Source organism: Streptomyces sp. NPDC059499 (assembly GCF_042749285.1).
GTDB lineage: Bacteria > Actinomycetota > Actinomycetes > Streptomycetales > Streptomycetaceae > Streptomyces.
In genome coordinates this window covers 379,580-494,483 of record NZ_JBHYTT010000003.1, presented here as the reverse complement: position 1 = coordinate 494,483, position 114,904 = coordinate 379,580, and the positions used below count along the sequence as shown (strand labels likewise).

The 114,904-nt window shown below is 71.1% G+C and carries 95 protein-coding genes and 4 tRNA genes (2 of these 99 cut by a window edge); 50 read left to right on the top strand and 49 right to left on the bottom strand.

From position 1 onward, the window contains the following. From ACFW9O_RS10915 to ACFW9O_RS10890, 6 genes are all read left to right on the top strand, one after another. On the top strand, positions 1-984 hold the 3' portion of the coding sequence (locus ACFW9O_RS10915; RefSeq protein WP_384607453.1) for an ROK family protein. The gene continues 147 nt to the left of window position 1, outside the view; the window shows 984 of its 1,131 coding nt (coding positions 148-1,131); its start codon lies off the left edge, out of view; its stop codon occupies positions 982-984. A gap of 160 nt (positions 985-1,144) precedes the next feature. Continuing rightward, complete coding sequence (locus ACFW9O_RS10910; RefSeq protein WP_384607450.1) at positions 1,145-2,149, top strand: hypothetical protein; 1,005 nt, start codon at positions 1,145-1,147, stop codon at positions 2,147-2,149. Between the two features lie 143 nt (positions 2,150-2,292). After that, entirely contained in the window at positions 2,293-3,087 is a 795-nt protein-coding gene (locus tag ACFW9O_RS10905; RefSeq protein ID WP_329210738.1) for an HAD-IIA family hydrolase, read from the top strand. Between the two features lie 86 nt (positions 3,088-3,173). Continuing rightward, complete coding sequence (locus ACFW9O_RS10900; RefSeq protein WP_384607447.1) at positions 3,174-3,725, top strand: hypothetical protein; 552 nt, start codon at positions 3,174-3,176, stop codon at positions 3,723-3,725. Between the two features lies 1 nt (position 3,726). Continuing rightward, the gene (locus ACFW9O_RS10895) at positions 3,727-4,404 is read left to right on the top strand and encodes a class F sortase (RefSeq protein ID WP_384607444.1); all 678 of its coding nucleotides are present in this window, start codon (positions 3,727-3,729) and stop codon (positions 4,402-4,404) included. 277 nt (positions 4,405-4,681) lie between these two features. Beyond that, a complete protein-coding gene (locus ACFW9O_RS10890; protein ID WP_384607441.1) occupies positions 4,682-5,728 on the top strand; it encodes a glycoside hydrolase family 6 protein in 1,047 nt (348 codons plus the stop codon). 54 nt (positions 5,729-5,782) lie between these two features. Here ACFW9O_RS10890 and ACFW9O_RS10885 read toward each other — a convergent pair whose 3' ends face one another. The 3 genes from ACFW9O_RS10885 to ACFW9O_RS10875 all read right to left on the bottom strand — a co-directional run bounded on the left by ACFW9O_RS10885 (position 5,783) and on the right by ACFW9O_RS10875 (position 10,144). Beyond that, on the bottom strand, positions 5,783-7,717 hold the full coding sequence (locus ACFW9O_RS10885) for a kelch motif-containing protein (RefSeq protein WP_351167662.1): 1,935 nt from the start codon (positions 7,715-7,717) through the stop codon (positions 5,783-5,785). Beyond that, positions 7,714-9,624, bottom strand: a complete 1,911-nt coding sequence (locus tag ACFW9O_RS10880) for a glycosyltransferase family 2 protein (protein ID WP_384607439.1) — start codon at positions 9,622-9,624, stop codon at positions 7,714-7,716. The genes ACFW9O_RS10885 and ACFW9O_RS10880 overlap by 4 nt, the downstream gene beginning before the upstream one ends. A gap of 446 nt (positions 9,625-10,070) precedes the next feature. Beyond that, positions 10,071-10,144, bottom strand: a tRNA-Lys gene (locus tag ACFW9O_RS10875). Positions 10,145-10,316: 172 nt separating this feature from the next. Here ACFW9O_RS10875 and ACFW9O_RS10870 point away from each other — a divergent pair. The 3 genes from ACFW9O_RS10870 to ACFW9O_RS10860 all read left to right on the top strand — a co-directional run bounded on the left by ACFW9O_RS10870 (position 10,317) and on the right by ACFW9O_RS10860 (position 14,330). Beyond that, positions 10,317-11,600, top strand: coding sequence for a peptidoglycan-binding protein (locus ACFW9O_RS10870; protein ID WP_384607437.1), 1,284 nt, complete (start codon positions 10,317-10,319; stop codon positions 11,598-11,600). A 56-nt stretch (positions 11,601-11,656) separates the two neighbouring features. Then, positions 11,657-13,579 carry an SPFH domain-containing protein gene (locus ACFW9O_RS10865; protein ID WP_384607435.1) on the top strand — a complete coding sequence of 641 codons (1,923 nt, stop codon included), beginning with the start codon at positions 11,657-11,659 and terminating at the stop codon, positions 13,577-13,579. A 160-nt stretch (positions 13,580-13,739) separates the two neighbouring features. Continuing rightward, positions 13,740-14,330, top strand: a complete 591-nt coding sequence (locus ACFW9O_RS10860; protein WP_384607432.1) for a lytic polysaccharide monooxygenase — start codon at positions 13,740-13,742, stop codon at positions 14,328-14,330. Positions 14,331-14,406: 76 nt separating this feature from the next. Here ACFW9O_RS10860 and ACFW9O_RS10855 read toward each other — a convergent pair. Then, positions 14,407-14,480: transfer RNA gene (locus tag ACFW9O_RS10855), tRNA-Lys, on the bottom strand. 166 nt (positions 14,481-14,646) lie between these two features. Between ACFW9O_RS10855 and ACFW9O_RS10850 the strand changes: the two genes are divergently transcribed. The 6 genes from ACFW9O_RS10850 (at position 14,647) to ACFW9O_RS10825 (ending at position 23,333) form a co-directional block, all read left to right on the top strand. Then, positions 14,647-15,657 (top strand): LacI family DNA-binding transcriptional regulator, encoded by a 1,011-nt coding sequence (locus tag ACFW9O_RS10850; RefSeq protein WP_384607429.1) that lies wholly within the window; start codon positions 14,647-14,649, stop codon positions 15,655-15,657. A 171-nt stretch (positions 15,658-15,828) separates the two neighbouring features. Then, the gene (locus ACFW9O_RS10845; protein WP_384607426.1) at positions 15,829-17,202 is read left to right on the top strand and encodes an extracellular solute-binding protein; all 1,374 of its coding nucleotides are present in this window, start codon (positions 15,829-15,831) and stop codon (positions 17,200-17,202) included. 2 nt (positions 17,203-17,204) lie between these two features. After that, positions 17,205-18,188 carry a carbohydrate ABC transporter permease gene (locus tag ACFW9O_RS10840; protein ID WP_384607423.1) on the top strand — a complete coding sequence of 328 codons (984 nt, stop codon included), beginning with the start codon at positions 17,205-17,207 and terminating at the stop codon, positions 18,186-18,188. A 13-nt stretch (positions 18,189-18,201) separates the two neighbouring features. Beyond that, positions 18,202-19,089 (top strand): carbohydrate ABC transporter permease, encoded by an 888-nt coding sequence (locus ACFW9O_RS10835; protein ID WP_384607421.1) that lies wholly within the window; start codon positions 18,202-18,204, stop codon positions 19,087-19,089. A gap of 36 nt (positions 19,090-19,125) precedes the next feature. Continuing rightward, the gene (locus tag ACFW9O_RS10830; RefSeq protein WP_384607418.1) at positions 19,126-21,645 is read left to right on the top strand and encodes a CBM35 domain-containing protein; all 2,520 of its coding nucleotides are present in this window, start codon (positions 19,126-19,128) and stop codon (positions 21,643-21,645) included. 71 nt (positions 21,646-21,716) lie between these two features. Next, positions 21,717-23,333, top strand: coding sequence for a glycoside hydrolase family 13 protein (locus ACFW9O_RS10825; protein ID WP_384607415.1), 1,617 nt, complete (start codon positions 21,717-21,719; stop codon positions 23,331-23,333). 108 nt (positions 23,334-23,441) lie between these two features. Here ACFW9O_RS10825 and ACFW9O_RS10820 read toward each other — a convergent pair whose 3' ends face one another. The 6 genes from ACFW9O_RS10820 to ACFW9O_RS10795 form a co-directional block, all read right to left on the bottom strand. Then, positions 23,442-24,203: an IclR family transcriptional regulator C-terminal domain-containing protein gene (locus ACFW9O_RS10820; RefSeq protein ID WP_351167643.1), complete on the bottom strand. Its 762-nt coding sequence runs from the start codon at positions 24,201-24,203 to the stop codon at positions 23,442-23,444. A gap of 167 nt (positions 24,204-24,370) precedes the next feature. After that, complete coding sequence (gene ehuA / locus ACFW9O_RS10815; RefSeq protein ID WP_384607412.1) at positions 24,371-25,204, bottom strand: ectoine/hydroxyectoine ABC transporter ATP-binding protein EhuA; 834 nt, start codon at positions 25,202-25,204, stop codon at positions 24,371-24,373. Continuing rightward, complete coding sequence (ehuD, locus tag ACFW9O_RS10810) at positions 25,194-25,835, bottom strand: ectoine/hydroxyectoine ABC transporter permease subunit EhuD (RefSeq protein WP_384607410.1); 642 nt, start codon at positions 25,833-25,835, stop codon at positions 25,194-25,196. Before ehuD ends, ehuA begins: the two co-directional genes overlap by 11 nt. After that, positions 25,832-26,566, bottom strand: a complete 735-nt coding sequence (ehuC, locus tag ACFW9O_RS10805; RefSeq protein WP_351167637.1) for an ectoine/hydroxyectoine ABC transporter permease subunit EhuC — start codon at positions 26,564-26,566, stop codon at positions 25,832-25,834. The genes ehuD and ehuC overlap by 4 nt, the downstream gene beginning before the upstream one ends. Positions 26,567-26,584: 18 nt before the next feature. Next, positions 26,585-27,487 carry an ectoine/hydroxyectoine ABC transporter substrate-binding protein EhuB gene (gene ehuB, locus ACFW9O_RS10800; protein ID WP_384607407.1) on the bottom strand — a complete coding sequence of 301 codons (903 nt, stop codon included), beginning with the start codon at positions 27,485-27,487 and terminating at the stop codon, positions 26,585-26,587. 197 nt (positions 27,488-27,684) lie between these two features. After that, positions 27,685-28,644 (bottom strand): D-2-hydroxyacid dehydrogenase, encoded by a 960-nt coding sequence (locus ACFW9O_RS10795; protein WP_384607404.1) that lies wholly within the window; start codon positions 28,642-28,644, stop codon positions 27,685-27,687. A gap of 184 nt (positions 28,645-28,828) precedes the next feature. Here ACFW9O_RS10795 and ACFW9O_RS10790 point away from each other — a divergent pair, with 184 nt between their 5' ends. Continuing rightward, a complete protein-coding gene (locus tag ACFW9O_RS10790) occupies positions 28,829-29,593 on the top strand; it encodes a decarboxylase (protein ID WP_384607401.1) in 765 nt (254 codons plus the stop codon). 89 nt (positions 29,594-29,682) lie between these two features. After that, a complete protein-coding gene (locus tag ACFW9O_RS10785; RefSeq protein WP_384607399.1) occupies positions 29,683-30,783 on the top strand; it encodes an LLM class flavin-dependent oxidoreductase in 1,101 nt (366 codons plus the stop codon). A 24-nt stretch (positions 30,784-30,807) separates the two neighbouring features. Here ACFW9O_RS10785 and ACFW9O_RS10780 read toward each other — a convergent pair whose 3' ends face one another. Next, a complete protein-coding gene (locus ACFW9O_RS10780) occupies positions 30,808-32,631 on the bottom strand; it encodes a putative bifunctional diguanylate cyclase/phosphodiesterase (protein WP_384607850.1) in 1,824 nt (607 codons plus the stop codon). A gap of 392 nt (positions 32,632-33,023) precedes the next feature. Between ACFW9O_RS10780 and ACFW9O_RS10775 the strand changes: the two genes are divergently transcribed. Next, positions 33,024-34,298, top strand: coding sequence for a M6 family metalloprotease domain-containing protein (locus ACFW9O_RS10775; protein ID WP_384607396.1), 1,275 nt, complete (start codon positions 33,024-33,026; stop codon positions 34,296-34,298). A gap of 94 nt (positions 34,299-34,392) precedes the next feature. Here the strand turns inward: ACFW9O_RS10775 and ACFW9O_RS10770 are convergent. The 7 genes from ACFW9O_RS10770 to ACFW9O_RS10740 form a co-directional block, all read right to left on the bottom strand. Continuing rightward, positions 34,393-34,466 (bottom strand) — tRNA-Lys (locus tag ACFW9O_RS10770). Further along, positions 34,457-35,158, bottom strand: a complete 702-nt coding sequence (locus tag ACFW9O_RS10765) for a hypothetical protein (RefSeq protein WP_384607394.1) — start codon at positions 35,156-35,158, stop codon at positions 34,457-34,459. The genes ACFW9O_RS10770 and ACFW9O_RS10765 overlap by 10 nt, the downstream gene beginning before the upstream one ends. A gap of 137 nt (positions 35,159-35,295) precedes the next feature. Further along, a complete protein-coding gene (locus tag ACFW9O_RS10760; RefSeq protein WP_351177560.1) occupies positions 35,296-35,637 on the bottom strand; it encodes a hypothetical protein in 342 nt (113 codons plus the stop codon). Between the two features lie 107 nt (positions 35,638-35,744). After that, positions 35,745-37,079 carry an AAA domain-containing protein gene (locus ACFW9O_RS10755; protein WP_384607392.1) on the bottom strand — a complete coding sequence of 445 codons (1,335 nt, stop codon included), beginning with the start codon at positions 37,077-37,079 and terminating at the stop codon, positions 35,745-35,747. Continuing rightward, positions 37,076-38,722, bottom strand: coding sequence for a hypothetical protein (locus tag ACFW9O_RS10750; RefSeq protein WP_384607389.1), 1,647 nt, complete (start codon positions 38,720-38,722; stop codon positions 37,076-37,078). Before ACFW9O_RS10750 ends, ACFW9O_RS10755 begins: the two co-directional genes overlap by 4 nt. Next, positions 38,713-39,900, bottom strand: coding sequence for a hypothetical protein (locus ACFW9O_RS10745; RefSeq protein WP_384607386.1), 1,188 nt, complete (start codon positions 39,898-39,900; stop codon positions 38,713-38,715). The genes ACFW9O_RS10750 and ACFW9O_RS10745 overlap by 10 nt, the downstream gene beginning before the upstream one ends. Continuing rightward, positions 39,794-40,744 (bottom strand): phosphatase PAP2 family protein, encoded by a 951-nt coding sequence (locus ACFW9O_RS10740; RefSeq protein WP_384607383.1) that lies wholly within the window; start codon positions 40,742-40,744, stop codon positions 39,794-39,796. Before ACFW9O_RS10740 ends, ACFW9O_RS10745 begins: the two co-directional genes overlap by 107 nt. Positions 40,745-41,047: 303 nt before the next feature. On the opposite strand from ACFW9O_RS10740, the gene ACFW9O_RS10735 reads away from it, so the two are divergent. Beyond that, positions 41,048-41,644 carry a histidine phosphatase family protein gene (locus ACFW9O_RS10735; protein WP_351177545.1) on the top strand — a complete coding sequence of 199 codons (597 nt, stop codon included), beginning with the start codon at positions 41,048-41,050 and terminating at the stop codon, positions 41,642-41,644. Between the two features lie 91 nt (positions 41,645-41,735). Here ACFW9O_RS10735 and ACFW9O_RS10730 read toward each other — a convergent pair whose 3' ends face one another. Next, entirely contained in the window at positions 41,736-43,112 is a 1,377-nt protein-coding gene (locus tag ACFW9O_RS10730; RefSeq protein ID WP_384607380.1) for a tetratricopeptide repeat protein, read from the bottom strand. A gap of 242 nt (positions 43,113-43,354) precedes the next feature. On the opposite strand from ACFW9O_RS10730, the gene ACFW9O_RS10725 reads away from it, so the two are divergent. Together ACFW9O_RS10725 and ACFW9O_RS10720 are read left to right on the top strand one after the other, a co-directional pair. After that, complete coding sequence (locus ACFW9O_RS10725) at positions 43,355-43,726, top strand: hypothetical protein (RefSeq protein ID WP_329210795.1); 372 nt, start codon at positions 43,355-43,357, stop codon at positions 43,724-43,726. A gap of 86 nt (positions 43,727-43,812) precedes the next feature. Further along, positions 43,813-44,709, top strand: coding sequence for a fused MFS/spermidine synthase (locus ACFW9O_RS10720; RefSeq protein ID WP_351177536.1), 897 nt, complete (start codon positions 43,813-43,815; stop codon positions 44,707-44,709). Positions 44,710-44,714: 5 nt separating this feature from the next. Here the strand turns inward: ACFW9O_RS10720 and ACFW9O_RS10715 are convergent, their stop codons facing one another. After that, entirely contained in the window at positions 44,715-45,263 is a 549-nt protein-coding gene (locus ACFW9O_RS10715; RefSeq protein WP_384607377.1) for a hypothetical protein, read from the bottom strand. A 78-nt stretch (positions 45,264-45,341) separates the two neighbouring features. On the opposite strand from ACFW9O_RS10715, the gene ACFW9O_RS10710 reads away from it, so the two are divergent. The 8 genes from ACFW9O_RS10710 (at position 45,342) to ACFW9O_RS10675 (ending at position 56,186) form a co-directional block, all read left to right on the top strand. Continuing rightward, complete coding sequence (locus ACFW9O_RS10710; protein ID WP_384607375.1) at positions 45,342-46,064, top strand: response regulator transcription factor; 723 nt, start codon at positions 45,342-45,344, stop codon at positions 46,062-46,064. Beyond that, positions 46,061-47,512 carry a HAMP domain-containing sensor histidine kinase gene (locus ACFW9O_RS10705; RefSeq protein WP_351177527.1) on the top strand — a complete coding sequence of 484 codons (1,452 nt, stop codon included), beginning with the start codon at positions 46,061-46,063 and terminating at the stop codon, positions 47,510-47,512. The genes ACFW9O_RS10710 and ACFW9O_RS10705 overlap by 4 nt, the downstream gene beginning before the upstream one ends. A 158-nt stretch (positions 47,513-47,670) precedes the next feature. Then, on the top strand, positions 47,671-49,161 hold the full coding sequence (locus ACFW9O_RS10700) for a cellulose binding domain-containing protein (RefSeq protein ID WP_384607370.1): 1,491 nt from the start codon (positions 47,671-47,673) through the stop codon (positions 49,159-49,161). Between the two features lie 750 nt (positions 49,162-49,911). Continuing rightward, positions 49,912-51,234: an extracellular solute-binding protein gene (locus ACFW9O_RS10695; RefSeq protein ID WP_351182449.1), complete on the top strand. Its 1,323-nt coding sequence runs from the start codon at positions 49,912-49,914 to the stop codon at positions 51,232-51,234. A gap of 170 nt (positions 51,235-51,404) precedes the next feature. Continuing rightward, the gene (locus ACFW9O_RS10690) at positions 51,405-52,403 is read left to right on the top strand and encodes a carbohydrate ABC transporter permease (RefSeq protein WP_384607367.1); all 999 of its coding nucleotides are present in this window, start codon (positions 51,405-51,407) and stop codon (positions 52,401-52,403) included. Positions 52,404-52,418: 15 nt separating this feature from the next. Continuing rightward, complete coding sequence (locus ACFW9O_RS10685) at positions 52,419-53,339, top strand: carbohydrate ABC transporter permease (protein WP_384607364.1); 921 nt, start codon at positions 52,419-52,421, stop codon at positions 53,337-53,339. Positions 53,340-53,462: 123 nt separating this feature from the next. Then, positions 53,463-54,926 (top strand): GH1 family beta-glucosidase, encoded by a 1,464-nt coding sequence (locus ACFW9O_RS10680; RefSeq protein ID WP_384607362.1) that lies wholly within the window; start codon positions 53,463-53,465, stop codon positions 54,924-54,926. 216 nt (positions 54,927-55,142) lie between these two features. Continuing rightward, on the top strand, positions 55,143-56,186 hold the full coding sequence (locus ACFW9O_RS10675) for a LacI family DNA-binding transcriptional regulator (RefSeq protein WP_384607359.1): 1,044 nt from the start codon (positions 55,143-55,145) through the stop codon (positions 56,184-56,186). 195 nt (positions 56,187-56,381) lie between these two features. On the opposite strand, the gene ACFW9O_RS10670 is transcribed toward ACFW9O_RS10675, so the two are convergent. Next, the gene (locus ACFW9O_RS10670; RefSeq protein WP_384607356.1) at positions 56,382-57,104 is read right to left on the bottom strand and encodes a Type 1 glutamine amidotransferase-like domain-containing protein; all 723 of its coding nucleotides are present in this window, start codon (positions 57,102-57,104) and stop codon (positions 56,382-56,384) included. A gap of 138 nt (positions 57,105-57,242) precedes the next feature. On the opposite strand from ACFW9O_RS10670, the gene ACFW9O_RS10665 reads away from it, so the two are divergent. Both ACFW9O_RS10665 and ACFW9O_RS10660 read left to right on the top strand, forming a co-directional pair. After that, entirely contained in the window at positions 57,243-58,181 is a 939-nt protein-coding gene (locus tag ACFW9O_RS10665; RefSeq protein ID WP_384607353.1) for a hypothetical protein, read from the top strand. Positions 58,182-58,463: 282 nt separating this feature from the next. Next, positions 58,464-59,141, top strand: a complete 678-nt coding sequence (locus ACFW9O_RS10660; protein WP_384607847.1) for a PhzF family phenazine biosynthesis protein — start codon at positions 58,464-58,466, stop codon at positions 59,139-59,141. 91 nt (positions 59,142-59,232) lie between these two features. On the opposite strand, the gene ACFW9O_RS10655 is transcribed toward ACFW9O_RS10660, so the two are convergent. Beyond that, positions 59,233-60,243, bottom strand: a complete 1,011-nt coding sequence (locus tag ACFW9O_RS10655; protein ID WP_384607350.1) for a helix-turn-helix domain-containing protein — start codon at positions 60,241-60,243, stop codon at positions 59,233-59,235. A gap of 223 nt (positions 60,244-60,466) precedes the next feature. Here ACFW9O_RS10655 and ACFW9O_RS10650 point away from each other — a divergent pair, with 223 nt between their 5' ends. Beyond that, positions 60,467-62,071 carry a sugar efflux transporter gene (locus ACFW9O_RS10650; protein ID WP_384607348.1) on the top strand — a complete coding sequence of 535 codons (1,605 nt, stop codon included), beginning with the start codon at positions 60,467-60,469 and terminating at the stop codon, positions 62,069-62,071. Here the strand turns inward: ACFW9O_RS10650 and ACFW9O_RS10645 are convergent. From ACFW9O_RS10645 to ACFW9O_RS10630, 4 genes are all read right to left on the bottom strand, one after another. Further along, positions 61,961-63,109, bottom strand: coding sequence for a winged helix DNA-binding domain-containing protein (locus ACFW9O_RS10645; RefSeq protein ID WP_384607345.1), 1,149 nt, complete (start codon positions 63,107-63,109; stop codon positions 61,961-61,963). The genes ACFW9O_RS10650 and ACFW9O_RS10645 overlap by 111 nt on opposite strands. Before the next feature lie 241 nt (positions 63,110-63,350). Further along, positions 63,351-63,423 (bottom strand) — tRNA-His (locus ACFW9O_RS10640). A 123-nt stretch (positions 63,424-63,546) separates the two neighbouring features. Next, the gene (gene orn / locus ACFW9O_RS10635; RefSeq protein ID WP_351176107.1) at positions 63,547-64,152 is read right to left on the bottom strand and encodes an oligoribonuclease; all 606 of its coding nucleotides are present in this window, start codon (positions 64,150-64,152) and stop codon (positions 63,547-63,549) included. A 9-nt stretch (positions 64,153-64,161) separates the two neighbouring features. Next, the gene (locus ACFW9O_RS10630; RefSeq protein ID WP_351176109.1) at positions 64,162-65,394 is read right to left on the bottom strand and encodes a helix-turn-helix domain-containing protein; all 1,233 of its coding nucleotides are present in this window, start codon (positions 65,392-65,394) and stop codon (positions 64,162-64,164) included. A gap of 831 nt (positions 65,395-66,225) precedes the next feature. Here ACFW9O_RS10630 and ACFW9O_RS10625 point away from each other — a divergent pair. Together ACFW9O_RS10625 and ACFW9O_RS10620 are read left to right on the top strand one after the other, a co-directional pair. Next, complete coding sequence (locus ACFW9O_RS10625; RefSeq protein WP_351176111.1) at positions 66,226-66,747, top strand: universal stress protein; 522 nt, start codon at positions 66,226-66,228, stop codon at positions 66,745-66,747. A 192-nt stretch (positions 66,748-66,939) separates the two neighbouring features. After that, the gene (locus ACFW9O_RS10620; RefSeq protein ID WP_384607341.1) at positions 66,940-67,512 is read left to right on the top strand and encodes an acetate uptake transporter; all 573 of its coding nucleotides are present in this window, start codon (positions 66,940-66,942) and stop codon (positions 67,510-67,512) included. 136 nt (positions 67,513-67,648) lie between these two features. Here the strand turns inward: ACFW9O_RS10620 and glmS are convergent, their stop codons facing one another. The 3 genes from glmS to ACFW9O_RS10605 all read right to left on the bottom strand — a co-directional run bounded on the left by glmS (position 67,649) and on the right by ACFW9O_RS10605 (position 70,766). Further along, positions 67,649-69,478, bottom strand: a complete 1,830-nt coding sequence (glmS, locus tag ACFW9O_RS10615; RefSeq protein ID WP_351176114.1) for a glutamine--fructose-6-phosphate transaminase (isomerizing) — start codon at positions 69,476-69,478, stop codon at positions 67,649-67,651. Positions 69,479-69,536: 58 nt separating this feature from the next. Further along, positions 69,537-69,812 (bottom strand): hypothetical protein, encoded by a 276-nt coding sequence (locus tag ACFW9O_RS10610; protein WP_329210835.1) that lies wholly within the window; start codon positions 69,810-69,812, stop codon positions 69,537-69,539. An 87-nt stretch (positions 69,813-69,899) separates the two neighbouring features. Continuing rightward, on the bottom strand, positions 69,900-70,766 hold the full coding sequence (locus tag ACFW9O_RS10605; protein ID WP_384607338.1) for a DUF4429 domain-containing protein: 867 nt from the start codon (positions 70,764-70,766) through the stop codon (positions 69,900-69,902). 133 nt (positions 70,767-70,899) lie between these two features. Here ACFW9O_RS10605 and ACFW9O_RS10600 point away from each other — a divergent pair, with 133 nt between their 5' ends. Next, a complete protein-coding gene (locus tag ACFW9O_RS10600) occupies positions 70,900-72,513 on the top strand; it encodes a beta-N-acetylhexosaminidase (RefSeq protein WP_384607335.1) in 1,614 nt (537 codons plus the stop codon). A gap of 91 nt (positions 72,514-72,604) precedes the next feature. Here the strand turns inward: ACFW9O_RS10600 and ACFW9O_RS10595 are convergent, their stop codons facing one another. From ACFW9O_RS10595 to ACFW9O_RS10570, 6 genes are all read right to left on the bottom strand, one after another. Continuing rightward, positions 72,605-73,450 carry a siderophore-interacting protein gene (locus tag ACFW9O_RS10595; protein WP_384607334.1) on the bottom strand — a complete coding sequence of 282 codons (846 nt, stop codon included), beginning with the start codon at positions 73,448-73,450 and terminating at the stop codon, positions 72,605-72,607. Between the two features lie 85 nt (positions 73,451-73,535). Then, complete coding sequence (locus ACFW9O_RS10590) at positions 73,536-74,564, bottom strand: ABC transporter substrate-binding protein (RefSeq protein WP_384607332.1); 1,029 nt, start codon at positions 74,562-74,564, stop codon at positions 73,536-73,538. Positions 74,565-74,742: 178 nt separating this feature from the next. Then, positions 74,743-75,909, bottom strand: a complete 1,167-nt coding sequence (locus ACFW9O_RS10585; RefSeq protein ID WP_384607330.1) for an acyl-CoA dehydrogenase family protein — start codon at positions 75,907-75,909, stop codon at positions 74,743-74,745. Positions 75,910-75,915: 6 nt separating this feature from the next. Further along, positions 75,916-76,863 carry a hydroxymethylglutaryl-CoA lyase gene (locus ACFW9O_RS10580; protein WP_384607845.1) on the bottom strand — a complete coding sequence of 316 codons (948 nt, stop codon included), beginning with the start codon at positions 76,861-76,863 and terminating at the stop codon, positions 75,916-75,918. A gap of 17 nt (positions 76,864-76,880) precedes the next feature. Further along, positions 76,881-78,929: a biotin carboxylase N-terminal domain-containing protein gene (locus tag ACFW9O_RS10575; protein ID WP_384607327.1), complete on the bottom strand. Its 2,049-nt coding sequence runs from the start codon at positions 78,927-78,929 to the stop codon at positions 76,881-76,883. Positions 78,930-78,942: 13 nt separating this feature from the next. Beyond that, on the bottom strand, positions 78,943-80,574 hold the full coding sequence (locus ACFW9O_RS10570) for a carboxyl transferase domain-containing protein (RefSeq protein ID WP_384607325.1): 1,632 nt from the start codon (positions 80,572-80,574) through the stop codon (positions 78,943-78,945). 99 nt (positions 80,575-80,673) lie between these two features. Between ACFW9O_RS10570 and ACFW9O_RS10565 the strand changes: the two genes are divergently transcribed. Both ACFW9O_RS10565 and ACFW9O_RS10560 read left to right on the top strand, forming a co-directional pair. Continuing rightward, entirely contained in the window at positions 80,674-81,318 is a 645-nt protein-coding gene (locus tag ACFW9O_RS10565) for a TetR/AcrR family transcriptional regulator (protein WP_384607323.1), read from the top strand. Positions 81,319-81,395: 77 nt separating this feature from the next. Further along, a complete protein-coding gene (locus tag ACFW9O_RS10560; protein ID WP_351174824.1) occupies positions 81,396-82,193 on the top strand; it encodes a phosphatase in 798 nt (265 codons plus the stop codon). Here the strand turns inward: ACFW9O_RS10560 and ACFW9O_RS10555 are convergent. Beyond that, positions 82,145-83,131, bottom strand: a complete 987-nt coding sequence (locus ACFW9O_RS10555) for a helix-turn-helix transcriptional regulator (RefSeq protein ID WP_384607321.1) — start codon at positions 83,129-83,131, stop codon at positions 82,145-82,147. The two genes, ACFW9O_RS10560 and ACFW9O_RS10555, sit on opposite strands and share 49 nt — an antisense overlap. Before the next feature lie 62 nt (positions 83,132-83,193). Between ACFW9O_RS10555 and ACFW9O_RS10550 the strand changes: the two genes are divergently transcribed. Beyond that, positions 83,194-84,354, top strand: a complete 1,161-nt coding sequence (locus ACFW9O_RS10550; protein WP_384607319.1) for an epoxide hydrolase family protein — start codon at positions 83,194-83,196, stop codon at positions 84,352-84,354. On the opposite strand, the gene ACFW9O_RS10545 is transcribed toward ACFW9O_RS10550, so the two are convergent. From ACFW9O_RS10545 to ACFW9O_RS10535, 3 genes are read right to left on the bottom strand one after another with little or no spacing between them, the layout of a single operon-like run. Next, on the bottom strand, positions 84,351-85,319 hold the full coding sequence (locus ACFW9O_RS10545; RefSeq protein WP_384607316.1) for a cation diffusion facilitator family transporter: 969 nt from the start codon (positions 85,317-85,319) through the stop codon (positions 84,351-84,353). The two genes, ACFW9O_RS10550 and ACFW9O_RS10545, sit on opposite strands and share 4 nt — an antisense overlap. A 28-nt stretch (positions 85,320-85,347) precedes the next feature. Further along, entirely contained in the window at positions 85,348-86,223 is an 876-nt protein-coding gene (locus ACFW9O_RS10540) for an acyl-CoA thioesterase II (protein WP_351174816.1), read from the bottom strand. 20 nt (positions 86,224-86,243) lie between these two features. Continuing rightward, positions 86,244-87,401, bottom strand: coding sequence for an acyl-CoA dehydrogenase family protein (locus ACFW9O_RS10535; RefSeq protein ID WP_383182547.1), 1,158 nt, complete (start codon positions 87,399-87,401; stop codon positions 86,244-86,246). A gap of 265 nt (positions 87,402-87,666) precedes the next feature. Here ACFW9O_RS10535 and ACFW9O_RS10530 point away from each other — a divergent pair, with 265 nt between their 5' ends. Together ACFW9O_RS10530 and ACFW9O_RS10525 are read left to right on the top strand one after the other, a co-directional pair. After that, entirely contained in the window at positions 87,667-88,134 is a 468-nt protein-coding gene (locus ACFW9O_RS10530; protein ID WP_384607311.1) for an Asp23/Gls24 family envelope stress response protein, read from the top strand. A 97-nt stretch (positions 88,135-88,231) separates the two neighbouring features. Then, positions 88,232-91,126 (top strand): BTAD domain-containing putative transcriptional regulator, encoded by a 2,895-nt coding sequence (locus ACFW9O_RS10525; protein WP_384607308.1) that lies wholly within the window; start codon positions 88,232-88,234, stop codon positions 91,124-91,126. A gap of 107 nt (positions 91,127-91,233) precedes the next feature. Here ACFW9O_RS10525 and ACFW9O_RS10520 read toward each other — a convergent pair whose 3' ends face one another. Then, positions 91,234-91,809, bottom strand: a complete 576-nt coding sequence (locus ACFW9O_RS10520; protein WP_384607306.1) for a M23 family metallopeptidase — start codon at positions 91,807-91,809, stop codon at positions 91,234-91,236. 136 nt (positions 91,810-91,945) lie between these two features. On the opposite strand from ACFW9O_RS10520, the gene ACFW9O_RS10515 reads away from it, so the two are divergent. Beyond that, on the top strand, positions 91,946-92,287 hold the full coding sequence (locus ACFW9O_RS10515; RefSeq protein WP_384607303.1) for a DUF5713 family protein: 342 nt from the start codon (positions 91,946-91,948) through the stop codon (positions 92,285-92,287). An 18-nt stretch (positions 92,288-92,305) separates the two neighbouring features. Here ACFW9O_RS10515 and ACFW9O_RS10510 read toward each other — a convergent pair whose 3' ends face one another. Further along, positions 92,306-92,716 (bottom strand): RidA family protein, encoded by a 411-nt coding sequence (locus tag ACFW9O_RS10510; RefSeq protein ID WP_384607300.1) that lies wholly within the window; start codon positions 92,714-92,716, stop codon positions 92,306-92,308. Between the two features lie 105 nt (positions 92,717-92,821). Here ACFW9O_RS10510 and ACFW9O_RS10505 point away from each other — a divergent pair, with 105 nt between their 5' ends. Next, positions 92,822-93,256, top strand: a complete 435-nt coding sequence (locus ACFW9O_RS10505) for a hypothetical protein (protein ID WP_384607298.1) — start codon at positions 92,822-92,824, stop codon at positions 93,254-93,256. 293 nt (positions 93,257-93,549) lie between these two features. Here ACFW9O_RS10505 and ACFW9O_RS10500 read toward each other — a convergent pair whose 3' ends face one another. Continuing rightward, positions 93,550-94,881 carry an MFS transporter gene (locus tag ACFW9O_RS10500; protein WP_384607296.1) on the bottom strand — a complete coding sequence of 444 codons (1,332 nt, stop codon included), beginning with the start codon at positions 94,879-94,881 and terminating at the stop codon, positions 93,550-93,552. A 47-nt stretch (positions 94,882-94,928) separates the two neighbouring features. Between ACFW9O_RS10500 and ACFW9O_RS10495 the strand changes: the two genes are divergently transcribed. Next, complete coding sequence (locus tag ACFW9O_RS10495; protein WP_384607293.1) at positions 94,929-96,248, top strand: GntR family transcriptional regulator; 1,320 nt, start codon at positions 94,929-94,931, stop codon at positions 96,246-96,248. A gap of 32 nt (positions 96,249-96,280) precedes the next feature. On the opposite strand, the gene ACFW9O_RS10490 is transcribed toward ACFW9O_RS10495, so the two are convergent. Further along, complete coding sequence (locus ACFW9O_RS10490; protein ID WP_384607290.1) at positions 96,281-97,720, bottom strand: PucR family transcriptional regulator; 1,440 nt, start codon at positions 97,718-97,720, stop codon at positions 96,281-96,283. 121 nt (positions 97,721-97,841) lie between these two features. On the opposite strand from ACFW9O_RS10490, the gene ACFW9O_RS10485 reads away from it, so the two are divergent. The 3 genes from ACFW9O_RS10485 (at position 97,842) to ACFW9O_RS10475 (ending at position 102,120) form a co-directional block, all read left to right on the top strand. Next, positions 97,842-99,311 carry a sodium:solute symporter gene (locus ACFW9O_RS10485; protein ID WP_384607287.1) on the top strand — a complete coding sequence of 490 codons (1,470 nt, stop codon included), beginning with the start codon at positions 97,842-97,844 and terminating at the stop codon, positions 99,309-99,311. Positions 99,312-99,463: 152 nt separating this feature from the next. After that, entirely contained in the window at positions 99,464-100,441 is a 978-nt protein-coding gene (gene speB / locus ACFW9O_RS10480; RefSeq protein WP_384607284.1) for an agmatinase, read from the top strand. Next, on the top strand, positions 100,438-102,120 hold the full coding sequence (locus ACFW9O_RS10475; RefSeq protein WP_384607281.1) for a thiamine pyrophosphate-binding protein: 1,683 nt from the start codon (positions 100,438-100,440) through the stop codon (positions 102,118-102,120). The genes speB and ACFW9O_RS10475 overlap by 4 nt, the downstream gene beginning before the upstream one ends. 79 nt (positions 102,121-102,199) lie before the next feature. Here ACFW9O_RS10475 and ACFW9O_RS10470 read toward each other — a convergent pair whose 3' ends face one another. After that, on the bottom strand, positions 102,200-102,562 hold the full coding sequence (locus ACFW9O_RS10470; RefSeq protein WP_384607278.1) for a hypothetical protein: 363 nt from the start codon (positions 102,560-102,562) through the stop codon (positions 102,200-102,202). A 270-nt stretch (positions 102,563-102,832) separates the two neighbouring features. Between ACFW9O_RS10470 and ACFW9O_RS10465 the strand changes: the two genes are divergently transcribed. The 3 genes from ACFW9O_RS10465 (at position 102,833) to ACFW9O_RS10455 (ending at position 108,727) form a co-directional block, all read left to right on the top strand. Then, positions 102,833-106,612 (top strand): ABC transporter ATP-binding protein, encoded by a 3,780-nt coding sequence (locus ACFW9O_RS10465; protein ID WP_384607276.1) that lies wholly within the window; start codon positions 102,833-102,835, stop codon positions 106,610-106,612. 88 nt (positions 106,613-106,700) lie between these two features. Next, positions 106,701-107,165 carry a hypothetical protein gene (locus ACFW9O_RS10460; RefSeq protein WP_384607274.1) on the top strand — a complete coding sequence of 155 codons (465 nt, stop codon included), beginning with the start codon at positions 106,701-106,703 and terminating at the stop codon, positions 107,163-107,165. 77 nt (positions 107,166-107,242) lie between these two features. Next, entirely contained in the window at positions 107,243-108,727 is a 1,485-nt protein-coding gene (locus ACFW9O_RS10455) for a S28 family serine protease (RefSeq protein WP_384607271.1), read from the top strand. A 55-nt stretch (positions 108,728-108,782) separates the two neighbouring features. Here ACFW9O_RS10455 and ACFW9O_RS10450 read toward each other — a convergent pair whose 3' ends face one another. The 3 genes from ACFW9O_RS10450 to ACFW9O_RS10440 all read right to left on the bottom strand — a co-directional run bounded on the left by ACFW9O_RS10450 (position 108,783) and on the right by ACFW9O_RS10440 (position 112,502). Then, entirely contained in the window at positions 108,783-109,394 is a 612-nt protein-coding gene (locus tag ACFW9O_RS10450) for a hypothetical protein (RefSeq protein ID WP_384607268.1), read from the bottom strand. Positions 109,395-109,500: 106 nt separating this feature from the next. After that, complete coding sequence (locus tag ACFW9O_RS10445) at positions 109,501-111,348, bottom strand: glycoside hydrolase family 3 protein (RefSeq protein ID WP_384607265.1); 1,848 nt, start codon at positions 111,346-111,348, stop codon at positions 109,501-109,503. A 245-nt stretch (positions 111,349-111,593) separates the two neighbouring features. Continuing rightward, positions 111,594-112,502, bottom strand: a complete 909-nt coding sequence (locus ACFW9O_RS10440) for a LysR substrate-binding domain-containing protein (RefSeq protein ID WP_384607263.1) — start codon at positions 112,500-112,502, stop codon at positions 111,594-111,596. A 98-nt stretch (positions 112,503-112,600) separates the two neighbouring features. Between ACFW9O_RS10440 and ACFW9O_RS10435 the strand changes: the two genes are divergently transcribed. Beyond that, positions 112,601-113,500, top strand: a complete 900-nt coding sequence (locus ACFW9O_RS10435; protein WP_384607260.1) for an EamA family transporter — start codon at positions 112,601-112,603, stop codon at positions 113,498-113,500. A 3-nt stretch (positions 113,501-113,503) separates the two neighbouring features. On the opposite strand, the gene ACFW9O_RS10430 is transcribed toward ACFW9O_RS10435, so the two are convergent. Together ACFW9O_RS10430 and ACFW9O_RS10425 are read right to left on the bottom strand one after the other, a co-directional pair. Then, a complete protein-coding gene (locus ACFW9O_RS10430; RefSeq protein WP_384607257.1) occupies positions 113,504-114,292 on the bottom strand; it encodes a sugar phosphate isomerase/epimerase family protein in 789 nt (262 codons plus the stop codon). A 60-nt stretch (positions 114,293-114,352) separates the two neighbouring features. Further along, a protein-coding gene (locus ACFW9O_RS10425) for a LacI family DNA-binding transcriptional regulator (protein ID WP_384607254.1) crosses the window boundary here: on the bottom strand, positions 114,353-114,904 show its 3' portion. The gene runs 516 nt beyond the window's last position; the window shows 552 of its 1,068 coding nt (coding positions 517-1,068); its start codon lies off the right edge, out of view; it ends in the stop codon at positions 114,353-114,355.

Genomic DNA, 114,904 nt, shown 5'->3' with positions numbered 1-114,904 from the left:
CCGCAGGCCGTCAGCAAGATCACCGGCAGGCTGCGCGCGGAAGGGCTGGCGGCCGAGGCCGGTCATCTCGCCTCCACGGGCGGCAAGCCCCGCACGGTGCTGCGGCTGGTTCCGGACGCGGGGTACGCCGTCGGGCTCCACCTGGACCGCGACGAACTGACGGCCGTCCTGGTCGATCTGTCCGGCACCCCGGTCGGCACCCGGACCACCCCTCTCGACCTCGGCGCTCCGGCCGCCGAGGTCGTCGCGACCGCGGCCCGTGCGGTCCAGACGGTACGGGCAGGGGCGCCCCGGACCCAGGACCGGCCGGTCTTCGGCGTGGGGGTCGCGATGCCGGGCCCCCTGGACCACCGGGCCGGGGTACTGCACCGCGTCACCGGGTTCCCGCAGTGGGACGGCTACCCCCTGCGGGACGCGCTCGCCGAGCGGACCGGGCTGCCCGTCGTCCTCGACAAGGACACCAACGCCGCCGCCCTCGGCCTCGCCCTGCGCGAACGCGGCGCGGCCGACTTCGCGTATCTGCACCTGGGCACCGGTCTCGGCGCCGGGATCGTCCTCGGCGGGACGGTGCACCGCGGAGCCCGTACCGGCGCGGGGGAGTTCGGCCACCAGACCCTTCAGCTCGACGGCCCCCCGTGCGGCTGCGGCGGGCGGGGCTGCATCGAGGCGCTCTGCCTGGCCGCCGTGGCCCGCGGAGACATCGCCGAGGCGGCCCGGGTCCTCGGGGCGGGCGCCGCCAACCTCGTCGGGCTGCTCGACATCGACCGGGTCGTCCTCGGCGGCCGTACCGTCGCCGCCGACGAGGACACGTACGTACGCGGGGTGCGTGCCGTGATCGAGGAGCGCGCCCGCCGGGACGGCACCGGCGCCGCGGTGCCGGTCACCGTCGCGGGCGGCGGCGACCGCCCGGTCGCCGAAGGGGCCGCCCAGCTGGTCCTGGCGCCCGTGTTCGGCCGGGTGGGCGAGGGCGGGGACCAGGGCTGAACGAGTGCGGGGCGGGGCCGGTCGAGGGGTTTGTGACGCCCGAACGGGCGTTTCTTCCCCTTCCTCGGTGGCATCCCCCCGCTCGTGCGTGGCAGCGTCGCGTCCACAGTCGGTGGCCTTCCCGCCCCGACCGTTCGCGAGCAGCAAAGGGTGTCCCCCTATGCCCCCCAAAACCCCCGCACGACTGCGCGACGGCCGTGCCCTCACCAGCCTCGGGCTCGCAGCGGGCCTGGCCGTTCCCGTCGTCGTCCTCGGAGGCCCGGCCGCGATGGCCGTCCCGGTCACGGCGCCGGCGACCCCTTCCGCGGCCGTCGGCCTGCCTGATGCCGGACAGCCCGTCTGCGGCGATCCGGACGGCGAGGACTTCCCGATCGACACCAGGATCCACGGTGGCCCGGACACCTATGCGTCCGGCGGCGGCTACGGGACCTGGTACCTCGACCTGACCAACACGACGGCCGAGTCCTGCCACTCCATCCACCCCGTGCTGGTCCTGACCGACGAGGACCGGACGCTGACCCCCGAGCAGATCCAGCTGGAGTTCACCGAACGCGCGCACCCCGACGAGGAACACCGGGTCACCTGGGAGTCGACCGACCGGGACGAGCAGATCGGTGTCTTCGGCAGCGGCGAGGAGGACGAATTCGCAGGCTTCACCGTCCCCGCGAGGAAGACCGTCACCGTGGAGGTCCGGATGGCGTTCACCTCCGACACCCGGCCCGGCCGGGTCACGGCGAACGCGGCCATCGTCCAGCGGCGCTCCGCGAAGGACGAGCAGAAGCAGGCGGGCGGCACCGCCGACGGCGACTGGGTGGGGGAGTCGGCCGACTACCCCTTCGACATCGTCGAGGGCGACATCGACGGCGGAACCGACATCGACACGGGCAGCACCGACACCGACAGCGACACGGGCAGCACCGACACCGACACCGACACGGGCAGCACCGACAGCGGCACCGGAACGGACCGGGGCACCGGCACGGACAGCGGCACCGGCACGGATACCGGCAGCCCGCGGCGTGACGCTGCGGGCAACCCCCTGCCCGAACTCGCCCGCACCGGCGAGCGGTACGCCGCGCTGGCCGGCCTCGGGGCCGGGGCGCTGCTCCTCGGCGGAGCCGCCGCGCTGATCCACGCCCGGCGCCTGCGCCGCGGCCGCCGCTGAGCCCCACGACGGGTTTCCCTTGATCAACCAGTTCCGTCCGGCCGAACGGGCACCCTAAAATCAAGGACGTCGGCGCTGCACAGCGCGGTGCCGCCGGCGTCCGGCACCCCGAGTGCACAGTGCGTACGGCAGGAGCCCGTCCCATGGCAGAGCGCAAGCCGATCGAATCCTGGCTGACCGACATGGACGGGGTCCTGATCCACGAAGGCACGCCGATCCCCGGAGCCGACGCCTTCATCAAGCGGTTGCGGGAGTCCGGACTGCCGTTCCTGGTCCTGACCAACAACTCCATCTACACGGCCCGCGACCTGCACGCCCGCCTCAAGCGCATGGGCCTGGACGTGCCGGTGGCGAACATCTGGACCTCGGCCCTGGCCACCGCCCAGTTCCTGGACGACCAGCGGCCGCAGGGCACCGCGTACGTCATCGGCGAGGCGGGGCTCACCACCGCGCTGCACGACATCGGCTACGTCCTCACCGACCACGAGCCCGACTACGTGGTGCTCGGCGAGACGCGCACGTACAGCTTCGAGGCGCTCACCAAGGCGATCCGGCTGATCAACGGCGGGGCCCGCTTCATCTGCACCAATCCGGACGAGACCGGCCCGTCCGCCGAGGGCCCGCTGCCCGCCACCGGCTCCGTCGCCGCACTGATCACCAAGGCCACCGGCAAGGCCCCGTACTTCGCGGGCAAGCCCAACCCGCTCATGATGCGGACCGGACTCAACGCGATCGGCGCCCACTCCGAGACGTCCGCCATGATCGGCGACCGGATGGACACCGACGTGCTCGCCGGTCTCGAGGCCGGCATGCAGACGTTCCTGGTGCTCACCGGGCTCACCACGCACGCCGACATGGACCGCTACCCGTTCCGGCCGTCCACCGTCGTCGACTCGATCGCGGACCTGGTCGAACTCGTCGACCTGCCCGTGGAGTAACCGTCCCGGGCCGGAGGTCACCCGACCGGCCCACAGCGGATGCGGGGAGCAGTGACGCAGGTGAATCTGCCATCAGGAGGTTTACGATGCGTTCACTGCCCCTCACATTCTGTGCCACCCTGGCGGCCGCGACCATAGCCCTGCCCGCGTCCGCCGCACTGGCCGATTCCGAGACCAGGAACCACAAGGGTTCGGTCTCGGTCAGCCCGTCCACCGTCTCCCCCGGCGGGGAGGTCGAACTCCGGGTCGACGCCTGCGGGAAGAGCAGGTCGGCCACGGGGAACTCCGAAGCCTTCGTCTCCGAAGCGCGCTTCGCACCGGCCGACGGCAAAGGCCTCTTCGCCGAGGCCCGGATCCGCTCCGACGCCGCACCCGACGACTACGAGGTCTGGGTGACCTGCAAGGACGGCCACGGCAAGGCGACCGGCACCTTCACCGTCGTCCACCACAGCCGCCCCTCGCCCGTCGCCCCCGTCCGGGCCGGCGGCGGAGGCACCGCGACCCTCGCCGAACAGGCCGGCACCGAGCAGAGCGGTCCCGGGACCCGGCACGCGGTGATCGGGCTCGCCCTCGGCGCCGCAGCGGCCGTGACCGTCGCGTTCCGCAGTGCGCGACGCCGACGTTCGGCGCGGGACTGACATGCCGGCCTCCGACCGCCCCGCAGGATCCGGGCGGTTGCTGACCGGCGTCGCGTGGGCCGTCCTCCTGCTGGGGCTGTGGCTGTGGGGCCGTGAGGCCACCGACGGCAGCTCGGCGCCGACGACCGGTGACGTCGCCGCGGTGGGGCGCCCCCTGGGCGTACCGCTGCCACCGGCGCACGAACCCCTCGACGGGGCCACGCCGCAGCGGGTCGAGATCCCCTCGATAGGGATCGAGGCACCTGTCGTCGGACGCGGCCTCGACACCTCGGGTGCCATCGACCCGCCCCCGTACGAGATGCCGCAGACCGTCGGCTGGTACGACAGCGGCACCGAGCCCGGCACCAAGGGCGCGGCGCTCTTCGTCGGACACGTCGACACCGAGACGAAGCCGGCCGTCTTCTACGGGCTCAGCGCGGCCCGGCCCGGCGAGAAGATCAGGGTGAGCCGGTCCGACGGGACGGTCGCCGAGTTCACCATCGACGACGTGCAGGTCGTCACCCGGGAACGCTTCGACGCCGAGAAGGCCTACGGGCCCCGCGCGGACGGGCGGGCGGAGCTCCGGCTGATCACCTGCGGCGGCACGTACGACCGGAAGTCCCACGCGTACACGGCCAACGTGGTCGTCTCCGCGTATCTGACGGGCGAGAAGCGCGGCGCGGCCAGGAGCAGCGCCTGAGGCGGGACCCGGCACGCACACCGGGCCCGGCCGGCGGCCCGCTCCCCCTCGGAGTCGCCGGCCGGGCCGGTCCTCGACCGCGGTGCCCGGACTGCGGGAGAAGCCCGGCACAGCACGGGAGGTCGGTGGTCCGCACTGCAGGACACTGTAGGGCGGGGGACCGGCGCGGCCCAGTGGGTTTCTGACAGGACGTCCGGGTCCGAAGGAGACGTCCACCGCCCGGAGCGCTGTGCCAGGATGGATCCGACCGGTAGTACATCGCTGCGAGGGGGAATGGATGTACGGCAGTTACACCGGCCGGTCCGACGCGCGCACGCGCGCGAGGACGACCGGTCCGAGGGCCGGTACGGCAGCCGTGATCGGGGCGGTCCTGCTGCTCGCCGGATGCTCCTCGTCCGATGACGGGGACAAGAACGCGCCCGCCGCCGTCGACCAGCAGCCCAAGGGGACCGACCCGTACTGGGTCAACCCCGACGGGAACGCGGCGAAGCAGGTGGCCTCCTACGTGGAGGACGGCGACAGGAAGAACGCCGACCTGATCCGGAAGATCGCCGAGCAGCCGGTGGGCGAGTGGATCGGTCCGGACAATCCGCAGGAGGCGGCGAAGGGCTTCACCGAGGCCGCCGAGAAGGCCGACCGGGACGCCCTGCTGGTCCTGTACAACATCCCGCACCGGGACTGCGGACAGTTCTCCAAGGGCGGGGCGGCGGACGGCGACGCGTACCGGGCCTGGGTGGAGAGCGTCGCCAAGGGCATCGGGGACCGCCGGGCGACGGTCGTCCTCGAACCGGACGCGCTGCTGCACCTGGTCGACGGATGCACCCCGCAGGAGTTCCACGAGGAGCGGTACGACCTGCTGAAGGGCGCGGTCGTGCGGCTGAAGCAGCAGCCGGGCACCACGGTCTACGTGGACGCGGGCAACGCGGGGTGGCAGACGCCCGACGCGCTGTTCCAGCCCCTGCAGAGGGCGGGCGTCGGGGAGGCCGACGGCTTCGCCGTCAACGTGTCCAACTTCCAGACGACGGCGGCCAGTACCGAGTTCGGCAAGCAGTTGTCCGCGAAGGTGGGCGACAAGCCCTTCGTGATCGACACGAGCCGCAACGGCAACGGCCCGTACGACGGCGGCGACCCCGCCGAGAACTGGTGCAACCCGCCGGGACGGGCGCTGGGCGAGCCCCCGACGACCGAGACGGGCGACGACCTGGTCGACGCGTACCTGTGGGTCAAACGGCCGGGCGAGTCGGACGGCGACTGCAAGGGCGGGCCCAAGGCGGGCGACTGGTGGGCCGAGTACGCGCTGGGCCTGGCCCGCAACACGAAGTAGCCGAGGGCCCCGTGCGGCCTGCGCGGCCGCACGGGGAGCCTTCGGGCAGGGGTCCTAGGGGACCTCGACCCAGGTGCCCTCGGACGGCGTGCCCTGGTCGTCCGTGACGAAGAGCATGTACCAGCCCGACGGGACCAGTGCCCGGTTCTTCGGGACCTTCACCGTGACGCTGTCCGCGGACTTCTCCAGGTCCAGCGCGATCGACCGCTGGTCCGTGTCCGTGACGTGGGTGACCGCACTCGGCCGCATCAGCTTCGCCGAGGCGATGGAGGACGCGTGCTGCGTCGTGAACAGCCCCGTGCCGCCCCGCTTGATCCGCTTCGGGCCCGCCGTCAGTTCCGGTCGGGCATCGCGGTACAGGTACGGCGGCGTGTAGATCTCGATGCGCTGCTCGAACGTGCCGGGCCGCGTGTTCGACTCGTCCGAGTAGAGCGAGTCCGAACCGAAGATCATGACCCGTCCGTCGGGCAGCAGGACCGAGCCGGAGTGGTAGTTGCGGCCCACCGCCGGGTCCGCGACCCGCTTGTACGTGTCCGACTTCGCGTCGTACAGCCGGGCCTGCAGACTGTCCGAACCGCCGCGCCCGCGATAGTCGTTGGAGCCGCCCGTGACCAGCAGGGAGTCGTCGGGGAGGAGGGAGGCGCTCGGGTAGCGGGTGCCCTCGGACAGGGAAGCGCCGTCCTTGAACCTGGGGTCGTCCTCCCGGAGGTCGACCAGCCGCGACTTCTCGCTGGACTTCTCCGACTCGCCGACGCCGCCACCGCCGATCACCATGAACTTCTCGTCCTGGGCGGGAGGGAGCCGTACGGTCGCCGACGTCTCCATCTTGTCCGGGTCGCTGAGGCCGGGGATCTTCTCGAATTTGTTAGACTCCAGGTCCCAGATGCCGGGGGCGCGGCCGACGTTCGCGGGGCCGTAGCCGGCGTTGGAGCCGGAGTAGAAGAGCTTGCCGCTGTTCAGCAGGAAGACCGCCGGGTAGGTGGGGAACTTCCGGACGATGCCGGTGTACTCCCACTCCTTGGTCTTCGGGTCGTAGATCTCGTCCTTGCCGGGGACTATCTGCCCGATCTCGTCCAGGCCGGAGAGCGCGAGGACCTTGCCGTCCTTGAGCGTGGTCAGCGTGGGGTACCAGCGGGCCTCGTTCATCGGGTCGACGGTGATGTACTTCTCCGCCACCGGATCGAACTCGTAGGCCTCCTTGATGCCCTGGAAGTCCTTCTTGTCCAGGGCCAGCTTCTGCGCGATCCCGTATACGTTCCGGGTGTCGGAGCCCGACAGGCCGGCGATCCGGTAGTTGTCCTCGGTGCCCGTCTCGTACTTCGCACCGGACTTCTGCGCCTCGACGTAGATCCGGCCCAGCCCAGGGTCGTTGCGCAGGAAGGCGCCGGTCTGCTTGTCGAAGACCTTGGTGGCCTTCTCCACGAGCACCGGGTCCTTGGTGACGAACGTCCGGCCGTTCTCCTTGCCCGTGAAGCGGGTGCCCGCGGGCAGCGTGATCGGCTTGTCGGGGTCCTCGTTGTGGACGATCATCAGGCCGCCGGCCTTGGTGACGTCACCCTTGAGCTTCTCGTACTGCTTCGTGCCGCCGGCTATGAGGAGCTTGCCGTCGGGCAGTTGCGTGTGGCCCGCGCAGAACATGTCCTTCGGCGTCGCGATGTTCTTGTACGTGTTCGCCTTCGGGTCCCACAGCACGGAGCGGAAGCTCTTCGCGTCGAAGTTCTTCTGGTTGTTCCCCGAGCCCGCGACGAGCAGCACCTTGCCGGTGTGCAGCAGCGCCGCGTGGATCGTGTTGATCCGGTACTCGGAGGGAATGTCCAGGAAGTCCCAGTGGCCGTTCTCCGCCTTGTACTCCGGCTTGTTGATCGTGTACTCGTGGTAGCGCTCGGTGCCGACGCGGTACAGCCACGGACCGTTCGCGCCCGCGAGCGCCAGAACCACCGCCGTACTGATCGCCAGACGGCGGGTACGGCGGCTCGGACGGTACTTCATTGCTTACGTCCCCCAAGGGCGATCTGCATGGTCTGGTCGTTCCCGGCCCAGGTGGGCTGCTCCTGCGGAGCGTGCTCCGGCCGGGGGGTGCCGGGGCCGCCCCGGCGCTTCTTCTTCTTCGCGGCGCGGACGGAGTGCCGCCAGCCGAAGATCGGTGCCGCGGTGATCAGCAGGGCCAGGCAGGCCCAGGTCAGCATGGCCGGGTGGTTGTGCCCGTTGAAGAAGGACGCGGCGATCGACCCACCGAAGACCAGGATGAAGAACAGGTGGATACGGAAGGTGCCGAAGAGGGTGTCCGGGCTGGACGAGTCGCCCTTGGGCGTCACCACGAACGAGCTCTTGCGGCGCAGCACCGCGTCCATCAGCGAGCGGGCGTAGATCGGCGCGGAGAGTGCGGACATCACCATGCCGGCCAGGCCGCCGGAGCCCTCGGGCTCGTGCGGCGAGACGTTGTGGCGGCGGTTCCAGATGTAGAGGCCGATCTGGAGCGCGGAGGCGTTGCCGTACAGCATCATCCAGATCACCGGGTCGATCTGCACACCGGAGGCGCCCATGCCCAGGAACAGGGCGCAGCTCAGTGCCGCGAGGATCCAGTTCATCGCGGACATCGGGTAGAAGATGATCATCATCGTGTAGTTGAAGAGCTTGCCCGCGGGGAGCGAGAACCAGCCCTTCCAGTACTGCTTGAGGATCGTCTCGTACGTGCCCCGGGACCAGCGCAGCTGCTGGGTGAAGAAGTCCGTCCACGCGGTCGGGCCCTCGCCGACGGCCAGGACGTCCGGGGTGTAGACGGAGCGCCACTTCTTTCCGGTGAGAGGGTTGCGGTGGCGGTGGATCTCGAAGCCGGTGGCCATGTCCTCGGTGATCGAGTCGTACAGACCGCCGATCTGCTTGAGGGCCGAGATGCGTACGGCGTTGCTCGTGCCGACGAACATGGGTGAGCCGTAGCGGTTGCCGGCGCGCTGGATCAGCGCGTGGAAGAGGAACTGCTGGGACTCCGCGGCCTTCGTGACGAACGTGTCGTAGTTGCCGTAGACCTGCGGGCCGATGACGAAGCCGATGTCCGGGTCGCGGAAGTAGCCGAGCATCCGCTCCAGGTAGTTGGGCAGCGGGATGTGGTCGGTGTCCACGGACGCGAAGAAGTCGTAGGCGTCGCCGTGCGCGTCGAGCCAGGCGTTGTAGTTGCCGTGCTTGGTCTTGGCGCGGTGCGGGCCCTTGGCCTGGTTCCAGTGCGCGACGCCCTTGCGGGAGAAGTGGTGCACCCCGAGCCGGGCGCAGACCTCCTTCACCGCGGGGTCGTCGCCCTCGTCCAGCAGCCAGACGTGCATCAGTCCGCGGTGCCTGATCCTCACCGCTGCCTCGAGCGTCTTCGTCACCATCTCCAGGGGCTCCTTGCCCGGGACGAAGGAGGTGAGGAAGGCGACCCGGGTACCGGTCTCCGGGACGACGGGGACCGGGTCACGGGCCACCAGCGTCGCGTGCGCGTTCGACAGGACGTTCATCGTGCGGAAGAGCTCGATCAGGCCGATCGAGACGAGCATGACGATGTCGAGGATGAGCAGCGTGTCGTTCTTGAGGTTCGGGTCGCGCTCCGTCCAGTGCTCGGGCTGCATCAGCCAGGCGAAGAGGCCGAGCGAGAGGAGCGGTGCCGCACCCAGCAGCAGGGCCGCGCGGATCCGGTGCGGCTCCTGCGAGAGGAGCGAGCGGTACTGGACGGTGTACGGCCGGGTCGGGTCGGGCTGGGTCAGAGGCCCGGCGAGCCGGCTGTAGTGCTCGTAGTCGTAGCGCGGCAGCGCCTTCTTCGTACGCCGCCGTGATCCCCCGGTGCGCAGCTGCGGCGGTATCCGCAGCTGTGTCGTCCGGGAAGGGTCGTTGTCGTGCCGGTCGCCTGGCGGCGTCGACGTCATGGTCATCCCCCCGCACGCAAGCCGTCTGCGTGGTTGATCGGTCAATTCGTCCGCGGCCGGGTCCCCTCGTTCACCACGTCCGCACTCTGTGAAGGGCCACCGTCCACACAGACATGGAATGGAACCCTTCCGGTTGCATGATGCCTCCTCGGCGTCAACGCCCGAGCGGGACCCCCACCCCGCGGGCAAAGCAACCGGAACGCTTGCTTCCGTCGTCTCAACTGCATGGCGCCGAAGCCTCCTTGGCGTCGACGGCACCAGGACAGATTGTCCGACCTGTGGCGTGATCGCAAGGGTGAAACAGGCTGTTTACCGGGCATACGCACGATTTGGGTGACGTGTGTGAAGGGGCGTGCGGAGGTGGTTGCCGGCGCCACGGAACCGCGCTGCTCCCGGGTATACGAACAAGACCCCCTCACGCTCGGTGAGGGGGTCTTGCTGGTGCGTGCGCCGTCAGGGACTCGAACCCCGGACCCGCTGATTAAGAGTCAGCTGCTCTAACCAACTGAGCTAACGGCGCCTGCTGACCTGGAGAACTCTACCCGATCCGCCGGAGTGCTCCTGACCGATTCCCGGCCGGTACGGCCTGTCGGATGGTCGTTTTTTCCCTTTGGTCCGTCAACATGAGAAATGTCTGTCGTGAAGTTGAGATACGGAAGATCTGACGGTTGCGGAGGGGAAGAGGGAGTGGCATGACTGTGCCGGTCTTCGAGGAGTACGAACCCGCCATCGACTGCGGCTGCGCCGGGTGCGCCCGGCAGCGGCGCGCCGCCGCCGCGCTGCCGGTGAGGTACGGCGGCCACCCGGCCGCCCACGGCGCGCGGCGCGCGCTGGTGCTGGTCACCGCGGCCGGAATGGTCCTGTCCTGCGGGGCGGCCGAGGCGGCGTCCCTGGCCCACTGGAGTACGGGGGCCACCGGGGCCGCGGACCCCCAGCCCGTCACCCCGCAGGGCTCGGTCGGGCCCCTGAACGGCACCGGAGCCCCGGGGCCGCCGTCCGGGCCCGGCTCCGTGCCACGCGCGACGACCCGGACCGCCATCATGGACCGCGCCAAGAAGTGGGTGTCCTCGAAGGTCCCCTACAACATGGAGAAGTACTGGTCCGACGGGTACCGGCAGGACTGCTCCGGCTACGTGTCCATGGCCTGGAACCTCGGCAGCAACGAGTGGACCGGCAGCCTCGCCACGTTCGGGACGAAGATCTCCCGGGCCGATCTGCAGCCCGGCGACATGCTGCTCTTCCACAACCTGGCCGACCCCGCGGTGGGCTCGCACGTCACGATCTTCGGCGGCTGGAGCGACAGCACGCACAGTCACTACCTGGCCTACGAGCAGACCCGCCCGCACACCCGCAAGGCGACGACGCCCATGGCGTACTGGAGCAACTCGTCCAAGTACGTCGCGTACCGCCACAAAGGCCTCACAAGCGGAACGAGCGGCAGCGGGTCGGGCACCGCGTTCCCCGGGGTGAAGAAGTTCGGTTCCGGGGCCAACAACGCGCATGTGACCCGGCTCGGGAAGATGCTCATCGCCCAGGGCGGCAAACGCTTCTACAAGCAGGGCGCCGGGCCGCGCTGGAGTGACGCGGACAAGCGCGCCACGCAGGCGTTCCAGAAGGCGCAGGGGTGGAAGGGCAAGGAGGCGGACGGCATCCCCGGCCCGGACACCTGGAAGCTGCTGGTCAAGGGCAACGGGCGGAGGATTCCCGCCGCCGGGTCCGGCGGCAGCCCGAGCGCCGCCCCGGCGTATCCCGGGCGCGGCGTGTTCAGGCCTGGGCAGTCCAGCAGCCATGTCCTCAGGCTCGGCACCCAGTTGGTGGCGAAGGGATACGGCGCGCAGTACGTGACGGGCCCCGGCCGGAAGTGGACGGAGGCGGACCGCCGCAACGTCGAGGCGTTCCAGCGGGCCCAGGGCTGGCGCGGAGGCGCGGCCGACGGGTATCCGGGGCCGGAGACCTGGCGGCGGCTCTTCGCGTGAGGGCGGAGACACGGTAGCGGCGGTGTGGGAACGGAACGGACATGACGGAGGCTGGAATGCGATCCACGGAGAACGAGTGGGCCGGGGAGCCGGCGGCAGCCGGGTGCGACGAGCCGGGCGCGGTACCGGTGCCCGGTGCCGCGCCGGGTGGTGCTGTGCCTGATGCGGTGCCGGGCCCGGGGCCGGACGAGTCGCCGACCGGGTGCCCGGCGCAGGCCGAGGTGCCCGCGACCGGTGCGCGGGACGTGCCGGTGGCTGCCGAGCCGGTGCCGGTGCCGGCAGGTGTGGGTGTGGGTGTGGGTGTGGGTGTGGTGCCCGGACCCGGCGCGGGCGAGGCGTGGGGGGCCGGCCCTGCCGTCGCCCCCGTCACCGGTCACGCGCTTGCCGTGAAGCCGGATCCGGCTTCGGCTCTCGCGGTGGCTGTCGTGCAGGACTCGGGGGCCGTGGTGTCGCCGGATCCGGGAGCGACGGCTGTCGTGGCGCGCCCCGGTGAGGGCGGCCCGGCGGACCACGAACCGGATCCCGGCCCGCATCCCGGCCCGGATCCCAGGACCGATACGGAGACGGAGACGGAGACGGAGACGGAGACCGGGATCCGGCACGAAACCCGGCCCGAGACAGTTCCGGGTGCGGTGTTCGGGCTGTCCACCCCGATGAGCCGGAGTGCCGGGGTGACCGGGGCGGTCCTCGCCGCCGGCGCGCCGGGGGAGTGGGACCGGATGGGTGACGGCGGCGCGAGGCCCGGGTGGTGGGACTCGGCCCACGCCCCGGAAGGAGCCGCGGGCAACGGGGACCCGGGTGCGTGGTGGGGGGCAGGCCGGCGGCAGTCCGTCATCGCCAACGAGACGACCGCACCCATCCCCGTACACCTCCTCTTCCGTGACGACGACAGCCACGGCGGCCACGACAGCAAGCCCACCGGTGCCGCAACCGGAACCGGAATCAGCACCAGCACCGGAACCGGTCCTGGTGCCGACGCCGGCGCCGGTGTCGCGGTGCGGCCCCCCGGTGTCCGGCGGCCGCCCGTGCCGCGTTCGCCCCAGGAGCAGTCGCCCACCCGGCCCGCGCCCCTCGCCGATCCCAAGCTCGCCGAGCGGCCCGGGCCCGTGCTCCCCGGGTGGACCGCGCTGCTCACCGCGGCGGCCGGAACCGGCGCCGCACTCGCCCTGCTCTGGTGGACCGGCGCACTTCCCCCTGCCGTGACCGGCCGTCTCGGGATCGGCGCCCGCCCGTACGACGGCATCGGTACCGGGACCTGGGCGCTGCTCGCGCTCCCGGCGACCGTGGTGCTCCTCGCGCTCTGCGGTCTCGGACGCGGCCGGGTCGGGTACGCCTCGGTGCTCACCCTGTTCGGCGAGTACCGGGGCACCGCCCGGCGTACCGGTCTGATCTGGGTCTCCCCGCTCCTGCTGCGCCGCCGCGTCGACGTACGCCTGCGGCACTGGCGCAGTGAACCGCTGCCCGCCGTGGACGCGAGCGGGACCGCCCTGCGCGTCGTCGTCCTCGTCGTCTGGCGGATCAAGGACACCGTGCGGGCCGCGCTCGGTGTCGCGGACCACGAGCAGTACCTGAGGGACCAGGTGGAGGCGGCGCTCGCGCGCGTGCTCTCGCAGTTGCCCGCCGACGCCTTCCACGAGGAGACCCGGACCCTGCGCGACGCCGAGACCGTCGGCGACGCGCTGACCCGGATGCTGAAGGCGGACTGCGTACCGGTGGGCATCGAGGTGTACTCCGCGCAGCCGACCGGGATCGAGTACGCCCCGGAGGTCGCGGCGGCGATGCAGCGGTGCCGGGTGGCGGCCATCGACGCCAAGCACCGGGACGGCGTGCTGACCTCCGTGGTCGACGCGGTGGACGACACCGTCCGGCGGCTGACCTCGCGCGGCATCGTCGAGCTCGACGCCTACGAACACAAGGCGCTGGTCAGGGATCTGACGGTGGCCTTCTACACCGGTCGCAGCGGCGGGGAAGGGGCCTGACGGGCCCCGGGGGCCCGGCGGCGGCCGGCCGAAACCGTTCCCACATTGGTCTGGACATGTCCATGCCGCGTCAATAATCTGGGACTTGGTCTAGACCGCACAACTTGCGCGCAGCAAGAGCCCCCGGAACATCCCCCACGTTCTCTAGGAGCGACACAGCATGCGGAAAAGGGCAAGCGCGGCCGTCATCGGCCTTGCGATAGCGGGCGTCTCCATGTTCGCGACCGGCAGTGCCAGTAGCCACGGCTACACGGACACCCCCATCAGCCGGCAGAAGCTCTGTGCCAACGGCACCGTCACCAACTGCGGAAACATCCAGTGGGAGCCGCAGAGCGTCGAGGGGCCCAAGGGCTTCCCGGCGGCAGGACCCGCGGACGGCAAGATCTGTTCCGGCGGGAACGGTCAGTTCGCCCAGCTCGACGACCCGCGTGGCGGCAGCTGGCCCGCCACCAAGGTCACCGGCGGGCAGGGCTACGGCTTCCGCTGGCAGTTCACCGCGCGTCACTCCACGTCCGACTTCCGGTACTACATCACCAAGAACGGCTGGAACTCCAGCCAGCCGCTCACCAGGGCCGCGCTGGAGTCGCAGCCCTTCATGACGGTGCCCTACGGGAACCAGCAGCCCCCGGCCACGCTGACCCACCAGGGGACCATCCCCACCCAGAAGACCGGGAAGCACATCATCCTGGCCGTCTGGAACGTCGCGGACACCACCAACGCGTTCTACGCGTGCTCCGATGTCCAGTTCTGAGGCGTAGCCGGGTAACCGGCAGCACACAGCACAGTGGGCGGTCTCCGTTTACGGAAACCGCCCACTGTGTTGTCTGTGCGCCGTCAGGGACTCGAACCCCGGACCCGCTGATTAAGAGTCAGCTGCTCTAACCAACTGAGCTAACGGCGCCTGGTGACTCGAAAATAATACCTGGTCCTCAGGGGTGCTGGTGACACGTGCCCGCGTCACCCCGGTGGCCCCGTCTCCCACGGCCGAGGCGCCCTTCTCGCAGGGAAAGTCAGTTTCTTTCGTAAGTGATCTTCATTTTTGCGCAGCTCTTTGTAGGGTGAGTCCCGTGACGAAACGACGACTCTCTCAGGTGGCCGAGTACGCGGGTGTCAGCGAGGCGACGGTCAGCCGTGTCCTCAACGGCAGCCCCGATGTGGCGAGCACGACCCGCGAGGCGGTGCTGAGCGCGCTGGACGTGTGCGGCATCGAGCGCCCGCTCCGCTACCGCGCCGAACGGGCCGCACTGATCGGCCTGGTCGTACCGGATCTGCAGAACCCGATCTTCTCCGCGTTCGCCGAGGCCCTGTGCGGGCTCCTCAACAAGCGCGGGCTCATACCCGTGCTCTGCACCCGGACCGCCGACGGCGTCTCCGAGGCCCACTACATCGAGATGCTGCTCCAGCAGAACATCGGCGGCATCGTGTTCATCGGCGCCAGTTATGCCGACGCCGGCCCGGAACACGGCCGTGTACTGCGGGAACGCAAGGTTCCGATGGTGCTGCTCAACGCCGCGGACGAGAACCTCGGCGTCGCGCAGGTCAGGGTGGACGACGCGCTTGCCGCGGACCAGGCGCTGACCCATCTCGCGGCCCTGGGGCACGAACGGATCGGCATGGTCCTCGGCCCGGTGGGACACGTTCCCTCGGCCAGGAAACTCGCCGGTTTCGCCGCCTTCTGCGCACGCTCGGGCGTCGCCCCGGACGAGTGGCGGCGACGGGTGGCCCATGCGCTGTTCACGATGGAGGGCGGTGCCACCGCGCTGCCCCGGCTGCTGGCCGAAGGGGTCACCGGCATCGTTTGCGCCAGCGACGCACTCGCGCTCGGAGCGGTGCGGGGAGCCCGCCGCCAGGGGGTGTCCGTGCCGCGGGACCTCTCCGTGGTGGGCTTCGACGATTCCCCGTTCATGGTGGCCACGGACCCGCCGCTGACCACCGCGCGGCAGCCGATCCTGGCGATGGCCTCGGCGGTGGTCGCCTCGCTCATGACGCAGATCGACGGCCATGCGGGCGCAAACGACCTGATGATGTTCGACACCGAGCTCATCGTCCGGGGCTCCACGGCCGCCCGGCCCCGCTGAGCCGCCGGGGGCTCGCGGGGGAACCCCGTCCGTGTTTCTCCCGCAAGCCTCAGACATTAATTTCTTGCGTAGATGCATTGACTTCTTGCGTAACCGGCTTCTACCTTCAGCGCAGCTCAGTGCTCGGGGTCCGACAGCCCCGCAGTGGACCTCGAGGAAGGCACGATTCGCATGGATGGCATGCCCGGCATCAGCAGACGTCAGGTTCTCGGTTCGGCGACGGCCGTCGCTCTGGCCCTCGCGCTCACGGCCTGCGGCGGCTCCGCTCCCTCGTCCTCCGGTGTGGACAAGAACGGTGTGGTCACGGTCGTCGTGAACGGCATGCCGGCCAAGACGCAGCCGGTCGACCGCAAGAACTTCGCGGAGGACGTCAAGGCGTTCGAGAAGAGTCACCCGAAGATCAAGATCGACGCCCGTGAGGGCCAGATGGACCCCAAGACCTTCGCGGCCAAGCTCGCGGGCGGTCAGCTCGAGGACGTGTACTACGTCTATTTCACCGACCCCGCCGGACTGATCGAACGCCGTCAGGCGGCCGACATCAGCAAGTACGTCGGGGACGTGCCGTACTTCAAGGACATCGACCCGGCGCTGATGAAGGTCTTCAAGGACGCCGACGGCAAGACCTACGGCCTTCCGACCGGCAACTACTCGCTGGGCCTGCTCTACAACCGCGCCCTGTTCACGAAGGCGGGACTCGACCCCGACAAGCCCCCGGCCACCTGGGAGGAGGTGCGCACGGCCGCCAGGAAGATCAGCGCGCTCGGTGACGGCACCGTCGGGTACGCCGACTACAGCAAGAACAACCAGGGCGGCTGGCACCTCACCTCGTGGATCTACTCCATGGGCGGCGATGTCGCGAGCAGGCAGGACGGCAGGTGGAAGGCGGCGTTCAACAGCGACGCGGGACGCAGGGCACTCCAGGCGCTGCACGACATGCGCTGGACCGACAAGAGCATGGGCACCCGCCAGCTGCTGGAGATAGGCGACGTCCAGAAGATGATGGGCGCCGGGAAGCTCGGGATGTACATGGCAGGTCCCGACAACATCCCCACCATCGTCAAGCAGTTCGAGCGGGAGTACGAGGAGTACGGCCTGGCGGCACTGCCGGGCAACGCGACCCTCGGTGGCGGCGACGGCTTCATGTTCAACCCGAAGGCGTCCCCGGAGAAGATCAGGGCCGGACTCCAGTGGGTCCAGTGGAAGTACCTGAGGAGCCCCGAGCGCGAGGCGGTGGACAGCAAGCGGGCCAAGGCCGACGGCGTACCCATCGGGCTGCCGCAGCCGAGGCTCTTCGCCGGTGAGACGCAGGCGAAGGTCGACGAGATCCGCGCGGAGTACGCCAACACCCCGGTGGAGAACTACCGGCCGTTCGTCGAACGCAACGCGCAGGTGGAGACCAAGGTCGAGCCGCCCAACGCCCAGCAGCTCTACACGGTCCTCGACGGGGTCATGCAGTCCGTGCTGACCAAGGAGGACGCCGACATCGACGCTCTCCTCGCGGAGGCGGCGAAGAAGGCCGACGTCATCCTCGCCCCGGTGAAGTGACCGTGCCCGCCCAGCAGCTCTCCTCCGCCGTGGCGAAGAGCACCGACGAGGACGCGCCGCCGTCCGCACCCCGGCCCCCGGCCGGCGTGCGGCCGTCGGCCGGGGCGGGGAACTCCCGCCTCGGCCGGGCGGTGCGCGAGAACCTGGTCGCGTACCTCTTCCTGGCCGCCGGTGTCCTCTGCTTCGCGCTCTTCTCCTGGTACCCGATCGTGCGCGGTGTCCTGCTCGGCTTCCAGCAGGTCACCTTCGCCGAGCCCGCCCGGTGGGTGGGCCTGGACAACTTCCGGCGCCTGTTCGACGACCCGCTGTTCCTGACCGCCTGGCAGAACACCGGCTACTTCACCCTGCTCGCCCTCGTGTTCGGCTTCGCTGCCCCGTTCGCCACCGCCGTCATCCTGAACGAGCTGCGGCACGGACGCCCGTACCTGCGCATGACCGTCTATCTGCCGGTCATGCTGCCGCCGATCGTCACCATGCTGCTCTGGCGCTGGTTCTACGACCCGGGCCCCGGCCTGTTCAACAGCGCGCTGGAGGTCCTCCACCTGCCGGCCCAGCAGTGGCTGGAGTCGGAGAGCCTGGCGATGGTCTCCCTGGTCCTCGTCTCCACCTGGGCCAACATGGGCACCACCACCCTGATCTACCTGGCGGCGCTCGGCGGCATCCCCGGCGAGCTGTACGAGGCGGCCGAGCTCGACGGCGCGTCGATCCGGCAGCGGCTCTGGCACGTCACGATCCCGCAGATGCGCTTCATCCTGATGATCACGCTGCTGCTCCAGATCATCGGCACCATGCAGGTCTTCGTCGAACCCTTCGTCCTCACCGGCGGCGGACCCGACGACGCCACCGTCACCGTGCTCCTGCTCCTCTACCGCTACGCCTTCGTCTACAACGACTTCGGCCTGGCCAGCGCCATGAGCACCCTGCTCTTCGTGGTCCTCGGCCTCTTCTCCGTCGTCTATCTGCGCCTGACCCGGAGCAAGGGCTGAGAGGACTGCTGCCATGGCTGCCGAAACCCCCGTACGCACACTGATCGCACCCGCCGAGATGACCCGGCGCACCGGCAGGTTCCTCTACCGGTTCGTGCTCGTCGCCACCCTGACGGGCTTCACCATCGCCTTCGTGTTCCCGCTCTACTGGATGACGACGGGAGCGGTGAAGTCATCCTCCGAGCTCGCCGACCCCCACCCCACGCTGTTCCCCGAGAGCTGGCATCCGGAGAGCTACACCGAAGCCTGGACCAACGTCGGGCTCGGCCAGTTCTTCCTCAACACCCTGGTGCTGGCCCTCGGCGCCTGGCTGACCCAGATCCTGGTGGACGTGTCCGCCGCGTACGCGCTGTCCAAGCTCCGGCCGCTGCTCGGCAACGTCGTCCTCGGCATGATGCTGGCGACGCTCATGCTGCCGGTGTCCGCGCTGCTCGTACCGACGTACCTGACCGTGGTCGACGTGCCGCTCTTCCACGTCAACCTCATCAACACACCGTTCGCGATCTGGCTCCCCGCCGCCGCCAACGCCTTCAACATCTTCATCCTCAAACGGTTCTTCGACCAGATACCCGCCGAACTCCTCGACTCCGCACGGATCGACGGGGCAGGCACGCTCAGGGTCCTGGTCTCGGTGGTCCTCCCGCTGTCCCGGCCGGTGCTCGCCGTCGTGTCGATCTTCGCGGTCGTCGGCGTGTGGAAGGACTTCCTCTGGCCGATGCTCGTCCTCCCCGACGAGGCGAAGCAGCCGATCACCGTGGCACTCAACCGGCTCTCGGAGTTCATGCCGGCCAACCAGCTGCTGGCCGGAATGGTCATGGCGAGCATTCCCCTGCTCGTCCTCTTCCTGATCTTCCAGCGCCACATCATCGCAGGCCTCACCGCGGGCAGCCTCAAGGGCTGACCCGGCCCATCCCCCCCACAGGAAGGACACCCAGCCGTGTCTCCTGCACCAAGAAAGCGCTCCCACGCCGTACGGTTCATCCTCCCCCTGCTCCTGTCGATGCTCGGCGCCCTGCTGTACGGGGCGGCGACGGTGCAGGCGGCCCCCACGACGCTCGAAGCGGAGTCGGCCCGGCTGTCCGGCGGGGCCGCCGTGTCCACCGAGCACGGCGGTTACACCGGATCCGGCTTCGTCGGCGGCTTCACCGACACCAACAAGGGCTCCGCCTCGGTGTCCTTCGACGTCACCGCGGAAGCGGCCGGCGGCGGCACCCTCACCCTCCGGTACGCCAACGGCACCACCGCCACGATGACGCTGAGCCTGTACGTCAACGGAGCCAAGGTCCGCCAGGTCGCCCTCCCCGCCACGGCGAACTGGGGCACCTGGGCCACGCACCAGGAGCCGGTGACCTACGCGAAGGGCGCCAACACCGTCGCCTGGACGTTCACCACTGCCGACAGCGGCAACGTCAACATCGACAACGCCACCGCGGACACTCCGGCCACCCCCACGGACCCCGGTCCCACCACCCTGACCCACCAGGCCGAGGACGCGTTCGTCTCCGGCGGCCCGGCGCGGGCCACGGCGGCCACCGGCTACGAGGGCAGTGCCTACCTCTCCGGCTTCACCACCCCCGGAGCCCGCGCCGTCTTCGCGGTCGACGCCCCGAGCGCCGCCACCTACCCGCTGACGCTGCGCTACCGCACCCCCGACACCGCGGCCTCCACCGTCACCCTGCTCGCCAACGGCACCACCGTCCGCCGGGTGACCCTGCCCGGCACCGGCGGCGCCTGGCAGAGCGCCGCCACCGACGTCCCCCTGCGCGCCGCGCTCAACCACATCGGCCTGCGCACCGCATCCGGTGACAACGGCACCCTCCAGCTCGACGGCATAGGCATCACCGGCTCCACACCCAACAGCACCCGGGGCGCGACCCTCCCGTACACCACGTACGAGGCGGAGAACGGCAGCACCAACGCCACCACCATCGGCCCCGACCGCACCTACCTCACCGTCCCGTCCGAGGCGTCCGGCCGCAGGGCCGTCGTCCTGGACGCCACCGGCGAATACGTGCAGTTCACCCTGACCGAGCCCGCCAACGCCCTGACCCTGCGCTACTCCGTCCCGGACAACACCGCGGGCACCGGCATCGACACCACCCTCAGCGTCTACGCCGACGGCACCCAGCTCCGGGACCTGCCCCTCAGTTCCAAGTACAGCTGGGTGTACGGCGGCTACCCCTACAACAACGATCCGTCCCAGGGCTCGGGCCACCACTTCTTCGACGAGACCCGCTCCCTCCTGACCGGCGCGCTCCCCGCCGGCACCGTGCTGAGGTTCCAGAAGGACGCGGGCGACACCGCCGCCTCCTACACCCTGGACCTCGTCGAGGCCGAGACCGCGCCGGCCGCCCTCGCCATGCCGTCCACCGGCTTCGTCTCCGCGACCACGCTCGGTGTCACCCCGGGCGACTCCACCGACGACACCGCCGCCCTCAACTCGGCGCTCAGCAATGCCACCTCGCAGGGCAAGGGGCTGTGGCTGCCCGCCGGCACGTACAACATCTCCGGGCACGTCAACCTCACCGGAGCCGACCTGCGCGGCGCCGGCCAGTGGCACACCGTCCTGCGCGGCAGCAACGGCAAGGGCGGGCTCTTCGGGCGCGGCGGCACCAGCAACGTCCAGGACCTGATGATCGCCGGTGACGTCTCCTACCGCGACGACGCCAACTTCCACGCCGCGATCGAGGGCGACTTCGGCAAGGGATCCACGCTGGCGAACATCTGGATGCAGCACACCAAGGTCGGCCTCTGGATCGACGCCCCGACCGACGGCCTCTACGCCTCCGGACTCCGCATCCGCGACACCTTCGCGGACGGCGTCAACCTCCACAAGGGCACGAAGGCGAGCGAGGTCTCCCAGAGCAGCGTCCGCAACACCGGGGACGACGGACTCGCGATGTTCTCCGAGGCCCAGGCCGTCACCGACAGCGCGTTTCGCTTCAACACCGTGCAGCTCCCGATGCTCGCCAACACCGTCGGCATCTACGGCGGTCACGGCAACCGGGTCGAGGACAACGTCCTCGCCGACACGGTCACCGGCTCCTCCGGCATCGCGATCAGCAGCCGCTTCGCCCCGGTCCCCTTCAGCGGAACGACCTCCGTCCAGCGCAACACCCTGACCCGGACAGGTGGTTACGAACCCAACTGGCAGAGCAAGCTCGGCGCCCTGTGGATCTACGCCGACTCCTCCGACATCACCGCGCCCGTCCTCGTCAAGGACAACGAGATCCTCGACAGCACCTACAGCGGCCTCCTCGTCTCCTGGCAGAAGAACGTGGCCGCACTCACCGTCGACGGCCTGAAGATCGACAAGGCCGGTTCGTACGGCATCGAGATCAACTCCGCGGGCGCCGGGACCTTCTCCCGCGTCACCGTCAGCGGCGCCACCGACGGCGGTCTGTCCGGCGTCGGCGGCTTCACCATCACCCGGGGTGCCGGCAACACCGGCTGGTAGCCCGACGACCGGTGCGGGCCCGCCCTGACGCGGGCCCGCACCGCCTTTCACCGATCGAGCAAGGAGTCTCAGTGACCACCCACTGGTGGCGGCACGCCGCGATCTACCAGATCTACGTACGCAGCTTCGCCGACGGCGACGGAGACGGCACCGGCGACCTCGCCGGAGTCCGCAGCCGCCTGCCGTACCTGCGCGAACTCGGCGTCGACGCCCTGTGGTTCACCCCCTGGTACACCTCGCCCATGGCCGACGGCGGCTACGACGTGGCGGACTACCGCGACATCGACCCGCTCTTCGGCACCCTTGCCGAGGCCGAACACCTCGTCGTCGCAGCCCATGAACACGGGCTGCGCGTCCTGATCGACCTGGTGCCCAACCACTGCTCCGACCAGCACGTCTGGTTCCGCGACGCGCTCGCGGCGGGTCCGGGAGCGGCGGAGCGGGAACGCTTCTGGTTCGTCCCCGGCCGCGGGGAGAGCGGCGAACTGCCGCCCAACGACTGGACCTCCTACTTCGGCGGCAGCGCCTGGACGCGGGTGACGGAGGCGGACGGCAGCGCCGGGCCCTGGTACCTACACATGTTCGCTCCCGAACAGCCGGACCTGAACTGGGAACACCCGCAGATACGGGCCGAGTTCGAGGACATCCTGCGGTTCTGGCTGGACCGGGGCGTCGACGGGTTCCGTATCGACGTGGCCCACGGTCTGGAGAAGAAGCCGGGCCTGCCGGACGTCGGCCCCGACCCGGACGTCACGGACCTGCCCTACCAGGACTGCGACGCGGTGCACGACATCTACCGGTCCTGGCGCAAGATCCTCGACGAGTACGACGGCGAGCGCACGTTCGTCGGCGAGGTCTGGCTGCCGACACCCGAGCAGTCGGCGCGCTACCTGCGCCCGGACGAGCTCCACTCGGCGTTCAACTTCGACTTCCTGTGCTGCTCGTGGGACGCGGACGCGCTGCGCCGCGTCATCGAGGAGACCCTCGCCGGGCACGCACCCGTGGCGGCGCCGCCCACCTGGGTGCTCTCCAACCACGACACGATCCGGCACGTCACACGGTACGGGCGGGCGGACACCTCGTTCGACATGGGGGACAAGCGGCTGCTCGACCCGAGCGATCCGGTCCTGGGCCGCCGCCGGGCGCGGGCGGCGGCACTGCTGACGCTGGCGCTGCCCGGCGGGGTGTACGTGTACCAGGGCGACGAGCTGGGCCTGCCGGAGGTGCAGGACCTGCCCGACGCGGTGATCCAGGACCCCACGTTCGTCCGCTCGGGCGGGGCGGACCGGGGGCGCGACGGGTGCCGGATCCCGCTGCCGTGGGGACCGGGCCCCTCGCTGGGCTTCTCGCCGGACGGGGCCGCGACGCCCTGGCTGCCGCAGCCGGAGTCGTGGTCCGCCCTGAGCGTGTCGGCCCAGCACACGGACCCGGAGTCCTTCCTCACCCTCTACCGTGCCGCGCTGGCTCTGCGCCGCGAACGCCTGGTGCCTCTGCCGGAGTCACTGACGTGGGTGGAGTCGGGCGCGGGGACGGTGTGCTTCGACCGGGGCCCCGGCGGATTCCGCTGCCTGCTGAACATCTCGGCGGAACCGGTCGCCCTGCCGCCGGGCGCGGAAGTCCTGCTCGCCAGCGGCCCGCTCCCGGACGGCGTCCTGCCCCCGGACACGGCGGCGTGGCTGGACCTCTAGCGCGGGGTTCCGTCCTCGATCGCCGGACGGGGCACACTTCAAGCCCGTCCGGCGATTGAGGACAATGACGATCCCAGGGCGCCCCCGGACCCCGCACCGGACCAGGAATCAGAGCGCCAGCGACAGAAGCACGGGCGCCGCCCGCCGGTTCAGCGTGGCCGCCGCGGACCGCAGCCGGTGCGCGTCCTCGATCGGCAGCGACAGCGCCAGGCACCCCGCCGACGAACCCGCCGTCAGGGGGACTGCCGCGCACACCGTGCCCACCGCGTACTCCTGCAGATCGAGCATCGGCACCGTCGCCGGCTGGCTGTCCAGCTTCGAGAAGAGCACCTTCTCGCTCGTGATGGTCCGCGAGGTGAGCCGGGCGATCCGGTGCCGCGACAGATGGTCGCGCCGGCCGTTCTGGTCGAGCTGCGTCAGCAGGCACTTCCCGATCGCGCTGGCGTGCGCCGCCGACCGGAAGTCCACCCACTCGTTGACGGCGGGCGTGCGGGGCCCGTCGGCCATCTGCGTGACCCGGATCTCCCCGTCGACGTACCGGCTGATGTAGACCGCCGCGCCCACCGAGTCCCGCAGCTGCACGAGCGTCTGCTGGAGCTTGTCCTCCAGGACCTGCCTGCGGGTGGCCGCGCCGGAGCCGAGCTCGATGAGTGAGGCGCCGATGATGTACGCGCCGTCGGCGACCTGCTCGACGTACCCCTCGCGGCGCAGCATCAGGAGCAGGGAGGAGAGGTGGCCGACGGGCAGCCCCGTCTCGCGGGAGATCTGTGCGTCGGTCACACCGCCGCCGTGTGTGGACACCGACTCGAGCACACGCAGGGCGTACTGCACCGAGTGGAACGGCGCCTTCGGCTCGGGCTTCAACGCCACGGTTTCCCCCTACCAGGTTGTGACCGCAAGCTTTTGCCCCACGATAGCCGCCAAGAGGCCCATTCGGAGGGGCTGTTGATGAGTTGCTGGGCGCGCCCTGGCCCTGTCAGCTGGGGCGCACCCGTCCGGCATATGCCAGAGTCATTGTCTGAACACCAACAGCAAGGTCACAGCACCGCGTTGAGGAACTCGCGCGTACGTTCGTGCTCCGGATCGGAGAAGATTTTCTCCGGCGTTCCGGACTCCACGACACGGCCCGCGTCGAACATCAGGACCTTCTCCGAGACGTCCCGGGCGAAGTTCATCTCGTGCGTCACGCAGAGCATCGTGATGTCGGTGTTCCTCGCGATGTCACCGAGGAGCTCCAGCACGCCCGCCACCAGCTCCGGGTCGAGCGCGGACGTCACCTCGTCGAGCAGCAGGATCTCCGGCCGCATCGCCAGCGCCCGGGCGATGGCGACCCGCTGCTGCTGGCCGCCCGAGAGCTGGGAGGGATGCGCGTCGGTCTTGCCGGAGAGGCCGACCAGGTCGAGCAGCTCACGGGCCCTGGCCTCCGCCGCGTCCCGGTCCATGCCCAGCACGTTGACGGGCGCCTCCGTGATGTTCTGGAGCACCTTCATGTTGGGGAAGAGATTGAACTGCTGGAACACCATCCCGATCTTCTTCCGGGACTCGCGCAGCTGCTTCTCGCCCGCCGGCTTCAACGAGCCGTTCGGCGTCCGTGTGTGCGACAGGGGTGAGCCGTCCACCCAGATCACGCCGTCGCTGACCTTCTCCAGCGTCATCAGCAGCCGCAGGATGGTGGTCTTTCCTGAGCCGCTCGGGCCGATCAGCGTGACGTGCTCGCCGCGCCGCACGGTGAAGTCCAGCTCGTCGAGGACCACGTGGTCGCCGTACCGCTTGACGACCTTGTCGAAGCGGACCAGCGGCTCGACGCCGGTCGTCACGGGGCCCGGAGCGGCTTCCGTGGGTTCCTTCAGGGGAGCAGAGTCAGTGGCCAAGGCGCTTCTCCAGCTTTCTCATCAGCAGCGAGGTGGGGTAGCTCGCGACCAGGAAGACGAGTCCCGCGAGCGTGAACGCCTCGGTGTACGCGAAGTGGTCGGCCCCGTACGTGCGGGCCTCGAAGACCATTTCCTGCACCGTGATCACGGCGAGGAAGGGGGTCTCCTTGAACATCGAGATCGCGTAGTTGCCGAGGGCGGGCAGTACGTTGCGCACCGCCTGCGGCAGGATCACGGCCTGCCAGGTCCGCCGGGGAGTCATGGAGAGTGCCCGGCAGGCCTCCCACTGCCCCTTGGGCACACCGTCGATCCCTGCCCGGTACACCTCCGAGGTGTACGCGGCGTAGTGGACGCCCAGTACCACGATGCCGATGGTCAGCGGCTCCACCGACGTGAAGAGGGCTGCGGCACCGACCAGTTGGACCAGCAGCGGGGTGGAGCGGATGAACTCCGTCACCGCCTTCACGGGCACGGTCACCAGGCGGGACGGGGCCCGCCCGGCGATCGCGATCAGCAGACCGAGCACCGCTGCCACCAGAGTGCCGAGCACGGTCGCGAGGAGGGTGACCCTGAACCCTTCGAGCAGCAGGGGCAGGGCGTCCCCGACGGCATCCCCGTCGAACGCGTTCACCGGGTACCTCCGACGGTCGTGGCGGGTTCCGCGCTGCGCGTCCTGAGCAGGCTTCCCGAGCCGGTGTGCAGACCGAGCCGCCGCTTGGCGCTCCGCTCCAGCAGGTTCATCAGCAGGGTCAGCGCGTAGGCGAGGACGAAGTAGACGGCCAGCAGGGTGAGGTAGGCGGTCAGGGTCTCACCGGTGCGGTCGCGGATCTGCTGGATCACGGTCATCAGGTCGGCCGCGGAGATCAGCCACAGCAGGGGTGTGCACTTCAGCAGCTGGATCAGCAGGTTGGTGAAGGAGGGGATCATCTGCACCCATGCCTGCGGCAGGATCACCTTCCGCATCCGGTGCGTGGGGCTCATGTTCAGTGCCACGGCGGCCTCGTACTGGGCGCGGGGCACGGAGTTGATCGCGCCGCGCACGATCTCGGAGCCGTACGCGCCGTAGTTCAGCCCGAAGGCGACGATCCCGCAGAGCAAGGGTGTCAGTTCGTACCCGGTGAGCTGCGGCATCGCGTAGTAGAGCCAGAACAGCTGGATGTAGAGCGAGGTGCCGCGGAAGAACTCCACGACGATCCGGGAGACACCGCGTACCGGGAGCAGCGTGCTGCCCGCCGCCAGGCCGAGCACGAACGACAGGAGCAGGGCCAGCAGGGAGCCCAGGACCGTGGCCTCGAGCGTCACCCACAGGCCCGCTCTGATCTGGGGCAGCTCGTCGAGGAGTGTGGAGAAGAAGTCACTCATACGGTGTGGTCCGCCCCGTCAGCCCTTGCACAGATCGGCGGTCTTCAAGGTGGCCGGCGGGATCTCCGTGGCCCCGAAGCCGTACTCCTGCAACAGGCCCACATAACGCGACCTGTCCGAGACGATCTTCTTGAGCTCACGGTTGAAGGAGTCCCGCAGGTCCTCGTTGCCCTGGCGGAAGACCGCGCCGCCCGGGGAGAACTGCTGCTTCCCGTCCAGTTCCGGCACGAAGGCCTCGGTGACCTCGGTGTCCGGGTTGGTCTTCGCGAGCCAGCGCAGGGAGATGCCGGTGAGCAGGAACGCGTCGATCCGGCCGCCCTTGACGGCGTCGGCGCCGTCCTGCGGCTTCTGCAGTGTCTTGATCTTCCCCTCGGGGATGCCCGCGCCCTCGGCGTACGAGCCCTCGACCGCACCGGACATCACGCCGACGGTGACTCCGGCGGCCTTCGCGGACGCCAGGTCGGTGAGCTTCTTCGGGTTGCCCTTCCTCACCATCAGAGCGGTGGGGGAGATGAACTCCGGCTCGGAGAAGATGGCGTTGGCGCAGCGCTCGGGAGTGATGGCCATGCCCGCGCTGACCACGTCGTACTTCCCGGCCTGCAGGCCGGGGATCAGGCCGTCCCACTCCGAGAGGGTGGGCTTCAGTTCGTCGACGCCGAGCGCCTTGAATATCTCCCGGTGCAAGGTGGGGGCCTCGCCCTTGAGTTCCTTGACCTCCAGGTAGCCGTACGGGGCCTCGTTGGCGTACGCGACCCGGACGAAACCCTGCTTGCGGAGCTTGTCGAGCGCACCCTCGCCCTCCACGGAGCCGGCATCGGTCTTGCTGCACGCGGAGAGCAGTCCGGGAACGACGAGCAGTCCGCCCACGGCTGCCGATCGGTTGAGGAAACCCCGGCGGGACAGGTTCGGGAAGTCAGCCATGGTTCGCAATCTCCTGGAGGGGTCGCTCAGTCCGGACAGGGTGAGCGCCTGCCCGATCCCGTACGTCTATGCAGGAAGCGCTGCCATGTAACCGAAAAGTGGCCGGAGGGTGACCTTCCCGTGTCTCGTCGCGGGCGGAGAGCGACGGGGGGAACGCGGGGCGTACTCCCCTGGGAGGCCTGCCCCGTGACTGTCCGTTATGCGGGGATGTCCTCGGAAGGGACGTAACCACGCTGTATGTCCACGATGTTCGGCAACGGCTCACCGGCCGCCCACCGTTCGTACATCGAGACGAACTGCTCGGCCAGCCGGTCCCGCCAGCCGGCCGTGTCTCCGCTCATGTGCGGGGAGACGATCAGTTCCGGTACGTCCCACAGCGGGCTCTCCCGGTCCAGCGGCTCCTCCTGGAACACGTCGAGCGCCGCACCGGCGATCCAGCGCCTGCGCAGCGCCTCGGCCAGGTCCTCCTCGACGACCAGCGGCCCGCGTCCCACGTTGACGAACCGGGCGGAGGGCTGGAGGAGTCCGAAGAACCGCGCGTCGAACATGCCGTGCGTCGACGCCGTCAGCGGAGCCGCGCAGATCACCCAGTCGGCACCGGCCGCGAGCCGGTCGAGGTCCTCGACGCCGTGAATCGTGCGCCGCGCCGTACGCCCCACGAGCGCCACCTGGACACCGAGCCCGTGCAGCAGCCGCATGATCTCCCGGCCGACCGGGCCGGCGCCGACGACGACCGCACGGCTGCCGGCGAGCCGACGGGTCTCACGGTGGCGCCACTCCCGCGCACGCTGGAGATCCAGCGTGCGCGGGAGGTCCTTCGCGAACGCGAGCACCAGACCCGCCACGTACTCCGCGATCGGAAGCTCGAAGACGCCCCGCGCGTTCGTGACGACGGTGGGGGACGCGGCCAGCTCGGGGCAGAGGAGCCGGTCGACGCCGGCGCTCGCCGTGTGCACCCAGCGGGGCCGCGGCCCCGCGCCCGGCCAGGCCTCGCGCACGGCGTCGGAGGTGAAGTCCCAGACGAGCAGCACATCCGCGTCCGGCAGTTGCCGGGCGAGGCTGCGCCCGTCGGCGTACCGGATGCGCGCCTGCCCGGTGAGCCGGCCCAGGCGCGGCGCCGGGGCGGCGTCAAGGACGAGGATCAGAGGCTGGGGCATCAGGATCTATCACGCTCGCACCCGGCCGCCCCGCCGTCAACAGGACCATGAAATCCGCAGGTCAGAACTGTTGCGGGCGCCGTTGTGCGGCCATTGGAGGAATACTTGTCCCAGGCGGGGGCAGCGGTTTCAGGGCGCGCCCGAGAGGCGGCAGAGGACATCCGGACGCACCGGAAGGATGGACATGACGACCGTAGGACTTCTCTACCCGGGCTACGCCGCGGAGGACGACTTCCCGCGGACCGAGATCATGCTCGACAGCGACATCAGAGTGCCGCTGTTCCACACCGACATCGACGAGGACTCCCGCAGTACCGACTCCCTGCGCGGGGCGGGCACGCCCGAGCGCCTGGCCGCCGGGGTCGAGGAACTGCGGATGGCAGGAGCCGAATCGATCGTCTGGGCCTGCACCGGCGGCAGCTTCGCCTACGGGTGGGACGGGGCCCACGAACAGATGGCGACCCTCGCCAGGACGGCGGGACTGCCCGCGTCCAGCACGTCCCTCGCCTTCACGCACGCCGTGGGGGAGCTGGGGGCCACCAGGGTCGCGGTCGCGGCGACGTACCCCGAGGACGTGGCCGCGCTCTTCGCGGACTTCCTCGGGTCCGCCGGCATCGAAGTGGCGGCGACCCGGGGCAACGGCATCATCAGCGCCGCCGAGGCCGCCACCGTGGACCTGGAGCGGGTGAAGGAACTGGCCGTGGCCGGGGACCATCCCGACGCCGAGGTGGTGCTGCTCCCGGACAACGCGCTGCACACCACGGCCCACATCCCCGAGCTGGAGGAACTCGTCGGGAAGCCGGTCCTCACCGCGAACCAGGTGGCGGTCTGGGAGGGGCTCCGGCTGGCCGACCGACGGGTCTGGGCGCCGACGCTCGGCACGCTCTTCGCCACCCGTGAGCCCCCGCTCGGGTCCGCCGAGCACCGGGGCATCGAGGTGCGGGAGTGAGCCGCGGGGGAGCGGCGCGGGAATAAGCGGAGCCATCCTCCTGTTCGTACCTCCCGATACGCACAGAAGTACCGGGAGAGGTCGAACACGTGGATGAGAACCGAGGCGACGAGATTCGCGGCACCGCAGGCGGAACGGCCCCCGTGCCCCTCTCCGTACTCGACCTGGTGACCGTGGGCCAGGGCCGCACGGCGACCCAGGCCCTGCGCACCGGCGTCGACATCGCCAGGCTCGCCGAGAGCCGCGGCTTCCACCGCTACTGGGTGGCGGAGCACCACTCCATGCCGGGTGTGGCCTCCTCGTCCCCGGCCGTCATCCTCGCGCACATGGCCGCCCACACCGAGCGCATCAGGCTCGGCTCCGGCGGCGTGATGCTGCCCAACCACGCCCCCCTGGTGATCGCCGAGCAGTTCGGCACCCTGGAGGCGATGGCCCCCGGCCGCGTCGACCTCGGCCTCGGCCGTGCCCCCGGCACCGACGGCGCCACGGCAGCGGCGCTGCGCCGCACCGAGCGCCTGAACGAGGGAGCCGAAGACTTCCCGCAGCAGCTGGCCGAGCTGACCAGGTTCCTGGACGACGACTTCCCGGACGGGCACCCCTACGCCCGTATCCACGCGGTCCCCGGACCGGTGCAGGCCACCTCGGAAGGCTGCGTCCAGTCCGCGGCCCGTCCGCCCATCTGGCTGCTGGGCTCCTCCGGCTTCAGCGCACGGCTGGCCGGCGTCCTCGGCCTGCCCTTCGCGTTCGCCCACCACTTCTCGGCCCAGAACACCGTGCCGGCCCTCGACCTGTACCGGGAGTCGTTCAAGCCGTCCGCGGTGCTCGACGCCCCGTACGCCCTGATCGGCGTCGCCGCCCTGGCCGCCGACGAGGAGCGCGAGGCCCGCCGCCAGGTCCTGACCGGTGCCCTGTCGATGCTGCGTCTGCGCTCCGGCCGCCCCGGCCTCGTCCCGACGCCCGAGGAGGCGGAGGCCTACGCCTTCAGTCCGATGGAGCGCGAGTTCGTCGACAGCTGGCTCGTCAACATCGTCCACGGCACCGCGGACGAGGTCCGCGCGGGCCTCGACGACCTGGCCAAGCGCACCGGCGCCGACGAACTGATGATCACTGCCAACGCCCACAGCGGTGACGCCCGGCTGCGGTCCTACGAGCTGATCGCGGACGCGTACGGCCTGCCCGTCCTCGGCTGACGAGGTCCGACGCGGCCGCCCGGCTCAGACCTCCAGCGCCCGGGTGCCGATCAGTTCGGCGATGCGCTCCGGGGCGACCGCACGTGAGTAGAGCCAGCCCTGTCCGGTGTCGCAGCCGATCCGGCGCAGCCGCTCCGCCTGGCCCGACGTCTCCACGCACTCCGCGGTGACCGTCAGGCCCAGGCGGTGCGCCAGCTGCACCATGGCCTCGACGATGGTCTCGTCGGCGGGGCTGGGGTGCGCCCCGTCCTCGTAGCGGAAGCCGCGTACGAAGGATCCGTCCAGCTTCAGCACGGAGACGGGCAGCCGGCTCAGATAGGCGAGGTTGGAGTAGCCGGTGCCGAAGTCGTCGATCGCGATGCGGACGCCCATGTCGCTGAGCGCCTGGAGGACCCGCAGCGGCCGGCCCGAGGACCCCATCACGGCGGACTCGGTCAACTCCAGTTGCAGCAGCCCCGGTGCGAGACCGGTCTCGGCGAGGATCTCCGCCACATCGGCGACCAGGTCGGAGTCCCGCAACTGGCGTACGGCGACGTTGACGCTGATGAACAGCGGTGGCTCGCCGGGGTGGTCCAGCTGCCAGCGGCGGGCCTGGCGGCACGCCGTGCGCAGCACCCAGCGGCCGAGCTGGACGATCGTTCCGTCCTCCTCGGCGATCGAGACGAATTTGTTCGGCGCCAGCATCCCGAACTGCGGGTGATTCCACCGGACCAGGGCTTCCACGCCCCGTACGACCTCGTCGGCCATGCAGACGAGCGGCTGGTACTCCAGGGTGAACTCGCCGCGCTCGACGGCGGGCCGCAGTGTGGAGGACAGTGCCTGACGGGTCATCCGGTGGGCGTTGCGCTCGGGGTCGAAGAGCGTCCAGCGTGCCTTGCCGTCCGCCTTGGCCCAGTAGAGCGTGGTGTCGGCGGCCTGCATCAGACCGGTGGGTGAGGTGCCTGCCGAGGCCCGTTCCACCACCCCGATCGAGGCGGAGACGGAGAGCCGCTGCCCGGCCAGGTCGAAGGGCTGCTGGAGGGCGTTGAGCACCGAACGCGCGAGCTCGGTGAGCTGATGGGTACCCGCGGAGTCCTCGACCAGGATCACGAACTCGTCACCGCCCAGGCGCGCCACCAGATGGCTGCCGCTGCGGTCGAAGCCGTCGGCCTCCGCGCAGTCGGTGAGCCGGGTGGCGACGGCGGCCAGCAGCCGGTCGCCGGCCCGGTGCCCCAGGGTGTCGTTGACCGCCTTGAAGCCGTCGAGGTCCAGGTAGCAGAGCCCGATCCGGCCGTGGCGCGGCAGCGAGTCGTCCTGGAACGGCGGGCCTTCCAGGGCGGTGGAGAGCCGTTCGAAGAACAGTGTCCGGTTGGGCAGCCGGGTCACCGGATCGTGCATCTGGAGGTGGCGCAGCCGGTTCTGCAGTTCGCGCCGGTCGCTGATGTCGGCGACGGACAGCAGCACACCGCCGCTGCCCGGACCGGGCGGCGCACCGGCCATCGGTACGACGGTGATCTCGGCCCACAGGGACCGGCCGTCGGGATGCTTCAGCCGGCGGGTGCAGCGCAGGCGCGAGCGGCTGCCGCCCAGGACCTCGCCGTACGCCTGCAGGGTGCGGCGGTCCGACGCGAGGTCGACGAGATCGGCTGCCGACTGCTGGACCAGGAAGCCGGGTTCGGTGCCGAGCAGTCCGCCCAGCGCGTCGTTCGCCCGGACGACCCGGCCGTGCCGGTCGACGACGGCCATGGGGAGGGCGGTCACCTGGAACGCGGCACGGTAGTCACTCAGGGCGGAGTGATCCACCTCGGTGCCGTCACAATCCGTGACCACGGGTTGCCCGGTGTCGGGTGCCGTGCCCGCCGGGGGCATCGGCCCTTCGGAGGTTCCGCTCACCGCTCGCTCCCGCTGTGCAGATTGTCGTGAACAGATATCGGCCGGAGGGTCGGACAGGGGGTCATCGGGTGGAGTGCCCGTGCCAGAGGCGGAAACCACGCAGGAAAGCGAGGTGAAGCATAGAGGGTGGCGCGTCGGGCGTTCCAGCGCGTCCGCGGTTTCGGGCTCGCCGTACGCGTATGGCCCATGCGACACGCGGTAACCCTCTTTGCCCGCTACTGATTGTTTCTGTGCGGATCCGTTCTGGTGTGTGGTTGAGGTGATTGATTGTGACTGTCTGTGAGTGAGGTGGGCTGTCGCCTCCCCGCTTACCCGTGTGGGGCAGCACAACAGGGCGTACGGCACCGAATCGGCACAGGGTGAGGGGGATGTCCCGCATTCGCCACCCGGAGGTAGATGTGCCGCGTCAGCACAGACCCGGGGGAGTGGTGGAGAGGCCGAGTCTGCGCAGCGCGGCGGCCGCACTCACCTCCCTCCTGGCGCTCGCCGCCACCGGGCTCGTCGCCGGACCCGCCGTGGCGGCCTCGCGCGACGCGAGCCCGTGCGCCCTGCCCAGGACCGGGGCACACCACTCGCTCGGCCTGGACACCTGGAACGACGCCTACCCGCGCCCCGACCACAGCCTCGACGCGGTCATGGTCTTCCTCTCGTTCCCGGACTCCGAGCCCGCCGTCACCCCCGACGTGCTCGCCGCCGACTACTTCCCCTCGACCACCCGCTTCTTCAAGCGGGCCTCGTACGGGAAGTTCACCCTCCGCGCCCACCCCCAGCAGCAGTGGACCCGGATGCCGCACCCCTCCACCTGGTACGGCATACAGCGCGACTGGGGATCCGAGCAGCGCACCGCCTACCTCCGCGACGCGATCGAGGCCGTCGACGACCAGGTCGACTTCTCCACGTACGACATCGTCTACCTCGTCGCCGACCCGGACGCGCCCGGCGTCGACTCCGACGCCACGAAGGTGGTCAACTTCGACCGGCCGCTGCGCGCCGACGGCGCGGACATCAAGCGGGTGGTCACCGTCTTCGAGGAGCACCCGCCGGACCGCAACGTCCTCGCCCACGAGACCGGACACGTCTTCGACCTGGCGGACCTCTACCACCGGCCCAAGGACGGAAAGGGCGACTGGGACACCTACGTCGGCGACTGGGACGTCATGGGCAGCCAGTTCGGACTCTCCCCGGATCTGTTCGGCTGGCACAAGTGGAAGCTCGGCTGGCTCGACCGCGGCCAGGTCGTCTGCGTGCAGGGCAGCGCCGACCTGACCCTCGAACCCATGGCCGAGGTGCCCGTGCCCGGCGGATCCATCGGGACCCGGCTCGCCGTCATCAGGACCGGCACGGACAGCGCGCTGGCCGTGGAGGCACGCAGCGCCACCGGGAACGACCGGGGGACCTGCACCGAAGGCGTACTGATCTACCGCATCCACAACCGCACGCCCTCCGGCGGCGGCCCCATCGAGGTGCTGGACACCCACCCGGACTCCGACGCCTGCTGGGAGCGCTCGGTCTACCCGCCGCTCGCGGACGCCCCCCTCCGCGAGGGCGAGCGCTACAGCGTGCCCGGCGAGCGCACCCGGATCGAGGTCGCCGACCGGACGCGGTCCGGCGCGTGGACGGTACGGATCACCACCGGCACCTGAGAAGCCCGGAGCCGGGCGCCCGGGCCGTGAACCCTGGGCCGTGGGCACGCACGAAGAAGCCCCCTCGTATGTACGAGGGGGCTTCTTCTGTCTGTGCGCCGTCAGGGACTCGAACCCCGGACCCGCTGATTAAGAGTCAGCTGCTCTAACCAACTGAGCTAACGGCGCCTGGTGACGTCGTAGACATTAGCACCCGGATCGGCCGGAGGAAAAATCGAATTCCCCGTGGTCGACGGGGCCGCCGACCTGCCCACCCGTACGCAGGCCCAGAGCAGAACGTCCGGGCCCGGAAGCCACGGGTTGCGCGTGTCGGGGGCGACCAGCCAGCGGGGTCCGCCACCGGAACCGCCGACCAGGGGCGGGACCGTGACCGCGTCACCGGTGCCGTGACAGAGCAGCGGGGGCATGGCCCCGTGGTGCCTCGGTGAGCTCCCGGACGCGCTTCCGGTGCCCCACTCCTCCCATGCCAGCAGTGACGGCAGCCGCTGGGCGGTGCCGGGAGCGGCGAACAGCAGCATCCGCCCGCGGTGCGTGGCGACCGGACCGGAGCCCGGGCCCTCGGCCCAGAGCTGCTCCAGCATGCGCCGGCCGAACAGCGCGGGCACGTTCACCACGTCGAAGGCGGATCCGCACGGCAGGACGCCGGGGGAGCCGGGGCGGGCCTCCCACTGGGAGAGCGTGCTGCGCGGGTAGGCCGTGGCACCGGCGAGCCAGGCGGCTCCCGATGCGGTGACCTGGGCCGCCCTGTCATCGGCTGCCCGGTCGCCTGTCCGGTCCCGCAGCAGGGCGAAGATGTCGACGCCGTGGCGCGGGGTGGCACCGGAGTGAAGGGTCGTTTCGTCTTTCAGCCATGCGCTCATGACGTCAGGTCTACCGGCAGTGACGGTACTGTTTCCGAGAGTTGCCGAAAGCCGGACAGGGTGGGCCTTGAAGGAGTATCTTGCCCGACGGCATATGCCAGAGGCTGTACCCGGAGTCACGGAAGGCCCTTGAGGCGTCAGGGCCTGGGGTCGTTCAGCAGGGACCGGCCGAACTCGATCATCTTCTTGGCATAGTCCTCGGTCCACTCCGCACGGGCGGCTATGTCCGCCGCGGTGAGACGGTCGAACCTGCGCGGATCGGCGAGCTGGGCGGCGGCCACGGCCTGGAACTCCACGGCCCGGTCGGTCGCCGCCCGGAACGCGAGCGTCAGCTCGGTCGCACGGGCCAGCAGCTCCTTCGGATCGTCCATCGACTCGAGGTCGAAGAAGTGCTCCGGGTCCGCCGCCGCCTCCGACGGCTCGAAGAGCAGCGGTGCGGGACGCAGCCTCTGCCGCTCGTTCCGCTCGGGTTGTGCCATGTGGTGTTCCTTCCTCGTACGGCCGGACGGCCACCTTCCATTGTCCAGCCCGGCGCAAGACCGCTTCCCACGATCGGGGCCCGCGATGCATGCGAAGCGCCACGGACTCACGGCCGCCACGCAACGCGATGGTTCGACCAGAGCTCCCACGTGGACTGCATCGCCTCCCAGCCGTCGGGGAACTTCACCGTCACACCCAGCTGGACCGGCTCCGTCGACGGGTGTTCGTCCAGCAGGTCCGCCACCCCCGCACGGCACACCACGATGCAGGCGTGCCGGTGCCGGGAGGCCAGCACGCACAGGCGGCCCGTCTCCAGATGGAACGCCGTGGCGTCCGGGCGGCCCGACAGCGGGTGCAGGACGACGGTGACATCGAACTCGCGTCCCTGGAGCCGGTTCGCCGTGTCCACCGCCACGCCCGTCACCCCCAGCTCGGCGAGCGCCGCCCGTACCGCCGCCGCCTGGTCGCGGTGCGCCGTGCCGACCGCGACCCGGTCCGCCGTCACCGGGACCGGATCAGTCGCACGCTCACTCGTCGCGGCACCTCCCCGGTCCAGCAGCCGGCGGACCACCTGGGCCACCGCCCGTACCGCCTCCGGATCGGTGCGCGGGGTATGGCGGGCCGGCAGCTCCAGCAGTCCCCAGCCCGACTCCGCCGCCACGTCCAGCACCCGGTCGGGACCCGAACCGTCCGAGGGGACACCGAACGACAGCCGGCGGTCGCCGCGATCCGTACCGCTGCGGAACGGCGTGTACGGGTAGAACGCGTCCGACACCAACGGCGCCGCCGAGGCGGGCAGCCGCCACGACACCGGCAGCCGGTGCTGCGGCAGCTCCGGATTGTGCGCGAGCAGGGTGGCCACCGCGCTCGCCGACGGGTCGTACGTCAGCCCCGCCCACTGATCCGCGCCGACGATCGAGAACGGGTCCAGCTGACCCGGATCCCCGACGAACAACGCCCGCTCGAACAGCCCGGCCACGGCCAGCAGCGCGTCCGACCGCATCTGGTACGCCTCGTCGACGATCGCGTGCCCCCAGGGCTCGACGTTCTTCACGTGCGCCCACTTGGCGGCCGTGGAGATGACGATGTCGAGACCGGCCAGATCCGCCGCCTTCGCCGACTTCCGCACCTGCGCGAAACCGTCCAGGACCTTGTCGTACGGATCGGAGTCGCTGCTGTGCAGACGGCCGACCGGCAGATCCGGGGCCTTCTCCGCCAGCCGGACCACAAGGTCGTCCACCTGGGCGTTCGTCTGCGCGATCACCATCAGCGGGCGGCCGGCCGCGGCCAGCTCGAGCGCCGCCCGCACCACCAGCGTCGACTTCCCGGCACCCGGCGGCGAGTCCACCACGATGCCCCGTGCCGTACCCCGCAGGGTGTCGCCGAGGATCGCGTCGGTCGCCTGCGCCGCTGCGGCACCCGGATCGAAAACGACAGTCACAGAAGGTCCTCCGCGGTCACGGGGTCGGGCTTCTCGGCATGCCCGTCACCGGTGCCCGGCGGGCCGCCGTGGGTCCACGGGGTGTCCTCCGGGTCCGGCAGTTTCGGGCCGCTCCGCTGATCGTGCTCGAAGAGCGTCCAGGCGATCCGGTCACCCGGCTCCGGCACGGAACCGGGGGCGGGCTCCTTGCCGCGCCCCATGCGGTCCGTGATCCGCAGGACGAGGAGGACCGCGCCGGGGTCCTGTCCGTGTCCGTGGTCCGGCTCCCGGCCGGTGGACCCGTCGGACCCGTACCCCACGAACTCCGCCGTCTGCGGCTTGCCGTCCAGCGAGCGGTACACCTTCGTCCGCTCACCGAGATGCGGGCGCTCGTCCGTACGGACCGTGACCAGCGGGCGCGGCGAGGGGCGCTTCGACTCGCTGTACGTCATCTCCACGTCCGTCACCTCGCCGACGAACGCCTCGCCCGCAAGCCGCCGCCCCGCCAGCACCAGCGGGTCGTCCAGCGCCTCCTGCGCCTCCAGCTGTGCCTGCGCCGTCTCCCGCGAGGCCAGCTTCTGCGCCGCCGTCACCGCGTCGTCCCGCCGCGGCTGCGGCGGCTCGCCCGCCCGCACCCGGTCCCGGTGCGCGGTGAACGACCAGCGGTCCCGGGTCCACCGGTCCTCGGCCCTGGCCCCCTCCGGCAGCTCCCGCAGCAGGTCGAGCCCCCGCCATACGGCGTCCCACGTGGGCAGCAGCACCCCCGCCAGCAGCGATCTGATCTCCCGCTCGGCAGCGCTCAGCTCACCCAGCCGCGCGTCGGCCGCGAGGCCGTCCTCCGCGGCGGCCAGTGCCGTGCGCGCCCGGTCGTACTTCTCGATCGCGGGCGCGAGCAGCCTGTTGTCGAACGCCGGGTCCGTGGCCGGTCCCGCCGGCGGGACGACCAGCTGGCCGGCCCGGTCCCGCAGCGACTCCGCACGGAGCGCGGCCGACGCCCCCGACTCGCCCTCCGGCGGGTCGATCCAGGCCAGCAGCGCACCCAGGTGCTGGTCCTCCAGGCTGCTCTGCCCCGTCGCCCAGTGCCGGTTCAGCAGATCGGTCGTGGCGAGCAGCAGCGAGGAGCCCGGCACCCTGGCCCGCTCCCCGTAGTGCGTCAGCCAGCGGCCGAGCAGCGGGACACGGGCCGGCGCCGGATACGGGGTGTCCGGATCGTCCTCGGCGGTGCGCCGGAACCGCATCGACCGCCCGAGCAGCCGGACGAAGTCGATGCCGGCCCGGCTCGGCACGATCAGCTGTGCCGCGTCCGTGCACAGCTCGACCTCGACCTTGACCCTCTTGCCGGTCTCCGGATCGGTCTCGTTGCGCTCGGCCGGTTCGATGACGTCCGCGTACGACTCGATGTGCGGAAGAACCGCCTCCGCCAGCTCGGCGAGGAACGCGAACCGCAGGTCGCGGTCGCGAGGCTGGGCCACCGCCAGCAGCCGGGGCGCCTCACGGTCCGTCCCCACGAGGGCCCCGAGGGGCGCTCCCGCCTCACCGGCCGTCGTCAGCGGTACCAGCACGAGCGGCCCGCCGGTCAGATGGCGGTGGCGCACGGTGGTGAGCGGCTGGGCCCGCCCGCTGTCCACGGCCTCGAGCCGGGCCAGGGTGTTGATCAACGACATGGGACGCCGCCGCTCGCCGTCTCCAGGGCCTCCGCGCGCAGAGCCGCGGCCCGGCGCAGGGCCGCCACCGTCGGATCCGCCGGGTCGCCCTCCTTGCCGGCCGCCGCGGCCAGCACCCCGGCGACCGTCGTCAGCCCGCCGAGCTCACCCCGCACGCTCCGGCCCAGCGCCTCCACCGCCCCGTCCGTCCGGGCCTTCGCCCGGCAGTGGAAGGCCAGTTCGCACGCGGCCAGGCACTCGGGGGCGTAGGCCGCGGGCACCGATTCGACCGCGCTGCCCAGCTCCTCGGCCGAGCACCCCGGGTCGAACGTCGTGCCCTCGGGAAGGGCCGCCGCGATGTCCTCGATACGGGTCAGCCTGGCCAGCTGGCGGCGCGTGACGGCGTGCTGCTTGCGTACGTCCAGGACCGAGGCGGTCGGCAGGTTGGAGAAGTCCCTCGGACACACCAGCAGGACACGGTGCCCGACCCGGGCGCCCTCGGTCATGGCGGCGATCCGCTCCAGCGCCAGGACGTAGACGGCGGACTGCCGTGCCGCCGCACCGACCTTCGCGGCGTCCGCCGAACTGTCGATCATGGGGAAGGACTTGATCTCGACGACCGTCCAGGTGCCGTCGGGGTGCACCACCACGGCGTCCGGCTCCAGGTAGGCCGGTGAGCCCGCCACCTCCAGGGCCAGCATCGGATGGTCGAGCAGCGCCCAGCCGCCCGCCGCGGTCGCCTCGCGCAGCGCCAGCGCCGTACGGGCGGCGCGGCCCTCGGGACCGGCCGCCGTCAGATCGGGCACCGCGGCCCTGCCCGGTGCGTCCGCACCGCTGCCGAGCCGCTCGAACAGCAGGCGCAGCAGCTCCGTACCGCCGTCGGCCTTGACCTTCGCCTCGAACGCGTTGCCTCGGATGAACGCGAACTGCGACTGGCCGAAGGCGGCAGGGGAGCCGAGCGCGGTCGCCAGCACGGCCTTGTCGACCCCGGCGCCGTCGAGCAGGGCGCGCCGCTTGCAGCCGGGGTTGGCGGCGAGAGCGGCGAGCGCGCGTGCGTCGAGCGGGTGCGGCGCGACGGACGGGCCGCGCAGCTCAGCGAGCCGGTGCCGGAGCGTCGTCGCTGGCGGCTTCGGCTGCGGAGCCGGTGGCCGCGCCGCTGGAATCTGCGGAGGAGGTCCGCTGGCCGGGGATTCGCTCACCCGCGGAAGTCTTGCATCCGCCACTGACAATCGTGGACTTCGTGGCCGTCACAGGAACGGGGACCGGTGCGAGAACGGCCCTCAGCCGGGTCTTGACCCGGTCGGCCACCCGGATGACCGGCCTGGTCAGCAGGGCTCCGGCGGCCATCACGGCGGCGCCGGCGACCGCGTCGAGGAAGTAGTGGTTCGCGGTGCCCATCACCACGAGCACCGTGATCAACGGGTACGCGATGCCCGCCGCACGGATGACGGGGTGGCGGCCGTGGCGCCACAGGAGGACCCCGCACCACAGCGCCCAGCCGACGTGCAGGCTCGGCATCGCCGCGTACTGGTTGGTCATCCCGCTGAGTCCGCGCGGGGCGCTCGCGCCGGTGCCCCACCAGCCGTGCGCGCTGTACTGGGCCATCGTGTCGACGAATCCGTACCGGGCGTCGAGCAGCCGGGGCGGGCAGGTGGGCATCAGCGTGAAGCCGATCAGCCCGAGGAGTGTGGAGGTCATCAGCCAGGTGCGGGCCGCCCGGTAGGCGGCGGACCGGCGCCGGAACATCCATATGAGGACGGCCGGAGTGACCAGGTAGTGCAGCGAGGCGTAGGCGAAGTCGGCGGGTATCCCCAGGGCCGGGTTGGCGGTCAGCAGCCGGTTGAGCGGGTGCTCGGCGTTGATGTGGAGCGCCTTCTCCAGGTCGAGTATGGCGAGTCCGTGGTCCACGGCAGTCGACACGTCGCCCCGGACCAGCAGCCGTCCCGCCGAGTACAGCCCGTACACCACCGCGATCAGTGGCAGCTCCGTCCACCAGCGTGGCCGATGACCGGAGGAGCGTGTCGCGGCGGTGGCGTGCGGCATCCGGTAGCTCTCCCCGTGTTCATGCGGTCGACGGCGGGCGTTCAACCGTACGGCGGTCGTCTGCCCTGAATTCCCCCGGGGGCGTCCCCCGTGGACGTCCCTGGTCGTGCGCAGGGAGGGACGCCGATTCGGCCCCGCGGGTTGCCTGCGGGGCACGTACGCGATGATGGAGCGGGACCTCACCGGCACCGTCCCCCGGCCGGCTGCCGTCCCCGTCGTCGTCCCGGACACCGCTGTCCAGGACCCAACAGATCCTAGGGTCCTCGGATCTTCAGATCTCAGTATTTTTCAGGGAGAGCCGTCATGGCACCGCGAATCCTGCTCGCCCGACACGGCCAGACCCAGTGGTCCGTGCAGGGCAATCACACGGGCAGGACCGACATTCCCCTCCTCGACACGGGCCGCGAGGGCGCCAAGCTGCTCGGGGAACGCCTGCACCGGGAGCCCTGGGCCGGCCTGCCCGGCGTGGACGTGCGGACCAGCCCCCTCGTCAGGGCCGCCGAGACGTGCGCGATCGCGGGATTCGGGGACCGCGCCGAACCGTGGGACGCGCTGATGGAGTGGGACTACGGGGAGTACGAGGGCCTGACCCCGGCGCAGATCAAGGCGGACCGGCCGGACTGGCTCATCTGGCGGGACGGTGTCCCCGGGGGCGAGACCCTGTCGGGCCTGGCACGCCGCGCGGACGAGATCGTGGAGTGGGCGCGCTCGGCGGACCGTGACGTACTGGTCTTCGCCCACGGGCACATCCTGCGGGCGCTGGGAGCACGGTGGCTGGGCGAGGACGTCTCCTTCGCCGCGCACCTGCGACTGGAGCCGACCTCACTGTCTGTGCTGGGCTGGGCGTACGGAATGCCCGCCCTGGAACGCTGGAACGACACGGGCCACCTGGACCGCTGACCCGGAACGCCCCCTGTCCGTCCGACGGCGACCCACCCCAGCCCGTCCGGCGTTCGAGGACAGAACGTCCCCCGGCCACCGGGGGACCTCCTCACCCGGCCGAAGGCACCGGCTCCGGCCCCGACGGCAACTCCTCGTACCGCTCCAGGAACGCCACGACCTCCGCCCCGCCCCGCGGTCTCAGCACCCGTACCGCGCTCTCCAGCATCCCCCGGATCCGCGAGGACTGGACGCGGTCCAGCAGGTCCAGCACCTGGTGCCCCGCCGTCGCCGCCTGGTCGGCCGCGCCCGCCCGCGCCAGGTCACCGGTCAGCTGCGCCCGGTACAGGGCGAGATTCCGGGTGAAGTGCGGGTCCTGCAGCCGTGTCGCCGCCCGCGCGTGCCGCGCCGCCCTGGGCCAGTCGCCCAGCGCCGACCAGCACTGCGCCTCCAGCATCTCCAGCTCCGCCTCGCGGAAGAAGGTCATCCACTCGGGGTCCCCCGCGCACTCCCCCCGCTCGAATGCCGTGCGCGCCCGCCCGATCGCCCGCTCGCACCCCGTACGGTCCCCGAGCCACGCCCGCCCGCCCGCCTCCCGCAGGGCGAGCAGGGCCAGCAGCCGCGGTGAGCCGAGCGGGGCGGCCACCCGCTGCCCGGCCTCCGCGGCCCGGACCGCCTCCCGCGCCCGCCCCGTGTCCCGGGCCAGAAACGACGCGTTGCAGAACGCGTGCGCCTCCAGAGCCGCGTCCCCGGCCAGCCGCGCCGTCGCGAGCGCCTCCGCGTAGTGCGAGCGCGCGTCGTCGAAGCGGCCCGAGTCGTGCGCCAGCCAGCCCACCGAGATCGCCAGCTCACCGGCGCCCGAGTGCAGCCGGTCCGCGGTGGAGCGGCGGCTCGCGGTGCCGGCGTCCAGCAGCGCGTACGCGGCCCGCAGCGGCTGGGAAGCCCGCCGGTACAGCCCGTCCGCGCCGTGCCGGTCGTCCAGCAGCCGGATCTGCCGCACCGCCTTCTCGACGGCACTCACCTCCGCCTCGCCGACCCGGCGCTGTGCGGGCACAGCCGTGGGGCCCGCGGCGGCGGACGGGCCGCCCAGGCCCAGGGACGCGGCTGCCACCGTGGTGGTGCCGCTCGTCATGAACACGCGACGCAGCACGTCGCTCTCCTCGTCGATATCGCTGTGGAGCGCAGGGGACAGGGGCACAGCCGTGGTGGCCCCCGTACGTGCCCCCCGGCCGCGCACGCTCTCGCGGGCCGAGAAGCCCAGGTCCACCAGGCTCGCCCCCGGGAACATGTGCAGGAACACCCGTTCGTACGCGTAGTTGGGACAGCGGATCTCGCCGGACTCCACGCGCCCGATGTACCGGGCGTCGCACGCGACGTGTTCCCCGATCTCGCGTGCGGCCCTGCGGATCGCCGCCGCGAACTCCCCCGCGGACCGCGAACCGCGCAGCCGCCGGAAAGCAAGGTTGGGAACTGCCCGTGTCGACACCATGGCGGGGCCCTCTCTGGTGCAGCCGGGCGCCTGCTTCCGGTGTCCCGGCGGAGCAAGAACGTACCTGCTGTGACACGTCGCACACACAGCGTTTGCATATAAAGCAAGACATCTCGCCCGCGATCTGCCATGAACTGCCACCCTTTGCGGCGGCGTAGTGCCGTAGCCCTTGACGTCGTCGGTGCGTTGGTCCATGAGGAGGCGGAGCGTGGCTCTGCCTCGCGACGAGAGGAGGGGTTCCCATGCTGCACATCGGTCCGGAAACCGCGCCGTGCGACCTGGTGACCGTCCCGGCACGTCAGGGACTGGAGGCTGTGGACATCCTGCGCCGCGGCGCGGACCACGAGGCCGTCGGCCCGGTCCTGCACGACGGAGCCTGCCACACCCTCGGATTCCTGGTACCACCCGGTACCGCCGACGCCTGGGACGTACCCGGCAGTGCCTGTACGCGGACGGACGGCCGGGGACTGCGCGTCCCCGCCGAGCCGCCCGTGATCGGCGGCGGCTGGCTCCTGCCGCCCGCCGAGGACGCCCCGGTCACCGATCCGGCCGTGCTGAGGGCCGCTCTCGACCAGGCTGCCAGGCTCATCGAGGCGGCCGACAACTGCCGCTGAGGCCATAATGGCCAGGTGGGCGGATATCCCGCCGTCGCCGGCCGACCCAGGAGCCGGCCCGATCCGGTGAGCGAGGACGAGCGCGCGTGGCACGTCGAGGAGCGCCGGCCAAGGGTGCGAGCGCCCGTAAGCGGTCCGAGCGCGAACGCGGGCAGGAGCCCGTCGCCGCGACGGTGGACGGCGGTCTCGCCGAGCTCGTGCCCGACCGCGAACGCCCGCGCGCCTGGACCCTGCTGCTGGACGGTGCCCCGCAGTCCCATGTGGACCTGGACGACCCCTCGTACCTCTCGTTCGAGTACCAGCGCAGGCTCGGCCACGTCATCGACCTCTCGGCGCCCCCGAACCAGCCCCTCCAGGTCGTACACCTGGGCGGCGGCGCCTTCACGCTGGCCCGCTACATCGCGGCGACCCGCCCCCGCTCCACCCAGCAGATCGTCGAGATCGACGCGGCCCTCGTCCAACTCGTCCGCCGGGAGCTCCCGTTGGACCCGCAGGCCCGGATACGGGTGCGCTCCACGGATGCCCGCGCCGGACTGGCCAAGATCCAGGACGGCTGGGCCGACCTCGTCATCGCCGACGTCTTCAGTGGCGCCCGCACCCCCGCACACCTCACCTCCGCCGAATTCCTCGGTGAGGTACGCCGGGTACTGAAGCCCGGTGGGCGGTACGCCGCGAACCTCGCCGACGGTCCGCCCCTCGCCCACCTCCGCGGCCAGATCGCCACGGCGGCCTCCCTGTTCCCCGAACTGGCCCTGGCAGCCGATCCGACCGTCTGGCGGGGCCGCCGCTTCGGGAACGCGGTCCTGGTCGCCTCGGACCTGCCGATCGCCGTCGCCGAGCTGACCCGACGAGTCGCCGGCGACCCGCACCCCGGCCGGGTCGAACACGGCAGGGCACTCGCGGACTTCACGGGCGGCGCCGCCGTCGTCACCGACGAGGGCGCCAAGCCGTCCCCCGCCCCGCCGCCCGGCGCCTTCACGTAGGCCGGCTACTGGTCGACGACCTGCACCGTCGGCGGATGGCCGTTCCAGGTGCAGAAGACGGACACGGTCGCCCCGCCGCCGTCGCTGAAGTCCACCCGGATCCACTCCGCGTTCGTCCACACCTGCATCGACCAGCCCTGCTCCGGGGTCGCCGAGACCAGCTTCGCCGAAGCGCTCGCCAGCTCCAGGACCACCCGGCCGCCGCGCGTCGGATAGCTCTTCACGTCCCCCGACGACGCCGCCGCGGGCGCGGAGGTCTTCGGCGGGGCTGCCGGACTGCTCGACGGAGTACGGGAGGAGGGGCGCGGGGACCGCGGGGGTGTGGTCCGGGAGGCGCTCGCGCTCGGAGTGGGCGAGGGAAGGGCACGGTGGGTGGACGACGACACCGGTTTGTCCGCGGCCTGTTCGGTCCGTGCGCCGACAGAGATCGGCACGGCGCGCGGCGGGTCGTACGCCGTCCCCGACATCACCGTGTGCACACCCCACCACGACAGCGTGACCGCCGCCCCGGTGGACAGCGACCAGGCGATCGCGTGTACGAGTCCTCGTTGCATCGGGCACATCCTGCCCCACGCGCACCGGTGCTGTCCCGGAGAGGACCGGGTCCGTCCGCATGGGCTACGGTGCCGCCCATGCCTAGTGTGCTCGTGGTCGAGGACGACCAGTTCGTACGTTCCGCCCTCATCCGGCACCTGACCGAGGCCTCCCACACGGTACGGAGTGTCGGCACGGCGCTCGAAGCGCTGCGCGAAGTGGCGCACTTCCGGTTCGACGTGGTCATCCTCGATCTCGGGCTGCCCGACCTCGACGGCGCCGAGGCGCTGAAGATGCTGCGGTCCATCACCGACGTACCCGTGATCATCGCGACCGCGCGGGACGACGAGGCCGAGATAGTCAGGCTGCTCAACGACGGTGCGGACGACTACCTGACCAAACCGTTCTCGGTGGAGCACCTGTCGGCGCGCATGGCCGCGGTGCTGCGCCGCACCCGAGGCGCCGGCGACCGGACGCCGTCCCCGCGCGTCATCCAGGTCGGCGGGCTCTCCATCGACCCGCTGCGCCGCCAGGCGGAACTGGACGGCACGGCACTCGACCTGACCCGCCGCGAATTCGACCTGCTGGCCTTCCTCGCCGGGCGCCCCGGAGTGGTCGTCGCGCGCCGGGAACTGCTGGCCGAGGTCTGGCAGCAGTCCTACGGCGACGACCAGACCATCGACGTCCATCTCTCCTGGCTGCGCCGCAAACTGGGCGAGACAGCCGCACGGCCGCGCTATCTGCACACGCTGCGCGGCGTCGGCGTCAAACTCGAACCGCCCGCGGCGCCGCCGCAGGCCGTACCGGGACCACTCGCATGAGGTGGGCCCTGGTCAGGGTCTGCCTGGCCGTCACCGCCATGGTCGTGATCGCGTTCGCGGTGCCCCTCGGGCTCGTCATCAAGGAAATGGCCCGCGACCGCGCCTTCTCCGACGCCGAGCGCCAGGCCGCCACCATCGGCCCGACCCTCACCATCACCACCGACCGCGAGGAACTGACCCGCGCGGTCCTGTCCACCGAACCGGGCGGCCGGGGACGGCTCGCCGTCCACGTCCCCGCCGCCGACGAGCCGGACAGCCGGCGCCTGGAGATCGGCACCCGGCGCGCCACCCGCCACGACCTGGAGACCGTACGGACGTCGGGGCGCGCCTCCATCTCCGAGGTCCCGGGCGGTTCCGCGCTGCTCCAGCCCACCGCGCTGGGCTCGGGGGACATCGCCGTCGTCGAGGTGTTCGTACCCGAGGGCGAGGTCTCCAACGGCGTCGGCACGGCCTGGCTGATGCTGGCGGGCGTCGGCATCGCGCTGATCGTCGGCTCGGTGGCGGTCGCCGACCGGCTCGGGGTACGGATGGTGGAGCCCGCCCAGCGGCTCGCCGGCGCCGCCCAGAACCTGGGGGAGGGCAGGCTGGGCACCCGGGTCCCCGAGGAGGGCCCCACCGAACTGCGCTCCGCCGCCGTCGCGTTCAACTCCATGGCGGACCAGGTGGTCCAACTCCTCGCCAACGAACGCGAACTGGCCGCCGACCTCTCGCACCGGCTGCGCACCCCGCTGACCGTGCTCCGGCTCAACGCCGCGTCCCTGGGCGAGGGCCCTGCCGCCGAACAGACCCGGGCGGCGGTCGAGCAACTGGAGCGCGAGGTCGACACGATCATCCGTACCGCCCGGGAACAGCGCCCCCAGACCCAGGGCGTGCAGTCGGGTGCGGGCGCCGGCTGCGACGCCTCCGAGGTGATCCGCGAGCGCATGGGCTTCTGGTCGGCACTGGCCGAGGACGAGGGCCGTACGGTCCGCCTCGCGGGAGTGGACCGCACGGTACGGATTCCGGTCGCCAGGCCCGAACTGGCCGCCGCGGTCGACGCGTTGCTCGGCAATGTCTTCCGGCACACCCCGGAGGGCACCGCGTTCGCCGTCGACGTGCACCACAGCGGCGACGCCGTACTCGTCCTGGTCTCGGACGCCGGGCCCGGCATAGCCGACCCGAAGGCCGCCCTTGCCCGCGGAGCCACCGGACGCGGTGAGGAACCGGGCGCCGTGGGCTCGACCGGCCTCGGCCTGGACATCGTGCGCAGGGTCGCCGAGTCCACCGGCGGCGATCTGCGGATCGGGCGTTCGGTGCTCGGCGGTACGGAGGTGCGCATCTGGATAGGCCTCGACGGCGCCCCGTCCGAGCGCGGGCGCCGGGGGCACCGGGTGGGCAGGCGGTCCGGGAAGCGGATCGGGAAGCGGCAGCGACACGGAGTGACGGGGCGGAACGCAGAGCTCCCGTAGCCACCGGGGCGGAGCCGAACCTTTAACCAGCACCGATGCGCTCCTTAAGCCAACCCTAAGAACATCAACTCAGGTCCAGGAAGCGGCTTTTGCCCGGTTCGGGGCGGCTAGCGTGCAGACGCAAACACCACCCCCCGCAGGACAGAGGCAGGAACGCGATGGGCACCAGCACGCACCGCCGTACGACGAGCACCCGCACCAAGGCCGTCGGGGCCGTCGTCGCCGCCGCAGTCATCGGTGGCACGGTCTTCGCACTCACCGGCACGGCCCAGGCCGCGGCGGTCGGTGCCACCTACACCAGGACGAGCGGCTGGACCGGCGGGTACACCGGGCAGTACGTCGTCACGAACGACACCGACAAGGCCCAGGCGGGATGGACGCTCGAGTTCGACCTTCCCGCGGGTACGAAGATCGACTCCCTCTGGAACGGTGAGCACACCGTCAGCGGGAACCACGTCACGGTGAAGCCCGCGAGCTGGAACAAGGACCTCGCCCCCGGTGCGTCGGTGACGGTCGGCTTCGTCACCGCCTCGTCCGGCACGGCCGCCGATCCGGTCGACTGCCTCATCAACGAGGCCACGTGCTCCGTCGACACCGGCGCGACACCGCAGCCCAGCGGCCGCCCCACGGAGACCGCGAGCCCCGCACCGACGCCCACGGCCACCGCCACGCCCACCCCCACCGCCACGGCGTCGGCAACGGCCTCACCGACGCCCTCCGAGACGTCCGGCGGCGGTGACGGCGGCGGCACGGCCGCGGGTGCCGGATTCGCCCCGTACATCGACACCTCGCTCTACCCGTCGTACGACCTGCTGGACACCGTCGGGAAGACCGGGGTGAAGGAGTTCAACCTCGCCTTCATCACCTCCGGCGGCAGCTGCGCCCCGCTCTGGGGCGGCGTGACCGGCCTCGGCGACGACAAGGTGGCCGGCCAGATCGACGCGCTGCGGGCCAAGGGCGGCGACGTCCGGGTCTCCTTCGGCGGTGCGGCGGGCGCCGAACTGGCCCTGCACTGCTCCTCGGCCGGCGACCTCGCCGCCGCGTACGGCAAGGTCATCGACACGTACAAGCTCACCAAGGTCGACTTCGACATCGAGGGCGGTGCGCTGCCCGACACCGCGGCCAACTCCCGCCGTTCGCAGGCCATCGCCCAGCTCCAGAAGAAGCACCCCGGCCTGGACGTCTCGTACACCCTGCCGGTGATGCCCGAGGGTCTGACCCAGCCGGGTGTGGACCTGCTCGCCGACGCGAAGAAGAACGGCGTGCGGGTCGACGCGGTCAACATCATGGCGATGGACTACGGGCCCGCGTACAGCGGCGACATGGGCGACTACGCGACGCAGGCGGCCACCGCCACGCAGGCCCAGATCAAGGGTGTGCTCGGGCTGTCCGACGCGGCTGCCTGGGAGGCCGTCGCGGTCACCCCGATGATCGGCGTGAACGACGTCGTCACCGAGATCTTCAAGGTCGACGACGCCACGCAGCTGGTGAAGTTCGCCCAGGACAAGGGCATCGGCCGGCTCGCGATGTGGTCCGGCACCCGTGACAAGGAGTGCGCCGGCGGCACGAAGCCGACGGCGGACGCGTCCTGCAGTTCGATCCTCCAGGAGCCGCTGGCGTTCACGAAGGCCTTCGGCGCCTTCAAGTAGCCCTCCGCTCCCCGCAGACCGCCACCCCCCGCGCGCATCCCGGCCGGCCCCACACACCCCCCACACCCGGCCGGGGTGCGCCCCCCCATGTGGCCTGCGTGCCCCGGTACGTACGTGATCGCCGGACGGGCTCCTGCCCGTCCGGCGCTTGCATGCGCAACACCCGTCGAGCCCGGGACCGAGATCTGCCGGGCCACCGCGCTCCCACGGCCCAAGCGGAATCACCTGGCCAGTACACGGAGTTCGGGGAAAGAACGCGAAATCGGCCGCAAGCCCTCAGGACGCCCCCACCGCGCGCGATCCCGTTCATCTTCCGGCGGGCGTTCCCGGTCCGGCCGGTGGCGCGGGAGCCTTCAGGAGCGCCGTCCCGAAATCCGCCCCGTCCATGGCTCTTTCCGGCGGCAGAGAGCGATCCTCGGGAGCAATGCGCCGCTGACCTGCGGAAATTCGCGTACCGTCGCGCCGCGCATGCAGGACGCGCGGGTTAACGCAAGCCCTCTGCCGGACACGGTCGCGTGACTTGCAGGACACACTCGGGCAACGGAAGCGTCTTCAACTCTTGACACCCACCCCCTTGAGGCAGCAATCTTCCGGCATCAGCGCATGGGAGCGCTCCCATATCGAACGAGGTTTTCGCTCGTACGGGGACGGCACCGCCCATGTCATCCCCGTATCGATGGCAACCGCACCCACCGGTGCGATGCCGAGCAGATTGAACGCCAGTCCCACCCTGGAACAAGGAGTAGTGGAATGCGCATCACCCGCACTGTCGCAGGTCGAAGCCGCAGAACCCTCGTCATGGCCACCACGGGCCTCACGGCCACCGCCCTGCTGCTCACCGGCTGCGGCGATTCCGGCTCGGACTCGGACGGAGCCGACGCCAACGGGAAGATCACCCTGACCGTCGCCGACTTCGGCCAGTTCGGCTACAAGGAGGCGGGGCTCTTCGAGAAGTACCACGAGCTCAACCCGAACATCACGGTCAAGGAAAACGTCACGGCCGAGGAGAAGGTCTACTACCCCAAGTTCCTCCAGCAGCTCAACACGGGCAGCGGCCTCGCCGATGTGCAGGGCATCGAGGTCGGCCGCGTCAAGGAGCTCGTCGACACCAAGGCGGACGCGTTCGCCGACCTTTCCAAGGTGATCGACACCGACCAGTGGGTCACCTGGAAGGCGCTGCAGGCCAGCACCGACCAGGGCAAGGTCATAGGCGCGGGTACCGACATCGGCCCGATGTCGATCTGCTACCGCCGCGACCTGTTCGAGAAGGCCGGTCTGCCGGTCGAGCGCGCCGAGGTCGCCGCGAAGTACGCCGGCGGCTGGGAGGACTACCTCAAGCTCGGTGAGGAGTACAAGAAGAAGGCCCCCAAGGGCACCTTCTTCATGGACTCCGCCAGCGCCATGTACAACGGCGTCGTGAGCTCCTCCTCGGAGCAGTACTACGCCAAGGACGGCAAGGCGATCTACAAGGAGAGCGCCGGCGTCAAGAAGGGCTGGGACCTCGCGGCCGAGGCCGTCGACAAGGGACTGACCCAGGGCCTGGCCCAGTTCGGTGTCCCGTGGCAGACCGCCCTGCGCAAGGGCAGCATCGCCACGATGGCCTGCCCGGCATGGATGGCCGCGCAGATCTCCACGTACTCCGGTGACGCCTACAAGGGCAAGTGGGACATCGCCCGCACCCCGGGTGACACCGCGGCCAACTGGGGCGGCTCCTTCCTCTCCGTGCCCGCGAAGGGCAAGCACGTCAAGGAGGCCGGCGAGCTCGTCAAGTGGCTGACCGCCCCCGAGCAGCAGGCCGCCGTCTTCAAGGCAGTTGGTGTCTTCCCGTCGAACAAGGGCGCCCACCAGCTCCCCGACGTGAAGAACGCCAAGCTCGAGTACTTCAACAACGCCCCCATCGGTGAGCTCTACGCGGAGGAGTCGGAGATCATCCCGGCCGCCGTGCTCGGCCCGAAGGACGGCATCATCAAGGACACCATCTCCACCCAGATCAACAACATGGAGCAGCGGGGCACCAGCCCCGACAAGGCCTGGGACGCCGCCACCGAGGCGATCGACAAGGTGATCGGCTGACCCCCGCCGGTGCGGACCGCCGGGACGCCCACCGCGCGTCCCGGCCGGTCCGCACCGGTGCCGGTCGTACTGCCGGCACCGCGCACCGTTTCCGACACCCCCGCCGGACCTGACCAGAGGTCCGGCCTGCCCCTGCGGTGTCGGCACACCCCAGGGAAGGACTCCCACCTGTGGCAACCTCGACCCCCACCCGGGGCGCACACGGAACCCGGCCCAGCCGCCGCGCTCCGAAGCCCATGACCCCCCGCCGCCAGGCATGGCGCAGCCGGTTGTGGCGATTCGACGACAAGGCATCGCCTTACGCGTACATCGCGCCCTTCTTCCTCGTCTTCGGAGCCTTCGGGCTCTACCCGCTCCTGTACACCGGCTGGATCGCCCTGCACCGGGTGGAGATGACCGGTCTCGACCAGATGGAATGGGTCGGCTGGGACAACTTCAGCACCATCCTGCAGGAAGACGAGTTCTGGACCGCGGTCACCAACACCTTCGTCATCGGCGTCATCTCGACCGTCCCGCAGCTGATGATCGCGCTGGGCCTGGCCCACCTGCTGAACTACAAGCTGCGCGCCAGTACCTTCTGGCGCACCGTGATCCTCACCCCCTACGCCACCTCGGTGGCGTCCGCGGCCCTGGTCTTCGCCCTGGTGTTCCGGGCGGACGGGGGCCTGCTCAACTGGGTGCTCGGCTTCTTCGGTGTCGGCGAGACGAACTGGGTCAACGGTCACTGGACGTCCAACATCGCCATCGCGATCATCGTGATCTGGCGCTGGACGGGCTACAACACGCTGATCTACCTGGCCGCCATGCAGGCCATCCCGTCCGACCTGTACGAGGCGGCCTCGCTCGACGGAGCCTCGCGCTGGCAGCAGTTCCGCAACGTGACGATTCCCTCGCTGCGGCCGACGATCCTCTTCACGATCGTCATCTCGACCATCGGCTCGATGCAGCTGTTCGGTGAACCCCTGCTCCTCGAAGCCGGTCCCATCGGAGCGCAGGGCGGCACCGAGAACCAGTACGAGACGCTCAGCATCTACCTCTACAACTACGGCTGGAATCTCGGGCACCTCGGTCCGGCCGCCGCAGTCGCCTGGGCCATGCTCGTCCTGCTGCTGCTCATTGCCGCGATCAACTGGCTCGTCGGGCGCTTCATGCGCAAGACCGCGGCCTGACGGGGAGCGATATCCATGACCACCACCAGCACCGTCACCGCCCCGGACCGCCGCGTCGTCAGGTCCTCGCCCCGCAGCGAGCCCTCGCGCCATCGCCGCTTCAAGCCCGGCGCCGGCCGTCAGCACCACGCCGGGCCCTTCGCCTACTTCGCCCTGGCCGTCGTCGGCCTCGGCTCGCTCTTCCCGCTGTACTGGACGCTCGTCGCCGCGTCCCGCACGCAGGAGGAGGTGCTGGCCACCACCCCGCCGCTCATCCCCGGCGGGAACCTGTTCAGCAACCTCGAGGCGGCCTGGGAGCAGGCCAGCCTCGGCAAGGCGATCCTGAACACGTTCCTGGTGTCCAGCAGCATCACCCTCGCGACGCTGTTCTTCTGCACCCTGGCCGGCTACGCCTTCGCCAAGATGCGCTTCAAGGGCCGCGGCGCGCTGATGACGACTGTCATCGCCACGCTGACGATCCCCCCGCAGCTCAGTGTCGTGCCCCTGTTCATGATGATGGCCGACATCGGCTGGGGCGGTCAGCTGGAGTCGGTGATCTTCCCGACCCTGGTGAGCGCGTTCGGCGTGTTCTTCATGCGGCAGTACCTGATCGAGGCACTGCCGTACGAGCTCATCGAAGCGGGCAGGGTGGACGGGGCCAACAACCTCCGCATCGTGTGGAGCATCGTGCTCCCGGTCGCCCGACCGGCCATGATGGTTCTCGGCATGCTCACCTTCGTCCAGGCCTGGAACGACTTCTTCTGGCCCTACCTGGCACTGAACGCGGAGAACCCCACGCTCCAGGTCGCACTCGGTCAGCTGAGCGCGTCCTACGTCCCCGACCAGAGCGTCGTCATGGCGGGTGCGCTGATCAGCACCCTGCCTCTGCTCGTCGTCTTCGTGATCTTCGGCAAGCAGATCGTCGGGGGAATCATGTCCGGCGCCGTCAAGGGCTGACTTCCCGGCCCTGCCCGCTCCACCCCCGGTCGTCCCGTACGGCCTGTACCTGACCACAGGCCGTACGGGCCCTCGGCCCCCTCATCCCTGTCCCTGTTCGTCCATTCTTGGGAGCGCTCCCGCATGACTGCAGTACGACCCGACATCACCCCGAAGCAGGCGCCCGAGGCAACGAACTTCCCCACGGGCTTCCTGTGGGGCGCGGCGACCGCGTCCTACCAGGTCGAGGGTGCCGCCGCCGAGGGCGGCCGCACGCCGTCCATCTGGGACACCTTCAGCCGCACCCCCGGCAAGGTCCACAACGGCGACACCGGTGACATCGCCGCCGACCACTACCACCGCTACCGCGACGACGTCGCGCTGATGAAGCAGCTCGGGCTCAAGGCGTACCGCTTCTCGGTCTCCTGGTCCCGGGTCCAGCCCACCGGCCGCGGCCCCGCCGTCGAGCGCGGCCTGGACTTCTACCGCAAGCTCGTCGACGAGCTGCTGGACGCCGGGATCGCGCCCGTCGCCACCCTCTACCACTGGGACCTCCCCCAGGAGCTCGAGGACGCCGGCGGCTGGCCCGAGCGCGCCACCGCCGAGCGCTTCGCCGACTACGCCGCCATCGTCTCCGGCGCCCTCGGTGACCGCGTCGGGATGTGGACCACCCTCAACGAGCCGTGGTGCTCGGCCTTCCTCGGCTACGGATCCGGCGTGCACGCCCCCGGCCGTACCGAGCCCGCAGCCGCGCTGCAGGCGGCCCATCACCTGAATCTCGCCCATGGCCGGGCGATCGAGGTTCTGCGCGCCCAACTCCCCGCTGCTGCGCAGACCTCGGTCACCCTCAATCTGCACCAGGTCCGCCCGCTGACCGACAGCGCGGCCGACGCCGACGCCGCCCGCCGGATCGACGCGGTGGGCAACCGCGTCTTCACCGGCCCGATGCTGCGCGGGGAGTACCCCGAGGACCTGATCGCCGACACCTCGCACCTGGTGGACTGGTCGAAGCTGGTCCAGGACGGCGACCTCGCCACCATTTCCCGCCCGGTCGACGCCCTCGGCATCAACTACTACACGCCGACCCTGGTCTCCACCCCGGTGGAAGGGGCCGCCTACGCGCGCAGCGACGCCCACGGTGCGAGCGACCACTCCCCGTGGCCCGGTTCCGAAGGCGTCGCCTTCCACCTCGCCGAGGGGAAGGAGCGCACCGCGATGGACTGGTCGATCGACCCCGACGGTCTCTACAACCTCCTGATGGACACCCACCGCGAGCACCCCGGCCTCCCGCTGATGGTCACGGAGAACGGCGCCGCGTTCGACGACTACGTCTCGCCCGAGGGCAAGGTCGAGGACCCCGCGCGGATCGCGTACCTGCACGGCCACCTCGACGCCGTACAGCGGGCGATCGCCGACGGAGCGGACGTCGGCGGCTACTTCCTCTGGTCGCTGATGGACAACTTCGAGTGGGCGTACGGCTACTCGAAGCGCTTCGGCGCCGTGTACGTCGACTACGCCTCCCAGCGCCGCATTCCCAAGGCGAGCGCCCACTGGTACTCCGACGTGATCCGCCGCCACGGCCTGCCTCCGGCCGACGGCACTGTCTGACCTGCACGAACAGCGAGACCCGGCCGAGTGCCGGGTCTCGCTTCTTTGTGCCCGCCTTACACGTTCGTCACAGTGACCCCGTAGGCTTGGGAGCGCTCCCAAGAGTTATGGCGCTGATGAAGGGCCGGTCGGTCCGGATGAGTGTCAAGGGATCGGACAGCGAGACTTGGTTTGGCTATCCGGCTGTGAGAAATTGACCGCGAACGGGAGGCAGCCATGGCGGCAGCGCGAGTACGGAGTGGCGGGCGGCCCACGCTCGAAGAAGTAGCGGCACGGGCCGGTGTGGGGCGGGGCACGGCCTCACGCGTCATCAACGGCTCGCCGCGGGTCAGTGCGCAGACCAGGGAGGCGGTCGAGGCGGCCGTCGCCGAGCTGGGTTACGTACCCAACCGGGCGGCCAGGGCGCTCGCCGGGAACCGGACGGACGCCATCGCCCTGGTCGTACCCGAGTCCGAGACCCGGTTCTTCGCCGAGCCGTACTTCTCCGACATCGTACGAGGGGTGGGGGAAGCACTCGCCGACACGGAGATGCAGCTGCTGCTGACCCTGGCGGGCAACGACCGCGAGCGCCGCCGGCTGGCCCAGTACCTGACCGCCCACCGGGTCGACGGCGTCCTGCTGATCGCCGTCCACGCCGACGACCCGCTGCCCGAGCTCCTCGAACAGCTCGGCATGCCCTCCGTGATCAGCGGCCGCAGGCACGCGGCCGAGCCGCTGCCCTCGGTCGACTCCGACAACTTCGAGGGCGCGCGCGCGGCGGTCGACCACTTCATATCGCGAGGCCGCACCGCCATCGCCACCATCACCGGACGCCTCGACGTGTACGGCGCGCAGCGCCGCCTCGACGGCTACCGCAAGGCCATCGCCGCCGCGGGCCTCGACCCCGACGAACGGCTCATCGCCCCCGCCGACTTCACCGAGGAGGGCGGCGCCCGCGCCATGCGGGAGCTGCTGGAACGCCGCCCCGACGTGGACGCGGTCTTCGCCGCCTCCGACGTGATGGCGGCGGGCGCCCGCCAGGTCCTGCGCGAGTCCGGCCGCCGGATCCCGGACGACGTGGCCCTGATCGGCTTCGACGACTCGGCGGTGGCACGCCACATGGACCCCCCGCTGACGAGCGTCCGCCAGCCGATCGAGGAAATGGGCCGCACGATGACCCGGGTCCTGCTCCAGGAGATCGCGAACCGCACGGAGGAGCGCACGGAGGAACGGCCGAGGATCGTGCTGCCCACGGAGCTGGTGGTGCGGGAGTCGTCCTGAGGCGACACGGGTACCGGGCCCCCGCACGCGGGGGTGGCGGCGCCCCGTGAACGGGGGCGGCCCTGCCGCGTCGGGGGAATGCGCGGCAGGACCGTTGTGTCGAGTGCCCGGGAGTCGCGCTTCCATGCGGTCAGGAGCGCTCTGTGGCGGTTCTCACCTGGCTGCGGGCAGATGTCGGTCGGCGCTCCCGAATCATCAGCCCTGGCCGAGCGGGCGGCACGGCATTGCACGTTCGGCGGCTCCGCCCAGCGCGTCGGGCTCCACCCGGTACAGCCGTGCATCGCGCGTCCGGGTCACTGCCTCCGTGAGGACTCCGTCGGTGAAGAGGGCTCCCACACCGTCGTCCACCGCCCATCCGGCAGGGAGCTGCCCGCCCGCCACGGTTGCCCGGTAGGAGGGGCGGCGGCCCGGCTCGCTGTCGTAGTGCGGGCACACCGAGCCGGGCAGCAGGCCCAAACCGTCCGTCAAGTAGGTCAGCGGTCCGAAGGAATCGGTATGGGAGCCCTCCGCCCGGCAGTTCGCGCCCGCACTGATCCCGCACAACAACGTCCCGCGGTCGTAGGCCTCCCGCAGCAGCTGGTCCACACCGTGCGTACGCCAGACAGCGAGCAGGTTCGCGGTGCTGCCGCCGCCCACGTACACGACGTCCTGGGCGAGCAGGAACGTCCGCAGGGCGGCGTCGTCGAACTCCCGCTGGAAAAGCGGCAGTACAGAGGGCTCGCAGTCCGTGCGTACGTGGAAGGCGGCACGGAACTGCTCTGCGTAGGCGGGGGCGTCCCCGCTCGCCGTGGGCACGAAGCACACCTTGGGCCGGGGTGTACGCGCACGGGCCAGGACCCAGTCGTCCAGCAGCCCGTCGTCATCGGTCGAGAAGCCTCCACCGAGCAGAGCCAGACGACGTACAGGAGCGGTAGTCACAGCGGCCTCCTTGCTGGACGGGCCTGCGTGAAAGGGAGTTGTCCGCGAACGATGCCGGGCCGCCCACCCCGGCCGCAATCGAATTGGCCGTGGCTCCTGGATCTTGCCGGGCCCGGGGCCTGGTCTAGGGTTTCCGGCATGAGACGCACGGACATCGTCCGGGAGGACGGCACCTGGACGGGCCTGTCCCTGGAGGTGCGGTCCCGCCGTCGGCCAGGGTTGTGCCTGTTCAGTGCCGAGCGGCGGCTCATGCTCACCCAGGGGGAGCAGCCGGTGCTCCTCGCCTCCGTTGCCGCCGACCATTGCGAGGTCGAGTTCTGGCGCACCGACGCCTACCGCTCCGTCGTCCCGCCGTTGCGGGCGGCGGCCGGGCGGGATCTGGCCGGGCGGCCGGACCGCTGGGCGTACCGCTTCGCGGAGTACCTGATGGAAGCACCGGGCGGTCCGCTGCACGACGGGCGGTGGCTCCTGTCGTGCGAAAGCCCGCTCCTGCGCGGGAACTACGTGCGTCAGGAGCCATCCGAGTACTGGGGCGAGATGGTGGTCGAGGGCCATCCCCACGGATACATCGACTGGTTCGTCCACTCCGGCTCGTGGGAGATACTCCCGCTGCGCCCGATGCCCGATCACCGTGACGGGAGGGTCAAGGCCTACCGCAAGCAGGCCCGTGAGGGCACCCTCGCGCCCGTCCTGTTGTGGTGGATCAGCGGCCTGGACTGCCACGTGATTCTGGACGGCCACGCCCGGCTTGCCGCCGCGATCGCCGAGTCGACCACACCCCCTCTGCTGCACCTGCACCGCACCGCGGACGGCGACGAGGTGGCCGCGGGCACGGAGCGGGCGAGGGAGCGGTACGAGGCCGAGTTGGCCCGCTTCGCCGAACTCCGCGGCCGCCACGGCACCGCCGTCCCCGACGGCGCAGCGATCGCCGGCGCATCCCTGACCCGTGACATCGAGGGACTGCACACGGCGACACGGCCCACCTGGGCCTGGCCGCTGCCCGGGGGACAGGCGGAGTGGGGCCGTGTGGCCCACGAGGTGACCGCCGGGACATGGGGCACGGACGGCAGCCCGTAGGTGTGGCCGCCTTCCTGGGCCCGTACTTCGCGGGTTGTTGATTCATGACGCACGGGCAGGTGATCGAGGCGCTGGTCGCCAACCGGTTGACCTCGCCCGTGCCGCTGGTGCGGGTGGAGGACTGGGCCAGGTGCCCTTGCGGTGGAGGAGGTCTTCGGGATCGAGCCCGGCCTGCTCAACAATGATCGTCCGGCCCGGGCCCTGGACGCCATCGCTCCGAACCTGGAGCACATCGCGGTCAGCTTCGCGTGCCCGTCCGCTCGCACATGGTTGACTGCTCAAGTGGGTGATCTCGACGTAGTACGCGTCTTCTGCGGGCCTGACGGCGGTCACGGCAACGCACTCGCAATCGTCCGTGATGGCGCCGCCGTGCCCACCGAGGAGAAGCGGCTGGCCCTCGCCCGGGACCTCGGGTTCAGCGAAACGGTGTTCGTCGACGACGCGGCCCGGGGCGTCATCGACATCTACACCCCCACCTCGCAGTTGCCCTTCGCCGGCCACCCGTGTGTGGGTGCGGCCTGGTTGCTCGAGGTGCCCCAGCTGGTCACCCGCGCGGGAACCGTGTCCGTGCGACGTGACACGGAGTTCACCTGGATCGAGGCGCGCGCCGACTGGGCGCCGGCCCGAACGCTGCGGCAGTACGACTCGGCTGCACAGGTGGACGCCCTGGCCGTGCCGCCGCCCGGCGAGTGGGTCTACGCCTGGGCGTGGCAGGACGAGACAAGCAGCCTGGTCCGGGCCCGCGGCTTCCCCGGTCGGGGCGACGGCATCGACGAGGACGAAGCAACCGGCGCCGCCGCCCTGCTGCTGACCGCCCACCACGGGCGCGACCTCACCATCACCCAAGGGCGAGGTTCGCAGCTGGTCACAGCCGTCCGCAAGGACGGGCTGATCGAACTCGGTGGCAGAGTCCAGAAGCAACCCCCGGCCAGTGCCGAGGAACTGCTCAAGCTGAACTAGTAGATGCCGCAGTCACACGAACCTGCCCGGCACACCTGAACCGGTGACCTGCGAAGTACGAGCCCAGGGCCCCTGCTCCGACCGCTTCGGGTCAGGCCGCCCGGGCCGAGTCGGTGCGGCAGTCGCGGCAGTGGCCGGGCTCCCGTGCCCGGAAGGCGCGGTCGCAGCGGTCGCAGTTCTGGAGCGGGATCACGATGACGCCGCGGCGGGCGGGGGCGAGGTCCTGGGCTCCGGGCAGCGGGGGCGGGAGGAGTGTCGTGATCCGGTGCCGGAGAAGCCTTGCGGGGTGCTTCAGGGGGACCGGCAGGTCGGCGGTGAGGGCGTGGCGGATGGTGTCGGGGTGGGCGTCCCGTTCGAGCCAGGCGGTGACTCCGGGTGTGAGCGCGCCGATGTCGTGCTCGGAGAGGACGAGTTGGGGTGCGTACCGGCGCAGGTCGGCGAGGAGCGCAGCGGCTGTTCTGAGCAACTCCGGGGAGGGCGTCCGCGGCTGGGGGAGTGGCGCGGGTGGTGTCCGGCGTGCGGTGGGCGCCGGTACGAGGACCGGGGCGGGCTGCGGTGCGGGATCCGGGGCGGTCCCGGTGGGAACGCCGTGCGGTGCGGGATCCGGGGCCACCTCGGTGGGAACGTCCTGCGGTGCGGGAGCGAAGGTGCGCCGCGGCGGGGGAGCGGGGGCCGGGACGGGGGCGGCCGGTGGTGGCTCGGGCCGCGCGTGTGGTGCCGCGGTGGACACGTCGGCGCCCGGCTGGTTGTACGAGACCGTGCGCGTCGCGATGCGGCCGTTGGGGAGGCGTACGCGGCTGCGGTGGAGGTAACCGGTGGCTTCGAGTTCGCGCAGGGCGGCGGCAATGCGGGTCTCGCTGTCCGGGAAGCGGCCGACAAGGACCTTGATGCCGATTTTCGCTCCGGCGGGCAGCGACTGGATGTGCACGGCAAGCCCGATCGCGACGAGCGAGAGGCCGCGGTGCCGGCTCAGGTGGTTGCCGACGACCGTGAAACCGGCGGTGTGCCGGACGTTGACGTGGATGACACCGGATGACGGTGTGCCGCCCCCGGATACGGAGGCCGGGGCGCGGAGGGGCGCGGTAATCTGCTGGGTATCCATCGGGAAGGTATCGCTTCCTCGGTGGTCAGGCCCTCGCCCGGGATTCGCTGTCCCGGTCGGGGGCCGTCGCATGTCTGTGGGTTGTCGCGGCGAGCATATGCCGACCAACCCACCTCAAATCCAGCTGAGTTGCCATAAGTCACCCTTGTGAGTGACGGCGGCCGGGGTGGGTCGGGTTTGGGTGGGGAGGGTTATTTCCCTGGTTCTTCAAAGCATTTACGTCGTGCGTTACCGCGTCGCGGGCAGCCGGGTCGTGGACGACCGGGTCGTGGGTTTCCGCGACCCGGTGAACGCCCACCCGGTGAAGAGGATTCCGTCGGTAACGGCGACAACCGGCCACCCATCGGAGATACGGCGTGAAAGGCGCTGCCCATTCCTTGCCGGAACGATCTACTTTTGCGGCCGTGGTGAAACGCGAGACGGTTCACCACACCCCTCAGAAATACCCGCGGCAGAACGCATGCCCCTGGTGAGTCGCACTTACCCAGGGAGCATGGTGAAGTTCGCCCATTTCGCTCGCCCACACGTGGTGGATGGTTCACCCGCGTCGCGAACGCTCGGCCGGGCGACGGTGTCGCTGGGCATTGCCGCAGGTTGCTACGCCATGGCCATGGCGGTGCTGGGCACGACGATCAGCTTGTTCCTCGCCGATGCGGTTCGTGTCGGACCGGAACTCATCGGCCTGTACTTCACGGGCTGCGCCGTGGCCGCCATCGCCATCAATATGGCCGCAGGACGGATGTCCGACCGACTGGCCGACAGAAGGATCGCACTCGCCGCGACCGCACTGGCCGGGGTCGCCGGTGCGTCGGTTTTCGTCGGGGTCCGGAACTACGCGGCGGTATTCGCCACCGGGGCCGTGCTCCTCAGCCTGAATGACGCATACATTTCCCAGCTGTTCGCGTACGTCAAGGAGTTCGCCGAGTCCACCGGCAGGGAAGTGACTCCGTTCAGTTCCGCAGTGCGGTCGATCTTCTCCGCCGGCTGGGTAATCGGCCCGCCGGTCGGATTCCTTCTGCTGGAACAGGTGGGCTTCGGGCCCGTGTACGGGGGCGCCGCGGTCCTGCTCCTGCTGACCGCACTGCTCGGCCGCTGGTTCCTCCCGGCCCTGCCCCCGCCGCCCGGACCGACGGCCAGGGACCGTGCGGGCAGCCGCCTTGCCGGGCTGCGCCGCGTGTGTGCCGCCGTGCCGCGTCGCACGTGGCTGCTGCTCGGATCGGTCACGGTGGTCAACGTGGCGAACCAGATCTACCTGATCGACATCGCCCTGTACGTCACCACGGAACTGCACCTGTCGGCTGCTCCGGTCGGGCTGATGGCAGGGACCTGCGCGGTACTCGAGATTCCTCTGATGATCATGGCGGGCCGACTGGCCGACCGCATCGGGAAGATGCGTGTCGTGGCCGCCGCCATGGTCGTCGCCGTCATGTTCTTCTGCCTCCTGCCGATGGCCGGCTCCCTACCGGTCCTGATCGCCCTGCAGCTGCCGAACGCCGTGTGGATCGCGGTGGTGACGAGTATCCCGATGGTGGTGGCGCAGCAGGAGGTACCCGGCGGGGCCGGCACCGCGTCCGCGCTCTACGCGTCCACCTTCACCGTCGCCCAACTGCTGGCCGGAACCGTCACCGGGGTGGTCACCGCGCAGGTGGGACACCGGAACGTCTTCTGGCTCTGCGCCGGCCTCGTCGTGCTCGCCCTCGTGCTTCTCCTCTGCCGTTCAGGGGCCGGGGAGCAGGCGGGTCTCGGCGGCCGGCAGCCCTTTGGCCCACCAGTGGCCGTATCGGCTGTAGACCCTGGGGTCGCGGTCGGCGAGGAGCGCCCTGAGTGACTCCGCCTCCGCGGCCAGCCCCTGCCAGACGTGGCCGGGGAGGGGGTGGAAGGCGAGGGCCTCTATCCCGCCGTCCACGGGACGCCAGACTCCGGCGACGTAGCCGTCCACCAGCAGGGTGGGCAGCACGTCCCCGTTGATGCGCGTCACATGTGTGCGGTACGCGGGCGGGACGACGCGGCCGCGGTCTGCGTACGCCAGCAGGATGCTGTCCCACATGGCCATCAGTCTGGGTGGCGCCGGAGTGTCCTCGGCCGGCCGCGGCGCACCGGGGACGTCGTACATCACCGTGCCGTCGGGGCCCTCCAGCTTCTCCAGCCCGGCGTCCAGCGCTTGCACCGCGGCCCTGACCCGGGCCCGCTGAACCAGCGCGAACTGCGCCATGTCGGCCACCGACGCCGGTCCGAAGCCCTCCAGGTAGCGACGGATCAGAGTCTGCAGACCCGTCGCGGCCGCGTCAGGATCGGTCAGCACCGGCTGCTTGCCGGCTGCCGCGATGTACGACTGCTGGGTACCGAACGACCAGGGCCCTCCGACGGGCGCGTGCCACAGCGGCGCGTACTGCCGCAGCAGACGCCAGGTCACCGGCTCCATCGGAGCGCCCACCCGTTCATCGAGCCACCCCCGGATCTCGGTGGAGGTCCGTCGCCGGTCGGCGTACTTCAGGAGATCCGGGACCAGCGCGTCGGCGTCGTCGGTCGTGAGCCCGGACGCCGTGAAACGGGAGCCGAGCCTGGAGGCGCGCAGGGTCGGCTCCATGGCCTCGCGGAAGGGCCGGTAGTCCTCCGCGTGGACCATGTGCAGGGTGATCCGCATCAGCGTCGACCTGACCGTCCGGAAGCCGTCCACGGCGCTGTCGAGGCCGGCCGGGTCGAAGCCGCCGATCCGGTTCCACAGCGCGAGGTACGGCGAGGCCGGGTCCTGTGCCTGCAGGGCGACGACCCGGCGCACCGCGTCGACGACGCCGAGCGGTTCCCGGCCGAGCAGCAACTGCCGGGCGAGCGTGGAGCGGTTGAGAGCACGAGCAGTGATCACCATGCGGAGATTCTCCCGTTCGGCCACGCCGTGCGGAACCCGGACCGACCGGTGACCGTGACCCCGCCCGCCCGCCCTCGCCGAGAACGACCGGTCCGGCACGGAGGGTCACTCCCGGCCGGAGACCTGGTGGCTTCGCAGGTGGGCCTCGGGTGAGCAGGCGGCCGGGCCCGTGGGCACGCGGTGCGGGACCGGGCATGAAGAAGGGCCGGTCTGTTTCACAGACCGGCCCTTGATCAATCAGGGTGAGTAACGGGACTTGAACCCGCGACATCCTGGACCACAACCAGGTGCTCTGCCAGCTGAGCTATACCCACCATGTCGTCCGGTCGTTTCCGACCGGCCGAGAAAAAGTGTACAGGGTCCGGGAGGGTGCTCGCGCCCGAGTTCTTCCGGACCGGATCACGGGCCCCGCAGGGCCCGTGACCAGGGGCGTTTTCCTACTGCCCGGCGGGCAGTGCGTGGCGTGCCGCAATCTCCTTGGCGTGCGCCGAGTCCGGGCCGGGCTGCGGGACGAAGACCGCTTCCCGGTAGTAGCGGAGCTCCGTGATCGAATCGCGGATGTCCGCCAGTGCCCGGTGGTTGCCGTTCTTCTCCGGACTGTTGAAGTACGCCCTCGGGTACCAGCGGCGCGCCAGTTCCTTGACCGAGGACACATCGACGATCCGGTAGTGGAGGTACCCCTCCAGTGACGGCATGTCCCGCGACAGGAAGCCGCGGTCGGTGCCGACAGAATTCCCGCACAGCGGGGCCTTGCCGGGCTCCTTCACATGTTCGCGTACGTAGGCGAGGACACGCTCCTCGGCGTCGGCCAGGGTCGTGCCCCCGGCGAGCTCGTCGAGGAGGCCCGAGGCGGTGTGCATCTGCCGCACCACCTCGGGCATGGTCTCCAGGGCCGCGTCCGGCGGGCGGATCACGATGTCGACCCCTTCGCCGAGCACGTTCAGTTCCGAGTCGGTGACCAGTGCGGCCACCTCGATGAGTGCGTCGTCCGTCAGCGAGAGCCCGGTCATCTCGCAGTCGATCCACACCATGCGATCGTTCATGGCCCCACCCTACGGGGCACTCCGCTGCCCCGGCAGGTTCGGGCGCCCCGGAACGTACGACTCGGGCCCCGGTCTCAGCTGCTCCGCAGGACCGCCGGAGGTCGCAGCCGCGGTGACGGGAGACAGGCCGGAGGAGGCCGCCGCAGCGGTCCGCCGGCTCGGTGCCGAGCCCTGGGCGGGCACGGACGTCTCCATCACCGTGGCGACGCTCTCCAGCGCCCCGCCCTGCGGACGACGGGCCCGGTAGGCGGCCCGGTACGCGGCGGGGGAGGAGCCGAGCTGGCGGCGGAAGTGCCCGCGCAGCGCAACCGGCGAGCGGAAGCCGCAGCGGCCCGCAACCTCGTCGACCGAGTAGTCGGAGGTCTCGAGCAGACGCTGCGCCTGCAGCACGCGCTGGGTGATGAGCCACTGGAGCGGTGCGCTGCCCGTGAGCGAACGGAACCTGCGGTCGAAGGTCCGCCTGCTCATATAGGCGCGCGCGGCCAGCGTCTCCACGTCGAACTGCTCGTGGAGGTGCTCCAGTGCCCAGGCCACGACCTCGGCGAGCGGGTCGGAGCCGATCTCTTCAGGTAAAGACCTGTCGAGGTAGCGCTCCTGACCGCCACTGCGCCGCGGCGGCACGACGAGCCGGCGGGCCAGGGCCCCGGCTGCTTCTGTGCCATGGTCGGTACGGACTATGTGAAGGCATAGATCGATTCCGGCCGCCGTTCCGGCGGAGGTGAGCACATCTCCGTCGTCGACGAACAGCTCACGCGGATCGACGTGCACCGACGGATAACGCTTGGCCAGCGTCGGTGCGTACATCCAGTGTGTGGTGGCCGGGCGGCCGTCCAGCAGGCCGGCTGCGGCGAGGACGAAGGCCCCCGTGCACAGTCCGACGATGCGTGCGCCCTCCTCGTGGGCGCGCCTCAGCGCGTCCAACGCCTCAGCGGGCGGCGGCGATGTGATGGACCGCCAGGCGGGCACCACGACGGTGCCTGCCCTGCTGATCGCCTCCAGGCCGTACGGCGCGCTCAGTTCGAGCCCGCCCGTGGTGCGCAGCGGTCCCTCCTCGCCTCCGCAGACCAGCAGGCGGTAGCGCGGAACGCCCGCGTCCTGCCGGTCGATTCCGAAGACGGAGAGCGGGATCGAGCTCTCGAAGATAGGGCCACCACTGAACAGCAGTACGGCTACAACTTCCCGGCGTCGCCGCCCGGTCAGCTTCCGTGCGGCCTCCGTTGCGGCGGCGGAGTCCTGGCTCATGACGCTAAGCCCCCCTCGGTGTTCGCGTCTCCCTGGTCCCTACGGGCCTGTCGTTCCTGCACGTTTCCCCTCGGTCTCGCACGCGTCCCCAGTCCTCGACACTCATGATCGAATCTACTGCGTTCCGTGGTGCCGACGTGACACGTTTCCCCACCGGCACTATGTCGACAAGGCCACTTGGCGCGAAGCATTCGATCACGAAGCGTTTCACTCACGAGCCCCTCAGGGAAGTGCGCATAGCGATCATGGCCCGTCCCCGTAGGGTCAAAGCGTACCGCGCGGTCTATTCCTGCCTGGTGGCACGTGGGTTGGTCGGCCAAAACGCCAAGAAAGTGAGGGCGATGTGAAGTTGGCTGAAAAGTAGTGGTTGCGTGCGCGGATTCCAGTCATGAGACCGGCGCACCACCCCGTGCATCAGTGGCCTCCGTACGCCCTGGGGGCCTCCGCGGGCCCTTCTGCCCCCGGGCGGGGACGAGGTGGAGTCACCCGGTGGCGCGGCGTGACGGCCCGGTCGGCGCGGTGTGTGCGGCATCCGGCCGTCTGCGGCGATCCGGCCGCCGCGGCCGAAGGAACGTGGAAGGAACGCGGAGCGGGAGCGCCTCCGCGCCGCGCGAGCTGGATGTACGACACAACCGGCATTGCCATACGGGGCCGGCTCGGGCATGCTCCCTCCATCGCCGCAAGCGCTTTGCGAGGTTCTGGGCGGTGGAGGAGTGGCGCCGTACCCTTGGGGGTAGGGGGTTGGGAAGATGATTCCCGGACACAGCTTCATCCATAAACGAACTTCCGAACCGCTCCCTCCTCACGAGGACTCTCTTCGCCGAGACACCGATGGCCGGTCACGAAATCCCTGAACCCGCAGACCGCAAGCAGGTAGCCGACCCCCGGTCGGACCCGCAGACGGTCCCCGAGTCGCGCCCGTCCTGCGATCCGGCCTTCCGGCACGGGGTCGTGGTCGGTTTCGACGGCTCCACCTCCAGTGAACGAGCCCTCGCCTACGCCATCGGCATGGCGAACAGGCTCGGCTCCGGGCTGATCATCGTCCACGTCGCCAACCGGCTGCCGACCACGGTCTGGGCAGGCTGCGAGCCGCCCGTCTTCGTGGATGTGCCCGATCACCGCACGGAGGTCCTCGGGCTCGAGCTGGCCTGCGCGGACTACCTCGCCGAGGTGCCGTGGGTGCTCGTGGAGCGCGGTGGCGACATCTGTCACGAGCTGGAGGAGGTCGGCCGGGAGTACTCGGCCGACGCGATCGTCGTCGGCTCCACGCACGGCATCGTGGGACGGATCTTCGGCTCGGTGGCCGGCCGTCTCGCGCGGCGCGCCCAGCGCCCGGTCATCGTCATCCCCTGAGGCACTTCCCGGAACGCTGCTCCGCTCCCTGGGGCAACTGAGGTGCTCCTGCCCCTGAGGTCTTCCTGACTGATCGTCAATCTTATTCGGCGCGCGGTGAATTCGCTCGTGCGCGGAGGTGGATTGTGCGCTTGTGAAGGGTATCTGTACTGCATCAGGTAGCAGCAGCACGGCAGTTGAAGGGAGCCCGCCGTGGACAACGACGTCTCTGCGGGAAGTGCCAGTATCACCACCCTCGGCCATCTCGCCCTGGGTCTCACTCTGTTGGCGTTCGGCATCGGTCACACCGGAGTCATCGACGGTGTCACCGCGGCCGACGCCGTGTCGCTCGCGCTCTATGTCGGCGGCATCGCGCTGTTCGTCGCGGGACTCCTGGAGTTCCGCGCGGGCAACGCCTTCGCCGGTACGGCCTTCGCCGGTCTCGGCGCCTTCTGGTTCACCTGGGGCACCGGTGCCGGCTCGTCGGTCTCGGACCACGCGGCAGGACTCTTCCTGCTGCTGTGGGCCCTCTTCGCGCTGAGCCTGACCCTGGGGTCGGCCGGTGGAGGTCTGCTCACCCAGGGGACGTACGGGCTGCTCTTCCTGGGGCTGCTGCTCCTGGGCGTCGGGCAGTTCGCCGGCAGTGACGGGCTCGGTAAGGTCGGCGGCTGGGTGGCCGCCGTGGCCGGGCTCGCCGCCTGGTACGGGGCGACGGCGGCGCTGGCCAAGTGGCCGACCGCGGTACCCAAGCGCGCTGCAGGCCGGGGTGTGACGGCCACCGGCTAGCAGTCGGGCGGGGGGCGGTCTCGGGTGCCGCCCGCCCAACGGGAGAGAGCGGCCCCCGCACCCTCGGTGGCGTGGTGCGGGGGCCGCTCTGTGCGTACGGGCGGCTCCCCCGGAGGGAGCCGGGCCCGACGGCGTCCTACTCGACGGTGACGGACTTCGCCAGGTTGCGCGGCTTGTCGATGTCACGGCCCATGGCCAGCGCCGTGTGGTACGCGAACAGCTGCAGCGGGATGCCCATCAGGATCGGGTCCAGCTCGTTCTCGTTCTTCGGGACGAGGATCGTGTGGTCGGCCTTCTCCTGCTCGCGGTGGGCGACGGCGAGGATCCGGCCGCTGCGGGCCTTGATCTCCTCCAGCGCGGCGCGGTTCTTCTCCAGCAGGTCGTCGTCCGGGACGATCGCGACGGTGGGGAGCGCCGGCTCGATGAGCGCGAGGGGGCCGTGCTTCAGCTCCGAGGCGGGGTAGGCCTCGGCGTGGATGTACGAGATCTCCTTGAGCTTCAGGGAGGCCTCCAGCGCGACGGGGTAGCCCCGCACACGGCCGATGAACATCATCGACTGGGCGCCCGCGTACTCCTCGGCAAGCTTCTTGATCTCTTCCTCGGACTCGAGGATCTGACCGATCTGCTCGGGCAGCTTGCGCAGGCCCTCGATGATCCGCTTGCCGTCGGAGACCGACAGGTCGCGGATGCGGCCCAGGTGCAGGGCGAGCAGCGCGAAGGCGACGACGGTGTTGGTGAAGCACTTGGTGGAGACGACGCAGACCTCCGGGCCCGCGTGGACGTACATGCCGCCGTCGGCCTCGCGGGCGATCGCCGAACCGACGACGTTCACCACACCGAGGACGCGTGCGCCCTTGCGCTTGAGCTCCTGGACGGCGGCCAGCACGTCGTAGGTCTCACCGGACTGCGAGACGGCGACGTACAGCGTGTCGGGGTCCACGACGGGGTTGCGGTAGCGGAACTCGGAGGCGGGCTCGGCGTCCGCGGGGATGCGGGCCAGCTCCTCGATGAGGCCGGCGCCGATCATGCCCGCGTGGTACGAGGTGCCACAGCCCAGGATCTTGATCCGGCGGACCCCGCGGGCCTCGCGGGCGTCCAGGTTCAGGCCGCCCAGGTGCACGGTGGAGAAGCGGTCGTCGATCCGGCCGCGCAGCACGCGGTCCACGGCGTCGGCCTGCTCGGAGATCTCCTTGTGCATGTACGTGTCGTGGCCGCCCATGTCGTACGACTCGGCCTCCCACTCCACGGTGGTGGGCGTCGCCGTCGTGGTCGAGCCCTCCGTCGTGTACGTACGGAAGTCGTCGGCCTTGAGGGTGGCCATCTCGCCGTCGTCCAGGGTGACGATCTGGCGGGTGTGGGCGACGAGCGCGGCGACGTCCGAGGCGACGAACATCTCCTTCTCGCCGATGCCGAGCACGACGGGGGAGCCGTTGCGGGCGACGACGATGCGGTCGTTGAAGTCGGCGTGCATCACGGCGATGCCGTACGTGCCCTCGACGGACTTCAGCGCCTCGCGGACCTTCTCCTCGAGGGTGGAGGCCTGCGCCCTGGCGATCAGGTGGACCAGGACCTCGGTGTCGGTCTCGGAGAGGAAGACGACGCCGTCGGCGACGAGCTTCGCGCGGATCTCGGAGGCGTTGTCGATGATGCCGTTGTGGACGACGGCGACCTTGTTCTCCGCGTCCAGGTGGGGGTGCGCGTTCTCGTCGCTCGGGGCGCCGTGGGTGGCCCAGCGGGTGTGCGCGATACCGGTGGTGCCGGCGAACCGCTTGGGTACGCGGGCCTCCAGCTCGCGGACCCGGCCCTTGGCCTTGACCATCCTCAGGGTGCCGGGCTTGCCCGCCGCGGCCTTGCCCGTGATGACGATGCCCGCCGAGTCGTACCCCCGGTACTCCAGCCGCTGCAGGCCTTCCAGCAGCAGCGGAGCCACGTCACGCTTTCCGATATAACCGACGATCCCGCACATAGAGTCTCTGCCCCTCCATCGACGTACAAAAGTGTGTGCCCGGCCCTGCCCGTCCGGCTCAGCCGTAGACGATGCGGCGCAGCTGGCGGAGCGAGAGCTCCTGCGGCGCCACCGCCCGGTGGGGCAGCTCGGCCGCGATCCGCTCGAAGATGTCCGTGTTCACCAGGCCGCCGGACTGCAGTTCGCGGTGGCGGCGGCGGACGTAGTCCTCGGTCGTCTCGTCGAAGTACGCCAGCACGTCGAGGATCACCCTGGCGGCCTCGCCGCGCTGGAGCGCGGTGGAGCGTACGAGGTGGTCGATGAGGTCGTCATGCGACGGGCGGCGTTCGAGCACCCGTCGATATTGCTTGCCCAGGCCGTAATGTGCAAGAAATCTGCCCGATATCGGGCAGGGTCACACAGGAATACGTCGGCGGCCGGGTCAGAGGCGTCTCAGAACCGCTTGCTTTGCGGTGCTGAACTCGTCATCGGTGAGGATCCCCGCCTGATGCAGCTCGCCGAGCTCGCGCAGTCTGCGCAGGAGTACGTCGTGATCGTCGGCGGGCGGGACCGCGGCCTTCGCGCGGTCCGCTGCGCGCAGCTCCGGCGCCGTCCCGGTGCGGGGCAGCCGCGTCAGGACGGCCGCGGCGACCAGGACGGCCGAGTACTCCTTCCTGGACAGCCCCCACAGCTCCAGCGAGTAGGGGTCGAACTTGGGTGGCGCCGAGGAGCCGCCCGGGCCCCTCTCGAAGCGCAGGTACCCGTTCTCCAGGCCGATCGCCGGCAGCCAGCGCACGCCCGTCACCTCCGACACCGGGAACGTGACCGAGCCGCCCGAGGTCTTCGACTCCGCGGCCTTCCAGTTCCAGGTGAGGCGCACCGTCTCCCCGTCGAAGGATGCGGTGCCGTCCCCGCCGCCACCGGAGACCGGCAGTGAGGGGCCCGGCAGCAGGAAGCCCTCCGCGGGCGTATCGGGCACCTGCTCGATGACCAGGGCGTTGCGCACCTCGTCGACGAAGTACTCCGCGACGCCCGTGCGGTCCTTCTCCACCGCGAGCTGATAGGGGTCGGAGGCGTCCTTGAGCCTGCCGTCCGCAGCCCGCAGCACCGGGCACGCACCGGTGCGCAGGCGCAGTCGAAGCCGGCCGCCCTTCCGGTCGGGCTCGAACGATATCCCCGCCAACGCCTGCACGGGGATGGCGAGTTCGCCCAGGTCCTGCCGGACCGGATGCACCTTGCTGCCGGGCACGACGCGCACCGTGTCCCCGTCGAACGTCCAGGTGCCGTCGCGCTGGATGATTTCCGCCATGCCGCCGATTCTGCCAGCCGTACGACGAGAAGTGGTCTAGTCCTTGACGGTCTGTGTGACGCGCGGTACGCATGGTGACCGTTCGGTTGCTCAGGAGATCCACAGGTGTGAACCCGTCGAAAGGGACCGGCTTGTGAGACAACACAGAACGATCCACCGCTTGTTCGGCTCGCTGCTGCTCGTCGTGGCGGCAGGCGTCTCCAGCATCTCGGCGGCCCCGGCCGACGCCGGCCCGGCGCCCGCCGCGTCACCCCGGCCGCTCGGCGAGATCGTCCCCGCCCCGGTGTCGGTGAAGCCGGGAGGACCCGCGTACGCCATCACGGCGGGCACGCGCATACGGGTCGACGGCACCTCCCGCGAGGCCCGGCGCATCGGTGAGTACCTCGCGGACGCGCTGCGGCCCTCCACCGGGTACGCGCTGCCGGTCACCGAACGGGCCGGGCACGACGGCATACGGCTCGAACTCGGCTCCAGGGACAGCGCCCTGGGCGCCGAGGGCTACCGCCTGAAGTCCTCCCGCGGCTCCGTCACCATCACCGCACGCGCCCCCGCAGGGCTCTTCCACGGCGTCCAGACACTGCGCCAGCTGCTCCCGGCAGCCGTGGAGGAGGACAGCCCGCAGAAGGGGCCCTGGGAGATCGCGGGCGGCACGCTCACGGACTCCCCGCGCTACGCGTACCGGAGCGCGATGCTCGATGTCTCACGGCACTTCTTCTCGGTCGCCGAGGTGAAGCGGTACATCGACCAGCTCGCCCTCTACAAGATCAACAAACTGCACCTGCACCTCTCCGACGACCAGGGCTGGCGCATAGCCATCGACTCCTGGCCCCGGCTCGCCGAGTACGGCGGTTCCACCGAGGTCGGGGGCGGCCCCGGCGGCCACTACACCAAGAGCGACTACAGGGAGATCCTCCGGTACGCGGCCTCCCGCTACCTGGAGGTCGTCCCCGAGATCGATCTGCCCGGCCACACGAACGCGGCACTCGCCTCCTACGCCGAGCTGAACTGCGACGGCGTCGCCCCGCCGCTCTACACGGGAACCTCGGTCGGCTTCAGCTCGCTGTGCGTGCCCAAGGCGGTGACGTACGACTTCGTGGACGACGTCATCCGCGAACTGGCCGCTCTCACGCCCGGCCGGTACCTCCACATCGGCGGCGACGAGGCGCACTCCACGAGCCATGAGGACTACGTGGCGTTCATGGAGAAGGCGCAGGCCGTCGTCGCCAGGTACGGCAAGACCGTCGTCGGCTGGCACCAGCTGACCGGGGCGGTCCCCGTGAAGGGCGCCGTCGCCCAGTACTGGGGCTACGACCGGACGGGCGCGGCCGAACGCCAACAGGTGGTGGACGCCGCGAAGAACGGCACGAAGCTGGTGCTGTCCCCGGCCGACCGTACGTACCTGGACATGAAGTACACCAAGGACACGAAGCTCGGCCTGGCCTGGGCGGGCTACGTCGAGGTCCAGCGGTCCTACGACTGGAACCCGGCGGCCTATCTGGAGGGCGTCCCCGAGGAGGCCGTGCTCGGGGTGGAGGCACCGATCTGGACCGAGACCCTGACCGACAGCGCGGACATCGAGCAGATGGCGTTCCCGCGGCTTCCGGGGGTCGCCGAACTGGGATGGTCGCCCGCGGCCACGCACGACTGGGACACCTACAAGGTGCGCCTCGCGGCGCAGGGGCCGCGGCTGTCGGCGCTGGGGATCGACTTCTACCGGTCGCCGCAGGTCCCCTGGCGCACGGAGTGAGGTAGCCGCCCCGGGCTGCCCGGGCGGTCCGACCGCCCGGGCAGCCCGGGACACGGGGGTCAGGAACCCGTGCCGCGGAAACCGACAGGCACTACGCGTCCTGGGAAGCCGCCTGTTCCCTCAGCTGTTCCTCGCTCAGTCCGCGCCGCCAGTACCCGACGAACGTCACCCGCTTGCGGTCGAACCGCCGTTCCTGCACGAGATGGCGGCGCAGGGCCCGGACACCGGAGGACTCGCCCGCGATCCAGACGTACGGGGTGCCCTCGGGCAGCTTGGCGGCGCGCACGGCCTCCACGGCCGAGGGCGCGCCCTCGGCCCGCACGAGCCAGCTGATACGGGCATCGGCCGCCGTGCGGAGCGCCTGACGGTCCTGGGCGTGCGGGATCTCCAGCCAGACCCTGGCCTTCGTCCCGGCAGGCAGCCACTCCAACGCGGCCGACGCGGCGGGCAGGGCCGTCTCGTCGGCCCAGATCAGCACCCAGTCGGTGTCCTGCGGCGGCCGGAAGCGGACCGCGGTGTTGTCCTCGACGGCCGGTCCGAGCGCCTTGAGCAGCTGCCCCGGCGCGGCCGCGGCCGCCCAGCGGCAGGCGGGCCCGCCGTCCTCGTGCAGCGCGAAGTCGATGTCGACCTCGGTGGAACCGTCCTCGGTGCGGCGCTGCGCCCGCACCGTGTACGAGCGCATCACCGCCCGCACGTCCTCGGGGAGCGCCCGCCACGCGCTGAACCACTCGCCGTTCCCGTCGACGGGCACGAGGGGCTCGCTCTGGCCCGGGTGCGGCAGGAACAGCGAGAGGCTCTGGTCCCGGCCCCCGGCGGCGAAGCCGTCGAGCCCCGGGCCGCCGAAGGTGACCCGGCACATGGAAGGGCTCAGCCGACGGGTCCCGAGGACCGTCAGGCCGAAGAACCGGAAGGGTTCGACGGGTGCGGCGGCAGTCATGCGAGGGCTCCTCCCAGGAACCGGGACCGGGGCGACAACGGCGACGGCCCGGCCCGGAGCGACTCGCTCCGGGCCGGGCCGGGGATCAGCTGACCTTCTTGGCGCTCTCGATGGCCTCGGCCAGGTCCTCGAGGATCGGCGCGCACTTGTCGTACGAGTAGATGGGCTCCGTCGTACGCGGGACGATCTGGCCGGCCTTGACGGCGGGCAGCTGCGCCCACGTCGGCTTCGAGGTCAGGGCGTCGGGCTGCAGGGCCGAGGAGCGGTTGTCCATCATGATGACGTCGGCCTTGTACGTGTCGACGTTCTCCCAGCTCAGCTCCTCGAAGAAGCCTGCGGCGTTGACCTTCGGCTCGACGAACTGCACGCCGAGCTCCTGGAAGTACAGGGTGTCCGCGGACGTCTTGGCGAGCGAGACGTAGAAGAGGTCCTGGCTCGCCGAGCCGACCAGCACCTTGATGTTCGGCTGGGACTTGGCGGCGGCGCGCAGCCGGGCGGCGGCCTTCTCGAAGCGTGCCTTGGCGTCGGTGACCTTCTTGGCCTTGACGTCGGCGCCGAGTGAGGCCGCGAGGTCCTCGTGGCGCTGGATCGCCTTCGGCATGGTGGTCTGGGCGGCCCACAGCGCAGCGCTCGGCGCAAGCTTGAGGATCTTGTCCTTGGACTCGTCCGGCACGTACCAGAGGGCGTCCTTCTCCCACATGGCGGTGACGAGCAGGTCCGGTGCGAGACCGGCGTACTTCTCGACGTTGAACTCGCCCCAGACGTTGCCGAGCACCTCGACCTTGTTGATGTCGAGGTCGCCGGCCTGCACGTCGGCCTTGCCGTCAGCGGTCTTCGTCGGGCCGAAGACGCCCTTGACCTCGATGCCGTAGTCGTGGAGAGCCGCGGCGACACCGACGAAGGCGACGATGTTCTTCGGGGTCGACCCGGCCTCGGCGGTCAGGCCCCGGTCGTCCTTGAAGGTCCACGGACCCGACTTGGCGGACTCCGAGCCGGCGCCGGACTCCTTGGAGTCGCTGTCGCCGCACGCGGCAAGCACGGCGCCGAGGCCGACGGCTCCGCCGACGGCCAGCAGGCCGCGACGGGAGAGGGAGGTGGGCCGGACGTTGGGCATGGGCTGTCTGCTTTCGTGCGGGTCGTGGCTGGCCGCCGACGGGTTCGAGGGTAGGTTAGCCTAACCTCAGATCTTGGCAGGTGGGGGGTCGAAAGGCCGCCCTGCCGGTATCCGGCGGAGCGGCCTTCGATGGGGACCGAGCGGCCCGTCCGAGTGGCCTGACGGCCCTTCGTCCGCGTCAGGCGTCCATCCCCAACTCCCGTGCGATCAGCATCCGCTGGACCTCGCTCGTACCCTCGCCGATCTCCAGGATCTTGGAGTCGCGCCACATGCGCGCCACCGGGTACTCGTTCATGAAGCCGTAGCCGCCGTGGATCTGGGTGGCCTCGCGGGCGTTGTCCACCGCCACCGTCGACGAGTACAGCTTGGCGATCGCCGCCTCCTTCTTGAACGGCTCGCCCGCCAGCAGCCGCGAGGCCGCGTCCCGCCAGCCGATCCGGGCCATGTGCGCCCGCATCTCCATGTCCGCGATCTTGAACTGGATGGCCTGGTTGGCACCGATCGGCTTCCCGAAGGCGTGCCGCTCCCTCGCGTACTTCACCGACTCGTCCACACAGCCCTGCGCCAGGCCCGTCGACAGCGCGGAGATCGCGATCCGGCCCTCGTCCAGGATCCGCAGGAACTGCGCGTAGCCCCGGCCCTCCTCGCCCAGCAGGTTCGCCGCCGGGACGCGGACGTCGGAGAAGGACAGCTCACGGGTGTCCGAGGCGTTCCAGCCGACCTTGGAGTAGGGCGCCGCGACCGTGAAGCCGGGGGTGCCGGAGGGCACGATGATCGACGAGATGCGGGGCGCGCCGTTCTCCTTGCGGCCCGTCACCGCCGTGACCGTGACCAGCTCCGTGATGTCCGTACCGGAGTTGGTGATGAAGCACTTGGAACCGTTGATCACCCACTCGTCCGTGGCCTCGTCCAGCACGGCCGTCGTGCGGGTGCCGCCGGCATCCGACCCGCCGTCCGGCTCCGTCAGCCCGAACGCGCCGAGCGCCTCGCCCGCGCAGAGCTTCGGCAGCCAGCGCTGCTTCTGCTCCTCGGTACCGAAGCGGTAGACCGGCATCGCACCCAGCGAGACCCCGGCCTCCAGCGTGATCGCCACGGAGGAGTCGACCCGGGCCAGCTCCTCCAGGGCGATCCCGAGGGCGAGATAGTCCCCGCCCATGCCGCCGTACTCCTCCGGGAACGGCAGGCCGAACAGGCCCATCCGCCCCATCTCCCGCACGATCTCGTACGGGAACTCATGGCGCTCGTAGAAGTCGCCGATCTTCGGCGCGATGACGTCGTGGGCGAACTCCTCGACGGTACGGCGCAGTTCCTCGTGCTCGGCGGTCAGCCGGTGGTCCAGGGACATGGAACGTCACTCCTTGTGCGACGGCGCTTGTGACGCCGAGAGCGCTTTGACGGTTCGGGACGGGCTGGGGCGGCCCAGCTGTTCGGCCATCCACACGCTCGTGGCGGTGAGTGCGCCGAGATCGACCCCGGTTTCGATACCGAGGCCGTCGAGCATCCACACGAGATCCTCGGTGGCGAGATTCCCGGTCGCGCTCTTCGCGTACGGGCAGCCGCCGAGGCCGCCCGCGGAGGCGTCCACCGTCGTCACCCCCTGCTGGAGCGCGGCCAGGGTGTTGGAGAGCGCCTGGCCGTACGTGTCGTGGAAGTGCACCCCGATCGTGTCGGTGGGCACCCCCGCCCCGTTCAGCGCGGACAGCAGTGCGGTCACGTGGCCCGGGGTGGCGACGCCGATCGTGTCGCCGAGGGAGAGCTCGTCGCAGCCGAGGTCCATCAGCGCCCTCGCCACCCGGACGACCTGGGCGAGGGGCACGGCGCCCTCCCACGGATCGCCGAAGCACATCGACAGATAGCCCCGCACATGGACCTTCTCCGCCTTCGCACGGGCCACGACCGGCTCGAACATGGCGAGCGACTCGTCCACGGTGCGGTTGAGATTGCGGGCGGCGAACGTCTCCGTCGCCGACCCGAAGACCGCGATCCTCCGCGCCCCGAGGGCCAGTGCCCGGTCCAGACCGCGTTCGTTCGGCACGAGGACGGGCAGCGCCACGTCCCCGACATCCGCGACGTCCCCGAGCAGCGGGAACAACTGCTCGGCGTCGGCGAGCTGGGGCACCCACTTCGGGTGGACGAAGCTGGTCGCCTCGATCGTGGACAGCCCGGCGACGGCGAGCCGGCGGATGAACTCCGCCTTCACCTCCGTCGGCACCACGGCCTTCTCGTTCTGCAGCCCGTCGCGGGCCCCGACCTCATGGATGCGGACCCGGTCCGGCAGCCCCTGAGCGGGCACGTTCATGGGCAGATCGGTGTCGGTCACGATTCCTCCCTCGGGGCCACCACGGCCAGGATCTGGTCCATGGCGACCGTGGCACCGGCGGTGACGTCCAGCTCGGTGACCGTTCCCGCGTGCGGGGCGGAGATGACGTGCTCCATCTTCATCGCCTCGACCACGAGCAGACTCTGTCCGGCCGCGACCTCGTCCCCGACGGCCACCTTCACCACCGTCACCGTTCCCGGCATGGGCGCCGCGAGCGTGTCGGCCCCGGACCTCGCGGCGCCGCTGAGGGATGCCTCCACCGGGTCGTGGTCCTGGACGTGCCAGGTGTCCCCGTCCCGGCCGAGCCAGACCCCGTCCGCGGAGGCAGCCAGGCTGAACGCGTGGGTGAGGCCGTCGAGTTCGACGGTGACCCGCCGCGCGGTCGACTCCACCAACCGGGACACCTGCGCGCCGGGCAGCGAGGGCACGGGCCCGCACGCGTCGGCCCGCTCGTCCCGGTCCCCGGCGTGGCCGAACGCCAGCTCGGCCGTGCCCCCCGCAGCCGTGCGCAGGCTCACCCGCACCGGGTCATGGCCCGGTACGCGGAAGTGGTGGAAGGTCGCGGCGGGCGTACCGCCGAGGCGCCAGCCGTCGACCGCGGAGAACGGGTCGACCCAGCCGGAGGTCCTGGCGGCCGGCGCCTGCCGCAGCAGTGCGGCCGCCGCGTACACCTCCTCGGGCACGCCCGCCGGCACCAGGCTGTCCGCCTCGCGCTCCACGAGTCCGGTGTCCAGATCGCCCGCGACCACCGCCGGATGCGCCAGCAGCCGCCGCAGGAACCCGGCGTTCGTCGGGACGCCCAGCACCACCGTGTCCGCCAGCGCCGCCCGCAGCCGGCGCAGCGCCGTCGCCCGGTCCGGGCCGTACGCGATGACCTTCGACAGCATCGGGTCGTACGTGCTGCCGACCGGCACGCCCTCGCTGAGTCCCGAGTCCGTGCGCACCCCGCCGCCCTGCGGCTCGTCCAGGGCGAGCACGGTCCCACCGGACGGCAGGAAGCCGCGCGCCGGGTCCTCCGCGCAGACCCGGGCCTCGATCGCGTGCCCGGTGAGCGTGATGTCGGCCTGGGCGTGCGGGAGCCGCTCGCCGGCCGCGACCCGCAGCTGCCACTCCACCAGGTCGAGGCCGGTGACCAGCTCGGTGACCGGGTGCTCGACCTGGAGGCGGGTGTTCATCTCCATGAAGTAGTACGAGGCGGGGTCGCTGCCCGGGACGATGAACTCCACCGTGCCCGCGCCCACATACCCGCAGGACCGTGCCGCCTGGACGGCGGCCTCGCCCATCGAGGCGCGGGTCTTCTCGTCGAGCAGGACCGAGGGCGCCTCCTCGATGATCTTCTGGTGGCGGCGCTGGAGCGAGCACTCGCGCTCGCCCAGATGCACCACGTTGCCGTGGCCGTCGGCGAGGACCTGGATCTCGATGTGGCGCGGCCGGTCGATCCACCGCTCCACCAGCAGCGTGTCGTCGCCGAAGGAGGCGCGCGCCTCGCGCCGGGCCGCCGCGATCTCGTCCGCGAGCAGCGACTCGTCGCGCACCAGCCGCATGCCCTTGCCGCCACCGCCCGCGGACGGCTTCAACAGCACGGGCATGGCGATCTCCCGGGCGGCCTCGGCCAGTTGCCCGTCGGTGAGCTCGCTCCCGGAGGAGCCGGGCACGACCGGGACCCCGGCCGCGGCGACCGTCTCCTTGGCCCGGATCTTGTCGCCCATCAGTGAGATCGCCGAAGCCGGCGGGCCGATGAAGACGAGCCCCGCGTCCGCGCAGGCCTGCGCGAAGTGGGCGTTCTCCGCGAGGAAGCCGTATCCCGGATGGACGGCCTCGGCCCCGGTGCGGCGGGCCGCGTCCAGGAGCCGTTCCACGGACAGATAACTCATCGAGGCGGGCGCGGGCCCGATCCGGACCGCCGTATCGGCTTCCCGGACATGCCGGGCGTCCGCGTCCGCGTCGCTGAAGACGGCGACCGACCGTACGCCGAGCTCGCGCAGGGTCCGGATGACCCGGACCGCGATCTCGCCACGGTTGGCGACCAGAACAGTGCTGAACATGGAAGTCCTCACATCACATCCGGAAGACGCCGAAGCCCGGGCCGTTGGGATCCTTCTGGGGCAGCGGGGCATTGGCACAGGCCGTCAGGGCGAGTCCCAGCACCTGCCGGGTCTCCATCGGGTCGATCACACCGTCGTCCCAGAGCCGGGCGGTGGCGTAGTAGGCGCTGCCCTGCTGCTCGTACTGCGCGCGGACCGGATCCTTGAAGGCCTCCTCGTCCTCGGCGGGCCACTCCTCGCCGCGCCCCTCGATCTGGTCCCGCTTGACCGTGGCCAGAACGGAGGCGGCCTGCTCGCCGCCCATGACGGAGATCTTGGCATTGGGCCACATCCACAGGAAGCGCGGCGAATAGGCGCGGCCGCACATGGAGTAGTTGCCCGCGCCGTACGAACCGCCGACGACGACGGTCAGCTTCGGCACCCGGGTGGACGCCACGGCCGTCACCATCTTGGCGCCGTGCTTGGCGATGCCACCCGCCTCGTAGTCCCGGCCGACCATGAACCCGGAGATGTTCTGCAGGAACACCAGCGGGATGCCGCGCTGGTCGCACAGCTCGATGAAGTGCGCGCCCTTCTGGGCGGACTCGGAGAAGAGGATCCCGTTGTTCGCGATGATGCCGACCGGGTGACCGTGGATCCGGGCGAAGCCCGTGATCAGCGTCTGGCCGTACTCCGACTTGAACTCGGCGAAACGCGAACCGTCCACCACCCGGGCGATCACCTCCCGCACGTCGTACGGCGTGCGCGAGTCGACGGGCACCGCCCCGTACAGCCCGGCGGGATCGACCTTGGGCTCGTCCGCGGGCTCCACGGACCAGGGGAGTTCCCCGCGCGCGGGGAGCGTCGCGACGATGTTCCTCACGATCCGCAGCGCGTGGGCGTCGTCCTCGGCGAGGTGGTCGGTGACCCCGGACGTACGGGAGTGGACCTCACCGCCGCCGAGGTCCTCGGCCGTGACGACCTCGCCCGTGGCGGCCTTCACCAGCGGGGGGCCGCCCAGGAAGATCGTGCCCTGGTTGCGGACGATGACCGCCTCGTCGCTCATCGCCGGGACGTACGCCCCGCCCGCCGTGCAGGAGCCCAGCACCGCCGCGATCTGCGGGATACCGGCCCCGGACATCCGGGCCTGGTTGAAGAAGATGCGCCCGAAGTGGTCCCGGTCGGGGAACACCTCGTCCTGCATCGGGAGGAACGCGCCGCCGGAGTCCACCAGGTACAGGCAGGGCAGCCGGTTCTCCAGGGCGACCTCCTGGGCACGGAGGTGCTTCTTCACCGTCATCGGGTAGTACGTGCCGCCCTTGACGGTCGCGTCATTGGCGACGATCACGCACTCCCGGCCGCTGACCCGCCCGATTCCGGCGATCACCCCGGCCGCCGGAGCGGCGCCCCCGTACAGCCCCTCGGCCGCCAGGGGCGCCAGCTCCAGGAAGGGCGAACCCGGGTCGAGCAAGGTGTCCACCCGCTCCCGGGGCAGCAGCTTGCCGCGCGCCACATGCCGGGCGCGGGCCTTCTCACCCCCGCCGAGCCGTGCCGTGGTGAGCCGCGTGCGCAGCTCCTCGGCGAGCGCGTGATGCGCCGCCTCATTGGCCTGCCAGGCCTCCGAGGCGGGATCGGCCGCGCTCGCCAGGACCGGTGCCTGCTGCATCGTGTCGAGCCCCCTTGCCCGTACCGCTGAAGTTAATAAGCGTTAACGCATTACGTTCAGGTTAACGAGCGCTAACCCGCCTGTCTAGAATGAATCTTCATGAGCACCAATGCCGCCGACCGCACCGCCGCCCGTGCCGTCTCCCGTGTCGCGGCTCCCACCCGCCGCGAACAGATCCTCAGGGAGGCCGCGCGCCTCTTCGCCGAGCGTGGCTTCCACGGTGTCGGCGTCGACGAGATAGGGGCGGCGGTCGGCATCAGCGGCCCCGGCCTCTACCGTCACTTCCCGGGCAAGGACGCGATGCTCGCCGAGCTGCTGGTCGGCATCAGCGAGCGCCTGCTCGCCGGCGGCAGGCTCCGCGTCACCGAGGACGCCGCCTCGTCGGGCAGCTCGCCCCAGGACCTCCTGGACGCCCTCATCGAGGGCCACATCGACTTCGCCCTGGACGACCGTCCCCTGATCACCCTCCACGACCGCGAGCTCGACCGGCTGCGCGACACGGACCGCAAGCGGGTGCGCCAGCTCCAGCGGCAGTACGTGGAGGTGTGGGTCGAGGTCGTCCGCGCCCTCTACCCGGGCCTCGCGGAGAACGAGGCCCGCGTCACCGTGCACGCGGTCTTCGGCCTGCTGAACTCCACCCCCCACCTCGCCCGCCCCGAGGCACTCCCGGGCCGCGAGGCGACGGCCGCCCTGCTGCACCGGCTGGCGCGCGGGGCGTTCGAGGCGGCGGCCGCAGCGCCCTGACCAGCTCGTGTGGTGATCCGGTGTCCGGCGTACAAGACGCCGGGCACACAGCGCGTTGCCGACGGCACAATGGGTTCATGCCGATACCCAGCCGCGCCGCCCTCGTCGAGCACCTCGTCCGTACGCGTATCGCGGGCGACGTAGCCACCCCCCGCGACAACAACCTCTCCCACTACCGCAAACTCGCCAACGGCGACCGCCACTACTGGCTGGGGCTCGAGCTCGGCGACCGGTGGCGCGACGAGCAGGACGTGCTGGCCGTGATGGCCGAGCGATGCGGGGTCAGCGACGACCCGGAGCACCGGCAGGGCCAGGACACCATCGACCCGGAGCTCACCGTCGACGCCCTGGACCGGATGGCGGCCCGGCTGCGGAAGGCGGCGGCGGGTGCGGAGCGGGTGCTGTTCGCGACCGGGCACCCGGGCGGGCTCCTCGATGTGCACCGGCAGACCGCGGCGGCCCTGCGGGCCGCCGGCTGCGAGATCGTCAGGATCCCCGGCGGGCTCATGGCGGACGAGGGCATGGTCTTCCAGTTCGCGGACGTGGCCGTGCTGGAACGCGGTGCGACCCTGTGGCACACGCACTCCCCGGCGCCGATGGCCGCGATCCTGGACGGACTGGAGCGCGAGGGCCGGCCCCAGCCGGACCTGGTCGTGGCCGACCACGGATGGGCCGGGTGCGCGGGGCAGCGCGGGCTCGACTCCGTCGGGTACGCGGACTCCAACGACCCGGCGCTGTTCCTGGGCGAGGCCGAGGGCACCCTCCAGGTCACCGTCCCGCTGGACGACCACGTCACCGACCCGCGGTTCTACGACCCGATGACGGACTACCTGCTGGACGCGGCCGGGCTGCTCGGACCCGTCGACCTGGCGTAGCGTGCCGCGAGTTCCCGCAGGTGCTCGACCAGCTCGGCCGGCTCCGTCACCGTGAAGTCGTGGCCGAGCATGCCCAGATGGACGGCGAGCGTGTCCAGTGAGTCGGCCCCGGTGTCCAGGACACAGGTCTCCGCGTCGACCGCCTCCACCGAACCCACCGCGGGATTGATCCGCTCGAGCACCGCGGCGGCGGGTGCGTGCACCGTCACCCGGGCGCGGTGGCGCCAGGCGGCGGCGGACGCCTTGCCGGCGACGTAGGCCGCCGCGTTGCCTTCGGGGTCCTCGCGCGGCGCGAAGCGCGGGCCGGACGGGGTGCGCGGGGGTATCCGGTCCGCGCGGAAGGTGCGCCAGTCGTCCCGGTCGACGTCCCACGCGACCAGGTACCAGCGGCGTCCCCAGTTGACGACACGCTGGGGTTCGACCAGTCGGCGCGTCGACGCCCCCGCGTGGTCGCGGTAGTCCAGGCGCAGACGCTCGTGGTCGCGGCAGGCGGCCGTCAGCGTCATGAGGACGTCCGTGTCGACGGCCGGGGCGGGCCGGTCGGCGGGCACCGGCACGGTGTACTGCTGCAGCGCCCGCACCCGGCGGCGCAGCCGGGGCGGCAGGACCTGCTCCAGCTTGGCGAGCGCCTGGAGCGAGGTCTCCTCCATGCCGGCCATCGAACTCCCGGCGACATTGCGCACCGCGACGGTGACCGCGACCGCCTCGTCGTCCTCCAGGAGCAGCGGTGGCATCGCGCTGCCCGCCGCCAGCCGGTAACCCCCGGCCGATCCGCGGGTGGCGTCCACCGGGTAGCCGAGTGTGCGCAGACGCTCGATGTCGTTGCGCACCGTCCGGCCGCTCACGCCGAGCCGTTCGGCGAGTTCGGTGCCGGGCCACTCGCGGGGTGACTGGAGCAGGGACAGGAGCCGCAGCAGACGGGCGGAGGTTTCCAACATGCCCCCACTGTGAGGCCCCAATAGGAACGAATTCTTCCTATTGGAATCCTAGAATTCTGCTCATGGAGAACAGCACCAGCAGCACCAGCTCGAACGCCCACGCCGACGCCGTCCGGCCCTTCCGGGTCGAGATCCCGCAGGCCGAGATCGACGACCTCCACGACCGCCTCTCCCGCACCCGCTGGAACACCGGGGTGCCCGGCGTCGAGGGCTGGTCGCGCGGCGTACCCGCCGACTACCTGAAGGGGCTCGCCGAGTACTGGGCGAACGGGTTCGACTGGCACAAGGCCGAGGCCCGGCTGAACGAGTTCCCGCAGTACCTCACCGAGATCGACGGGCAGGACATCCACTTCGCGCACGTCCGCTCGGACAGGGCCGACGCCACCCCGCTGCTGCTGATCCACGACTGGCCGGGTTCCTTCGTCCAGTTCACCGACGTCATCGAGCCGCTGAAGCGCGACTTCCACGTCGTCGTCACGTCCACTCCCGGCGTCGGCTTCTCCGGGCCGCTCTCCTCGCCCGGCTGGAACACCGGCCGGATCGCCGCCGCGTTCACGACCCTCATGGCCCGCCTCGGCTACGAGCGGTACGGCGTCCAGGGCAACGGCGGCGGCGCCTGGATCGCCGGTGAGATGGGCCGGATCGCGCCCGACCACGTGGTCGGCATCCATGTGAACGGCCTGGTCACCTTCCCGTCGGACGACCCCGCGGACTTCGCCGGCCTCACCGAGGGCGAGCAGACCCGGCTGGAGCGGCTGCAGCAGTTCCGCGACGACAAGATGGGCTTCAACGCCATCCAGTCGACCCGCCCCGAGACGGTGGCCTACGGACTGCACGACTCGCCGGTCGGCCAACTCGCCTGGATCGTGGAGAAGTTCAAGGAATGGACCGACACCGCGAAGGAACTGCCCGAGGACGCGGTGGACCGGGACCGGCTGCTGACCAACGTCAGCCTGTACTGGTACACAGGTACGGCGGGTTCCTCGGCCCACCTGTACTACGAGACGGCCCACGACCCGAGCGCCTGGGCGCCCAAGGAGCGCGGCACGGTCCCGACCGCGGTCGTCGTCGCGCTGCCGTCGGACGTCGCCATCCGCCGGTACGCCGAGCGCGACCACAACGTCGTGCGGTGGACCGAGTTCGACCGCGGCGGCAACTTCCTCTCCCTGGAACAGCCGGAGCTACTGGTCGAGGACGTGCGGGAGTTCTTCGCGAGCCTCTAGGGCTCGTCCGGACCGCGCCGGGCCCGGCGCCGTTGGCCCGGGCCCGGCGTCGGGTCGAGATAGACCCGGCGGATCGAGGGGTACCGCTCCCGCAGCTGCTCGTCCGCCTCCTCGCAGGCCCATTCGACCTGCTCGGCACTCGCCACGTCGCGGAAGTCCACCTTCGCCGCGATCAGCACCTCGTCCGGGCCCTGGATGAGCGTGGTCAACTCCAGGACGTCGACGATGTGCGGGACGGAGAGCAGCTCCTCCCGCACCCCCGCCCGCATCGCCTCCGGCAGCGACCGGCCGATCAGCAGCTGGGCGTTGGACCGGCCGAGCACCCAGGCCACGAACACCAGCAGGACACCGATCAGCACCGACGCGATGCCGTCCCACACCCCCGATCCGGAGAGCTGACCGCCGAGCAGACCGCCGGCGGCGAGCAGCAGACCGACCAGGGCGGCCGAGTCCTCCATCACGACGGCCTTGACCGCGGTGTCGGGGGTACGGCGCAGATAGCGGGGCGCGAGGATACCGAGGCCGGCAGCCTCGTGCCGGACCTGCCGGACCCCCGTACGCAGCGAGTAGCCCTCGAGAAGGAACGCGACGCCGAGCACGACGTAGGACACGAACGGATCGCCGGGATCCTCCACGTGGATCAGGGCATGGATGCCGTCATAGAGCGAGAAGACCGCGCCGCCGAAGAAGGTGGCGACGGAGGCGAGCATCGCCCAGATGTACCGCTCGGGGCCGTAGCCCAGCGGGTGCTCCTCGTCAGCGGGTTTCCGACTGCGCTTGAGCGCGATGAGCAGCATGATCTGGGTGACGGTGTCGGCGACCGAGTGCGCGGCCTCCGAGAGCATGGCGCTGGACGCGCTGATCAGGCCTGCCACCAGCTTCGCGACGGCAATTCCGAGGTTGGCCGCAATCGCGACGACGACGGTGAACGTGGACTCCCCACCATGGCTCTTCTCGTCACTCATGGTGGGGAGTATGTCCGTATAAGGGCCTTCAGTCCCGCGGGACGCGGACCACGCCCTCCTGAATGACCGTGATGGCCAGCTGTCCGTCCGCCGTGTAGATCCGGGCCTGGCCGAGACCGCGCCCGCCGGAGGCCGACGGCGACTCCTGGTCGTACAGCAGCCATTCGTCGGCGCGGAAGGGCCGGTGGAACCACATCGCGTGGTCCAGGCTGGCCCCCACCACGTCGCCGACCGCCCAGCCGCCGCGCCCGTGGGCGAGCAGCACCGAGTCGAGCAGCGTCATGTCGGAGACATACGTGGCCATGCAGACGTGCAGCAGGGGATCGTCCGCCAGCTTGCCGTGCGTCCGGAACCACACCTGGGACCGCGGCTCGCGCGGTTCGCCCGCCGTGGCGAACGGCGGGGCGTCCACGTACCGCAGGTCGACCGCGGCCCGCGCCTCGAGCAGCCGGTCCACCATCAGCGGATCGGCGAAGCGGTCCGCGTACCTGGGCAGCATCTGCGCGGCCGTGGGCAGGGTCTCCGGGTCCGGGGCGGACGGCATGGCCGCCTGGTGGTCCATGCCCTCCTCGTACGCCTGGAAGGAGGCCGAGAGGTGGAAGATCGGCTTGCCGTGCTGCACCGCGACGACCCGGCGGGTGGCGAAGGACCGCCCGTCACGGATGCGGTCCACGGTGTAGACGATCGGTGCGCCCGGATCCCCGGGGCGCAGGAAGTACGCGTGCAGGGAGTGGGCCGACCGGTCCGCGGGGACCGTACGGCCCGCGGCGACCAGCGCCTGCGCCGCGACCTGGCCGCCGAAGACCCGGGGCACGACCGCGCTGCGGCTCATGCCCCGGAAGATGTCCTGCTCGATCTGCTCCAGGTCGAGCAGATCGAGCAGGGATTCAAGTGCTGCGCTCATGGAGAAGAACGTAGCCGCTCTTACAGACCCATGGACTTGGCGATGATCGACTTCATGACCTCGCTGGTGCCGCCGTAGATGCGGTTGACCCTGTTGTCCGCGTACAGGCGGGCGATCGGGTACTCGTTCATGAAGCCGTAGCCGCCGTGCAGCTGGAGGCAGCGGTCGATCACGCGGTGCGCGACCTCGGTGCAGAACAGCTTCGCGGAGGCGGCCTCGGCGGCGGTCAGCTCGCCGGCGTCGAGGGCCTCCAGCGCACGGTCGGCGACGGCCTGGGCGGCGTCCACCTCGGCCTGGCAGGCGGCCAGCTCGAACTTGGTGTTCTGGAACGAGGCGACGGTCTTGCCGAAGACCGTGCGGTCCTTCACGTACTCCTTGGCGAACCGGACAGCGGCAGCGGCCTGCGCGTAGGCGCCGAAGGCAATGCCCCAGCGCTCGGACGCCAGGTTGGTGCCGAGGTAGCCGAAGCCCTTGTTCTCCTCGCCGAGCAGGTCCTCGACGGGCACCTTGACGTCGACGAAGGCGAGCTCGGCGGTGTCGGAGACCCTCAGGCCGAGCTTGTCCAGCTTGCGGCCGACCGAGTAGCCCGCCGACTTGGTGTCCACGGCGAACAGGGAGATACCGAAGCGGCGGTCGTCCTCGCGGGGCGCGGACGTGCGGGCGCACACGATCACGCGGTCGGCATGCACGCCACCGGTGATGAAGGTCTTGGAGCCGTTGAGGACGTAGTGGGTGCCGTCCTCGGAGAGCTTGGCGGTGGTCTTCATGCCCGCGACGTCGGAGCCGGTGCCCGGCTCGGTCATCGCGAGGGCCCACATCTCCTCGCCGGTGGCGAACTTCGGCAGCCAGCGCTTCTTCTGCTCGCTGCTGGCGAGCATCTTGATGTACGGCAGGCCGAGCAGGGTGTGCACACCCGAGCCGCCGAAGGAGACACCGGCGCGGGCGGTCTCCTCGTAGATCACGGCCTCGTACTTGTGCGACTCGATGCCGGCGCCGCCGTACTCCTCGTCCACCTCGATGCCGAAGACACCCAGCTCGCCGAGCTTGAGGTAGAACTCGCGCGGCGCCTGACCCGCGGCGAACCACTCGTCGTAGACGGGGACGACCTCGGCTGCGATGAAGGCGCGGATGGTCTCCCGGAACGCCTCGTGGTCCTCGTTGTAAACCGTACGGCGCACGGGATGCCTCCTGGTGTCAGCTGCAGCTTCGATCGCGGGTGGCTAAGCGCTTGCTCAGTCCTGGTCAAAGTTACCCGGCGGTCACAGCGGCTGTCCAGGGTGATGCTCAGCACGCCCGCACCTCCTGGGGCACCCGTAGCGGAGAGTGCTGACCCCGAGCGCTGCGTACACCCGAATGGCGGTGCGCGACGGTCGGGCGCAGAGTGAATGAGGAGCCGGCGAGGACGAGGGCAGCCTCGTCGCCACAACCCTCTGTGAGGCAGTCATGGCTGATGTCGAGTCCCTGGGCGGGAGTTCAACGACAGACAGGAGCGGGGGGCAGGCCGGGCGCGGCAGGACCACCATCTCCGACAACGTGGTGGCCACCATCGCCGGAATCGCCATCCGCGAGACCGACGGCGTGCATTCGGTCGGCCGAGGAGCGGCGAAGGCCCTGGGCGCGGTCACCGGGCGGATATCCGGGTCGTCCGCACACGGACGCGCCGTCAAGGTGGAAGTGGGGGAGAAGCAGACGGCGATCGACGTCGACATCGAGGTGGAGTACGGCGTCCCGATCCATGAGCTCGCCGAGCAGGTCAGGACCGCTGTGACGGACGCGGTGGAGACGATGACCGGTCTGGAGGTCGTCGAGATCAACATCAACGTCTTCGACGTCCATGTTCCGGGTGAGGAAGAGGACGAGGACAGCGAGGGCGAGGAGAACCGCCGCCGGGCATCCGCCCGCGTGCAGTGAGCCGCGCGACCGCACGAGTCGTCACCCGGATTTCGGCTGAAGAGTCCTCGAACATCGTTACGCTGCACCGCAGTTGCCGAGAGCGCGGAGGCCTGCGGTGGGGGAGCCGACATTCGGGGTCCTGGGGCCGCTCCAGGTGAAGGCGCACGGTGTCCCGGTACGGATCGGCGGAGCCAAACCCCGGGCCGTACTGGCGACTCTGCTGCTCCAGCCGAACGGCTTCGTCTCACTGGACCTGCTGACGGAGGTCCTGTGGCCCGGTGGCGCACCTCGGTCCGCGGTCGCCAACGTGCGCACGTATGTACGGACGCTACGGCTGCGGCTGCCTCCCGCGGCTGTCGACGGACTGCGTACCGAGACCTCCGGCTACTCGTTGGACGTCGCACCTGGGCAGGTGGACCTGCTGCTCTTCGAGCAGAGGCTCGCGGCGGCCCGAGCCGCCCGCGACCGCGGTGACGACGCCGCCGCACTGCGTGCTTACGAAACGGCCCTGGGGCTGTGGCGAGGCGGGGTGCTCCAGGACGTGGCCTCCAGCGTGGTGTGGGACCCGGCCATCACGCGGCTGGAGGGGCTGCGGTCGGTCGCGGCCGACGAGTGCCTGGAGTTGCGGCTCCGGCTCGGGGACTACGCCCACCTGGTCTCCGGCCTGCGGTCCCGGCTGACCGAGAGTCCTCTGCGGGAGGACCTGTGGCGGATGCTCGTGCACGCGCTGAACGACGCGGGCCGCAGCGCCGAGGCGCGGTCCGCGTACGCCGAGGCGGAGCACGTGATCGCCGCCGAGCTCGGGATCGGGCCGAGCGAACCGCTGCGGGCCATCGGCGCCGAGGTCAACGGCTACGCCGGCCGCCGCCGTGCGGCAACGCCCGTTCCTGTCTGCCAGCTCCCGATGGACATACCCGACTTCATCGGCCGCGCCGTCGAAGTCGCCGACCTGGAGGAGTTACTGTCCACCGCCGGCCGGCAGCCCGTGGTCGCGGCGGTGTCGGGGCCACCGGGTGCCGGGAAGTCCACGCTGGCCGTGCATGTCGCCCACCGGGTGCGTGACACGTTCCCCGACGGACAGCTCTTCGTCGACCTGGCCGGAACGAGCGAGTGCCCCCGTGAGGCGGCGGACGTCCTGGCCGAGATGCTGCGTGGCCTGGGCGTCATCGACAGCGCGATACCCGGCGAACCGGGCGAACGCGCCGCGATGTTCCGTTCCCGCCTCGCCCAGCGGCGCTTCCTCATCGTGCTCGACGACGCCCTGGACAGCGCACAGGTGAGCCCGCTGCTCCCCGGCACCGGCGGCTCGGCCGTACTGGTCAGCTCGCGGCGCCGGATGCCCGGTCTGCCGGCGCACGCCTGCCCGCTCGGGCTGATGCGGCACGACGACGCCCGTGCCCTGTTCGGGGCCATCGTCGGCGCGGACCGGCTGCGCAGGGAGGGACCCGACGCCGACCGTGTCCTCGTCGAGTGCGGATCACTGCCGCTGGCGGTACGGATCGCGGCCGCCCGGCTCGTGAACCGGCCCGGCTGGAGCGTCGGCACGCTGGCCGATTCGCTGCGCGACGAGCGCGGTCGCCTCGGGGCGGGGCGGTCCGGGGGTGAGCTGGAGGTGCGGGCCGGTGCCGAACTCAGCTACCGCCATCTGCCCGAGCCCGCCGCCCATGCATTCCGCACGTTCGGTGACCTGCCCGACGACGCGGTCCCGGGCTGGCTCGTCGCCGTTGCGACGGGGTGCGACAGCGAGTCGGCGGGGGGTCTGGAGACCCTGCTCGACGAACACCTCGTCGAAGTCGTGGGCAGGGATCATCTCGGTCTGAACCGCTACCGCATGCACGACCTGCTGCGGTCGTACGCACGGGAAATCGCCTTGACGGACAATCAGGAGATACGGCTGCGGCGGCGCCTCCGGGTCATCGACGCGCTCACCGCCCTCTCCCGCTCCGCCAACGCCGCCATGCCCACCCGCTTCCTCGGCGTGCTGGGCGAGCCCGACGAGCGGGGACTGCCGGAAGGGCCGGCGCACGCTGTCGCCTCCACGGTGCGTGCCCGGCCCGTGGACTGGTTCGAGAGCGAGCACCGCAACCTCGTCGCCGGCGTCGACGCGGCCGTCCGGCTCGGACGGACCGACCGGGCCGCCGACCTCGCGATCGAACTGGCCGGCTTCTTCGACATGCGGGGTTACTACGGGGACTGGCTGCGGACCCACCGACTCGTGCTCGACGCCATGCCGCACCACGACGACCTCAGAGCGGCGGCCCTGCTGCGCAACCTCGGCCAGCTGCATCTCTACCAGGACCGGTACCCCGACGCGCTCGCGTCCTTCGACCGTGCCAGGGCGCTCTTCGCCGAGCTCGGTCACCCGACGGGGGAAGCGATCGCCGCGGTGGGGGCCGGCTCGGTCCACCGGGTCGTGGGCGATCTCAGCACCGCGCTCGGAACGTTCACCACCGCGCTCCAGGACTTCGCCGCGGCCGGCGACCGGCACGGCGAGGCGGTGGCACGCAACGCGATCGCCTCCGTCTGGCTGGAGCGTAAGGACCCGGAGACCGCGGCCGGCTGGCTGCGCGGGGCCCTGGAGCTGTCCCGTGCCGACGGGGACCGGCACCGCGAGGCACAGGTGCGCCGCAGGGTCGCCGTGCTGCACGAGCTGCGTGGCGAACCGCAGTCGGCGCGCGGCGAACTGGAGCGGGCCCTCGGCATCTTCGACGAGCTGGCCGATCTGCACTGCGCCGCCTACGTGCAGCAGAGCATCGCGGAACTGTGCCTGCGGCAGGGCGACGCAGGTGAGGCGTCGGCGCTGCTGATCGGGGCACTCGCCGTGCAGCAGCAGCTCGGGGACCGCCGCGCCGAGGCCCGGGTGGCCGGCCTGCTGGGCGAGCTGCACGACGCCACCGGCCGCAAGCAGACCGCGCGGCACTACTTCCACCGCTCCCTCGCGACCTGGCGCCGCCTGGGCCTGTCCGACGAGGCCGGACGGGTGGACGCGAAACTCCGCTCGATGCGCTGAGGCGGCGCCGACGGAGAACAGGTGCGGGTGCAACCGCCGTCGCACCCGCACCTGGCACAGGGGTCACCGGGTGCCGGCCCGTCCTTTCGGCAGCACCCGGCGGCGGGTCAGCATCTGTTGGTGCTGACCTGGTTGCGCTTGAGGTAGTCGCTCCACGTGACGCCCTGGACGACCGCGACGACGACCGCGCCGTTGAGCTTCTGCTCGTAGTGGAGGTGGGGGGTGATGTCGTACAGGGCGGACGTGTTGCCGACCTCGCCGATCTTCTGGCCCACGTTCACCGTGGCGCCGGCGGCCACCGAACGAGTCTTCAGATGGGCGTACCGCGTCTGCCAGCCGCCCCCGTGACCGATGACTATCGTGTTCCCGTACCCGGCGCCCGTCGAGTAATACGATTCGAGCACCGTGCCACCCGCGCTGGCGAACACCCGGCGGCCCTCGTCGTCGGGGGTGCCGTTCGCGTCGTAGTGGTTCCAGTCGATCGCGTGCGCGGGACTGTGCCCCGACCAGTTGCTGCCGAGCCAGGTCTGGTCGCACTCGAAAGGCATCTTGAAGGCGGGCCGCGCGGCCACAGCGGCCTCCGACGAGTCCACGACCGGCGCCGCGACAGCGGCCGGAACGGTGAGCACGGTGGCCGCGACCGCGCTCATGGTGATCAGCGACCGGCGAAAATTCCTGTGCATGGTTTCTCCCCTTGTCGTCGGGTGACACGGCGATTCAAGGAGGCGGGCATACACGGCGGATACATTCCGCCCGGTGTTGTCAGTGGTGTGGTGCAGCATCGGGGTGACGGATCACCGAGTGGACGGGGGGATCGCCGTGGCGATCACGAACCAGCGCATGGCGGAGTACGCGTTCCTGCGGGGGCTGTACGAGGACGGGTACTTCCCCGACCCCGTCGTGGACAAGGGCAGGGCCGTCCTGGTCCGGCTCTGCGAACGGATCGAGGCCGAGCGCCCGGCAGACCTGGCCGCGCTGTACGTGCTGACCACGGCGGCGACCGACGAGTTCAACGCCCTGGAGGCGGAGTTCGAGGCGGCCGGGAGCGAGATCGAGACCGTCGCCCGCGAGGAGATAGCCGAAAACTTCTGGGCCGTCGCCACGGCGTACGGGTTCGCGGACGCCGACGTTGAGGAGCTGATCGCCACCCGCGAGTGGTGACGGACGGCGGGAGCGGCGTCAGCAGTCGACCACCGCGGCGACGGCTTCGATCTCCACGAGCTGGTCGGCGTATCCGAGCACGGTGACGCCCAGCAACGTGCTCGGGGCGTCATGGTCACCGAACGCCGCCCGGACCACGTCCCAGGCGGACACCAGGTCCTCCTGTCGCGTCGACGCGACGAGCACCCGCGTGCTGATGACGTCCTCCAGGCAGGCGCCCGCGGCCGCGAGAGCGGTCCGCATGTTCTCGAACGCCTTCGCCGCCTGGCCCGCGTAGTCGCCGACAGCCGCCGTCGAGCCGTCCTCGTTCAGCGGGCACGCCCCGGCGAGGAAGACCGGCCGTGCGCCGGCGGGTGCCGTGGCCGCGTAGGCGTACTGGGCGACGTCGGACAAGCGGGTGGAACGGATCAGCGTGACGGTACCGGGCATGGTGTTCAGGCCTCCTGGGTCGAAGTGCCCTCATCCTCACAAGAGTTCCCCGCCCCCGCCCCGCCTTTTCGGCCGGCCCGCCCCGAGGGCCCCTAAGCTGCGGGAATGGGTGACATGTACGCAGTGGATCTCGCACTGGACCTCCGGGCCTCCTTGCCGGGCGCGGTGATGGACGATCTCCGCCGGCACCTCGGGACGCATCCGGACGCGCGGGAGGGCGAGCCGGACGACTGGGTGCCCCTGCTCGCCGAACGCGGGCCGGCGATGCGCATCGGGGGCCTCCTGGTGGGAGAGGTCGCCCGAACCGGCGACGGCTGGGCGCTCACCGCGCGGCAGGAGGTGCATGCCGAGCTCCTCCCCGATCTGGACGCGCTCCTGGAGCGGCTGGCCCGCCACTGCGGCACCGAGGGCGTCATCGGCCAGGTCCGGTTCTACGAGGAACACGTGCCGGAGCTGCTGATCAACGCATCGGGGACGCTCGTGAGGATGGCCCTGACTCCTGCGCCGATCAGTGACACCCCGGCACGTTCCCACGGGTGAGCGGTCGGCTCACAGCAGCGGCGTCATGCCTTCGTCCGAGGCCGTGCCGCCCCCTCCGCCCAGGCGCGGGCGAACCGCTCGTGCACGGGCGGCGGGACCGCGGCGGGGCCTTCCGCGGGGGCTTCCGCCGGCGCGGCGGGTGCCGGGCGCGGGGCCTTCGCGGCGGTCAACTCCTTGCGGACGGCGCGGTGATGGTCGAGGGACCAGAAGTTCCGGTGCCGGCTGCCGCCCGCCCGTTCCAGCGTGTCGCGGGCGTCCGCTTCGATGCCCGGCCCCCCTTGCGGGCAAGGGCGTCAGGAGACGTCGGACTGCCGTACTCCTGCGGGCTTCGCGGTACTCGGCCGGGCCCGCGCCTCGGGGGCTTCCGGGGCGGTTTTCGGCCGGACCAGCCGGTGCTGGGCCAGGCAGGCCAGCGCCAGGGTGGCGCCGAGCACCGGCCAGGCAATCGGGCCGGCGCTCACCGCGGCCCCGACGACGACAGGGCCCAGGCTGCGCTGCGCCGACTGGGCCAGGCCGTGCACCCCGAGGTAGGCGCCCTGCGCCTCAGGGGGTGCGAGCGCGACGGAGAGTTCCCAGGAGGAGAGGGAGTGCAGGATCTCCGCCAGGGTGAAGGCGACGGCCGCGACGACGACGGCGGCGGTGGCGAACCAGGGGCCGCCTCCGGCCGAGGCCGCGAGCGCCACTCCTCCCGTCAGGAACGCGGCACCGATCGGGACGAGGAGGCGACGGGCCGCGGCGCGGGTCTCCCCGAAGCGGGAGAGGGGGACCTGGAGCCCGATCACCAGGACGCTGTTGAGGACGAGGACGAGTGGTGCCAGCCCGACCGGGGCGCTGGTGGCGTGGACGATCCAGAGCGGGAATCCGACCTGGAGCACGCTGTCGTCCAGGAACAGCCAGATCTCCGTACCGGTGAAGGCGAGGTAGCGGCGGTCGCGCCAGGGCGTCGCCCCCTCGGTACGCGCGAGCGGCGGAGCCTTCCCGCCGGCGGCGGCACCGGGCCCGGCGACGACACGGCCGGGGGCGGGCGGCTCCGTGCACCGGAGCGTGAGGACCGCCATGACCAGGTAGGACGCGGCGTTGGCGAGGAGCAGTACCTGATAGGCGAGGACGGTTCCGACCGTGAGTACGGCAGCGGCTCCCGTGCCGCCCACGGCCCACCCGATGTTCACCGCGGTGCGCTGGATCGCCTGGTACCGGACGCGCTGCGGGCCGGCCACACGTGCGGCGAACAGCTTGGTCAGCACGCTCGACGCCCGGTCGGGCAGCGCGCCCAGTGCCGAGTACAGGACCAGCAGTCCGAAGTCGTGCGTGGTCAGCAACGCCACCAGGGCCGCACCCCTGACCAGTTGGGCGGCGACCAGCAGGCGGGTGACGGGAAAGCGGTCGGCCAGCCGCCCGGCGAGCGGGGGCCCCGCGATGCCGAGGATGCCGGACACCCCCAGCAGCAGGCCGATCTGGGAGACCGACAGATGCGTGACGTAGACGAAGTAGAGCGTCGCCACGCTCATCCACAGGCCGGTGCCGACCTTGTCGACGATCGCGACCACCAGCATCAGCCGTCCGTCCCGGCCGCCCGGGACGGCCAGGCGCCGGACGAACGGGACGCGGCTCGGTGTCGGCTGCATCAGGATCCCCCTTGACATGAACTTTGTGTCGGTACAAACTTCTCTCTGTGGCAGAACAATATGGGATCACGGGTGGTACGGCCAGGGAGATTTCCGCCTCCGTCGAAAGCCACGTGGCCGACGGCACGCTGCACCCGGGCTCCTCGCTGCCCCCGGTGCGCCGGCTCGCCGAGGAACTGGGCGTGAGCGCGGGCACGGTGGCGGCCGCCTACAAGGAGCTGCGCGGGCGCGGAGTGGTGGTGACCCTGGGGCGCGGCGGCACGGTCGTGGCGTCCGCCCCCGTCGTCACCTCGCGGCGGCCTCCCCGGGTGCCGTCGGGGTTGCGTGACCTGGCGGGCGGGCACCCCGATCCCGCCTGCCTTCCGGTGCTGACCCCGCCCGCGCGGGTCGAGCCCGTGCCCGGATCGCACCGGGCCGCGCCGAGGCTCGCCGCACTCGAGGAGGCGGCCCACGACTGGTTCGCCCGCGACGGCGTGCCCACCGGTTCCGTGACGTTCGCCCACGGGGCGCTGGACTGCATCGCGCGGCTGCTGTCCACCGAGCTCAGACCCGGCGACGCCGTGGCCGTGGAGGATCCCGGCTTCCACCACCTCCTCGACCTCGTCCCGGCACTCGCGCTGCGCATGCTGCCGGTGGCGGTCGACGACGAGGGCGTCCGCCCCGAGGCGCTGCGGGCGGCCCTGCGCGCGGGGGCACGCGCACTGGTGTGCAGTCCCCGCGCCCAGAGCCCGCTCGGCGGGCGCTTCACCGTCGGGCGCAGGGACGAACTCCTGTCCGTGCTGGGCGACTTCCCCGACGTGCTGGTCGTGGAGGACGATCACAACGCGGACATCGCCGGCGCGGCCGCGGTGAGCCTCACCTCCGGCGCGCTGCCCCGCTGGGCGCAGGTGCGCACCGTGTCCAAGCACCTGGGCATCGATCTGCGCTGGGCCGCCCTCGCCTGCGACCCCACCACCCTCGCGCGCCACGACGGCCGGATGCTGCTGACCTCCGGATGGGTCAGCCACATCCTGCAGACGACCGTGGCGGATCTCCTGACCGACCCGGCGGTGACCCGGCTGGTGGCAGGGGCCGCCGACACGTACACCACGCGCCGCGATGCCCTGGGTGCCGCGCTGGGGCAGCACGGCATCTCCTCCCACGGCGTGAGCGGCCTCAACGTGTGGGTGCCCGTCCGGGACGAGTCCGCCGTCGTCAACGGGCTGCGCACACGCGGCTGGTGGACCGCGGCCGGCACTCGTTTCCGTATCGCGTCCCCGCCCGGCGTGCGCGTCACCACCGCCACCCTGACCCCCGCCGAATCCCGGCTTCTCGCCCGCGACTTCGCGGACACCCTCGCGGAGTCACAAGCGGTGTACGGGGGTTAGACCGGCCCGGTGAGGGCGTCGGCGCCGTCCGTTCAGCGCAGTACCAGCCACAACTCCGCCCGTACGTCCATGTCGTCCAGGTCCGCCTCCAGCAGCTCCGCGCAGCGGGCGATGCGCTGGCGGACCGTGTTGCGGTGGATCCGCAGGGCCACGGCCGTCCGGTCCCAGCTGCCGTGCAGGCTCAGCCAGCACCGCAGCGTCTCGGCCAGGGGTGCGGTGAGCGGGGCCAGGAGGGTACGGGCGTGTGCCTCGGCGAGGTCGGCGGGGACCAGGGCCGCCAAGCCTCCGGAACCGGCACGGTGCGTGACCAGCGGGGAGCGGGTGGCCTCCGCGCGGCCCAGGGCGCGGGCCGCCTCGGTGTCGGCGGTGGGCAGGGCCGTGGCGGGGGAGGGGGCGGACGCGCCGAGGATCCAGCCCGGCTGCGCCGTCGCCCCGCGGCCGCCGGTGAGCAGGACACGCACCGTTTCGCCGTTCGCGTCGACCAGGGCGGAGCCCAGCGACGCACCCAGTGCTCCCGCGGTGAGCGGGTCGGGGACCGTGCCGTCCGCGCGGCGGGCATGGACCACCGTCCAGGGCGCGCCGTCGTCCGAGAGGAGCGGGGCCACCTGCTCCGGGGGTGCCCCCAGCAGCATCCGTACGAGCGCCGCCGCACGGCCCGCCGCGTCCGCGCCCTGGTGCGGGGCGGTCAGCAGGGCGAGCAGGACGACGGCAATCCCGGCGACGGTGTGGTCGCCGGGGTGGCGCCGACGGGTCGCCAGGGCCAGGGCCAGCCCCTGACCGCCGCTCAGCGCGTAGGCGGCGAGCTGCGTGCCGGCCAGGGTGTCGGTCGCGGAAGCCGGGGAGGCCCGCCGGCCGGAGGAGACCACCCGGGACAGCTGGGCCAGAGCCGCACGCTCGTCCGGCGGCGGATGGCCGCCCGCCGTGTGCAGCTCCTCGCCCTCCCGGGTGAGCAGCACCACCCGGCCCTCCAGCTGCACGGCGAGCTGGTGGAGCACCGCGGGCACCGGGTCGGGCCGTGCGGCTGCCGTCGCCAGGGCCTGCTGGGCGCGGGTCACCCGGCGCAGCTCGCGGTGGCGGGCCTCCGCCATCAGCCGCCACACCGCCCGCGCGATCGCCGTGAAGGGGGTCTGTGGGGGCACTTCCAGCAGCGGCAGACCGTGCCGGTCGCATGCCTCCACCAGCGCCGCCGGCACCGTGTCGTGCACCGGCGCCACCCCGAAACCGAGCGCCGCCGCCCCCGCCTCCACCAGCCGGGCCACATACGTGTCCGGGTCGGTGAGCAGCACCCCGGCACTCAGCAGAAGCTCGCCGCCGAGCAGATACGGATACGGGTCGGCCATCTCCGAGGTGTGCACCCACAGCAGATCCGCGTGGTCCGGACCGGCGATCCGGCGCAGCCCGAGTTCCTCCCTGGCCAGCAGTTCGGCCAGGGGGATGGGAGGGGTCGGCGGCCCGGCGGGGGAGTCCGGCATGGACGGTCCATCCATTAGGTGAGCAGGGAGTGGATGAAACGTACACTTCAGCGTCGGCTTCCGGCCACCTACCGTCTTCTCGACACACGCCCCGTGTATCGAGACGAGACGGAGGAAGCCCATGGCTGTCGACTACGCAGTGATCGTCGTCTATCTGGCCGGCATGCTCGCCATGGGCTGGTGGGGCATGCGCCGCGCCAAGTCCAAGAGCGAGTTCCTGGTCGCCGGCCGGCGGCTCGGCCCCTGGATGTACTCCGGCACCATGGCGGCGATCGTCCTCGGCGGCGCCTCGACGATCGGCGGGGTCGGCCTCGGCTACCAGTACGGGCTCTCCGGCGCCTGGATGGTCTTCACCATCGGCCTCGGGCTGCTCGCCCTGTCCGTCTTCTTCTCGGCCCGCATCGCCCGGCTGAAGGTCTACACCGTCTCCGAGATGCTCGACCTGCGCTACGGCGGCAGGGCGGGGCTCATATCCGGCGTCGTCATGTGGGCCTACACGCTGATGCTCGCGGTCACCTCCACGATCGCGTACGCCACGATCTTCGACGTCCTGTTCGACCTGAACCGGACCCTCTCGATCATCCTCGGTGGCGCCATCGTGGTCGCGTACTCGACGCTCGGCGGCATGTGGTCGATCACGCTCACCGACATGGTGCAGTTCGTCGTCAAGACGATCGGCGTCCTGCTGCTGCTCCTGCCGATCGCGGTCATCAAGGCGGGCGGCTTCAGCGAGATGAAGGCCCAGCTGCCCACCGAGTACTTCGACCCGCTGGGCATCGGCGGCGAGACGATCTTCACGTACGTCCTGATCTACACCTTCGGCATGCTGATCGGCCAGGACATCTGGCAGCGCGTGTTCACGGCCCGCAGCGACCGCACGGCACGCTGGGGCGGAACCGTCGCCGGTACCTACTGCCTGGTGTACGCGATCGCCGGGGCCGTCATCGGCACGGCGGCCAAGGTCATGTACCCGAACCTGCCCAGCGCGGACGCCGCCTTCGCGACCATCGTCAAGGACGAACTGCCGGTCGGTGTGCGCGGCCTGGTGCTGGCGGCCGCGCTCGCCGCGGTGATGTCGACGTCCTCCGGTGCGCTGATCGCCTGTGCGACCGTCGCCAACAACGACATCTGGTCGCGGCTCCGAGGCGCGGTCAGCAGGGGGGACGGCGAGGAGCGTGACGAGGTGAAGGGCAACCGGGTCTTCATCCTGATCATGGGCATCGCCGTCATTGCCATCGCCATCGCGCTCAACAACGTCGTGGAGGCCCTGACCGTCGCCTACAACCTGCTCGTCGGCGGGCTGCTGGTGCCGATCCTGGGCGGCCTCCTGTGGCGCAGGGGCACGGCCGCGGGCGCGCTGGCCTCGGTCTGTGTGGGCGGCGTCGCGGTGATCGGGCTGATGGCGACCTACGGGATCCTCGCCAACGAGCCCGTCTACTACGGACTGCTCGCCTCGCTCGCCGTGTACGTGATCGTCTCGCTGGCGACGAAGCCGACGGACGCCGCGGTGCTCGTCGCCTGGCGCGAGCGGCTGGCGGGCCGGAGTGCGGACGCCGAGCCCGCGCCCGCCCCGGAGCCGGCCACCACCTGACCACCTCGTCGTCCTCGATCGCAGGGCGGGCCCGATAGCAATCCGGGGCCCGTCCGGCGGTCGAGGACGCAACCGTTGGCGTGGGGGCCGGTACACCGCCGAACCCCGCACACTGGATACCGTACGAAAACCGAAGGAAAGGCACCCGCCCCATGAGCAGCAACGAATCGCCGCGCGGCCCCGTCGACTCCTCCCGCGTCCCGCGGTACGCCGGTCCCGCGACGTTCGCCCGGCTGCCGCGGCTCGACGAGGTCGGCACCACCGACATCGCCGTGGTCGGCGTGCCCTTCGACAGCGGCGTCTCCTACCGTCCCGGCGCGCGCTTCGGCGGCAACGCCATCCGCGAGGCCTCCCGCCTCCTGCGCCCCTACAACCCGGCGCAGGACGCCTCCCCGTTCGCCCTCGCCCAGGTCGCCGACGCCGGTGACATCGCCGCGAACCCGTTCAACATCAACGAGGCCGTCGACACGGTCGAGGCCGCCGCCGACGACCTGCTCTCCACCGGCGCCCGCCTGATGACCCTCGGCGGCGACCACACCATCGCGCTGCCCCTGCTGCGTTCCGTCGCCAAGAAGCACGGCCCCGTCGCCCTGCTCCACTTCGACGCGCACCTGGACACCTGGGACACCTACTTCGGCGCCGAGTACACCCACGGCACCCCGTTCCGCCGGGCCGTCGAGGAGGGCATCCTCGACACCGAGGCGCTGTCCCACGTCGGCACGCGCGGCCCGCTGTACGGCAAGCAGGACCTCACCGACGACGAGAAGCTGGGCTTCGGCATCGTCACCTCCGCCGACGTCATGCGGCGCGGCGTCGACGAGATCGCCGACCAGCTGCGCCAGCGCATCGGCGACCGGCCGCTCTACATCTCCATCGACATCGACGTCCTGGACCCGGCGCACGCCCCCGGCACCGGCACCCCCGAGGCCGGCGGCCTGACCTCGCGCGAGCTCCTGGAGATCCTGCGCGGCCTGTCCTCCTGCAACCTGGTCTCCGCCGACCTGGTCGAGGTGGCCCCCGCGTACGACCACGCGGAGATCACCTCCGTCGCCGCCTCCCACACGGCGTACGAACTCACGACGATCATGGCCCGCCAGATCGCGGCGGCCAAGGGAGCACAGGGCAAGTGAGCCACGACCACGACGACCGGCCCCGGCTCACCCCCGCGCAGGCCGAGGCAGCACTGAACCCGCCGGCCGGACGCAACGGCGGCGACCTGGTGGTCGAGACTCTCCAGGGCCTCGGCGCCACCACCGTCTTCGGACTGCCCGGCCAGCACGCGCTCGGCATGTTCGACGCCCTGCGGCGCTCCTCCCTCGCGTACATCGGGCTGCGCGTCGAGAACAACGCGGGCTTCGCCGCCGACGCCTACGGCCGGATCACCGGCGAGGTCGCCCCGCTGCTCCTCTCCACCGGACCGGGCGCGCTGACCTCCCTCGCCGCACTCCAGGAAGCGGCGGCGGCGTCCGCACCCGTCCTGGCGATCTCCAGCCAGATCCCCACCGCCGGGCTCGGCGGCGGGCGCCACGGCTACCTGCACGAACTCCGCGACCAGAAGGCGTCGTTCCGCGACATCGTGAAGTCCGTGCACACCGTGCGCACGGCCTCGCAGATCCCCTCCGCGATCGCCGCCGCCTGGGAGTCCGCGCTCACCGCTCCGCACGGGCCGGTCTGGGTGGAGATCCCGCAGGACGTGCTGCTCGCCGAGACGTTCCTGCCGGTCGTCAGCGCACTCGACGCGACCCCGCGCGAGCTGTACCCGCGCCCCGAGCTGACCGTCGCGGCAGCCCACCTGCTGTCGAACGCCGAGCGGCCCGCGATCATCGCGGGCGGCGGAGTCGTACGGTCCGACGCGACCGGCAAGCTGCGCGCGCTCGCGGAGAAGATCAACGCCCCCGTCGTCACCACGTTCGGCGGCAAGGGCGCCTTCCCCTGGGAGCACCCGCTCTCGCTCCGGTCCTGGCTGGAGGACCGGCACACCACGGACTTCCTGGAGTCCGCGGACGTGCTGCTGGTCGTCGGCTCCGGGCTCGGCGAACTCTCCTCGAACTACCACACGTTCGCTCCCCGCGGCCGGGTCATCCAGATCGAGGCCGACGCCGGGAAGCTGGAGTCCAACCACCCCGCGCTCGGCATCCACTCCGACGCCCGCGAGGCCCTCGACGACCTCCTGGACGCGGTGGAGGCCCGCGAGGACGAGACCGCGGCCGAGCGCGTCGCGACGGTGCTGGGGGCCGTCCACGACAGGATCGCCGCCCAGGACCTCACCCTGGAGCAGCAGGTGCTCGCCTCGGTCCGCGAGGCACTGCCCGACACCTCGCCCAGCTTCTGGGACATGACGATCCTCGCCTACTGGGCCTGGTCCGCCTTCGATGCCCGCCACCCCAACACGATGCACTCGGCGCAGGGCGCGGGCGGCCTCGGCTACGGCTTCCCGGCCGCGATCGGAGCGGCGGCGGCCGACCGTACGAAGCCCGTGCTGGCGGTCTCCGGCGACGGCGGCGCGATGTACTCGATCGCCGAGCTCGCCACGGCGCGGCAGTACGACCTGCCCGTCACCTGGCTGATCGTCGACGACGGCGGCTACGGCATCCTGCGCGAGTACATGACGGGCGCCTTCGGCGAGGCCACGGCGACGGAACTGACCCGGCCGGACTTCGTCGCCCTGGCCGAGTCCTTCGGCGTCCCCGCGGTCCTCACCACGCCGGAGTCCCTCGCGGCCGACCTGGGGAAGGCCCTGGCGAGCCCCGGCCCGTCGGTGGTCGTGCTCCCCGCCCTGCTGAGGATGTTCGAGCCGACACACCTGTGAGCACCTGCCGTCCGCGCACCCCGGTGAGCCGTGCCCCGGGTGCGCGGACGGCCGTGCCCCCGGGCGGCACCCCGGGCGCCTACAGCGACTGAAGAGCCCTCTCGATCTCGGCCTTCTGGGCCTCGGCACCGAGCTGGAACTGCTCCCGCTGCCCGGCGTCGAGGGCGAACGGAGGTTCCTTCCGCGTCGGCAGGAGATCGGGGATCGACCGGAAGAGCACCGCCGCCGCCGCTCCGTCCCCCTTGTTGTGCGCGGTGATCAGATACTTCCCGACCCGCCACAGGTGCTCGTTGAGCACCTTCGACGGTGATCTCAGGATGTCCTTCACCGTCGCGGGCCTGCCCAGCGAATGATGCGGTCCGTCGCTGTACTTCTGCAGCGCCGCCAGCGCCGCGTAGAGCTGTCCGCAGCGGAATGCCTCCGCGTGGGCGCTGTTCGGCATGGAGTCCCCTGTCCCCGTCGTCACCCGTCGGTCCCGGTCCCGTCAGCGGACATGACTACCCGGCTCACCCACCGGCCGAACCCGCCCGCCCCGGCGTGCGCGAGCCCGGCCGAAGGCGCCCCTCTCACCCCCGGGCGGTCCTAGGACCACCCGAGTACCGTCTCCGACCATGGGCCGAGAATTGTTGCAGCGGGATGAAATCCGCAGCTGACCGCGTTGGTGACGTGCGGTAGGTCAGGTGGGACAGCGGGGCGGAACTGGAGGCACGGGGTGGCGGGCGCGAAGGTGCAGGGCGCGAAGGAACAGGGCGCCGACCAACAGGGGTGGGGCCGGCGGCTGACCGGATACGCGTGGCGTTACCGGCGCAACGTCGTGCTGGCGCTCGGGTCGTCGCTCGCCGGTATGGCCGTGATGGCCCTCGTCCCGCTGATCACCAAGGTGATCATCGACGACGTCGTCGGCGACCACACCCGTTCCCTCGGCGTCTGGACCGGCCTCCTCATCGGAGCCGCCGTCCTCGTCTACGCCGCCACCTTCGTCCGCCGCTACTACGGCGGCCGGCTCGCCCTCGACGTACAGCACGACCTGCGCACCGAGATGTACACGACGATCACCCGGCTCGACGGGAAGCGGCAGGACGAGCTGTCGACCGGGCAGGTCGTCGGGCGTGCCACCAGCGACCTCCAGCTGATCCAGGGGCTCCTCTTCATGCTCCCGATGACCATCGGGAACATCCTGCTCTTCGTCATCTCCCTGGTGATCATGGCGTGGCTCTCGCTGCCCCTGACCCTCGTCGCCCTCGCCGTCGCCCCCGCCCTCTGGTTCATCGCCCGCCGCTCCCGCGCCCGGCTCTTCCCCGCCACCTGGTACGCGCAGAGCCAGGCCGCCGCCGTCGCCGGAGTGGTGGACGGGGCCGTGTCCGGAGTCAGGGTCGTCAAGGGGTTCGGGCAGGAGGAACAGGAGACGGGCAAGCTCCGCGAGGTCAGCCGCAGGCTCTTCGCGGGCCGGCTGCGCACCATCAGGCTGAACTCCCGCTACACCCCCGCCCTCCAGGCCGTCCCCGCGTTCGGCCAGGTCGCCATGCTGGCACTCGGCGGCTGGCTCGCCACCCGCGGCGAGATCACCCTCGGTACGTTCGTCGCCTTCTCCACCTATCTCGCCCAGCTCGTCGGCCCCGTCCGGATGCTCGCCATGGTCCTGACCGTCGGCCAGCAGGCACGGGCCGGTGTGGAGCGCGTCCTGGAGCTGATCGACACCGAACCGTCCATGCGGGACGGCACGAAGGAGCTCCCGGCCGACGCCCCCGCCCGCGTCGAGTTCGACGACGTGCGCTTCGGCTACGACGAGGAGCGCCCCGTACTCGACGGCTTCTCCCTCACCATCGAGCCCGGCGAGACGGTCGCCGTCGTCGGCGCCTCCGGCAGCGGCAAGTCCACGGTCTCGCTCCTGCTGCCCCGCTTCTACGACGTGACGCACGGCGCCGTCCTCGTCGGCGGCCACGACGTCCGCGAGCTGACCCAGAACTCTCTCCGGGCCGCCATCGGGCTCGTACCGGAGGACAGCTTCCTCTTCTCCGACACGATCCGCGCCAACATCGCGTACGGATACCCGGGGGCCACCCAGGAGCGGATCGAGCAGGCCGCCCGCGCCGCCCAGGCCCACGGCTTCATCTCCGAGCTGCCCGAGGGGTACGACACCACGGTCGGCGAGCACGGGCTCACCCTCTCCGGCGGCCAGCGCCAGCGCGTGGCGCTCGCCCGCGCCATCCTCACCGACCCCCGGCTGCTCCTCCTCGACGACGCCACCTCCGCCGTCGACGCCCGCGTGGAGCACGAGATCCACGAAGCCCTGACACAGGTCATGGCCGGCCGCACGACCCTGCTGATAGCGCACCGCCGCTCCACCCTCGGCCTCGCCGACCGCATCGCCGTCCTCGACCGGGGGCGGCTCGCGGACATCGGTACGCACGCGGAGCTGGAGCAGCGCTCCGCGCTCTACCGCCGGCTCCTCACCGACCCCGACGAAATGGGCGGCACCTCACCGGGCCACCAGCCGGTCATGACCGGGGCGCCCGAGGACGACGACCGCGCGCTCCAGGAGGAACTGGAGGCCGAGTTCGACGCCGAGCGCGGCGTCACCCCCGAGCTGTGGATCCGCAAGGAGGAGCAGCGCGACACGGCCGCGGCCGGAATGCCCGCGACCCCCGAGCTCCTCGCCCAGGTCGACGCGCTGCCGCCCGCCACGGACGCCCCGGGCATCGACGAGGCGAGCGCGGTCCGTCCCGAGGAGTCGTACGGGCTGCGCAGACTGCTGCGCGGCTTCGGGCTCCCGCTGCTGGTGAGCCTGGCACTGGTCGCCGTCGACGCGGGCATGGGCCTGCTCCTGCCCGTGCTGATCCGGCACGGCATCGACGACGGCGTCACCAAGATGGCGCTCGGCGCGGTCTGGGCGGCGGCGGGCCTCGGCCTGCTCGCGGTCCTCGTGCAGTGGGTGGCCCAGATCGGCGAGACCCGGATGACCGGCCGTACGGGCGAACGCGTCCTGTACTCGCTCCGCCTCAAGATCTTCGCGCAGCTCCAGCGGCTCGGCCTCGACTACTACGAGCGCGAGCTGACCGGCCGGATCATGACCCGGATGACGACGGACGTGGACGCGCTGTCCACGTTCCTCCAGACCGGTCTGGTCACGGCCTTCGTCTCCGTCGTCACCTTCTTCGGTATCACCGTCGTCCTGCTCGTCCTCGACATCCAGCTGGCCCTGGTCGTCTTCGCGACGCTGCCGCTGCTGATCGTCGGCACGTTCTTCTTCCGCCGGAAGAGCGTCAAGGCGTACGAGCTCGCCCGGACACGCATCAGCGTCGTCAACGCCGACCTCCAGGAGTCCGTCTCCGGCCTGCGGATCGTGCAGGCGTTCCGGCGCGAGCAGGACGGCGCCGAGCAGTTCGCGGCCCGCAGCGACCACTACCGCCAGGCCCGGGTGCGCGGCCAGTGGCTGATCTCCGTGTACTTCCCGTTCGTGCAGCTGCTCGCCTCCGTCGCGGCGGCCGCCGTGCTGATCGTCGGTGCGGGCCGCGTCGACAGCGGCACGCTGACCACGGGGGCACTGGTCGCCTACCTCCTCTACATCGACCTGTTCTTCGCCCCCGTGCAGCAGCTGTCCCAGGTCTTCGACGGCTACCAGCAGGCCACGGTCTCCCTCGGCCGGATCCAGGAGCTCCTGCGGGAGCCCACCTCCACGGCCAACCACGACGCGCCGCAGGACGTCTCCTCGCTGCGCGGCGAGATCGTTTTCGAGGACGTCTCCTTCGCCTACGGCTCCTTCGACGGCGACAAGGGGCAGGAGGAGGCGCTCACCGGCATCGACCTGCGGATCCCGGCCGGTCAGACGGTCGCGTTCGTCGGCGAGACCGGGGCGGGGAAGTCCACGCTCGTCAAGCTCGTCGCCCGGTTCTACGACCCGACGAGCGGGCGTGTCACGGCGGACGGCACGGATCTGCGCGCACTCGACATGACCGCGTACCGGCACCGGCTCGGAGTCGTACCGCAGGAGGCCTACCTCTTCGCCGGTACGGTCCGCGACGCCATCGCCTACGGCCTGCCGGACGCCACCGACGCGCAGGTGGAGGCGGCGGCCAGGGGGGTCGGCGCGCACGACATGATCGCCACCCTGGAGGACGGCTACCTGCACGAGGTCGCCGAGCGCGGCCGCAACCTCTCGGCCGGCCAGCGCCAGCTGATCGCCCTCGCCCGCGCCGAGCTGGTCGACCCCGACATCCTCCTCCTCGACGAGGCGACCGCCTCCCTGGACCTCGCCAGCGAGGCACTGGTCAACCAGGCCACCGACCGGCTGACCGGCCGCCGCACCACGCTCGTGGTGGCACACCGGCTGACGACGGCCGCCCGCGCCGACCGGGTCGTGGTGATGGACCACGGCAGGGTCGCCGAGGACGGCACGCACGACGAACTGCTCGCCAGGGACGGGACGTACGCCCGGCTGTGGCGCACCTTCATAGGGGAGGACATAGGGGAGGGCACACCGGCGGGCGTGTGAAACGTCCGGCCACTCCACCGGTTCCGGAACCTTTCGGCCCGCCTCGGCGTCGTACGCACATACGTACACGTGTCTGGTGAGGCTCGAAATGTTCGATGGAACTGACGGAACAGGTGGGGTGGACGGGGTGGTGGGACCGCTGAAGTCGTCGAGACCGTCGGGAGGACCCGCCGGGAGGCGCCTGGGGGTCCTCCTGTTCGTCCTGCCGCTGCTCGGAGCCGTCGGGCTGGTACTCGGCACTTCGGGTGCGTCCCCGGCGCACGCCGCGTCGGCCTGTTCCGGACGGCTGGTCAAGACGGTGACCTTCTCCACCGGTTCACTACGCGTCTACGAGAGCCGCGCCTACGCGTGCGCCGTCACCGTCGCCAGCAAGCCGGGTGCGCGCCGCGCCATGCGCGTGTCCCTGCAGCCGCGCGGCGGCCGGGCGGCCGTCGACAGCGGCACGTTCACCAAGCTGGCCGGTCCGGTCACGGTCCACGCCCTCAACCGCTGCGTCCGCGCGTCCGGTTCCATCGCGGGCAAATCGGCATCCACGGGATGGATCCTGTGCTGACGTACAACTGGGTCTGGCGTTGCAGGTGTTACCCCGGCTAGGTTCGCGGCGACTGTCGTGAATCAAGGGGAGGGTGCATGCGCAAGGCGCTCAGAGGGGTCCTGTCGCTCGCGGTGCTCATAGGCACAGTGAGTGCGACGGGGGCCTCGGCCGGTGCGGCCACCGCCGCGGAACCGACCGCGAAGCAGAGCAGCGGCTCGACCAGCAGCAGCGAGAGCAGCAGCGAGGACATCAAGGACCGCATCCTGGCCATCCCGGGCATGAGTCTGATCCAGGAGAAGCCGTACCCCGGGTACCGCTACTTCGTCCTCAACTACACCCAGCCGATCGACCACAAGAGGCCGTCCAAGGGCACGTTCCAGCAGCGCATCACCCTGCTGCACAAGGACACGAGCCGCCCGACGGTCTTCTTCACCAGCGGCTACAACGTCTCGACCAATCCCAGCCGCAGCGAGCCGACACAGATCATCGACGGCAACCAGGTCTCGCTGGAGTACCGCTACTTCACCCCGTCCCGCCCTGCGCCGGCGGACTGGTCGAAGCTCGACATCTGGCAGGCCGCCAGTGATCAGCACCGTGTCTTCACCGCGCTGAAGAAGATCTACTCCGAGAACTGGCTGACCACCGGCGGCTCCAAGGGCGGCATGACCGCCACCTACTTCGAGCGCTTCTACCCGAAGGACATGGACGGCGTCGTCGCCTACGTCGCGCCCAACGACGTGGTCAACAAGGAGGACTCGGCGTACGACCGCTTCCTCGCCCGCGTCGGCACCAAGGAGTGCCGCGACCGGCTCTCCGGCGTCCAGCGCGAGGCCCTCGTCCGCCGTGAGCCGCTGGAGAAGAAGTACGAGGCGTACGCCGCCGAGAGCGGCTACACCTTCAACACCGTGGGCTCGCTCGACAAGGCGTACGAAGCCGTCGTCATGGACTACGTCTGGGCGTTCTGGCAGTACAGCATGCTCGCCGACTGCGAGGCCATCCCGGCCGACGCCGCCAAGGCGACCGACCAGGAGATCTGGGACTCGATCGACGGCATCGCCGGCTTCTCGGCCTATGCCGACCAGGGCCTGGGGACGTACACGCCGTACTACTACCAGGCGGGCACGCAGCTCGGATCGCCCGACATCAAGCAGCCGTGGCTCGGCGGCCTGAGCCGCTACGGCTACCAGCCGCCGCGCACCTTCGTGCCGCGCGACATCCCGATGAAGTTCCAGCCGTCGGCGATGCGGGACATCGACAGCTGGGTCAGGAACAACGCCCGGCACATGCTGTACGTCTACGGGGAGAACGACCCGTGGGGTGCCGAGCCCTTCCGCCTCGGCAGGGGCGCGCGTGACAGCTACGTCTACACCGTGCCGGGCGGCAACCACGGTTCCAAGGTCGCCGGTCTCGTCGCCGACGAGAAGGCGAACGCCACCGCGGCCATCCTGCGCTGGGCCGGAGTGGCCCCCGCGGCCGTCGAGGCCGACCCGGCGAAGGCGAAGCCGCTCGCGAAGTTCGACGCGCGTCTGGACAAGCGGGACGTGGAGCTCGAGCGGGACCAGGGCACACTGCGGCCGTAGTCGGACTGCAGTCCGGGCCTCTGTGCCGAAGTGGGCTGTGCGCACCGGGTGTTGTTCACACCCGGTGCGCGCAGCCCACCGGTGTTTCCCCGCCCAACTGCACGAAGAGATCCGTCGTGTCCGGGCACAGACCGCGCCGCCCCACCGCGGAGCCGACCTCGAACTCCGGTGGCCGCTCGCCCGATCCGTCGCAAGCCGTCTCCCTGACCTCGCCCTTGCGCGAGCCGTAGACGCAGTCCCCGACGACGGTCAGAGGGCCTCCGCCCTGCCCCGGATCACCAGGATGCGGAGACTCCAGATTGCGCATGCACGCGTACCCGCCGGGCACGGCGGGCTCCTGGGAGGGGCCGCTCGGCGAGATGTGCAGGACGAAATCGGTCGAGGGCGGGCAGGCCGGACCCTCCGAGGGCGCACCTGTGTACCGCGTCAGTACCCGTGCCGCCGCCTTCTCGCTGCGGCACGACACCTCACGGACCACGTCCCCGCGCGAACTGCAGTCGGCGGGCCCCAGGAACACCACCCCGTAACCCGACGGCGCGGTACTGTCCCGCAGCCCGTCGCCCCCGGGCCCCGAGGCGCCCACGGGCTGTCTGCAGGCGCTCAGGGACAGTGCCGCGAGTGCGAACAGCAGGCCGCGCAGGACCCCCGGGACACGGTGCTCGTACATGCATGACCCCCCGATACGTCCGTAAAGACGTACACCCAGCGTGACCCGCCGGAGCGGGCACACGCCAGGCGAGCGGGGGGCTTTGCGCTCTTCGGTGTCGGTACGCCTAGGGTGCGGCGTACGTCTGGTACGACAGTCCGTAGCCGACCGGGTACAGCGCCTGTGCCGGGACGTCCGCACGCTGCACCGGGACCGGCAGCTTGCCCCGGGGTTCGGCCCGCCCCGCGATCACCCGTGCGGCGGCCCGGAGTTCGACGTCCGTCCAGGAGTACGCGGCGAGGCTCGCGGCGTAACCGGTGGCGGCCAGCTGGGCGATGTCGTACGGGTTGCGGATCGCGACGGTGATCACCGGTACCCCGGTCGCCGCGAGGGCCTGGACGAGCGTGCGCTGGGAGCTGGTCGCGGTGACGTTGTACGTCCCCACGATCACCGCGTCCTTGCCCTGCGCGGCGGCCACCGCTTCGGCGATCTTCGCCGGGGCGGGAGCGGTGCCGGTGGACAGGGCGGTGGCCGTGTACCCCAGCTCCTCGAACGCTGCGGCGAGCGTCGTGGTCGGTGGTCCGGTCGTGCCCGAGGGGGAGGCCGGATCGGCGCCGACCACGAGCAGGTTGCGGTGGGAGCGGCGGGAGAGCGGCAGCAGCGAACCGGTGTTGGCGAGCAGCGTGGTCGTGCGCTCGGCGATCCGGTCGGCGGCGGCGAGATGGGTACGGATGCCCACGGTGCGGTCCACGCCCCGGTGGGTGACGTAGGGGTCCCGGAACAGGCCCAGCTTCGACTTCAGCCGCAGGATGCGCAGGATCGATTCCTCGATGCGGGCCTCGCTGATCTCACCGTTCCGCACGGCGTCGAGGACGGCGTTCCACGCGACGGAGAGGTTCGGCGGGTTGAGCAGCTGGTCGACGCCTGCCTGAAGGGCGAGCACCGGGACGCGCTCGTCACCGTACTTCGTGCGCACGCCCTCCATGCCGAGCGAGTCGGTGACCACGACGCCGTCGTAGCCGAGTTCCTCGCGCAGGATGCCGGTGAGGATCGGCCGGGACAGGGTGGCGGGGTCCTCCGACGGGTCCAGGGCGGGCACCACGATGTGGGCCGTCATGATCGAGTCGATGCCCGCGGCGACGGCCGCCCGGAACGGCGGGGCGTCGAGCTCCGCCCACTGTTCGCGGGTGTGATGGATGTAGGGCAGCCCCGTGTGGCTGTCGGTGCTGGTGTCGCCGTGACCGGGGAAGTGCTTGGCCGTGGAGGCGATTCCGGAGCTCTGGTAGCCCTTCACCTGGGCGGCGACCAGGCCGGCCACCGACTCCGGGTCGGAGCCGAAGGAGCGTACGCCGATGACCGGGTTGGCCGGGTTGACGTTGACGTCGGCGTCCGGCGCGTAGTTCTGGTTGATGCCGAGCGCGGCCAGTTCGGCCCCGGCGATCCGGCCGGCCGTGCGCGCGTCGGAGCGCGAGCCGCCCGCGCCCAGCGCCATCGCGCCGGGCATCAGGGTGGCGGGCTCGCCGACGCGGCAGACGATCCCGTGCTCCTGGTCCGTGGAGACGAGGAGAGGCAGGGGAGTGGGCCCGGCGAGCCCGGCGCGCTGGATGCCGTTGGACAGATCGGCGATCTGGTGCGGGTCGCGGGTGTTGTGCGCCCACGCGAAGTAGATGATGCCGCCGACGTGGTACGTCGAGATCAGCTCGGCCGCGGTGCGCACGCCGATCTCGGCGAGGTTGGCGTCGATGTCCGCCTGGTCGGGTGCGGTGGCGGAGTGCCCGTACACCCGCATCACGAAGAGCTGGCCGACCTTCTCCTCCAGGCTCATCCGGGCGATGAGCCGCTTGAGGCGGCTGTCCGTGGAGGTGCCCGTGGATGCCTGGGCGGTCCCGGGAACGGCGGCGACGCCCGTCGCGGCCGCGGCGACGGTGGCCGCGGTGGCCGTGAGAAGAGTGCGTCTGGAGGTGCGGTGGTGCACGTGAGCTCCTTCCGGTGCTGAAAGAAACTTCCAAGAAGGTACGGATATATGGAAAGTAACTACCAGTCAAGAGGACCACCCGATAAAGGCAGTGACACGCGGGGGGACGGGTGGACATGCCCGGACATGGCCCACACCCGTGTCATGCGGCGGGACGCGTGCCCCCGCGCTGCCGCGCTGGGAGGTGTGCCCCCACGCGTGCTCGGAGGTGCGCCCCCGCGCCGCGGACGCGTGCCTCCCGTCGGTTACGTCAGCCCCGCCCCCGCGCCGTGCCCCTGAAGTGCCGCCACCGCCGCGGTGATCGCCGGTCGCCGTGCCGCCTCCGTGCGCCACAGCGCGTACAGCCGCCGCACCGGTACGGGATCCAGGCGCACCTCCACCACGCCCGGCGGGAGCGGCCCCCGCCCCAGTCGCGGAATCATCGCCACGCCGAGTCCGGCGGCGACCAGGGCCAGCTGGGTGTGGTTCTCCTCGGCCCGGTGGCGGATGTCCGGCTCGTACCCCGCCGCCCGCAGCGTCCGTACGAGCCAGTCGTGGCACACCGTGCCGGGCGGCTGGCACACCCACCGCTCCCGGGCCAGCTCCTCGCGCCGCACCGCCGTCCGCCCGGTGAGCGGGTGCCCCTCCGGCACCAGCAGGTCGCACCGGTCGTCGCCGATGACCGCCTGCGCCACCCCTTCCGGCGCGGGCAGCGGCGCGATGTCCCAGTCGTGTGCCACGGCGAGATCGATCACGCCCTTCGCCACCAGGTCGACCGAGAGGTGCGGATCGACCTCGGTGAGCCGGGCGTCCAAGGAGGGGTGTTCCCGCTGCAGCCGCGCCAGCACTCCGGGCAGCAGGCCCCGCGCCGCGGACGCGAACGCGCCGATCGACAGCCGCCCCGTCGGCAGCCCCCTGCGCTCCTCCAGCGTCGTCTCGGCCTGCTCAACGATCGCCAGCAACTGCTGTGCCGTAGCGGCGAGATGGAGCGCGTCCTCGGTGAGAGCCACCCCACGCCCGCGCCGCTCGAGAAGCGTCGTCCTGGTCTCCCGCTCCAGCTTGGTGATCTGCTGGGAGACCGCCGAGGCCGTGTACCCGAGCGCCGCCGCCGCGCCCGCGACGGAGCCGTGGACGGAGATGGCGTGCAGGGCGCGCAGCCGGGACAGATCGAGCACGGGAGCCTCCCGGGAGAGCGAAGCATGAGCAACGCTTAATCCAACCATGAAGAAATCCGCGCTGGTGCTACACGGTCCCCGCAGCCGATCCTCGGTACATGCGTCCCCTCCACATCGCCCTGGCCGCGCTCGTCGCCGCAGTCTGGGGCGTGAACTTCGTCGTCATCGAGGTCGGCCTCGCCCACTTCCCGCCCCTGCTCTTCTCCGCCCTGCGCTTCCTCGTCGCCGCGCTGCCCGCCGTGTTCCTCGTCGGGCGGCCCACCGTCGCGTGGAAGTGGATCATCAGCGTGGGCCTGGTCCTCGGGGTGGCCAAGTTCGGGCTGCTCTTCATCGGCATGGACCGCGGGATGCCCGCCGGGCTCTCCTCCCTCGTCCTCCAGGTCCAAGCGGTCTTCACCGCACTGTTCGCGGCCCTGGCACTCGGTGAACGGCCGGGCAGGGTGAGGGCGCTGGGGATGGGCGTGGCCCTCGCGGGCATCGGGGTCGCGGCCGTGGACGAGGGAGCGGGCGGGCCCGTGCTCGCCTTCGTCCTGGTCGTGGCGGCGGCGGCCTGCTGGGGCGTGTCGAACGTCCTCACCCGCAAGGCCGCCCCGTCGGACTCCCTCAACTTCATGGTGTGGGTGTCGACGGTGCCCGTACTGCCGCTGCTCGGCCTGTCCCTGCTCATCGAGGGCCCGGACCGCGATGCCGAGGCCCTCGCGGCGCTCGACTGGAGCGGCGTCGGCATCATCGTCTACGTCGCCTGGATCACCACGGTCTTCGGCTTCGGGGCCTGGGGCTTCCTCCTCCGCCACCACCCGGCCTCGTCCGTGGCCCCGTTCACCCTGCTCGTGCCGGTCTTCGGCATGTCCTCCGCCGCACTGTTCCTCGGCGAGGCGGTGAGCCCGCTGCGATGGTGCGCGGCGGCGCTGCTGGTCGGAGGAGTCGCCCTGACGTCCCTGGCGGGGCGGCGCACGGCCGCCCCGCGGGCGACGGAGGCGCAGCCGGCACCGGTCTGACCCCTACTGCTTCGGTGCGCCCAGCCGCAGCAGGTACTCCCGCGCACCGGCCAGCAGTCCGGGCAGCTCCGGTGCGCCGGGGTGCCAGCGTTTCTCGTACTCCCAGCAGACCCAGCTGTCGGCGTCCAGCGTGTCCAGGCACGCCCTCAACGGCAGCACGCCGTCCCCGAGGGCCAGCGGCGCGGTGTCCTCGGCCGACGCGATGTCCTTCACCTGTACGTATCCCAGGTGCGGGGCGAGTACCGCATGGCTGGCCACCGGTTCCTCACCCGCCAGCCAGGTGTGCATGATGTCCCAGATCGCACCGATCTGCCCGTGCCCTACGGTCCCCACCACGCGGGCCACGTCGGCCCCGGCGCGGTGCGAGTCGTGTGTCTCCAGGAGGATCCGTACGCCCATGTCGGCGGCGTGCGGAGCCGCGGCGCCGAGCCGCCGGGCGGCGGTCGCGTCGGCCTCGGCGGGTTCCTGGCCACCGCCGCCGGGGAACACACGGACGTTCGCCGCCCCCAGGTCGCGGGCCAGCTCCACCAGCCCGGCGAGCTCGGCCAGGACCGGTTCGTCGTCACCCTCGGCGGCGATCCGCACGTACCCGGCGAGGGTCAGGACCTCGACCCCGCCGTTCTTGAACTCCTCGACCACGGACGCCCGTTCGAGCGGCGTGAGCCCCAGGTGGACGGGCTCCTCGGGGTGGGTGCGCAGCTCCACCCCCTGGTACCCGTGCCCGGCCGCGAGCCGGACCACCTCGGCCACGGGCAGGCCCGGCACTCCGAGAGTCGAAAAAGCGAGCTTCACGATCCAAGTCCTTCCGTCGATGCCGGGCTGATCGGTACCCCCGTTCCCGCGAGGGAATCCTCACCCCACCCGCGGCGGCGCCGTCGAGCCGCGGACCATCAGTTCCGCCGAGATCGTCGTTATGCCCCCGGTCGGCGGCTTCTCCTTGCCCATCGCCAGCCGGCCGGCCCGTGCCCCGGCCTCGAACAGCGGCAGCCGTACGGTCGTCAGGGCCGGTACCGCGTCCACCGAGAACGGCAGATCGTCGAACCCTGCCACCGAGACGTCCTCGGGGATGCGGAGCCCACGCTCCCGGATCGCCGCAGCGGCACCCAGTGCCACGGTGTCGTTGGCGGCCACGACGGCCGTCACGTCCGGTTCCCTGCGCAGGAGTTCGAGGGTGGCTTCGTAACCGGACCGGCGGTCGTACGGGCCGTGGACGGTGAGCCGCTCCTCGTCCCCGTACAGCCCCGCCGCCTTCATCGCCTCGCGGTGGCCCTCCAGGCGGTGCCGTGTGGTGGTGCGCTCCTGGGGCCCCGCGACGTACGCGATGCGCCGGTGGCCGAGCGAGACGAGGTGCTCGGTGAGCCGGCGGCCGCCGCCCCGGTTGTCGAAGGCGAGCGAGGCCACGAC

Excerpts from the sequence above, each read along its gene's own strand:
- ACFW9O_RS10735 (WP_351177545.1), top strand. The coding sequence starts at position 41,048 with ATGGCACCGCGAATCCTGCTCGCCCGACACGGCCAGACCCAGTGGTCC.
- ACFW9O_RS10585 (WP_384607330.1), bottom strand. The coding sequence starts at position 75,909 with ATGTCCCTGGACCACCGGCTGACCGCCGAGCACGAGGAACTGCGCCGT.
- ACFW9O_RS10695 (WP_351182449.1), top strand. The coding sequence starts at position 49,912 with ATGCGCATCACCCGCACTGTCGCAGGTCGAAGCCGCAGAACCCTCGTC.
- ACFW9O_RS10555 (WP_384607321.1), bottom strand. The coding sequence starts at position 83,131 with ATGTTGGAAACCTCCGCCCGTCTGCTGCGGCTCCTGTCCCTGCTCCAG.
- ACFW9O_RS10580 (WP_384607845.1), bottom strand. The coding sequence starts at position 76,863 with ATGAACGTGCCCGCTCAGGGGCTGCCGGACCGGGTCCGCATCCATGAG.
- ACFW9O_RS10765 (WP_384607394.1), bottom strand. The coding sequence starts at position 35,158 with ATGAGCGCATGGCTGAAAGACGAAACGACCCTTCACTCCGGTGCCACC.
- ACFW9O_RS10700 (WP_384607370.1), top strand. The coding sequence starts at position 47,671 with ATGGGCACCAGCACGCACCGCCGTACGACGAGCACCCGCACCAAGGCC.
- ACFW9O_RS10545 (WP_384607316.1), bottom strand. The coding sequence starts at position 85,319 with ATGAGTGACGAGAAGAGCCATGGTGGGGAGTCCACGTTCACCGTCGTC.
- ACFW9O_RS10550 (WP_384607319.1), top strand. The coding sequence starts at position 83,194 with ATGGAGAACAGCACCAGCAGCACCAGCTCGAACGCCCACGCCGACGCC.
- ACFW9O_RS10900 (WP_384607447.1), top strand. The coding sequence starts at position 3,174 with ATGCGTTCACTGCCCCTCACATTCTGTGCCACCCTGGCGGCCGCGACC.
- ACFW9O_RS10910 (WP_384607450.1), top strand. The coding sequence starts at position 1,145 with ATGCCCCCCAAAACCCCCGCACGACTGCGCGACGGCCGTGCCCTCACC.
- ACFW9O_RS10795 (WP_384607404.1), bottom strand. The coding sequence starts at position 28,644 with ATGCCCCAGCCTCTGATCCTCGTCCTTGACGCCGCCCCGGCGCCGCGC.
- ACFW9O_RS10595 (WP_384607334.1), bottom strand. The coding sequence starts at position 73,450 with ATGACTGCCGCCGCACCCGTCGAACCCTTCCGGTTCTTCGGCCTGACG.
- ACFW9O_RS10630 (WP_351176109.1), bottom strand. The coding sequence starts at position 65,394 with ATGAGCCAGGACTCCGCCGCCGCAACGGAGGCCGCACGGAAGCTGACC.
- ACFW9O_RS10705 (WP_351177527.1), top strand. The coding sequence starts at position 46,061 with ATGAGGTGGGCCCTGGTCAGGGTCTGCCTGGCCGTCACCGCCATGGTC.
- ACFW9O_RS10710 (WP_384607375.1), top strand. The coding sequence starts at position 45,342 with ATGCCTAGTGTGCTCGTGGTCGAGGACGACCAGTTCGTACGTTCCGCC.
- ACFW9O_RS10865 (WP_384607435.1), top strand. The coding sequence starts at position 11,657 with ATGCGATCCACGGAGAACGAGTGGGCCGGGGAGCCGGCGGCAGCCGGG.
- orn (WP_351176107.1), bottom strand. The coding sequence starts at position 64,152 with ATGAACGATCGCATGGTGTGGATCGACTGCGAGATGACCGGGCTCTCG.
- ACFW9O_RS10460 (WP_384607274.1), top strand. The coding sequence starts at position 106,701 with ATGTTCGATGGAACTGACGGAACAGGTGGGGTGGACGGGGTGGTGGGA.
- ACFW9O_RS10870 (WP_384607437.1), top strand. The coding sequence starts at position 10,317 with ATGACTGTGCCGGTCTTCGAGGAGTACGAACCCGCCATCGACTGCGGC.
- ACFW9O_RS10775 (WP_384607396.1), top strand. The coding sequence starts at position 33,024 with ATGTCCCGCATTCGCCACCCGGAGGTAGATGTGCCGCGTCAGCACAGA.
- ACFW9O_RS10860 (WP_384607432.1), top strand. The coding sequence starts at position 13,740 with ATGCGGAAAAGGGCAAGCGCGGCCGTCATCGGCCTTGCGATAGCGGGC.
- ACFW9O_RS10905 (WP_329210738.1), top strand. The coding sequence starts at position 2,293 with ATGGCAGAGCGCAAGCCGATCGAATCCTGGCTGACCGACATGGACGGG.
- ACFW9O_RS10470 (WP_384607278.1), bottom strand. The coding sequence starts at position 102,562 with ATGCCGAACAGCGCCCACGCGGAGGCATTCCGCTGCGGACAGCTCTAC.
- ACFW9O_RS10605 (WP_384607338.1), bottom strand. The coding sequence starts at position 70,766 with ATGGCGGAAATCATCCAGCGCGACGGCACCTGGACGTTCGACGGGGAC.
- ACFW9O_RS10505 (WP_384607298.1), top strand. The coding sequence starts at position 92,822 with ATGGGTGACATGTACGCAGTGGATCTCGCACTGGACCTCCGGGCCTCC.
- ACFW9O_RS10750 (WP_384607389.1), bottom strand. The coding sequence starts at position 38,722 with ATGTCGTTGATCAACACCCTGGCCCGGCTCGAGGCCGTGGACAGCGGG.
- ACFW9O_RS10510 (WP_384607300.1), bottom strand. The coding sequence starts at position 92,716 with ATGCCCGGTACCGTCACGCTGATCCGTTCCACCCGCTTGTCCGACGTC.
- ACFW9O_RS10560 (WP_351174824.1), top strand. The coding sequence starts at position 81,396 with ATGCCGATACCCAGCCGCGCCGCCCTCGTCGAGCACCTCGTCCGTACG.
- ehuC (WP_351167637.1), bottom strand. The coding sequence starts at position 26,566 with ATGAGTGACTTCTTCTCCACACTCCTCGACGAGCTGCCCCAGATCAGA.
- ACFW9O_RS10675 (WP_384607359.1), top strand. The coding sequence starts at position 55,143 with ATGGCGGCAGCGCGAGTACGGAGTGGCGGGCGGCCCACGCTCGAAGAA.
- ACFW9O_RS10565 (WP_384607323.1), top strand. The coding sequence starts at position 80,674 with ATGAGCACCAATGCCGCCGACCGCACCGCCGCCCGTGCCGTCTCCCGT.
- ACFW9O_RS10730 (WP_384607380.1), bottom strand. The coding sequence starts at position 43,112 with ATGGTGTCGACACGGGCAGTTCCCAACCTTGCTTTCCGGCGGCTGCGC.
- ACFW9O_RS10895 (WP_384607444.1), top strand. The coding sequence starts at position 3,727 with ATGCCGGCCTCCGACCGCCCCGCAGGATCCGGGCGGTTGCTGACCGGC.
- ACFW9O_RS10715 (WP_384607377.1), bottom strand. The coding sequence starts at position 45,263 with ATGCAACGAGGACTCGTACACGCGATCGCCTGGTCGCTGTCCACCGGG.
- ACFW9O_RS10880 (WP_384607439.1), bottom strand. The coding sequence starts at position 9,624 with ATGACGTCGACGCCGCCAGGCGACCGGCACGACAACGACCCTTCCCGG.
- ACFW9O_RS10625 (WP_351176111.1), top strand. The coding sequence starts at position 66,226 with ATGGCCGGTCACGAAATCCCTGAACCCGCAGACCGCAAGCAGGTAGCC.
- ACFW9O_RS10540 (WP_351174816.1), bottom strand. The coding sequence starts at position 86,223 with ATGAGCGCAGCACTTGAATCCCTGCTCGATCTGCTCGACCTGGAGCAG.
- speB (WP_384607284.1), top strand. The coding sequence starts at position 99,464 with ATGAGCAGCAACGAATCGCCGCGCGGCCCCGTCGACTCCTCCCGCGTC.
- ACFW9O_RS10485 (WP_384607287.1), top strand. The coding sequence starts at position 97,842 with ATGGCTGTCGACTACGCAGTGATCGTCGTCTATCTGGCCGGCATGCTC.
- ACFW9O_RS10500 (WP_384607296.1), bottom strand. The coding sequence starts at position 94,881 with ATGCAGCCGACACCGAGCCGCGTCCCGTTCGTCCGGCGCCTGGCCGTC.
- ACFW9O_RS10885 (WP_351167662.1), bottom strand. The coding sequence starts at position 7,717 with ATGAAGTACCGTCCGAGCCGCCGTACCCGCCGTCTGGCGATCAGTACG.
- ACFW9O_RS10725 (WP_329210795.1), top strand. The coding sequence starts at position 43,355 with ATGCTGCACATCGGTCCGGAAACCGCGCCGTGCGACCTGGTGACCGTC.
- ACFW9O_RS10590 (WP_384607332.1), bottom strand. The coding sequence starts at position 74,564 with ATGCCCAACGTCCGGCCCACCTCCCTCTCCCGTCGCGGCCTGCTGGCC.
- ACFW9O_RS10435 (WP_384607260.1), top strand. The coding sequence starts at position 112,601 with ATGCGTCCCCTCCACATCGCCCTGGCCGCGCTCGTCGCCGCAGTCTGG.
- ACFW9O_RS10665 (WP_384607353.1), top strand. The coding sequence starts at position 57,243 with ATGAGACGCACGGACATCGTCCGGGAGGACGGCACCTGGACGGGCCTG.
- ACFW9O_RS10655 (WP_384607350.1), bottom strand. The coding sequence starts at position 60,243 with ATGGATACCCAGCAGATTACCGCGCCCCTCCGCGCCCCGGCCTCCGTA.
- ACFW9O_RS10890 (WP_384607441.1), top strand. The coding sequence starts at position 4,682 with ATGTACGGCAGTTACACCGGCCGGTCCGACGCGCGCACGCGCGCGAGG.
- ACFW9O_RS10680 (WP_384607362.1), top strand. The coding sequence starts at position 53,463 with ATGACTGCAGTACGACCCGACATCACCCCGAAGCAGGCGCCCGAGGCA.
- glmS (WP_351176114.1), bottom strand. The coding sequence starts at position 69,478 with ATGTGCGGGATCGTCGGTTATATCGGAAAGCGTGACGTGGCTCCGCTG.
- ACFW9O_RS10570 (WP_384607325.1), bottom strand. The coding sequence starts at position 80,574 with ATGCAGCAGGCACCGGTCCTGGCGAGCGCGGCCGATCCCGCCTCGGAG.
- ACFW9O_RS10645 (WP_384607345.1), bottom strand. The coding sequence starts at position 63,109 with ATGGTGATCACTGCTCGTGCTCTCAACCGCTCCACGCTCGCCCGGCAG.
- ACFW9O_RS10740 (WP_384607383.1), bottom strand. The coding sequence starts at position 40,744 with ATGCCGCACGCCACCGCCGCGACACGCTCCTCCGGTCATCGGCCACGC.
- ACFW9O_RS10490 (WP_384607290.1), bottom strand. The coding sequence starts at position 97,720 with ATGCCGGACTCCCCCGCCGGGCCGCCGACCCCTCCCATCCCCCTGGCC.
- ACFW9O_RS10780 (WP_384607850.1), bottom strand. The coding sequence starts at position 32,631 with ATGCCCCCGGCGGGCACGGCACCCGACACCGGGCAACCCGTGGTCACG.
- ACFW9O_RS10575 (WP_384607327.1), bottom strand. The coding sequence starts at position 78,929 with ATGTTCAGCACTGTTCTGGTCGCCAACCGTGGCGAGATCGCGGTCCGG.
- ACFW9O_RS10530 (WP_384607311.1), top strand. The coding sequence starts at position 87,667 with ATGGCTGATGTCGAGTCCCTGGGCGGGAGTTCAACGACAGACAGGAGC.
- ACFW9O_RS10790 (WP_384607401.1), top strand. The coding sequence starts at position 28,829 with ATGACGACCGTAGGACTTCTCTACCCGGGCTACGCCGCGGAGGACGAC.
- ACFW9O_RS10845 (WP_384607426.1), top strand. The coding sequence starts at position 15,829 with ATGGATGGCATGCCCGGCATCAGCAGACGTCAGGTTCTCGGTTCGGCG.
- ACFW9O_RS10455 (WP_384607271.1), top strand. The coding sequence starts at position 107,243 with ATGCGCAAGGCGCTCAGAGGGGTCCTGTCGCTCGCGGTGCTCATAGGC.
- ACFW9O_RS10450 (WP_384607268.1), bottom strand. The coding sequence starts at position 109,394 with ATGTACGAGCACCGTGTCCCGGGGGTCCTGCGCGGCCTGCTGTTCGCA.
- ACFW9O_RS10520 (WP_384607306.1), bottom strand. The coding sequence starts at position 91,809 with ATGCACAGGAATTTTCGCCGGTCGCTGATCACCATGAGCGCGGTCGCG.
- ehuB (WP_384607407.1), bottom strand. The coding sequence starts at position 27,487 with ATGGCTGACTTCCCGAACCTGTCCCGCCGGGGTTTCCTCAACCGATCG.
- ACFW9O_RS10760 (WP_351177560.1), bottom strand. The coding sequence starts at position 35,637 with ATGGCACAACCCGAGCGGAACGAGCGGCAGAGGCTGCGTCCCGCACCG.
- ACFW9O_RS10685 (WP_384607364.1), top strand. The coding sequence starts at position 52,419 with ATGACCACCACCAGCACCGTCACCGCCCCGGACCGCCGCGTCGTCAGG.
- ACFW9O_RS10835 (WP_384607421.1), top strand. The coding sequence starts at position 18,202 with ATGGCTGCCGAAACCCCCGTACGCACACTGATCGCACCCGCCGAGATG.